The following is a 114,114-nucleotide window of genomic DNA, read 5'->3' on the forward strand; positions in this document are numbered from 1 at the left end:
ATGAGGGCAAATTCATCCATAACAACTGCCTTGTTGAAGTTTAGGAATTGCGCCGTGCATTAACCTCTACACTACGAACTCTTTGCGCCAGCTTATCAAGAATACCATTAACGTACTTGTGGCTATCAGTACCACCAAAGCGCTTGGCCAGCTCTACAGATTCATTGATAACCACCCGGTAGGGGACATCAAGCCGTTGAATCAGCTCATAGCTACCCAGCCTTAGAATCGCCAGCTCTATCGGGTCCAGCTCTTCCGTGCGTCTATCCAGCAAGGGAGCAAATCCGGCATCCAGTTCTTCTTGCTGGCGGGGAATGGCCTGAGCCATTTCATGAAAATAAGCCAGGTCGGCCAGCTTCAGAACTTCGCTAATATCTTCATGAGATTCAAGGCTATCATCAGGCAGGGCCGCACGAATGTTGGCTTCTACTTGATGCATTTCATTACCACTCACCTGCCACTGATAAAGGGCTTGCAAGGTCAGTTGGCGTGCCGCTGAACGCTGGGCACTACGCGATGGTTTGCGATTTTTCTGCGAGGCCATCTCAATTACCCAGGGTCTTCAAAAGATTAACCATTTCCAGTGCTGCTTCAGCCGCTTCGGAACCCTTATTGCCCATTTTGGTACCGGAACGTTCAATCGCCTGTTCAATGGAATTAACCGTTAGCACGCCGTTGGCAATAGGCGTATCACTTTCCATCATCAGGCCACCCAAGGCTGAATTACATTCCCCGGCCACATATTCAAAGTGGGGGGTTCCGCCTCGAATCACTGCACCCAGGACAATCACTGCCGCAGGCTTACGGGTTTTAAGAACACGCTTTACCGCCAGGGGCAGTTCCCAAGCACCAGGAGCACGAACGATTTCCAGTTGCTCAGCGCCAATACCATGGCGCTTAAGTGTGTCGACAGCACCCGCCACCAGGCTTTCTACGACAAAGCTGTTAAAACGGCCTACGACCAGCACAAAGCGCCCATCAGTGGCATGAAGTTGACCTTCGGTCTGGGTAATTTCCTGCATCATTGTTTAGTCTCGTCAGTCATCCAGCAATTATTCTGCACTCAGGGTTTCGACTATTTCCAAGTCAAAGCCTGAGAGGGCTCCAAATTTCAAAGGTGAAGAGAGCAAGCGCATTTTGCCAACACCCACTTCACGGAGTATCTGCGCCCCTGTCCCTATGGTCAGATAGGTTCCTGCGCCATCCTGATTCGCTGTTCGTGCTTCCCGCTCCAATCCCAGAAAACGCTTAAGGCGAATTTCCAGGTTGGGCCGGGGCGCTTTATTATCCAACAACACCAAAACCCCTTCACCTTCTTCGGCAATTCGTTCCAAAGAGCGTTTTAGACTCCAGCTGTGTTTGCCCGCCGGGCTTTTGGCTTCCAGCAGGTCACGAAAAATTTCCTCCTGATGAACACGAACCAGGGTTGGTTTTTCGGGTGAAGGCTGACCCTTCACCAAAGCCAAGTGGGTTCCGCCCTGAACGTGGTCACGGAAAGAAGTGACTTGAAACTCACCTTGTTCAGTATCCAGCGTATAGGTTTCGCCCTTCTCTACGGTGGTTTCATTAACCACACGATAGTGAATCAAATCGGCAATGGTGCCAATTTTCAGATTATGTTCTTCGGCAAATTTTTCCAGATCAGGACGGCGCGCCATGGTGCCATCCTGGTTCATGATTTCCACGATAACTGCAGAAGGCTCAAAACCGGCTAAATGAGCCAGATCGCATCCAGCTTCGGTGTGGCCAGCACGCTGCAAAACACCACCGACCTGCGCACGCAGAGGAAAGATATGCCCGGGCTGAACGATATCTTCAGGCTTGGCATTACGTGCCACAGCGGCCTGAACCGTTTTCGCCCTGTCTGCCGCCGAAATACCAGTGGTGACTCCTTCAGCCGCTTCAATCGACACCGTGAAGTTGGTCGCAAACTGGGCTTCATTGCTATCCACCATCAAGGGAAGGTCCAGTTGGCGGCAGCGTTCGGATGTCAGGGTCATGCAAATCAGGCCGCAAGCATGGCGGGCCATAAAATTAATATCTTCAGGACGAACCTTCTCGGAGGCAATAATCAGATCGCCTTCGTTTTCCCTGTCTTCATCATCCATCAAAATAACCATCTTGCCCTGACGGATGTCTTCAATAATTTCTTCAATCGTATTTAAAGCCATAGTGCTCTCTTGGTTTTAATGCTGTTCCAGGCGCTTTAGTTGAAAACGCCAGTCCTGACCCAGTGCACGCACATCCAGAATTTGCATCTGCGGCGCTGCTGCCAGCTTTTCCAAACCTGGCAAATCCAGTAACCCTCTCGCCTGGCTACCCAAAAATTTCGCTGCTATATAAAGGTAGAACTCATCCACAAGACCCTGCTGAACAAAGGCACCGGTTAGCTTGGCACCTGCTTCAACCAGCAACTGGTTACATTGGCGCTCACCCAACAGTGTCAAAAGCGCCTGCAGGTCCAAACCACCATTTGCAGCCAGCGGCAAGGCAGCGACTTCTGCGCCCTGATCCTCTAACTGCTTCCTTGCTGTTTGCTGTTTTTGCAAAGACTCTTCGTTTGTCAGCACCAGTGTACTACCTGGCTGTTGAAAAATCGCGGCTCCAGGTGGGGTTTGCAAGCCAGAGTCCAGCACCACACGCAGCGGTTGGGTAAAACCTGACAAAGGGGTAAACCGCTCATCCCTGACATTAAGCCTGCTGGAATCCGCCAGGAGACTGTTAACACCCGTCACAACTGCACAGGATGCTGCTCTGAGTCTTTGCACATCGGCTCTGGCCTCAGCACCGGTAATCCATTGGGATTCACCGGAAGCCATAGCGGTGCGTCCATCCAGACTCATTGCTTGCTTGGCAACCACCCAGGGCTGCCCCCTTTGCATGCGTTTGATAAAGCCAGGATTAAGCGCTTCGGCTTGATCCTGCAAAAGACCACTCACCACTTCAATACCTGCTTCCTGCAAAAGCGTCAAACCACGACCAGCAACCAGAGGATTGGGGTCCTTCATACCGACAAAAACCCGCTTGACACCTGCCTTAATCAGCGCCTCGGCACAGGGTGGCGTCCGCCCATGATGACTGCAGGGCTCCAGGGTGACATAAGCATCGGCCCCTTGAGCGCGCTCACCCGCCTGACGCAAGGCATAAACTTCTGCATGGGGTTCACCCGCTTTGAGATGTGCCCCTTCACCAAGGATCTGGCCCTCACGCACCAACACACAACCCACCCGCGGATTAGGGCGGGTGGTGTACCAGCCCTTGCGGGCCAGTTTGATGGCTTGCGCCATGTAGTTTGCGTGGGACACTGCTGTTCCTGTCTCTATTTAAAACATCACTGATAAAATGAACCTGCTCGCTTTCGCCGCTCGCTAAGGGGCCAAGTACTGCCTGGGCAGGCTGTCCACAACAGGATGTTGTGGTCAGAGCTTACAGGGATGTATTCACGCGTCCTGAACAGGCAGTGGTTCGGCCCCTTCATTGATCAGGACTCATCAGAAGCACCAGGATTCGCAGAGAGCTGGTCAATCTCTGCTCGAAACTCATCCAGGTCCTTGAACTGACGATAAACGGAAGCAAAGCGAATGTAGGCAACCTGATCCAGTTTTTTTAACTGCTGCATGACCAGTTCACCAACTTGCAGGGAAGGCACTTCTCTTTCACCACTGGCTCGGAGCTTTTGACGTATCCGCTCCAGAGCCGCTTCCAGCGCTTCGGTGCCCACTGGGCGTTTTTCCAGGGCTCTTTGCAAGCCCGCGCGCAGCTTGGTTTCATCGAAGGCTTCTCGGGAGCCATCCCGTTTGACCACCCTAGGCATAAACAGCTCAGCTGTTTCATAGGTGGTAAAGCGTTCACCGCAGGAAGTGCATTGACGACGACGACGCACCTGGTCACCATCGGCAACCAGGCGCGAATCATTGACTTTTGTTTCTTCGGCACCACAGAAAGGGCAATGCATGACGACTACCGCCAAGGCTACTGAAATTTAATACCAGCATTCTACCTGCAAAGCACCCTGGCGGAAACCGCTGTTCAGTCCTTATAGACCGGAAAGCGAGCACAGAGGGCAGCAGCTTTCTGCTTAACTGCTTCCTGAACACTGGTGTTGTTGATATCGTCAAGGATATCGCAGATCCAGCCAGCCAGTTCAGCACACTCAGCTTCCTTGAAGCCGCGAGTCGTTACCGCAGGCGTACCGATACGCAGACCTGAGGTTACGAAAGGGCTTTGTGGGTCTTTGGGAACGGCATTTTTATTGACGGTGATGTGGGCAGCACCCAAGGCAGCATCCGCTTCTTTGCCGGTCAGGCCCTTGGAAATCAAGCTCAACAGGAAGAGGTGATCCTCGGTGCCATTGGAAACCACGTCATACCCACGACCCATCATTACTTTCGCCATGGCCTGGGCATTCTTAACGACCTGCTGTTGGTAAGCCTTGAATTCATCGCTCATGGCTTCCTTGAAGCAGATCGCCTTGGCAGCAATAACGTGCATCAAGGGGCCGCCCTGACCGCCTGGGAAGACAGCTGAATTCAGCTTCTTGTAGATATCTTCATCATTACAGGCAGAAAGGATCAAGCCGCCGCGTGGACCACGCAGGGTTTTGTGGGTAGTGGTGGTAACCACATGGGCATGTTGCATGGGGCTGGGGTAAACACCCGCAGCAATCAGACCGGCAACATGGGCCATATCCACAAACAGGTAGGCACCAACCTTATCAGCAATTTCACGGAATTTCGCCCAGTCGATAATCTTCGAATAGGCAGAGAAACCGGCAATGATCATTTTTGGCTGATGCTCAACGGCCAGGCGCTCCACTTCAGCATAATCAATTTCACCCGTTTCAGGGTTCAGACCATACTGGACAGCATTGTAAAGCTTACCGGAGAAGTTAGGCTTGGCACCGTGGGTCAGGTGACCGCCTTCAGCCAAGCTCATGCCCAGTACGGTATCGCCTGGTTTAACCAGCGCCAAAAAAACCGCTGAGTTGGCCTGAGAGCCAGAATGAGGCTGAACATTGGCATAGGTGGCACCAAACAGCTCACAAGCACGGTCGATAGCCAGTTGCTCGGCTTTGTCGACAAATTCACAGCCGCCATAGTAGCGCTTGCCGGGGTAGCCTTCAGCATACTTGTTGGTCAGCAGGCTGCCTTGAGCTTCCATGACTCTTGGGCTGGTGTAGTTTTCTGAGGCGATAAGCTCGATATGATCTTCTTGACGCTGCACTTCTTCCTGCATGGCAGACCAGATTTCAGCATCAAAATCAGCGATATTCATTTTACGACTAAACATGGCTTCCCCGGTGGGCTTAGACTAGGTTGCAAAATTTGAAGGACACTATTCTACCTCACTGAAGGCCAGGCTTCCTATCAAAAAAATAACCGGATCCAAGTGAAAAGTTTTAATAATGACTAGGGCAGACGCTCGGGATAAAAGTTCACACCCATTCTGGGCAGTAGATCTGCCAAGTCTTCACGAGTCACTTCTCCCGACTGGGTTGCAACCAAATGACCCTGAGCATTATAGAAATAAGTGACTGGCAAGCCGCGATGCCCTGAGTGCGCCACCAGCTCACCCCGAGGGTCCAACAGCAGATGCTGCAAGTTCAAACCCATTTCTTCCAGAAAATCCTCAATACGCTCAGGTGTTTCACCGTGATTGACCAAAACGACCTGTAGCTCCTCATGACTGGCATCCAAATCTGCCAACAAAGGCATTTCTCGGACACAGGGCGGACACCAGGTTGCCCAAACATTAACCAGGAAGGGTTCACCGCGAAAGCTTTCCAACTGGCGACCTTCACCCTGAAGAGTCTGAAAACTCACCTCTGGAAGCGCTCGCTGCTGGGCATTAATGACTTGAAAAGCCACCAGTAGAGCACCTACCACAAATGCCAAAGACAAGAGAGTGATTAAAAGTGTTGGTCGTTTCTTCATAGCTTATCCTTGGGTCTAAGCCTGTGGGCTGGCAATCTTAACGGCTTGCACCTATCATGCCCTTTTATTGATAGCGACCTGCCAGACAAGTTCACAGGAGTAGAAGCAGTTTATGGCTCAATATGTATACACCATGCATCGCGTGGGTAAAACCATCCCACCCAAGAAAGACATCCTCAAGGATATTTCTTTATCCTTTTTCCCAGGCGCCAAAATTGGTGTTTTGGGTTTGAATGGTGCTGGTAAATCCACCCTGCTCCGCATTATGGCCGGTGTTGACAAAGACTTTCACGGTGAAGCCCGCCCCATGCCAGGCATTAAGGTTGGCTATCTGCCTCAGGAGCCCCAGCTGGACCCCGGCAAGAATGTGCGTGAAATTGTTGAAGAGGCGGTTTCTGAAGTCAAAGACGCCCAAGCCCGACTCGATGAAGTCTATGCCGCCTATGCTGACCCTGATGCCGATTTCGATGCTCTGGCTGCCGAGCAGGCCAAGCTGGAAAATATTATCGAAGCGTCTGATGCCCACAACCTGGAACGCAAGCTGGAAGTTGCTGCTGATGCCCTGCGTTTGCCCGACTGGGAAGCCAAGGTCGACACCCTCTCTGGTGGTGAAAAGCGCCGTGTTGCTCTCTGCCGTCTGCTTTTATCCGGCCCAGATATGCTTCTCCTTGATGAGCCCACCAACCACCTGGATGCCGAGTCCGTAGCCTGGTTGGAGCGCTTCCTGCATGATTATAACGGCACTGTTGTTGCGATTACCCACGACCGTTACTTCCTGGACAATGTTGCCGGTTGGATTCTGGAACTGGACCGCGGCATGGGCATTCCTTTTGAAGGTAACTATTCAGCCTGGCTGGAAGCCAAAGAACAGCGTCTGGAAAAAGAAGCCAAACAGGAAGCAGCGCACCGCAAAGCAGTTCAGCACGAATTGGAATGGGTACGCCAGGGCAGCAAAGGCCGCCAATCCAAATCCAAGGCGCGCCTTAAACAGTTTGAAGAACTGTCCAGCCAAGAGTTTCAAAAACGCAATGAAACCAATGAAATTTATATTCCGCCCGGACCTCGCCTGGGCGATAAAGTGATTGAATTTCATAACGTCAGCAAGGGCTTTGATGACCGTCTGCTGATCGACAATCTGGATTTTGCCATTCCTAAAGGCGCGATTGTTGGGATCGTCGGTGGCAACGGTGCCGGTAAATCCACCCTCTTTAAAATGATTGAAGGCAAAGAGCAGCCGGACTCCGGTGAAGTGGTCATCGGCGATACCGTACAAATCGCCAGTGTTGATCAGTCACGCGAAGGCCTGGAAGACAAGAAAACTGTTTTTGAAGCCGTTTCTGATGGCGCAGATATCCTCAAGGTCGGCACTGTGGAAATGCCATCACGGGCTTATGTGGGTCGTTTCAACTTTAAAGGCAATGACCAACAGAAACGTGTTGGTGATCTTTCAGGTGGTGAACGGGGGCGCTTGCACCTTGCACTCACCTTGAAACAGGGTGGCAATGTCCTGCTGCTGGACGAACCCTCCAACGACCTGGATATCGAAACCCTGCGTGCTCTGGAAGAAGCCTTGCTGGCCTTCCCCGGTTGCGCCCTGGTGATTTCGCACGATCGCTGGTTCCTCGACAGGATAGCAACCCACATTCTTGCCTACGAAGGTGACTCCAAAGTGGTCTTTTTTGAAGGTAATTATCAAGAGTATGAAGAAGATCACAAAAAACGGGTTGGCGATGACACACCAAAAAGGATTAAATATAAACGTATAGATGCCTGACCTTTCATAATCGGGCAATCTGGCAACAAGCTGTTACCCTGGAAAACTGGAAGACCTTACGGTTTTCCAGGGATAATGCACAGCTGACCCATACATTAACCAGGGAAGCCTTGCCGCGAATGCCAGTTTATCGCGTTTACCAACATAGCAAGAAGAAAAGCTACCAGGCCGTTCCTGTTGGCTTCAGCCTGGGTGCCTTCCTTGCCAGTTTTCTTTGGGCCGCTGCCAATAACCTTTGGGGCAAAGCCTTCCTGCTGTTTATGGGCTTTTTAATGCTGGGTGGAGCTGCCGTGGTCGGAGCTCTACTGAACTCACCTATGCTCATGCTTGCTGCTATTGCTGGCATTGCCCTCTTGCCTCTTTGGGCGGGCACCCAAGGTCAGCAGTGGTACTGTGATAAATTGGAAAAAGAAGGCTATCAGCTAGTCAAGCGGATCAATACGCAATCCGCCACCAATGCCATTAATTCCGCCAAGCGTAGCGATAAGGTTGCGGAAGAAAATGTGAAGCACAGTAAACAACCCAAGCAGGAAGGCCCCCGCTTTGGCAAGGACTTCCGCGACATACGCGACAACTCTGCTGCAGGCAGTAATCAACCTCCCCCACAGGATTTTAGTGCTCGCCCCTGGAAAAAAGGTCGCTAAGACCCCATTTATTCGATAAGACTCCAGTTTTAATTTACAGGATGCCCTATGAGCAACTCTCCTTATATTATTGATATTACAATTGAAAACTTTCAGCAGGTTATTCTTGAAGGCTCTATGCAGCAGCCTGTACTGATTGATTTCTGGGCTGAATGGTGTGCGCCCTGCAAACAATTGCTACCGATTCTGACCAAGCTGGCCGAAGAATATCAAGGCCAATTTATTCTCGCCAAGGTCAATATTGAAGAGCAGCAAGAACTGGCTGCTCAATTTCAAGTACGCAGCGTCCCCACTGTGATGCTGGTCAGCCAGGGCCAGTTGGTTGATCAATTTAATGGTGCCAAACCCGAGAGTGAAGTTCGTGCCTTTCTGGAACCTCACCTCACCAACCCTGTGGACCAAATTAAAGAACAGATTGCCCAGCTGATAGGTGCTGAACAACTTGACCAGGCCCTGATGCTGCTGCAACAGGTGGTCAGCCAGCTGCCTGAAGATTATGAGCTGCAAATTCAAATGGCCCGGGTTCTTCTCCAAAAAGGCCAGGCAGCCGATGCCAAGGCTGTTCTGGAAAACCTGCCAGAAACAGAAAAAGGCCGCCCCGAAGTCAAGGGCCTGATGTCGGGTCTGAATTTCGCGGAGCGGGCACCTTCAGCAGAACAGCTGGCGGCGGTAGCAGACCGTGATGACAGCGAAGCCCGCTACCTCAAGGCACTGGATGCCCTGGTAAAAGCAGATTATGACCGGGCCATCGACCTGCTGATGGCGATTATGCGGGAAGACCGCAGCTATGATGAAGGTGTTGCCCACAAGACCCTGCTGGAAGTGTTTACCCTGCTGGGCGAAAGCAACCCCTTGGTTGTGCAAAGCCGACGCAAGCTCTTTACCTTGATGTACTAAAGCAGCAGATGACAAAAAAATGCCAAGTCTTTAAAATGCGGAACTTGATTTAGATCAACTTTCTTACATTTTAGAGGTTCTGATGGCGCAACATGATGAAAACTTCAAAGAGACCTGCAGCCCCTGGTGGATTCCTGTTGGATTAGTCGTTCTTCTGGCCATGCCCGCCCTGCCAATGGTGATCGGCTGGTCCAAGGTGATCTTCTAAGCTTCAGGGTTTCAAAGTGAAGTTTTTTATAAAGGGCCTGCACTGTGCAGGCCTTTTTTATGCAACCCGGGTCAACTCAGCGACCGCCTGATGCTGGGTCAGAAAAATCTTTCCGGTCTGCAGCTTTAGAAAATGGCTGCGCTTCAACCGGTCCAGAACCGGGCCTTTGATTTCGGAAAGGTGCAGGGCAATACCCTGCTCATCCAAGAGTTGGTTTAACTGCTCCAGCATTTCCACACCACTGGCATCGATATGATTAATGCCTGATCCCATCAGGATCACATGGCGAACCTCTTTACGATTACTTAACTCCACCAAAATACGCTGTTCAACCTCAATAGCATTGGCAAACATCAGGCTTTCATCAATCCGCAATGAGAGAATTTCTGGCTCTACCTCAACTTTAAAACGCTGCACATTGCGGTAGTGCTCAGTCCCCGGCACTCGCCCCACAATCGCCATATGGGGGTGACTATTTTTTGCCAGCCAGGCAGCCAGGGAAACCAGCACGCCCAAGAGTAGGCCTATTTCCAGACCCAGCAGCAGAACCCCAAGAGCCGTAGCCAGCCAAGCCCAGGCATCGCCACGACTGTAACGCCACAAATAAGGCAGCTGCTTCCAATCAATCAAAGACAAGACGGCAACAATAATGACTGAGGAAAGCATGGCCTGGGGCAAATAATAGAGCCAGCCGGTAAAGTAAAGCAGCACCAAAGCCATCCCCAACCCAGTCAGGAAACTTGCCAGTGGAGTCACGGCACCCGCATCATGATTAACCACCGTACGAGACAAGCCACCAGTGACTGGAAAAGCGCCGCTAGCACCTGAAACCAGATTAGCCAGCCCCAAACCCAAAAGCTCACGATTCGGGTTAACCTGCTGGCGTCTTTTCGCAGCAAAATTACGTGCAATCGCTACTGACTCAGCAAAGCCTATTAAACTGATCATCATCGCTGCCGGCAACAGACTGAGCAGCCAGTGGTTACTCAAACTGGGGAGAGCCAATTCCGGAAAACCCACTGGCAACTTGCCAACAATTTTTACGCCCTGCTCATCTAGCTGGCTGAAAGCAACCAACAGGGTGGTCAAAATCAATAAGATCAAAGGCGCCATGCGTGCCAATAAGGCTGCCAGACCCGCTGCCACTCCCAACTTAAGCAGCCACTTCACCAAAAAATGCCGCATCACCAGCAGGAAGAGCACACAACCCAAACCCAGTAGCAGAGTCAAGCCATGCAGTTGACCAAAAGACTCAACCAGACTCAGCAGCTGAACAGGCAGGGTACCGCTTTCAATGGGAATGCCTGTCACCCCCTTAACCTGCCCCAACAGTATGACCAGAGCCGAGGCACTTACAAAGGCAGACATCACCGGATGACTAAGAAAATTAGCCAGGAAACCCATGCGCAGCAAGCCCATCAACAACAAACACATACCGGACATCAAGGCCAGCAAGATAGCCAGCATCAGGTATTCACTGCTTCCTGGCTCGGCCAAGGGATTGAGTGCGCTATAGGTTAGCAGGGAGGTAATCGCAACAGGCCCCACAGCCAGGACCCCACTGCTTCCAACCAAAGCATAGGCAATGGCAGGCAGGATGCTGGCATAGAGACCCGCTTGCAGAGGCAAGCCAGCCAAGAGGGCATAGGCCAGGCTTTGTGGAATCAGCAGCAGGGTAACGATCAGGGCTGCGGAAAGATCCTGACGAAATAACCTGGCCGTGTAGTTGCGATTTTTGATCAGCCCCCAAAGCCCTTGCTGAAGGGCTGCACCCTGAAGCTCGGGAAAGGGGGAAGAACCTTTAGGGGTGTTTTTCATTACCGCCAATCAGGATTCCAATCGCTTAAAGAAGTCAGGCAAATCAAAACCTGCCTTTTTCATATCCTCAACCAGCGCTTTACCAGGCTTTTTATCTTTTTGACTCAGCGCCCAAAGACAGCCACAGCGGACTCCTGTGCGGCAGAAAGCAACCACGGGTTTGGGCGCTTCCGCATAGAGCTTGCCAAATTCGGCGCCCTGCTGATCGGTAATCTGCCCTGAAATGACCGGCTGGTGAACCCATTTCATGCCCAGCTCTTCAGCGGTCTTTTTTAATTCAGCTGTTTCCGGCTGATCTTCACCCTCTTTGTCAGGACGATTGAAAATCAGGGATTTTACACCTTCAGCAGCCAGGGCTTTAATATCGTCAACACTGAGTTGGCCGCTGGTCCGCAAATCAGCTTCCAGTTGACGCATGGGAGGTAAGTCAGCCATGGGGTTACTCCTTCAGAATTGATTTAAGGGCAGTTTAAGGTAGCTTACACCATTGTCTTCTGCGGGTGGCAAGCGTCCTGCCCGCATATTGACTTGAACAGAAGGCAGAATCAGACGCGGCATTCCCAGAGTCGCATCCCTGGCCATTCGCATTTCCACAAACTCCTCCTCAGTTTTGCCCTCGCCGACATGAATATTGCTGGCTTTTTGCTCAGCAACCGTTGTTTCGTATTGGAAGGCTTCCCGCCCGGGTGCCTTGTAATCGTGACACATGAATAGGCGTGTCTCTTCCGGCAAGGCGAAAATCTTTTGTATGGAATGATAGAGTGTACGCGCATCGCCGCCGGGAAAGTCACAGCGTGCCGTTCCATAGTCCGGCATAAACAGGGTATCGCCAACAAAACCTGCATCACCTATCAAATAGGTCAAACAAGCTGGGGTGTGGCCCGGCGTATGCAAAACCCGCCCCTCCAGATGGCCCATTTGAAAAGTATCGCCATCCTTAAACAGATGATCAAACTGACTGCCATCACGGGCAAAGTCACTGCCTTCATTAAAGACCTTACCAAAAACTTCCTGAACGCTTTTGATTTCAGCACCGATACCCAGCTTGCCTCCAACTTCCTGCTGCAAATAGGGTGCAGCCGATAGGTGGTCAGCATGGACATGGGTTTCAAGAATCCATTCCACTTGCAACCCCTGATCTCGAACAGCAGCGATCATCTGATCAGCGCTTTCTGTTGAGGTGGTGCCTGAGGCGGGATCAAAATTTAACACTGAATCGATCAATGCACAGCTATTACTGGCTGGATCTTTAACCAGGTAGCTGTAAGTAAAGGTGAATTCATCGAAGAATGCGGTTACCTGAGGTTTTTGCATGGCGCTACCTCCTAACAGAATTTCTTTAAGTCTAACCTAGAGATCAGATGCTTTAAATAGCCACAGGAAATATACTTATAGCTTAATACAAAAAAGCCCTGCCTAAGCAGGGCAACAACTTCAATATAACAGCCTAGGCTTTGCGGTTACGCAGGTAGCAAACTGGGTGAAAGACCAACCAGGCATAAATACCCAAACCCACAGAAGCACCGATCAAATTCAACCAATCCACCCAGGTATTCACATAAGCGATACTGGATTGAGTGTGCAAGGGCAAAAGAAAGAGTGCCAATACAAAAACCAGTGGCGGCAGGTATTTAGATCCCACTCCACCCTTTTGAGTAAAAGCATAGCCTTTCATACGCGCTATCACCTGGGGAACCAGGAAAAGCACAAGCATCAAGGCAAGCAGCCACAACCAAGGCAGGGCGGAATACCAAACAACCGTCATAGTACCCATAAAAGTCATTGTTCTTCTCCTTATACTCGGCCTTCAAGCATGGCGTAATAAGCGGGACGCAACATCCGTTCCTTCATGACCCAAACCGTCCAGGATTCTTGTTTGGGATCAATGAATGAGAACGAAGGCAAGAGTTCACCTCCCCAACCAAACTCAACCAGCATGGCCTTGCCAATCCCGGTAATCAGCGGACAGGAAGTGTAACCATTGTGCCGAGCTGGAAGAGGGCGATCCTGCAGATAAGCCAAGATGTTTTGCTCAAGCACACTAGCCTGCATTTTGACACTGGCGGCCGTTTTGTTGCTGGGCATGCCCATCACATCACCGATTCCCCAGACATTGGGGTAGTCAGGATTTTGCAGGGTTTCACGATCCACCTTCATCCAGGTTGGGAAGGCTTCATCATCAGCAAACACCAAAGGACTGTTCAAAATTGAATCAGGTGCCGTCATCGGTGGGACAACATGGATGAAATCAAAATCCTTGGTTTCTTCCCATTCTTGTTGTTGATTGCCACCTCCAGTGGTGTAGTGCCCTGATGAAGCTTCACCTGTACGCTCACCCTTTACGAGATAAGTCGCCTTTTTGGTATCAGCATCAATTCCCTTCAAGGTCCAGAAATCATTGCGTTTAACGCCCTGATCTTCAAAACGCTGTTTGACGAAATCGTTATAGAAGGGAACCCCAAAAAGACCACCTGAGGGCGTCATAAATTCAACATTGAAGTTATCACGACGACCTGAGCCCTCCAGCTTGGAAAGCGTGGTAAAGGTCATCTTAAGCGGTGCACCAGCACACTTGAGCGCAGTCGGTGGCAAGTTGAACAGCCCTGTTCCACCGCCAGAAGCAACCCACTGGTTGATTTCATTATTGGTTTTTTCAGCATGCTCAATACTGGCATAGACACTGCCCACTCCCTTACCCTGACCAATCAGATCAACATCCATGCCTTCAATACGCTCATAACGCAGCTGCAAACCACAAGCGACTATTAGATAGTCATAGGGGACCGCTTCACCTGTTTCCAACAGCACCCGATTGTTGTCGGGATCATACTCAGCAACTCTTCCCCGAATCCATTCAACACTGTTAGGCAGCCAGTCTTGAGTATTACTGAGGGTCTTGTTTTTATTCCAAACACCTGAGGCAACCAGCGTCCAGCCAGGCTGATAGTGGTGACGTTCACGGGCATCAATAATAGTCACTCGAGCACCGTTTAAAGCGCGACTGAGTCGACTGGCCATGGAAGTACCGCCAGCACCGGCACCAACGATTACAAAATGGGCATTGGTGTTAATAGCCTGGGCACTCGTGCTACTGAGCGCCAAAGGGCCGACAACACCTGCACCTATCCCGAATTTCAGAAGATCGCGTCTACTGACATTCTCAAAAGGGAGGGAGTTTTTAGACATGAACCTGCTCCTACATGAGTATTTTATTTATGAGCAGATTTTAATTTAGAGAAGGCGAAAGGAAATGTCTCTACGACCTTCGTTATAATCTTGTAACTTTTAAGAATACTAACCACCTGGAAGCGGCCACTCATAAAAAAAGCTGCCATTCACTGGGGAATGGCAGCTTTTAGGTGCTTCTGGTCAGTCGAGAATTAAACCCGAAAACGCCCTACCCGACTATGCAACTGGTTGGCCAGCTCAGCCAGGCGTTCACTGGCGTCGGCAGCTTGAGCTGAATGCTCACCTGTAATTGCCGAAAGATCAGAAATGCTGTGAATGTTGTGATTGATTTCTTCTGCCACAGCACTCTGCTCTTCAGCCGCACTGGCAATCTGGGCATTCATATCATTGATGGTCGCCACAGCCTGATTGATTTTTTCCAAGGCATCGCCAGTTTGTCTGGCCTGCTCTACGGTTTCATCGGCTTTATTGCGATTTAGCTGCATGGCTTCAACCGCTTGGCGTGAACTGCTCTGGAAGTTTTCAATCATGCGGCGAATTTCTTCTGTTGATTCCTGAGTACGCTGAGCCAGTACACGCACTTCATCAGCCACGACCGCAAAACCACGACCATGCTCACCCGCCCTGGCAGCTTCGATTGCTGCATTCAGCGCTAATAGATTGGTTTGATCAGCAATTTCACCGATTACATCCAGTATCTTGCCAATGCTGTCAGCATCCGTTTCCAACTGGTGAATAACCTTAGCAGAGACTTCGACATCTTCAGCAAGCTGATGAATATCTTCCAGAGTACGATCAACAACCCTTTTGCCTTCCAAGGAAGCAGCATTAGAAGTCTCTGCCGCTTGCGAAGCCTGACCGGCATTCCGAGCCACCTCATGAACGGTCGCATTCATTTCATTCATTGCGGTTGCCACCTGCTCGACTTCCGACTGTTGATTTCTAAGTGCCTCATCAGTGGAGCGGGTACTGGAATTAAGCTGGGAAGAGGCCGAAGAAAGCTCACTGGCCGCTGAAGAAACATCACTGATCAGCTCTTGTAGGTTTTTCATCAGGCGATTAAAAGCCTTGGCCGTATCGCCAATTTCATCCTTAGAACGAACATCCAGGCGTCGGGTCAAATCGGCATCCCCAGCGGCAATTGATGAAAGCCCCTTGGATAAAGCTTTCAGAGGTTTGATCAACACCTGAGAATAGACAAAACCCACCACCAGAGTAATTGACAAGGCGATAACCCAGAGTGTCCAGAGTGTCCAATTGAGTCGATTAACTGGCGCATAGAGTTCGCTCAGGGTTTGATCCACGATTAACCCCCAACGAAGACCATAACGCTCTTCCAATTGTGGCAATACACTGGTCATACCAAACTTGTAGCGGCCATCGCCACTCAAAAACTCGGCACCTGAGTGGCCCTGACCCTGGCGTACAGGCGGTTCCATAATCGGGTAGTGGCTCATATCCTCACCAAAGCGACTGGCATCTGGATGACCAATCAACGTCCCCGAACGATTAAATAAGGTAGCCCGCCCGGTTTCACCAATTTGCACCCGGTTCACCAAAGCGATCACTGCTTCCATAGGCATCTGTGCGGCTAAAAAATTTCCGTCTTCAGTGGCATGCAGATAAACCACAAAACGGTTATTGGATGCACCAGGGCGTGCATCCACGTCAATCAGACGCTTACCATCACGATAGGCTGCTAGCCAGTCGCTTCGGGTTGCCACCACACTCTGGCCACTCAGGGTTTGTTGTTCACCCGCTTCAGCAAGGATGGCTCCATTGCTGTCTAGCTTACCCAGCCAGTTAAAGTGCTCGGTGACTTCAAGGCCAGAGGCCAGCTGCTGGTTCGCCAGGTCTGGATCCAGAGAAGTAGCCAGCAAGCGAGCTTCCTGGCCCCTAGCTATCATGAACTCATCCAGCAGATAGGTAATATCATCACCCACACCGGTCAAGGTGGATTGGAGGTTGCTTTCCATACTGGCTTTCATGGTGAAGTAGGTGACACCACCCATAATGGAAAGAGGCAAACTACTGGCCAAAGCAACAAGAACCACTAACTTGAGGGTAATCCCCTTGAAGATCAAAAAACGCATCATCCTAATCCCTGTTTATTTTATGGAAATACACCTGCCAGCATAACGCCAAAAAACCTTGCTGACTGCCCTGTTAAGGATATTTTTTTATCAAGCAATTAATTTTTGCAAGGCCCTCTGGGCTGCCAGCAACCCAAAACTACCAGTGACAAAACTGGCCGAACCAAAACCACTGGCACAATCCAGCTTCATGGCCTCGCCTGCAGGCGGTTTACTGCAGGCAACTGAACCATCAGGTTGTGGATAAATCAGCTGCTCGGTGGAATAAACACATTCAACCTCAAAGCGCCTTTTCGGATTGCGACTGAAGCCATAATCGCGGCGTAGCAGGTTTCTGACTTTCGCCAGCAAAGGGTCCTGAGTGGTTTTTGCCAGGTCAGCTGTAGTGATCTGGCGTGGATCCAACTGCCCCCCGGCACCACCCACCACCACCAGCTTCTGTTTATTCCTTCGACACCAAGCAATTAACCCAGCTTTGACCGGCACCGTATCCGTGGCATCCACCACCACATCAAAGCGTTTGCTACCTTGATGGGTAAGAGATTCTTCCAGGTTCTTCAAGGTCACAAACTGGCTACAAGCTTCCACCTTTAACTCAGGATTAATCTGCAATAGCCGCTCACCCATTACCTCCACCTTGGAGTGACCCACAGTGGTATCCAGAGCATGCAACTGACGATTGATATTACTGGTGCAGACATCATCCAAATCAAACAGAGTGATCTGACCCACGCCTGAGCGCGCTAAAGCTTCTGCCGTCCAGCTACCGACACCACCAATACCGATCACCGCAACTCGGCCAAGAGCCAACCGCTGGAGCCCCTCCAGACCATAAAGACGCGCCATACCGCCAAAGCGAAACAGGTAATCCTGGGATAACGAATTTTGGTGAAACTGCTCTGAACTCAAAATCGGGCCTTTTAGCTGCAAGAAAAGTAAGCGACACTTAAAAAAGCAATTATAACCTGATGAGCACCCATGTATCCTGCCCGAACTGAACAAAACCTGCCTCTACGACCTGGCTGCGAGCCTGCCTGTCCCGGCTGCCCTCATCGGCAGTTAGCTGCTGCTGCCAGTGAGACGCAAAAATTCAACTGGTTACAACAACAGCTAGCACCCTGGCAGGATCGCCTGCAACCGTTAAAGGCTGTTGCTGCTGAAAAGCGCTGGGGTTACCGGGATCGAGTCACTCTGGCTTGCCGCTGGTTACCCGAACAGGGCTGGCAAATCGGCATGCATCTTAAAAACGCCTGGCAGGATGAAGTCTTAGCCATTCCCAATTGCCCTCTGCATACTCCAAGAACCAATCGGTTGATGCAACTACTCGCGGCTTACTTACCGACAGCAGAGACTTTTCCGCTGGCCTGGCTGGTTCAAGCCGGTAGCCAAATCACCCTGGTGGTTAAAAGCCGTAACCAGCCGCCACTGGCATGGCTGGAAGACCTCTATCCTGAAATGGAACGCCTGGGTTACGAAGGGCTTTGGCTGCACCTCAACCCGTCAACCGGAAAAAAGGTACTGGCGAAAAAAACCTGGCAACTGGTCTGGGGGCAGCCACGCTCTCTAGATAGCCAGGGCCTGATCTATGGCCCTCAGGGTTTTCAGCAGCTCCTGCCGGAACTCTATCAACAGGCACTGCAAGAAGCTGAACGCTTCCTGCAACCCGATGACCAAAGTTGTGTGGTGGATCTTTATTCCGGTGCAGGGGCCAGCTTGCAACGCTGGCTAAACCAACAAGCGGCTTGTGTGGGCGTGGAGTCCGGTGGCGAAGCCGTAGAAGCTGCCGCTGATAATGCCCATGAAGCACTGATACTGCGCGGCTATTGCCGAGAGCGCCTGCCGCAAATTCAAGCCTGGGTTGCCAGTACTGACCCTGATCAACAGCAAACCCGACTGCTCTACACCAATCCACCACGCATCGGCATGGAACCTGAGGTGACCCGCTGGGTCAATGAAAGCTACCAGCCAGAACGCCTGGCTTACTTATCTTGCAGTGCCGGCACCCTAAAGCGCGACCTGGAATCCCTAAGCAACTACCAGGTGGTGCGCCTGCAGCCCTACGACTTCTTTCCTCAGACGCGCCATGTAGAAACCCTTGCCCTCCTAAAGTTAACAGCAAAAAGAAATTAAAATATATTTTTATATTCTTTTTTGTTTTATCAAAAATGACTTACCTTAGTCAGCATACCTCTTGAATTAAGGTGAACCCTTCATGACATGCAACAAACACTTTTTGATTCTTCCCGGCTGGCAGGGCTCGGGTGAAGATCATTGGCAAACCCACTGGCAACAGGCCTTGCCGAACAGTTCACGTTTGCAGGTGAAGGACTGGTTGCAGCCTGATCCGCAAGACTGGCGTGAGTCTCTGGAAACCACTCTGAAACAGTTGGATGGCCCCGTGGTGTTGATTGCTCACAGCTTAGGTTGCATCAATCTGGTTAACTGGGCTGAACAGACTCCAACTGCATTGCTGAACAAAATTGAAGCTGCTCTGTTGGTTGCCCCTGCTGATGTGGAAAGGCCAGGCTGCCCAGAAGCACTTAGGCCTTTTGCACCCATCAGCCGCCAACCCCTACCTTTTCCTGCGCTGGTTCTGGGCTCAAAAAATGACCCGGCAGCCAGTGAAGCCCGCATCCATGAATTGGCGGGCAACTGGCAGGTAAGCGCAGAGATTCTCGGTGCGGTTGGGCATATCAATACCGCTTCTGGCCATCATCGTTGGGAAGAGGGCTTTCGCTGGCTTTATCAACTGATTAAGCAGGCTACCCTGTCCACAAAAGCAGCCTAAATTTGCTTTTATTCACCGGCAGTCAGAGACTGGTTATTAGCAACTCCCCTTAAATTCACTAGGGCCAGAACATGAGCAATACTCTGAACTCCGCTGAACAACCCTGTGACAGCAACCAGCAACCCTGCGCTGCTATTGAACTGCAACTCAAACCCAGAGTGACCGACTTGGGCGGCTTTTCTGTCAGACGCTTGCTGCCAACTGCAAAGCGCAAGATGGTTGGCCCCTGGATTTTTTTTGATGAAATGGGTCCGGCGGAATTTGCCGCTGGCTCTGGAATCAAGGTTCGGCCTCACCCACATATCGGTATAGCAACAGTCACCTACCTCTTTGAAGGCGAAATTCTGCACAGAGACTCAGTTGGCAGCCTGCAAGCCATACGACCCGGTGATATCAACCTGATGGTTGCAGGCCGTGGAATCACCCACTCTGAAAGAGAGCGCCCTGAAATCACCCAAGTGGATCATCGACTCCACGGGCTGCAACTCTGGTTGGCTCTGCCCGAACAGGATGAAGAAACCAAACCTTCTTTCCATCACTATGCAGCAGACCAAATCCCTCAAGTTGATATTGAGGACGTAGCTGTTCGGGTAATGATCGGCAGTGCCTATGGAGTCACTTCACCTGTGCGCCAGTTTTCAACAACCCTCTATGTTGAAGCCGACCTGAAAAAAGGCCAAGTTTTGCCCCTTCCTGAAGCAAAAGAAAGAGCCATTTATGTTGCCCAGGGCAGCCTAGTTGCGGAAGGTACTGAGCTTCACACCCATACGCTGACTGTTTTTTCGGATCAGGCCGGGATCACTCTTCAAGCCACCAGCGACTGCCGTATTGCATTGATTGGCGGAGATCCTTTGGGGCGGCGTTATATTGAGTGGAATTTTGTTTCCTCCATTAAAGAGCGCATTGAGCAGGCTAAAGCCGACTGGCGTGCAGGCAACTTTGCCAAAGTAGTCGGGGATGAAGTAGAGTTTATCCCTCTCCCAGAAGATCAAGGAAAGTAAGCAAAAGAGGAAAACCCATGCAAGGTGTACTTTTGGATGCGGCCAGTCTTGGCGAAGGCATTGACCTCTCACCCATCAAAGAGCAATTGAGTGACCTAAGCGTCTGGCCTGTGACACAAGCCAGTGAAGTCAGTCAGCGCCTTCAAGAAGCCGAAGTTGTCATCGTCAACAAGGTGGTCTTGGAACGCACTCATCTGGAAGCAGCCAAACAGCTTAAAGCCATCTGCGTGCTTGCAACCGGCCTGAACAATATCGATCTCAAGGCTGCTGAAGATTTCGGAATTCAGGTGTTTAATGTTCAGGCCTATGGCACCGCCAGTGTGGCTCAACACGCTTTCACCCTGCTTTTGGCCCTGGCAACGCGCCTGACCCAATATCAAAAATCCGTTGCTGCCGGTGATTGGCAAAAGTCCCCTTTCTTTTGTTTGATGCAGTATCCAGTCACCCAACTAGCTGGCAAAAAACTTCTTCTGGTCGGACATGGTGAGTTAGGAAAAGAAGTTGAACGTCTGACGACTGCGCTGGGTATGGAAGTGATGGTCGCAGCCCGACCTGGAAAGTCGAATGACTCCCGCAAGCCCTTTGCCGAGCTGTTGCCGGAAGCGGATGCGGTTTCCTTTCATTGCCCACTGACCGAAGAAACCCGCGATCTCTTGAATGCGGACAACTTGAAAACGGCCAAGCCCGGTTTGCTGGTGGTCAATGCCGCCCGGGGTGGCATTGTTAATGAAGCGGCTGCACTTGAAGCTCTGAGAGAAGGGCGGATCGGCGGTCTAGCAGTAGATGTACTAACTCAGGAACCTCCCAAAGATGGCAACCCTCTATTGGATGCTCTGAGCGAAGACCTCAACCTAATCGTCACGCCTCACAGTGCCTGGATCACACCGGAAGCTCGACAAAAGATTGTTGACCTGACGGCTGAGAACCTGGCCAAAATAAAAGCAGGGCGCTAGAATGCGATAAGATTAAAGCAAGGATCTCATCGTTGAAGTTAAACCGGAATCTGAATACTTGGCTGCTACTCTTTGCCCTGGCCGTGATGGTCAATCGGGTACTAACGCCTTTTTCGGTTCCAGCACTAGTTGTTCACGAAGACGGCTATATTGAAATCTGCGCCTGGCACGGCGGCACCTCACGCGTTCTCCTGGATGCTGAAGGCAATCAGGTTGAATCCGAGCAACCCTTCTCCTACTGCCCGGAATGCACCTCTCCTACTGCCGCCAGCCTGCCCGACCTGGATCTTGCATCGGACCTGCCGCCACCCACTCAGCGGCCACCTGAATTCCAGCTTCATCAGCACCTTGCTGTTTTCACCACCCGACCACCCCCTTCGCGCGCACCGCCCTGTGCTTCCGTGCTTATCGGTTAAGTGCCGAAGCGGTCTTCCCTGCTCATGTCGGCCGCTTCCCGCCTTGCACGATAACACCGACCTGCTGTCTGCCCAGGCTTCAGAGGGAGCTTCCCATTAGGCTCATGTCAGACCTCTTGAACTCTCCAGGCAGCAGGTTCTGTTGTTAACCAATAAAAAAACCCTTAATACCCTCTGCTCTTTACTGAGCCGGAGGTGGTTATCTTGTTGATTTGATTAAAGGGATACTCATGAACACTGCTTTATTTGTGCGCCAACCGCTGAGTCTGGCGCTGGCCTCTTTATGCCTGTCTTTACCCACCAGCCTCTTGGCAGAACAAACATCCAGCCTGCCACCGCTGACCGTGACCGGTCAGGCTTTGGGTTCGGCAACCACTCAGGAAGCCTGGCCAACCGACTCCTCCAGCCCTGCGGCCGATGCCGGTGACTGGCTGCGCCAACAACCCGGCATAGATGCCAACCGCATGGGTGGCCACGGCCTGGATCCGGTCATTCGTGGCCTGGGGCAGAACCGCCTCAATGTGCTGCTGGATGGCGCCTACGTCTTTGGCGGCTGCCCCAATCGCATGGATCCACCCACCGCCTATGCGCCCCTTTACTCCTATGATCGCGTAGTGATCAGTAAAGGCGTGACCACGCTGCGTCATGGCCCTGGTGGCAGTGGTGGCAGCGTACTTTTTGAACGTGATCGGCCTGAATTCTTGCCTGGTGAGCCGCGAGTACGCGGCGAAGTTGGTGGCAGCTACGCCAGCAACGGTGATGCCCTCAAGGGCTGGGCTCATGTCATCACTGGAAGCGAACAGGGCTATCTGCGTGCTTTCGGCGAATACAGTGAGGCCGATAACTATGAAGATGGTGCAGGCCGCGAAATCTGGAGCGGCTATGAAAGCACGCAGGGCGGTTTGATTCTGGGCTGGACACCCAACCAACAAACCTGGCTGGAAGTCACCTATGAAGAAACCCGCGAGCGAGATGTCAAATTTGCCGGTGCCGGCATGGACTCACCCGAGAGTGACAACCGCACCCTGGGGCTGCGCGGGGAATACCTTTGGTCACCGCTGCTAACCCTTTCCGGCAACCTGCATTACAGCCAGGTTGAGCATGTGATGGATAACTACAGTCTGCGACCAGATGCCACTATGCAAATGCGTGTCCCCACCACTTCCGACACCCTGACCGGTCGCTTGATGGCCGAATACCAACTCGGCCCCAATCAGTTCACAGGCGGTTTGAACCTGATTCAAAATAAGCGTGAAGCCACACTCACCAATACGGCCAACGGCATGGATATCGCTTTCATGTGGCCTCAAGTCACTCAGCGCTCTATGGGTGCCTTTGCCGAAGTTGAGCATCTAATCGGCTCCGATAAACGCGCGTTTGCTGGTGTCCGCCTGGATCATGTCGATTCCTCTGCGGATAAAACCCAGGCGCAACCCGACCCTGGCTGGTCAAAGTCGCCCGCCCAACTTTATGAAGATGCCTATGGCTTCACCGGCTCAGCGGACCAAGAGGAATGGTTAACGGGAGCTTTTGTGCGCTTTGAAAAGGATATCGGCAGCTGGCAACGCGCTTTTGTCAGCGCCAGCCGCAGCCAAAGAGTGGGTGATGCCAGTGAGCTTTATATGGCACGCATTGCCAATGGGGGTAATGATCAGTGGGTTGGTAACCCGGACCTGAACCCGGAAACCAGCCACCAACTGGATATTGGGATGCTGGGCAAAAGCCAGCGCTTGGATTACTCTGCTGTCGCCTTTAGCAACTGGGTCAGCGATTATATTTACCGAGACCAGGGCGCAATCGGCACCTATGACGGTGCCAGCCATTACCGCAATATCAGTGCTGCCCTTTATGGCATCGAGCTGGAAGCCACCCTGCGCTATGCCGAGCACTGGGAAACCCGAGGTCACCTGAATGCCCTGCGTGGTGACAACCGCAGTGATGGTGGCCCCCTGGCGCAGATTTCACCCTATAACGGACAGGTCTCTCAACACTGGATCAGTGATGCATGGGAAGCCCTGCTGCGGGTTCGCTTTGCTGCCAAACAGGATCGCCTGAATACACCCGCAGGTGAAGAGGCCACTTCCAGCTATGCGGTATTGGATCTACAGGCTGACTGGAACCCACGCAAAGACCTGAAGCTCTCTGTCGGGGTCGATAACCTGCTGGACAAGGAGTACGCCAACTTTATTAACCGCAATGCGGCTGGCAGCGACCCCCTGAATAGCGGTGATAATAAACTGAGCGGCACCCTGACGGAACCTGGTCGCAGTATCTGGGTTAGTGCCCGCTATCAGTTCTGAATAAAACCCTTGATTTGCAGTGATGCTTGCCCGACCATTTGGTCGGGCTTTTTCAAAGGAAAACAGAGCATGTACCTACTGCTGGTTGAAGATGACCAACGCCTGACGCGGCTACTCAAACATCTGATCACACGCGAAGGCCATACTCTGGATGTTGCTACTGATGGTCACCTGGCACGCAGTTTTTTAAAAGAAGGGCGTTACGACCTGCTGATTCTGGACTGGATGCTGCCCGGCGTATCCGGCATAGATCTCTGCCGCGAAGCGCGCCAGTCAGGGTTTAATGGTGGCATTCTAATGCTCACGGCAAAAGATAGCCTGGAAGATCGTTTACAAGGCTTTTCTACTGGAGCCGATGACTACCTGCTTAAGCCCTTTGAGCCACCCGAACTCCTGGCACGGATTGAGGCTTTGGGCCGCCGAGTTCACCTCACCTTACAGGAGCAATTGCTTCAAGCTGGCAACTGGCTGCTAGATTGCAGTACACGGTGCATTGGCATTCAGGGTGGCAGTCAGGCAGAGCTAACCCAACGCGAATTTCAGTTGCTAGAACTCTTGATGCGCAAGGCGGGGCAGTGTCTACCCAGAGAGATCATTTTTGATCGAGTCTGGGGACGAGACCAGGCCGTAACCGATAACACTCTGGATGCCACTTTACGCCTGCTGCGCAAAAAGCTGTCAGCTTTGGCACCCGGCCAGCAGCCCATCGAAACCCTGCGCGGCCTGGGTTATCGTTTTCAGGCCGATCGAAAGTAAAGATACAAGCGAGTGCCCTCACCCGTTGAGGTCACCAGTTCAGCAGTTGCTCCTTGTAGTTCAGCCAATTCATGAATCAGAGCCAGGCCCAAACCAGCCCCCTGCTGATTACGCTGGCGAGCCGGATCCGCCCGATAAAATCGCTGAAAAGCGCGTTCTGCTTCTTCGGGACTCATGCCAGGTCCGGTATCGGCAATCAGTACTGCAGCCTGCCCTTTTTCTCGACAGGCTTTTAGCAGCACCTCGCCTCCGGCTGGCGTGTAGGTCAAGGCATTTTCCAGAGCAGCATCCAGCATCCGCTGAAAAAGGTCCTGGTCTGCCCTGATCGGGACGGATTCATCCACTTCACAAACCAGTTGCAAGCCTTTACCCTCAGCTCGTTTGGCATAGAGGCGTAGCTTCTGCTGTAAAATTTCAGCCGGATCAAAAGTCGTCATCACCGGCTCGATAGCCGCAGCATCGGCTCGTGCCAGCAGCAAAAGCTCCTCGGCTAAACGGCTCAGGCGACGCGTTTCATCCAGCGCATCGTCCAGCGTTTCGCGGTGAAATTCAGCCAACTGCGAGCCAGCTTCATCACGCACCACAGTTAATGCCGTGGTCATCACCGTCAAGGGGGCGCGTAACTCATGGGAAGCATCCGCAATAAAGCGGCGCTGCTGCTGCAAAGCCAGGCGCAAAGGCTGCAGGCTGCGATCCGCCATCCACCAGCCACCCACACTGGCCAGAAAAACCAGCCCTATTAACAGCAAAAAGCTGGTGATCAGCAACTGATCCAGATGCGAAAGACTGCCGCCCACATCCGTGGCGGCATAGACACTGCCCAGATAAGCCCCTTCATGCTTCACTGGATAACGCAGCAGTGCCAGCCGTAGACTGGGCTCATCCTCGGGATAAAGGTTTTCAAAAACGACTTCACCCCTGGGAAGCTGGTTGTTCTTGAGCAAACCCAAAACGTCTGAGCGCAACTCCGGCTGGGTCTCATTGCCATGCACCAGCTCACTGTCGCTACTTAGAATGTAATAAAAAGCTGTGCGATGAGAACGCAGCCCGATTTGTACATCCGCAGCCGTCATTTGACCCTCAGCCCAGCGCTGCAGATCCGGTAGATGCACCCCGGCTTCCTTGTGCGCCAGCTGCTGCAACTCGGTTTTCAGTGCCTGCTTGACCAGCGCCGAATGCACCCAGTAGCCCCCGGCAAGAATCACGACCAGACCCACAGCCATGCCCAATGCATAGCCCCGCGCCAGCTTCCAGCGGCTGGCTTTAAGGAATTCACCTTCCGGCTTTGGTGAGCCTAATGACTGGGGCATGAATAAAAACCTGAACAAAGAAAAGTATAAAGCCAGTTTACCAGCCCTGGCTGAAATTCATCTGAAAAAACGACTTGCTGCTTTTCAGTTGAATTTCAGACAAGACAGTTAAGCTGCAGGTGTCGTTCAATCCTATCCGAATCAACGCAAGAGGCTATTCAGCTATGCAAACAAGAACGCGCTCGACGCTTCCCTTCTTTAAAGTCAGTCTGGCAACAGCTGCCCTGCTGGGGCTTGCAGCCTGTGCCAGTCAGGATCAACAGCCCAACTACACCAGCCTACCTGCTGCTGAAGGCATGAACCTGCTGATTCCGGCTCAGGTCAGTGACGAGGGCGAAGCGCTGTTTTACAACCAGGCGCTCTATCATCGTGACTATTCTGCCGTACAACACGCCCTGGCCAGTGCCGGGCGGGTGATGCGCTCCAGTGAGATGGGACATGAAGCCTACTACCCCAACCTGGCTGGCGAACCCATGAAAGCCCAGGGCGAACACTGGCTGGGCGTGATGCAGGCTGCCAACAGCTTTTTAACGGCTGAAGGCTTTGCTGGAACCCAAGTACAAGCCGAAGGCCAGTGGCAACCCGGCCGAGACCTGCGCCTGAATGAACTGGCCCAGGCCGCCTTCAGCTACCATATGCACCACAGTGGTGGACGCTGGGAAGGTGCAGGTCTTTATGACGAAATCACCTACTCGCCCGCTGCCTACCTAGCCGCCATCCCTCGCCACCTGAATGCTAACCACTTTAGTGATGGCGCTTTTCATGATCTGAACGGTGAAGTGTCTCCTGCCAGCATGGCTTATGGCCTGGATGTCCTCCACAGCCTCAGTTATTCCTGGGTTCGCTGGCACAAACCTGGCGGTGCGGATGATATGGGCCAGTTGACCGAAGAGCGTATGGCCGGTGTGCACGGCATTACCAAAGAAGAACTGGTTAACCAGGCGCGTGAACTGGCCGTCACCTTGAATTCGGCCTGGAATACCGAAACAACCTGCTATGATTTTGGCCAGGGCACTACCTATAGCCTGGATGAGTTCGGCAGCCTGGTACGCGGCCACAAAGGACTCTATGAAATCCTCTATGTCTTTGGCAACGCCGAAGACAAGCAAACCGCCGAACAGCTATTCAATCGTAATGCCGATATGCTGCTGGCCCTTCTCAACAGTGACGAAGTGCTTCAGCCCTGGGGCATGGTGTCCAAAGTACACTTCACTGAAGAAGGCGTGGAAGCGGCCAGTGATCGAGTGGAAACCGAAACCCAGTGGCGCTTTGTCAATCACCTGACCGGTGGCTTTGGTCCACTGCGTGAGCGCGAAGGTACTTCCAGCTTCCTGGAAACCCGCCCAGAGCTGGGTGAAGCCGTAGGTCGCGTCAATGATCAACTCTTCCAGGCCGCTCTGGATTATCAACTGGCGGATGACCTGATGGTACGCCGTTTGGACTTCAACACGGGTGAAGTCACGGATGCGCGTAAACAGGTCGCCAGCATTGCCTGGTATGTGACTGCCGTAGGCAATGGCTATCGCAGTGGTGATCAGTTTGATCGCCCTGGCAGCTGGGAAGGCAACTCGGAGCTGGAAGAGCGCAGCCGCAGCCTCTATGGCAGTCTGCGCAGCAACAACGACTGGCTGCTAAACCAGCTGTAATTTTTCTGAGGCAGCAAAGTAGCGTTAGAAGCCTTTTGCCCGGCCAATTGGTCGGGCTTTTTTACGGTTGCTTTTTATCCTGTTGCGTGGGGTAGTCAACACCATGCTCACTCAGGTACTCGCGAATCAGTTTACGCACCACCTGCGAGGGGGTCAGGTCTTGTAGAGCGCAGAGCTCTTCAAAGGCTTTTTTCTTGTGAGGATCAATCAACAGGGTTAAACGCGCCGTTTTCTTTTCCATCCAACACCTCATAAATCATTAACATCAAATGTTAATGTTCAACTCTCGCTTTTGCAACTTGAACACCTGTTTCCATTTGGCAGCAAGACTAAATGACGAGAGGGAGCTTTTGTATTGGATGAAAACTATATGTTAATGTTTTTAACATCTGATTAGCTATCCATACAATTCGGCAGGCTTCCCTCATGGCACAGTCCAAACGTCAATTTCGTCTCCCTGCAATAGGAACAGGCCTGACTGCTGCCTGGAAAGCAGGTTATTCACTTCAGGATTTACGCAGTGATGTTCTGGCCGGACTGACCATAGGGACAGTGGCAGTACCTCTATCCATGGCTTTGGCTATCGCCACAGGGGTCGCACCTCAGCATGGGCTCTATACCGCGATAGTAGCCGGGGCCATTATCGCGCTGACCGGCGGTTCACGTTTTAATGTGTCCGGTCCCACGGCCGCCTTTGTGGTGATTCTTTTCCCCATTGTCCAGCAGTTTGGTTTGGGTGGTCTGCTCCTCGCAACCCTGATGGCTGGCTTAATTTTGGTCGCTCTGGGGGTAACGGGCATGGGGCGACTGATTCAATTTGTGCCCTATCCGGTGATTCTGGGCTTTACTGCCGGGATTGCGGTGGTCATTGCCACGCTGCAATTGCCGGATTTTCTGGGTTTGGAAATCGATCAGATGAGTGCGCACTATCTCGATAACCTCGCGCATATTTTTTCAGCACTGACCACCATCAATGCAACAGAAGTTGGAATTGGCGCCTTCACCCTGGCTGTGCTGCTGCTCTGGCCACGCTTAAAAATGGCTATTCCAGCGCCTCTGGTTGGGCTAGTGCTGGGCGCACTGGCAGCCTGGCTGGTGAATCATTTTTTTGCCGCTGGTGGTGGTGTCGAAACCATCGCTTCACGCTTTAGCTGGGAAATCGATGGCGTCAGTGGCACGGGCATTCCTCCCCTTCCCCCTACCTTGCTTCTGCCCTGGTCATTGCCGGGGCCCGATGGTCAGCCACTAGTGGTTGATTTTGCCTTAATTCGCGCCCTGTTGGGACCGGCTTTTGCGATTGCCATGCTGGGGGCCATTGAATCCCTGCTGTGTGCAGTGGTCGCTGATGGTTTGACCAAAACCCGTCATGACCCCAACGCTGAACTGATTGGCCAGGGCCTGGGGAATATTGCTGCGCCCTTCTTCGGTGGTATTACCGCGACCGCAGCGATTGCCCGCACCGCAACCAATGTGCGCTCTGGTGCGCGCTCGCCTATCGCAGCCTTTATTCATGCCCTGGTGGTTTTACTGACCATTGTCGCTCTGGCTGGTTTGTTGGGTCTGGTGCCCATGGCAGCTCTAGCGGCGCTGCTGTTTATTGTTGCCTGGAACATGAGTGAAGCCCGGCACTTTATGCATACCCTGCGCTCTGCACCTGCGGGGGATGTGGCAATCCTGCTGATTTGCTTTGGTCTGACGGTTATTTTCGACATGGTGCTTGCTGTTGCTGTGGGCATTGGCCTGGCAGCGGCCCTGTTTATACGCCGCATGGCCTTGCTCACCAATACAGGCCTTTTGACCAGAGACAGCCACCCGCAGATCCAGGGCCTGCCAGATGAAGTGGCTGTTTATGATATTGATGGCCCCCTCTTCTTTGCCGCAGCTGAAAAAGCACTGACCTCCTTGCGTCTGGTTGATCCAAAAATCAAAACCATCATTCTGGATATGCAGGACGTGCCCAGCATGGACGGCACGGCCATCCTGGCCCTGGAGTCGCTGGTCAAGGATATGCAAAAAGATGATGTGAAGTTGATTTTGGTTGGGCTACCCGGGCGCATATTGGTCAAACTAAAGCGTGCCGGCATTCGCCGCACCAAAGGAAAGCTGGCTGCTTGCCACCATTTGGAAGCAGCCAGAAAGCGGGCTTTAGCCTGGCAGTAATACTTACTGGTTGTACTCAGCCCAAACTTGTCGGGTTTGATTGTCCAAGTCAAAACCCAGCACTTGATAGGCATCAACCTGACCGGTTTCCATGCCAGGTGAGCCATGTGGCATGCCCGGAACGGTCAAGCCAGAAAGTGCAGGACGCTCTTTCAATAAGCGCTGAATATCCGAAGCAGGCACATGCCCTTCAATGATGTAGCCATCTATCAAAGCGGTATGGCAGGATGCCAACTCATAGGGCAAGCCCAGTTCCTGCTTTTTACTGTTGAGATCACGCAGATTGGTGTATTCCACCTTGAAACCCGCTTCTTCTACATGCTCGATCCAGTCATCACAACAGCCACAGGTTTCTGATTTATAAACATGCATCACCGGCTCGGCCATCAGTTTACCCGCCAACACTGCTCCCAGAAGTACCAGGGAGGGCAGCACCCCGTAAACCCAAAATTGTTTTTGCATACTCCTTCCCCAAAAATTATTTAGTGAAAAGATATTTTAAAAGCGCTGCAATGCCCAAAGTCATCAACAGCAAAAAAGCCCAACCCATAAGACTAAAGGGCAGACCGCTCATCATGTGCATACCTTCATTAGAGTGCATCATTATTCATTCCTCTTCGAGTTAGTTTATTCCGGCGGGTTGTTTTCATGTTTAGAGTCTTTTTTAGAGTGCATAAACAAGTGGATAGCCATGCAGGCAAGCATGGGCGCCAACAGCCATAAACCCGTACCTGTCTGTGTAAAAAATACCAAGCTGGCTCCCACCATAACCAAGCACATGACCAACATACTTACGTGATGGCTTTTCATTAGCTGCTCCTTCCAACCAAGGGTTTAAAACTGCGTTTAAGCAGCATGGAGTTCCCGATCACGGAAAGAGAGCTGGCCGTCATGGCAACCACACCAATCATCGGGTGCAAAAGCCCTAGGGCAGCAATCGGAATGGCAGCCAGATTGTAAGCACTGGCCCAGACCAGATTTTGGACAATCTTGCCAAAGGTTGCCTTGGATAGTTTCATGGCTTCGACCACACCCGTCAGTTCTCCCTTAACCAGGGTGACATCGGCAGCTTCAATCGCCACATCGGCCCCGGCACCTATGGCAATACCGACATTGGCCTGGGTCAAGGCAGGTGCATCATTGATACCATCACCCACCATGGCCACCACCTGGCCGTATTTTTCCTGAAGCTCGCGTACCGCCGTAACCTTGTCTTCCGGCAGGACTTCTGCATAGACCTCATCGATCCCTACTTCATCCGCCACAGCTTGAGCCGCTCGCTGATTATCACCGGTCAGCATTACCACTCTAAGTCCCATTTGATGCATTTCTCGAATCGCAGCAGTTGACTCTTCTTTAAGGGTATCGGCCACTGCTAATAGGCCCTGCAACTGGTTATCCGCAGCCAGCAGAATGACTGTTCGACCCTGAGCTTCCAGTTGTTGCATGGCCTCTTGTAAATCCGGCAAGCCCTGGACACCTGCTTCTTCCAGCAAACGGTAATTACCAATCAGAATTTTTTGCCCTTCAACGTCACCGGCTACTCCTCTTGCCCCGGTTGACTGGAAGGACTGAACCTCAGCAAGTTGCATTTCCTTATTTTCTGCTGCCGCTACTATTGCCCTTGCTATGGGGTGCTCGGATGCCTTTTCAACACTGGCTGCCAACTGCAGGAGTCGATCCTCACTGACACCTTGAGCAGCTTGAATAGCTGTTAATTCAGGCTCACCACGGGTAATCGTTCCCGTCTTATCCAGCACGATGACTTTAATATCCTTGAAAGTCTGAATCGCCTCCCCGGAACGGATCAGAATACCTCTTTCCGCCCCTATTCCCGAACCCACCATCAGGGCCGTGGGTGTCGCTAGCCCCAGCGCACAGGGACAGGCAATAACCAATACCGCAATGGCAGCCAGAAGCCCCAACAAGGGCGCAGTGGTTTCGGCGTTAACCCAAGGGAGGAAACCTTCACCCCAGAAGAGTATTGGCCGTAAAGAATCGGCAAACAGCCACCAGCTCACCAGGCTAAACAGGGCGACCAAAATAACCAGAGGAACAAAACGTCCCGTCATCCGATCGGCAAACTCCTGAATCGGTACTCGGGCACCCTGGGCCTGATCAATTAATTTCACAACCTGGGATAAAAAGGTGTCGCCGCCAATGCGGGTCACCTTGACCTTAAGCCGTCCTTCCTTATTCAGAGTCGCCCCGATCACTGAATCACCCGTGGCCTTGTAAACAGGCAGAGATTCTCCAGTGGCTAGGGATTCATCAAGATGGCTTTCTCCATCGACAATTTCACCATCAGTAGGCACCTTATCACCGGGACGCACCAGCATAATATCGCCGAGTTGAAGCTCTTTGACTGAAACCTCTTCTTCCTTGCCATCACGCTCAATCCGAGCAGTTTTGGCACCCAAAGTCATCAGTTTTTTTATCGCCTGGGAGGCTCTTCCCTTAGCCAAAGCTTCCAGATAACGGCCTAACAGATGAAAGGTCACAATGGTTGCCGCCATTTCAATAAAGGAGGTCATGGGGAAAATAAAGCCCAGCAACCCCAGAAGATAGGGTGGCAGGCTACCCATGGAAATCAGCACATCCATATTAAAGGTGCCGTTTTTCAGGGAACGCCAGGAGGCTTTATGGGTTGCTGCACCGCCGTAAAGAAAAACCACAGGAAAAGCCAGAAGCGCAATAATCAACAAATATCCGGGCAAGGGCTGCCAGAACATATGCGGCAACATCAGCAGCATAATCAGCGTGGTCGGAATAGCGGCAATCCACAAACGCTTCTTGGCCTGAGACAGGTAGGAAGCTTCAATTTCTTCACCCGACTGTTCAGACTCTTCATCCTCGGCTTTGACGCTGGCTACATCATAACCAGCCCCCTCAACGGCTTCACGTAAAGCCTTTTGATCTGGCCCCTGGGCATCAACAGAGACCAAAACCTGATGACGGGCAATATTGATTTCTATGGCCTCAATACCTTTCAAACGTTGCAGGGTTTCTCGGACAATACCTCCACAGTGATTGGAGCCCATGCCAGGAACGATTAGCTCAATTTGACTCATTACTTGATCCCCTTTCGGTTTGGCCCGGCAATCAGCCGGGCCCAGCCATTAACTGATCAAGATACTGGCCATCATGCCCAGCTCTTCATGCTCAATGATATGGCAGTGGAACATCCACTCTCCTGGTTCTTCAAAAACCATTTTCAGTTTCAGTTTCTGAAAGGGTTTCAGGTTCACTGTATCCTGCCAGGCGCGGTAGTCAGGCGAGCGCCAGGCACCATCCTGCTCTTGTAGGGCAACCACCTGGAAGTGAGTGCCATGCACATGGAAGGGATGATCCATATGGGAGTTATTAAAAACTTCCCACTCCTCAACTTCATCCATCTTGCCTTCAAACATGATTTCACCCATCTTGAAGGCCTTGCCGTTAATCAGAAAATCAATCGGTGGACGACCCTTGGCATGGTCTGCATGATCGCCATGCCCCTCGTGTTGGCCATGATTTCCATGACCCCCGTGGTTACCGTGACTGCCATGACCTCCATGACCTCCATGACCTCCATGACCTCCATGACCTCCATGACCTCCATGACCTCCACCGTGCATTTCACCGTGAGGCATTTCTTCAGTAAGCTCCACCAGGCGTTGTACTTTCGCTTCACCCAGGGGCTGAATTTCTCTCAGTTGCCGAGGCAGGCTAATCTCTGAACGCACGGCAGCAGCACTGGTCACCAGTGTTAGTAGGGTTTCTGTCTGGCGATAGTGTTCTGGCTCTGGCCCCATCCAGTCACGGTCATAGGGCAGGTTCAAAAACTTGAAGCTACGCTCTTTGCGTTCACTGGCTCTGACCAGCAGATCACAGCGCTGGCCGGGAACCAGCAGGAGTTCATCCTTGGCAACCGCCTGCTCCAGATAACCACCATCTGTACCGATCAGTTGCAGACCATGCTCCTGAAGATTGAGGCGCAGATAGCGCCCGGCACAGGCATTGACCATGCGCAGACGAAAGGTTTCGCCCGGAGCCACTTCCAGTTCCGGGTTGCGCTGACCATTAACCAGAAGAAGATTGCCTTCACGGCCATTCATCCAGTCAATGTGGGTATGCGGGGCTACCTGAGCCTGATCATCCAGACGCAAATCAGTAACCACCAGCAAATGCGCAGCAATTTCTGACGGCACCGGGTCGTTTTTGGGCTTCACCAGAAAAACACCGGCCAGACTATGAGCAATCTGCTCGGCCAGATAATCATGCGGGTGGGGATGAAACCAATGCAGCCCAGCATTGCCTTCGGGAACAGTGAAAGCATAGGTCTTGCTGCCCTGCGAAGGAATCAAATCATGGGGTCCGCCATCCTGATCAGCAGGCACCTTCACTCCGTGCCAGTGAATCGTGGTGGGCTGATGCAGATGGTTTTCAACAGCCACTTCCACCTGTCCGCCTTCAGTCACTTCAATCACCGGAGCCAGCTTGTTGTTATACAGCCAAAGCTCGGTTTTTTTGCCTTCCAGTAGGGGAACTTCAGTGGGAGCAATACGCACTGAGGTCTTGAAATCAGGTGCGGCCAACTGGTTATTCAAGCGTGGCAGCTGTGCTAGCGGCTGGTTTTCAGGCAGCCCCTGCGGGCCCAGGCTGGCAGCAGCAGAGTGAGCAGCATGATCATGACCGCGGGGCATACAGGCAGCCAGGGGGGTGAGCATTAAGCCCAGTGCGCTTAAGCGCAGAAAGTCGCGACGTTGCATAGTGAGTGACCTCTTTGAAATCGAAGAAAAAGTTGTTTTTTCAGGCTTCAAAGAGGTGTTTGGGAGGACGTTCAATCCGTGTTCCCAAGCCTTGGCTAAAAGGCCTGGAGAAAATCAAAGGGCTTTCAGCTGCCCTCAGGTTAAGCGTTGGCAAGCTAGTCAGAACACCAGAGCAATTACTGCATTGAATACAAAGATTGCCCAGACACTCACCATCAGACATATCTGACAACTGATGACTGGAATGCATCTGATGGGTTTCTGAACAGGGTGCTTCTGAAGTAATTTCAGTAGGTTGGGAAGCAGGCATGGCCATTGAATGCACGGAGGGAAACCAGGACAACAGCAGGAGCACCAGCAGCAAACGGCTGATGTATCCTTTTTTATGTCCTGAAATTGGTTTCATTAACGGGCATCCCACATTTCGTTAGGGTTTAAGAGTAGCCGATTTATAGAAAGTTCACCACCAACCAAGGCCAAACTAAAGTTCAATCCTGCTCCACTTGAGAAAAATTGCATTTATGCCAGACTCAAAGAGCCTCATAAAAACAACATTAAGGAAAAGGAAACGGCCATGTCAGCAACTATCGATACAGAACACATCGCATCCAGCCTGAAAAATTTTGCGGATAAGTACCTGGAACTGCTAAGTGATATCCGCAGTGGTTTGGAAAAAGAAAAACAGTCAGAAAAGTTCAAGCAGGATATCCAGAAACTCAGCAATATTATTGCTGCACTGGAAGCAGAAAAGTTTGAAAAAGCTGCTGAATTACTTGCAGAGTCTCAGCTGGACCGGCTGTTTTACCTGCACTATCGAGACAACATCAAGCTCCATACCGATGTAAATAGCCTAAGAACACGCTATATCAATCTGGGTTTACAGGAGCCTGACAGGATGCATTACCTCTAAAGTTACCAAGGCAGCTCATCACCATTGGAATGCCAGAAACTACCAGTCGTTTCCAGATTCAGGCTTTCAATTCGAGCTGCCAGCCCCTTAGCAGCTTCCTCTGGAGAAATCAGGCCACCAAAGTTAACCATGCGGGTTTTAACATAGCCCGGGTGTAAAAGCGCAACGGCAATACCCTCGGGCTTCAAGTCCATTGCCAGTGATTTACCAAAGGCATTTAATGCCGCTTTGGAAGCACGGTAACCATAGCGTCCACCAGAATCATTATCAGCGATGGACCCCATACGGCTGGTAATCAAGGCAAGCTTACTTCCTTTTTGTAAATTAGGTAGCAAGGCCTCAGTTACCCGTAGAGGTGCATAAGCATTTACTTCCATCTGGCTGCGTATGGAATCAAAATCCAATTTTCCTAAGGATTCATCCGCCAACAGCCCTGCGTTATTGATCAAGAGGTCGACTTTTTTGCCATTCAGCTCCGTTATTATCTCGGCAATCCCTTCCGCCTGGGTAACATCCACACCTTCGATTATCTGGGTTGCGATTGCCTGAAGTTCATCGGAAGTCTGACGACAGACACCCACCACTTCATAACCTTGACCGGCATAGTGACGCGCTAATTCCAAACCTATACCTCGGTTGGCACCGGTAATTACGGCCGTCTGGGGCATAAAAATTTCCTCCAAGGTTGATGAACAGATAAAATCCTGACATAAACCTGCGACTCCAGTAAAGAATTCAAGGTAATTGCATGACGTTCATCCGTAACCTCTGCTTCATTTTTTTAGTCAGTTATCTGCTAGTCAGTAGCCCCCTTCTTGCCAATCAGTTACCAGCGCCCGAAGGGCAAGTGCTCTTGGTCGTATCTGGCAACATCCAGCACACCAATCAAGGGAAGGAGGCCCATTTTGACAGAGATCTGCTCGAAGCCCTTACCCAAAGAACCACCCAAACAGCAACCCCTTGGTCAGAACGATTGGATACCTTTTCCGGCCCTTTGGGGAAGGCCCTGATAGAAGCTGTAGGCGCCATGGATAGCGAGTGGATGACGATAACTGCTTTGAATGACTATAGTACTCAGGTTCCAGTAAGTGATTTTTACGACTATGAAGTTATTCTTGCGCTTAAAAAAAATGATCGCTATCTAAGAGTGAGGGATCGCGGCCCCTTGTTCGTTATCTACCCTTTTGATGAGCATCCGCACTTGAATACCGAGATGCATTACAACCGCTCTGTCTGGCAAGTCAAAAAGATTGAGTTTCACGAGTGACCAACCCTATTCAAAAACATCCAGGGTTCTGGCTGCTGCCCTTGGTCGCTGGCAGCTTCCTGGCTGCCAGCCTGGTGATACTACTCACTCTTTACGGACGCCTTCAGGAAGTCTCGGATGCGGTTCGTGACAATGCTCTCTGGGCTTCTTATCAATTGGACCGTGAAAATCTGCGCTTGAATAGCCAACTCAGCCAGCATCTTAAAGACTCAGAGCGTGTCGGCTTAGAGGAGGTAGAGTTACGTTTTGAAATTCTCTACAGCCGCCTAAACATTCTAAATCACGGACAATTTTCAGAAGTGCTTGAAGAGCGCCATGAAATTCGCCAGCTCAGCATGGAAGTGGCTCGCTTAATCACTCAGATGGATGAACTTTTTTATTCGGATACACCGGACAAGCTCACTCAGCTTCTAGAGAAGTCCGATCAACTTCAAGAAGTAACCGGCCAGCTTTCTTCAGGCATAAAAGGTATCAGCACACGCATTTCAACCAGCAATCGAGCAAAACAGCTTCAGCTCTATCGCTATCTAGGTGGATTGGTTTTGTTGTTGGCCCTAACCATGAGTCTGATGATTTTCCTGCTTATTCGTAAAATGCTAGAGGCTCGCACGGCTCAGCAACAAGCTCAGGAAATGGCCACACGCCTGGAGTTAACCGCAGCCAAGGCTGAAGAGGCCAGTCGAGCCAAGTCTGATTTTCTGGCGACCATGAGCCATGAAATACGCACGCCCATGAATGGTGTTCTGGGAATGACTGACCTGCTCAGAGAAACAACTCTAAACCCTGAACAAAGAACCTATGCAGAAGCCATTTTCAATAGTGCCAACTCTTTGATGACCCTGTTAAATGATCTACTGGATATCTCACGCCTGGAAGCAGGACGCTTGGTGCTGGAATATGAAAAGACTCACCTTGAACCCCTAATCAGGGAAGTCATCAGCTTTTTTAGTGCAGAACTCCATCACAAGCCCGTCGAGCTGATCTGGACCCTTCACCCCAACGCCCAGGATGCTTACTTCACAGATGCTGGGCGCTTACGGCAAGTACTTTTCAACCTGATTGGTAATGCTCTGAAATTTACCGAAGAGGGACTGGTTGAACTGGATGTTCGCCTGGTTGCGGAAGAAGTTAAGTTCACCCTGACCGACACGGGTCCAGGCATTCCCCTGGAAGCTCAGTCCAGGCTCTTTGAAGTTTTCACACAGGCCGATGCCAGTATTTCAAGACGCTACGGCGGCACTGGTTTAGGCCTAACCATCTGCCAACGCATTGTTGAACAGCTGGGCGGTGAAATTGGCTTCAACAGTACGCCTGGCGAAGGCAGCTGTTTTTACTTCTCTCTACCGCTGGAAAAAATGGCAGTAAACACAGAGACCGCCCATTAAATGCTGGCCCAAACCAAGCTAACCGCCAAAGCTAGCGGATAAAGATGGCATAGGGCCACATTCAGACCCATAAAAGGGACTAGCTCATCCAGTTGTTCAGCTTTGGCAAGTACACCCTTGGCCAGAAAAAAAGCCGGAATCAGGGTTAACAGAGCCAGCAAGGAGTGCAGAGGCAACCACTCTTGCCATACTGCAAGCAAGAGCACCAGGTAGCTAACAACAAGCAGACCAACAAATATTTTGGCGCTGGCTGACCGACCCAAAACGATGGGAAAGTGTTTACGGCCCACCTGCTTATCTGCTTCAACATCAGGAAACTGGTTCAAAAGCAAAAGGTTGCTTACCAGGAAAGCAACGATAACAGCTAAAGTCCAGGCAGAAGAAGTCAACTCACCGGTTAACACCCAAATCGCACCCAGAGTCATCAATAAGCCAAAACCGACACCGGGCGCCAGTAAACAAAACACTGGTGAGCGATTAATATACTGGGTGTAGATATAAATCATAATCACACCAGGAACACCTATCCAGAGCAGTTCCCAGCCCTGCTGAAAACTCAACCACAGCCCCAAGCCTATAACGATCAAAAGTGTCACGCTTGCCAGCATCAATGCCTGCAAAGCCTTGTCTGGGTATTTTAAAAGGGTTCCTGTACCCCCGCTAAAAGGGGTCTTTCGGGTTAGATAGTCCAAGCCTGATCGAAAATCAAAGTATTCATTGAAAGCATTGACGCTGATATGAGCAGCCAGAGCCACCACTAGCACAAGCAGTGACAGAGTGCCCTGTAACCTTTGCGCTTCATACCAACCCAAAGCAACAGCCAGGGCTACGCAAACCAAACTCAGTGTAAGAAAGTTAGGGCGTGCTACACCGATTAGCAGTTTGACCACCTTGCAACTCCTATAAATAAAAAAGATAGTAGCATGCAAGCAACCGCAACCCATGATCTGGAGCAAAGCATGCCGGTAACACCACCCCTTAACTCCAAGCTTCCTCAAGTAGGAACCACTATTTTTTCAACCATGAGTCAACTGGCTGCTGAGCATCAGGCAATCAATCTTTCTCAGGGGTTTCCAGACTACGATGGACCCGCCAGTTTGCTTGAGCGCGTGGACTACCATATTCGCCAAGGTGCCAATCAATATGCACCCATGACCGGCGTACCCCAGCTGCGAAAGGCTCTGCAAGCCAAGCTCTTGCGTTGTTATGATCGCAAGGTGGATGCAGACACTGAAATCACCGTCACCTCAGGTGCTACCGAAGCTCTCTTTGCAGCTATTGCCTGCAGCGTCCGGCCTGGTGATGAAGTGATTATTTTTGATCCAGCCTACGATTCCTATGAACCGGCCATTAATCTGAATGGCGGTACAGCCATACGCCTACCCCTCTTACCCCCAGATTTTCGAATCAACTGGGATCAGGTTGCCACTGCCCTTACCCCTAAAACCCGTATGTTAATTCTCAACTCCCCCCACAACCCCAGTGGACAGATTCTTTACCCAGAAGATATTCAAGCACTGCAACAGCTGGTTGCCAATACCCAGCTCTTGATTCTGGCTGATGAAGTCTATGAACATATGGTTTTTGATCAGCAGCGCCACCTCAGCCTCAATCTCTATCCAGATTTGGCAGCACGAAGCTTTATTGTCTCTTCTTTTGGCAAAACCTATCACATCACCGGCTGGAAGGTTGGCTACTGTGTTGCGCCAGCCACCTTGACGGCTGAGCTGCGCAAGGTTCACCAATATCTGACTTTTAGCACAGCAACACCACTGCAAAGGGCACTAGCTGATCACCTGCATGCTCACCCTGAAGAAGACCAGCGGCTCAACCTGTTTTACCAGCAGAAAAGAGACTTTTTTAATCACCTGCTGGCTCCAGGGCGTTTTGCCTTTACACCTTCGGCTGGAACCTATTTTCAACTCATGGATTATTCAGCCATCAGCCAGGAAGAAGACACCCAGTTTATTCAGTCGCTGATTACTCAAGCTCAGGTGGCTGCTATTCCTTTATCCGTGTTCTATCAGCATCCCCCGGAACAGCTAACTTGGGTACGCTTTTGCTTTGCCAAACACGAAAAAACACTGGAAGCAGCAGCCAGTAAACTCCTGCAGCTTTAAGTTTTAAAAGAAACCCACAGCATATTTAGTTAGACTTAAAATTATATAAACAGTCACGAGAAGCAGGTTGTGCGCCAGACATTCATCAAGATTATTCGCTCGCCCTGGGCGCTACTACTGCCCCTACCTTTTTGGGCAGTAGTTGTTGGTTTGCTTTACTGGCATAACCAACAAATCCTGGATGAAGCTGGCTATGAAATGGCACGCCAAAGGGGTGAAGTTGCCTTTACTCTGATTCAAACTATGCGCCATTGGAATACTGAACATGGCGGTGTCTATGCCCCTTTGACCGAGGACACACCGGAAAACCCCTATCTGGACGTCCCGGAAAAAACCATCACCTCACCTTCTGGCATCCAATTAACCAGCCTTAATCCAGCCTATATGACGCGCCAGCTGTCTGAACTCATGCAAGGCAGCGAACTGGAAATCAACCTGACCAGCAGACGCTTAATGAACCCCAACAATCAACCTGATGTCTGGGAAGCCAAGGTTTTAAACTATCTAGAAGAAACCGGTGCCAGTGAGTACGTCGAAACTCAAGGTGAACAATTGCGCTATATGGCTCCCCTCTATATGGAGCCAGGTTGCCTGGCCTGTCACGCTCACATGGGCTATGAAGTTGGTGATCTTCGTGGTGGCCTAAGTGTTTCCTTTCCAAAAACCTACATTCAACGCATGACCCATGAGCTTCACCGTGAAAGCCGTAGCACTCATCTGCTGGCTTTTCTGCTGCTTTCAGCGACCGGTAGCCTGGCAATCTATGGGTTACGCCGTCTTCTGACCAGCCTTAATCTGGAGCGCAGTCAGCGGGAAGCCATTATTCATGAACGTACAGCGAGCCTTCATGAAGAGATACTTCGCAGCCGCGAATCCCAGCAAAAACTTAATTACCTGGCCCACCATGATGAGCTGACCGGTGCAAAAAATCGTCGCTGGATACTGCGTCAGCTAGACAATTTGCTGGAAGCAGGTGATCTAGAACCCTTGAACCTAGCGGTGATCATGCTTGATATTGATCACTTCAAAAAGATCAATGATACCTATGGGCATGATGCTGGTGATCAGGTGCTTAAAAACTTTGTTCGCACCCTGCAGCAGGAACTTCGTGAAACCGATCAGTTGGGTCGTTATGGTGGCGAAGAATTTTTGGTGCTGTTACCCCATACATCACAAGAAGCTGCCTGGAAGGTAGCCGAGCGCCTGCGCCTAGCCGTTGAAGCCAGCCTAACCAGTTATCAGACGCATCAATTGAAAATCACTACCAGCCTTGGAATCAGCCTACAGCCCCAGCAGCCCGTCGACTCGGAACAACTGATCAACCGTGCGGATGAGGCTCTGTATCAGGCCAAAAAATCAGGCCGCAACCGCACGGTTATCTGGGGTACTTAAAAAAGCTCTGGACGAAGATGGGTCAGCGGGTTGGCCTGCTGATAAGCTTGAGCCGCCCGCAGCACCAGCACATCCTCATGGCGTGCACCCACTAACTGCAGGCCGATTGGCAGGCCCGCCTGAGTAAAGCCACAGGGCACTGAGCAAGCCGGCTGACCCGTCAGGTTGAAGGGGTAGGTAAAGGGCGTCCAAGTCGGCCAGCGTTTTTCTTTCCAGCCTTCAGGCACTTCCTGACCGGTGGTAAACGCCGGTATTGGCAGGCTGGGTGTCAACAACAGGTCGTACTTCCTATGGAAGAGATTCATTTGTTCAGTTAGGGCCGCACGCACATTCATGGCACCGGTATAATCCAGCAGGGAAAGTTTTTCAGCCCAGCTAACCACTTCAATCAAGCCGGGGTCCATCACTTCCCTCTGCTTGGCATCCAAATTACGGATGGCATTGGCTGCACCCCCGTAAAAGAGCACATTGAAGCTTTCCAGTGGGTCTGCAAAGCCTGGGTCAACCTCTTCCACCACGGCACCTAGGAGTTCAAACACCCGCGCTGCTTCAGCAACACTGGCGGCAATTTCGGGGTCCACATCCACGCGACCAAAACCAGGGCTATAGGCAATACGCAAGCCTTCCACGCCGCCTTCAATACCTTCCAGGAAAGAATCCTGGCAAGGGGCCAAGGTAGTGTCCCTTGCATCCGGGTTGACCATGACATCCATCATCAGGGCAGCATCAGCCACCGTCCAGGTCATGGGGCCGGGGTGAGCCAGAGGTGCAAAGGGCGAAGCTGGCCACATGGGAATCAGGCCCTGCGTTGGTTTATGCCCAACCAAACCACAGAAACCTGCGGGAATACGGATTGAGCCCCCGGCATCCGTACCCAGGGCCAGGGGTGCCATGCCCAGAGGAACAGCTGCACCAGACCCCCCACTAGAGCCACCAGCGGTTTTTTCCGGGTTCCAGGGGTTATTGGTCGCCCCACACAGAGGGCTATCGGTCACCCCTTTCCAACCCAACTCAGGTGTTGTGGTTCGCCCCAAGCCAACAAAACCAGCCCGGCGCAGATTGGCCACCACCGGTGAGTCCACTTCATAGGCTTTGCTGTCCGAGGTTTTAGAGCCCTTCAGATTGGGCCAGCCTGCCGTGACAAACATGTCCTTGATAGCGACTGGAATACCATCCAAAGGCCCCAGCTCCATGCCACGCATCCAGCGCTCTTCACTTTGCCGCGCCTGCTTGAGCGTGGTTTCCTCGTCCAGAAAACACCAGGCATTCACCTGTTCATCCAAACGATGAATCTGACGAAGATAGGCTTCTGTTGCCTCCACTGGCGAAACTTCACGACTGGCATAAAGCTCAAGAAGCTCCAGAGCGGTCAGGCCTTCAATGCGGGTGCTGCTGGTCATGGGCAGGCTCCTTAAAACACATTTTTAGCGATTCAAACAAACTCAAACTAGCCCCTTTTTCAACCTCGGGTCAAGTCACTTAAACAAGATTCCACAAACCTCTTGACCCGCCATGAATAGCGGCCTAGCCTGAAATTGGCTGCTTACCGCAAAATCTGACCCCCAGCTGTAGGAGTAACAAGATGCGCGATCTGGATACTGAAATGTATGACCGCTCAGAAGTTTCCATGTTTGGTCCTTCCATGCATGCTATTCCCATGCCAGGCATCCGCCGCATGATCAATATGGCCGCTGACCGTGAAGATGTCATTCACCTTTCCATTGGACAACCAGATTTCCCAACACCTGAGCATATTATTGAAGCCCACATTGATGCCCTACGTGCTGGTCAAACCGGTTATACGATGGATTCAGGCCTGCCTGAACTCCTGACAGCCCTGCGCGATTACTATTCTGAACGCTACAATATTGATCGCCTGACCGAAGAAAACTTTCTGGTAACCACCGGTGCTACTGAAGCCATGTACCTAGCACTTTCAGCAACGGCAGCTCCTGGACGGCAGTTTATCTGTACTGATCCAACCTTTTTGCTCTATGCACCCCTGATTCGCATGAACGGTGGTGAGGTCAAACTGATTCCTACCCGCGCCGAGCACGGGCATCAGATCGATCCTCAGGAAGTGATTGATGCCATGGGCATGCGCACCTTTGCCATCGTCCTCAATTCACCCAGCAATCCAACGGGTACGGTTTATCCTCGGGAAACCGTTGAGGCAATTGTTGAAGAAGCGGCCTATCGTGGGATTTATGTGTTTGCTGATGAGGTCTATGACCACCTGATTCTGGACAAGATGGACTTCCCCAGCGTGATCAGCTGTACCACAGACTTGGACCACGTCATGTCCATTTCCAGTTTTTCCAAAACCTTTAGCATGGCGGGGTTAAGGATCGGCTGGATCATCTCCAGTCAGGGCGCGATTCGTAAACTCAAGCGCTACCACATGTTCACCACCACCGTTGCCAACACCCCCGGCCAATGGGCAGGGGTGGCCGCTTTGCGCGGCAGTCGTGACTGTGTTGATGACATGGTGACTGAATACCGGCGACGGCGAGACCGCGTGGTCAAACTGGTCAATGAAGCCCCCTACCTGCAGGGTTATGTACCGGAAGGGGCCTTTTATATCTTCCCCTCCCTACCCAAGGGAACCAATGGCAGTAAACTGGCCCTGAAGATGCTGGATGAAATTGGCGTCTGCGTCATCCCCGGTGATGCCTTTGGGGAAGACTGTTCCAATTACATCCGCATCAGCTATTCCAACTCCATGGAACAAATCGAAGAAGCCTTCGAGCGCATGATTCCCTGGCTGGCCAAACAGAAGCTGGGCAAGGATTACAAGTAAGCCTTGCGCAACTGCCTGGCAGCTTCAACCAGGGCTGCCAGTGCCGGTGTAACTTCTTCCCAGCGCCGGGTTTTCAAGCCACAGTCAGGATTCACCCAAAGGCGTTCAGCCGGTATTTTCTGCGCGGCTTTTTGCATGAGTTCAACCATCCACTCCACTTCGGGAATGTTGGGGCTGTGGATATCATAAACCCCCGGCCCGATCTCATTGGGGTATTCAAAGGCTTCAAAGGCATCCAGCAACTCCATGTTTGAGCGCGAGGTTTCGATGGTGATGACATCAGCATCCAGCTCAGCAATGGCTTCAATGATGTCATTGAACTCTGAATAGCACATGTGGGTATGAATTTGAGTCGCATCTTCAACAACGGCTGCGGTTAAACGGAAGCTGTCAACGGCCCAACGCAAATAGGCTGCCCAGTCGGCTTTGCGCAGTGGCAGGCCCTCACGGAAAGCCGGCTCATCAATTTGAATTACCCGAATACCCGCAGCTTCCAGATCCCGCACTTCATCCCGCAGCGCCAGCGCGATCTGCTTGCAGGTGGTTTCACGTGGCTGATCGTCGCGCACAAAGGCCCACTGCAAACAGGTTAAGGGGCCTGTCAGCATGCCTTTCATCGGCTTGTCGGTCAGTGATTGAGCATAGCGACTCCATTCCACGGTCATGGCCTGGGGGCGGGAGACATCACCAAAGATCACCGGCGGTTTAACACAACGTGAGCCATAGCTTTGCACCCAGCCAAAACGGGTAAAGGCATAGCCATCCAGTTGCTCACCAAAGTATTCGACCATGTCATTACGCTCGGCTTCGCCATGTACGGGCACATCAATACCCAGCTTTTCCTGCTGCTCAACACAATAAGCAATCTCTTGCTTCATTAGTTCCTGATAACGCTCAGTTCCCAGCTCACCTTGCTTATAACCGCGACGTGCTTTGCGAATTTCGGGTGTTTGCGGGAAAGAGCCGATGGTCGTGGTCGGGAAAAGGGGGAGTTTTAACCACTCTTTTTGGGCAAGTGCCCTTTGCTCGTAAGCAGAAGTGCGTGCGTACATCGCTGGGTCAATAGCGGCCAAGCGCTCACTCACTTCAGGACGATGAATACGCGTGGAAGCCTCACGACTGACAAGCGCCTGCTGATTTTCTGCCCAGGCTGCTTCTCGCTGCTGGTTCAATTGACCGGTAAGGGCTGCGGCCAGAAGGGTGACCTCATCCAATTTTTGACGCGCAAAAGCCAACCAGGATGTAAGCTCTGAATCCAGCTGATCTTCTTGCTCAAGATCATGAGGCACATGTAGCAGTGAGCAGGAAGGTGCTAACCACAGACGGTCACCCAGGCGCCCCTGTGCCGATGCCAGCTGCTCTCTCAGTCGCACCAGGTCGGAACGCCAGATGTTGCGACCGTCAATCACCCCGGCCGAAAGCACCTTATAAGCTGGCAGGCGATCCAGTACCTGTTCCAGTTCTTCGGGTGCTCGCACCAAGTCTAAATGCAGACCTTCGACTGGCAGGTTCACCGCCAAACCTAAATTATCCTGCAAACCACCAAAGTAAACGGCCAGCAGCTTTTTCACCGCAACGGCTTGCAGCTGGTTATAGGCGGTTTCAAAAGCCTGCTTCCACGCAGTCGGTAAATCCAGTGCCAAAATAGGCTCATCAATCTGCACCCAATCCACGCCCTCATCGGCAAGTTTTTGCAGGAGCGCAGCGTAGACAGGCAGCAGTTGCGGCAATAAGTCGAGGCTTGAAAACTCACCCTGCGCTTTGCCTAACCAGAGGTAACTCAAAGGACCAACAAGTGTCACCTTAGCTTGATGACCCAGAGTTTGAGCTTCCTTGACCTCAGCCAGTAGCAACTGAGCATTGAGAGTAAACTCTTGCTGAGGCTGAAATTCAGGCACTAAATAATGGTAGTTGGTATCAAACCACTTGGTCATTTCACAGGCCGCTGCTGGCTCGCCGGAAGGTGCACGTCCTCTGGCCATACGAAAATAGGTATCCAAGTCCGCTTGATCAGGGCAAGTATTAAAACGTGGAGGAATGACTCCCAAAATCAGGCTCAGGTTGAGCACTTGATCATAAAAGGCGAAATCACCGACACTGACAAAATCCAGTCCGGCTTCTTTTTGCTCCTGCCAATGGCGGGCGCGTAACTCCTGGCCAGTGGCTTCCAGTTCCTGAAGCGTGATTTTCTCAGCCCAATAGGCTTCAACAGCTTTTTTCAGTTCGCGTTGGGCACCGATGCGAGGGTAGCCCAGGGTATGGGTTGTTAGGGTCATGATCTTTTCCTTTAAAATTTTTCGTAGCTATTGAGTATTTGGGCACAAGGCACTGCCGCTCAGGACGCGTAAACACATCCCTGTAAGCTCTGACCACAACCTCCTGTTGTGGACAGCCTGAGCTGGCAGCACCTTGCACTCCTCGCCATCTGCAAGGCTCCAGCACTTAAAACTGAGCCTTGGCACGAGAGATAATGGGTTGCAGTATTCTTCAGGAAGCGGATAATTGAATCAAACTCAAGTTTTTCCATTTAAAAGTGAATTAATTTCAACAGGCCAAATCATGATCGAATTAAGGCATTTGAAAACTCTGGTCGCTTTAAGAAGCTGCGGTAGTTTGGTTGATGCGGCAGAGCGCCTGCATTTAACCCAGTCAGCACTATCTCATCAGCTGAAGTCGCTGGAATATCTGCTGGATACCGAGTTGTTTATCCGCAAGAGCAAACCCTTGCAGTTCACACCAGCAGGCCAAAGGCTGCTTAAGCTTGCTGATGACCTACTGCCACGAGTGGAAGCCGCACAAAGGGATTTGCAACGCCTTTCCAGAGGCCAGGCCGGTCGTCTACATTTGGCTATTGAGTGCCATAGTTGCTATCAGTGGCTGATGCCCACGCTGGATGCCTTTCGTCTGAAGTGGCCTGAAGTGGAGGTGGATATTCCGGGAGGTCACCATTTTGCTCCCTTACCGGCATTGAAACGCCAGGAGCTGGATCTGGTGATTACCGCCGACCCTCGTCCTATTGAAGGGGTTAGTTATCAACCTTTATTTCAATATGAAAGCCTTTTGGCGCTACCCAAGGATCATGCCCTGGTTGATCGGGCGTTTATCGAACCTCTGGACCTGGCCACAGAGACCCTGATCACCTATCCCGTAGAACGTAATCTGTTGGATATTTTCACCCATTTTCTTGACCCGGCAGGCGTGGAGCCAGCGGGGATTCGCACCGCAGAGCTGACCATTCTGATGATGCAGTTGGTTGCCAGTCACCGAGGTGTTTGTGCTCTGCCCAATTGGGCGATGACGGAGTATCTGGAAAGAGACTATGTCACGGCAAGGCGCATGGGGCCTGAGGGAACCTGGGGCACTCTCTACGCTGCTTTTCGGAGTAGCCAGCAAGAACAAGCTTTTATCCAGGAATTTATCGAGTTGGCTCGACAAACGTCTGACCGGGTCCTTACAGACATTAAACCGGCTACAAATAACGCTTGTTGAGACAGTGGTTTTTCGGCAAACTAACCGCAATGGACTACCCAGTCCACTTTTGCTTGTGCTAGCAGGAGAAGGGAGCCATCATGCCTGCCAAAAAAACACTGTCTCTATTACTTGCTCTGGTGCTACTACTCCTGTTAGTCATTTGGATGATCAGTGGTGATTTATTATCCAGCCAAACCGAAGCACCTGAACGTGAAGTTCCCGAAGAAGCTTCCGCTTTTCGAGTTGAAACCCGCTGGCTGGAAGCGGAACCCTTTGCACCTTCTCTGACTTTACAAGGCCAGCTACACCCCTGGCAAACCCTGGAAATCAACGCTGAGACTTCAGGGCGCGTTAACCAGCTTTTGGTAGAAGAAGGGGAGTATTTACAGAAGGGTCAGGTTTTACTGGCTCTGGATGAAGATACCCGACCGGCTCAACTGGCCCGCTTGCAGGCTGAAGTAGCCACACGGCAAGCCGAAGTCACGGCTGCAGAGCGCCTGAGAACAGCCAATCACCTTGCCAAAACCGAATATCTGCGTTTAAAGGCCAGCCTTTTGCAAGTTCAGGCCGAGTTGGAAGCTATGCAGTTGGATATTCGCCATACCCGGCCCCGGGCACCCTTTGCAGGCTATTTGGAAGAAAAACATGTCGAGCTGGGTTCCAGTGTACAGCCCGGACAAACCCTGGCCCGCGTGGTCAATATCAAGCAATTGAAGGCCGAAGCAAGAGTCCCTCAACAGTCGATTCATCAGCTGCAACTAGGGCAGCCTGTGACCTTGGAATTATTGGATGGGCGCCAACTGCAAGGCCAGATTAGTTTTATCGCCCAACAAGCCGAGAGTGCAACGCGCAGCTTTCGCATTCAGGCCAAGGTAGATAACCCTGAACAGCAGCGGCTGGCCGGTGCCAGTACCAGCCTGCGCATTCATTTACCGGCAACCACCGCTCATTACCTTTCCGCTTCTCTGCTCAGCCTTGATGAAGCTGGGCGCCTGGGCGTTAAGCAGGTCGATGAAAATAACCGAGTGGTTTTCACACCCATTCAACTCTTGAGCAGTGATACTCGCGGAGCCTGGGTATCCGGGCTGCCTGTCAGAGCCCAGGTTATCACGCTGGGGGGCGGGTTTGTTCATGCCGGTGATCAAGTCGAACCTGTCGTTACTGATGCTTCAGGTGAAGGCTAATGGGCATCTTGATTCGTGCGGCCATCCAGCGTAGCCGGGCCACTTTATTAGCCTTGATTTTCTTGCTACTGGGTGGCTGGGCGTCCTATGTCAGCATTCCCAAAGAAGCCTATCCAGACATCACCATCCCCTATGTTTATATCTCCATGACGCTGGAAGGAGTCAGCCCGGAAGATGGTGAGCGTCTTCTGCTAAGGCCCATGGAGCAAGAGCTGCGTGCACTTGAAGGGGTGCGCAAAATGATTGGCACCGCGTCAGAAGGCCATGCCAGTATTTTTTTAGAATTTGATGCCGGCTTTGATCCAGCAAGAGCCCTTCAGGAAACCCGCGAGCAGGTGGATACCGCACGCAGCCAGTTGCCTTCGGAAGCTGATGAACCTCGTGTCCATGAGATTAATACCGCTCTTTTTCCGATCCTTTCAATTGGGCTTTCAGGGCCTTTGGATGAACGCACCTTGATAGCAACGGGCCGTCGTGTCCAGGAAGAACTGGAAGGCTTGCCCAGCATTTTAGAAGTGGATATTGGCGGTGACCGTGAAGACCTTTTGGAAATCCTGGTCAGCCCCCAAGCCATGGAAAGCTATGGCCTGGACTATGGTCAACTATTCAATCTGGTGAGTCAGAACAACCGCCTGATAGCTGCGGGCAGCCTGGATACAGGTTCAGGACGCCAGGCCATGAAAGTGCCCGGTATCATTGAAAACTTTGATGACCTGATGACCATGCCGGTTAAGGTTGAAGGGCCCACAGTTGTCACTTTTCAGGATATTGCCACCATCCACCGCACCTTCAAGGACCCTCAGGGCTTTGCACGCATCAATGGGCAGCCTGCTTTAGTTTTGGAAGTCACTAAACGTGCCGGTGCCAATGTCATAGAAACGGTTGAAGAGATCAAGAGGCTCCTGGATGCCGCCCTGCCACTACTGCCTGAAGGCCTGGAAGTTGACTTCATAATGGATCAGTCGATTGAAGTCAGAAACACGCTGGATGATCTTTTAAACAATGTCCTCACCGCCGTTGTACTGGTACTTCTGCTGGTCATTGCAGCCATGGGGTTAAGGTCAGCGCTTTTGGTGGGCATTACCATCCCCGGTTCTTTTTTACTCGGTATACTGCTGATCTGGTCTCTGGGTTACACCCTGAACATCATTGTGCTCTTTTCATTAATTCTGGTTGCAGGCATGCTGGTTGATGGTGCTCTGGTGGTCAGTGAGCTGGCTGACCGCCACCTTCAACAAGGCTTAAAACCCAGTGAAGCCTGGGCCAAGGCAGCTACCCGCATGTCCTGGCCGATTATTGCCTCCACCGCAACCACACTATCTGTTTTCGTTCCCCTGCTCTTTTGGCCGGGCATGGTTGGCGAGTTTATGAAATTCCTGCCAATTACGGTCATTCTTTGTTTGCTTTCTTCCCTGTTCATGGCTTTGATTTTTTTGCCAACGCTGGGCAGTGTTGCCGGCGGTCAGCGCCAAGCCAACCCGCAAGCCCAAAGTGGAGAAGGTCAAGAAGGTGGCGACCTGGTTTTTGCAGAAGAAGCCAGCCATTTTGGACAAGGCTATCGTTGGTTAATGGCCCGCCTGCTTCACTGGCCCAAAGCAACTCTGCTAGGCATGCTCCTGATTATTGCGGTGATCTACCTGGCCTATGCACGCTTCAACCATGGTCTGGATTTCTTTCCTTCGGTAGAACCCGAATCAGCTCAGGTTCAAATAAGAGCCAGGGGTGACCTTTCCATTTATGAACGGGACCAATTGGTGCGCAGTATTGAGCAGCGCCTTCTGGGCATGCCTGAAGTTCAAGCTCTCTATGCTCGCTCTTTTGCTGGTTCTGCTGGCGGCGGCCCCTGGGGTGGCCCACCCGAGGACACCCTGGGTATTCTGCAAATACAGTTCACTGACTGGCATCAACGACGTCCTGCCCGTGACCTTCTTGCCGAAATGCGAGAACGCACCGCAGACATTCCTGGAGTTATTCTTGAATTTCGTGAACAAGAAGAAGGGCCAGGAGCCGGAAAGCCAGTCGTCCTTGAAGTCAGTGCTCAGAATCCAGCAAATGCAGAAGCCGCACTCGAGTCCATTATCCAGCGCATGGAAGCCCTGGGTGGCTTTACCGATTATCAGGATGATCGTAGCCTGCCAGGTATTGAATGGCGCTTCCAGGTCGACCGTCAAGCCGCCGCTCGTTTTGGCGCTGATGTCAGTAGTGTCGGTAGCGCCGTTCAGCTAGTCACCACTGGCCTTCTGTTGACGACCTACCGACCAGAAGATGCCAATGACGAGGTGGATATCCGGGTTCGCCTACCCTATCAGGACAGAACGCTGGATCAACTCAAACGTCAAACCCTCAGCACACCTCAAGGTCAGGTCCCCTTAAGTGAATTTGTGACTTTGCAGCCAGCGCCCAAAACCGGCACCCTCAAACGGGTTGATGGTCAGCGTACGCTAACCCTACAAACCGATCTCCAGGAAGGCTATCGACTGGATGAGCGCCTCAATCAGCTGCGCCCCTTCCTGAGCGAGCTTCCTGAGGGTGTTAGTGTCAGAATTGCCGGTGAAGATGCTGATATGCAGGAAACCCAGACCTTTCTGGTTGCAGCCTTCTTTATTGCTATCTTCTTGATGCTGATCATTCTGGTTTTGCAGTTCAACAGCCTGTATCAAACCTTTTTGGTCCTTTCAGCCATTTTGTTTTCAACTGCCGGGGTGCTGCTTGGACTCTTGTTGGCCGGACAAAGCTTTGGTGTGGTGATGGTTGGGATGGGTATCATCGCTCTGGCTGGCATAGTGGTGAACAACAATATCGTTCTTATTGACACTTACAACCATATTCGCCAACAGGGTCTGCAAGGCTACCAGGCTGCTCTGGAAACAGGTTGCCTGCGTTTGCGTCCAGTACTGCTGACAGCTATGACTACTATCCTTGGATTAATGCCTATGGTGATGGGAGTCAATGTCAATCTCATGGAACCCAGTTTGGGCTTGGGAGCACCTTCAACCCACTGGTGGCGCCAACTATCCAGTGCTATCGCCGGGGGCTTGGCTTTTGCAACCCTGTTAACCCTGGTACTGACACCCTGCCTGCTGGTTTTAGGAGAGAAAATATCCTTGAGCGCGCGTCGTCAACAAAAATAAAAAACCCGGCCAGGCCGGGTTTTCAGACAGCTCACTAAAGCCTAGGTTTTTTTGGCGTTAGCTTCATCTTGGTCCATGATATTTTTGAGCTTTTTAACGCTCCAGACACTGGCGACAACCATTATTGCTACCAATGCCAGACTGGCTAAAACATATTGATCGTAGTACATGGCTTTTCTCCACCGCTTGATTACACGTCGACACTTAAGACTTCCCTTTGCTCTATATTTTAACAAGGAGAATATTGCTAACCTTAACCTGGATCATGATTTACAATGTTTTTCTAAAATCGGTGAGCCTGAAGCTAGGGAGTAAAAACATGAAGCGGCCTGCAGCCGACAACACCAAAGGTGTTCCCACTTACTGGAAAGCCCGCTTGCTGCTACCGGTAACTGGACAAAAGGCTTACAAGGGCTATTGGGCCTACACGCAAAGCCTGTCTGAAAAGGAAGTGCGCTTTCAAAGTGAAAAGAACCTGAAAAAGAGTGTTGAAGTCCATTTGGAAATTCACGCCATCCATCAAGGCGTCAAACGGACCATTCAACTTCTGGGCAAGGTGCTTAGCTCCGTGCTCCTCTCCTGCGGCACTCTTTATGGTATCGACCTACAAATCATTAAAATCAGCAAGGCAGACCGTGAGTTTTTGAACAACTACATGAAAGAAAAACAAACCATGAAGCTGACCTACAGCAGTTTCTAGGGAATCAGGTCACCAATTCCAAACTCACTATCCAACCACTCGCCAATCGCATTGTAGCCACTCAGGTGGTGGGCATACTGGGTATGCAGGCAGCGCACCTGCTGCCAGTTTTCTATGCCGCCAACACCTCGACGTTTGAAGACATCGGCAAAGCCCAAGGCCTCGACCCGACTCCGTATTTCCGGTGTCATGGCTGACCAGCGTCTTTGAATATAGTCTTCATGGCTTTTGCGATAATCAGCCAACAGCTGTTGATCTTCCTGCAGTCGGGTTTCCAACTGTTTGATGACCCCCGCTGCTTCCAGATGTGACAGCTCCTTGACCAGCAGGCGGCTGGACAGCCAGTACAACGTCGGGAAGGGTTTGTCGTCCACCAGGGCTTCGACCTGGACCACCAGAGGTCGTCCTGAGCTATCCGTGGCGGTCACATACGTCATACCCTTGGGTTCACGACCCAGCTCTTCAGCAATCAGAGCCTTTTGTTGTTCACTAGGGATTTGTTGCAACTGCGTCAGCATGGGTATTCACTTCAATAAAAAACCGGGCAATCGCTGCCCGGCCTTAGAACTTTCAAAAAATGGATTAACGCCCCAGATAGGCGCTCAGCATCCAGACTGTTTTTTCCTGTTCGGAAATATAGTCACTCATCAGAGATGCTGTACCTTCATCATCAGCTTGACCGGCCAGCTCCATGACATCACGTTGCATCTGGATCAACTGTTTGTAGCCACTCAGCAGACCTTCAACACAAACCTTACCTTCATGGGCTTGCTTATGCTCTTTGATCTCGCTGTTTTCAATGTAGTCACTGAAAGCATGCATAGGACGATGACCCAGAGTAAGAATACGCTCAGCCAGCTCATCAACCTTTAACAGCAAATCATTATACTGTTCTTCAAATTTGGCATGGAGCTCAAAAAACTCTGGCCCCTGAATGTTCCAGTGGTAGCCACGAACATTCATGTAAAAAATCTGGTAATTGGCCAGCAGCTGGTTCAATTTTTCAGACAGCTGAGTTGCCTTGGCTGTATCTAGACCGATACGGTTAGTACTCATTAACAACCTCCTTGCTTCTTTAAGGATTTCATGATTAAGACTAACGTAACTTCCTTGTTCTGGCTAAGGTTTTTTGTGCATTCGCTTCATAGGCACTCGCTATTAGAAACGAAACTGAAATAGGGTTCAGGCGCTTCAGGCAACGCTTGGGCCAGCGTCTTTACTGCTTCCACCAGGCTCAATGCATCCTCGCCCACCAGATTAATATGGCCCAGCTTACGGCCCGCTCTTTCTTCCTTGCCATAGAGGTGCAGATGAGCATTTTCATCAGCCAAGACAAGATTCAAGTCTGGTGTTTTGGCAATCAGGTTCAGCATACAGGTAGGATGCAGGGCACGGGTTGACCCCAAAGGCAGGCCTGCAACCGCGCGCAAATGGTTTTCAAACTGGCTGGTGACAGCGCCATTTTGAGTCCAGTGGCCTGAGTTGTGCACACGCGGCGCCATTTCATTGGCAACCAGGGTGCCATCTGCTTTCTGGAATAACTCCAGAGTCAGCACCCCAACATAATTCAACTCTTGCAGCAGGGCTTGAATATAGTTTTCTGCTTGCTGCTGAATGGCTGCATCCAAATCAGGCAAGGGTGCCAGGGAGTAACGCAGAATACCCTCAACATGGTGATTTTCAGCCATGGGGTAAAAAGCCACCTCGCCCTTTTGACCACGTACCGCAATCATGGACACTTCACGCACAAAATCAACAAAGGCTTCCACAATCAGTTGCGGGTGGCCTATAGCCTTCCAGGCTGCTGCAGCATCTTCAGGTGAACGTAAAACCGCTTGTCCTTTGCCGTCATAACCTTCAGTCACTGATTTGGCAACCACCGGACGTTGACCTTCTTGCCCCAGTTCGCGAGTCGCCTTTTCCAACTCATCCGCAGATTGCACCAGGCGGTATTCGGGCGTGGGAATTCCCAAGCGGGTAAACAGGGCTTTTTCCAGACCCCGGTTTTGACAAATTTCCAAAGCACGGCTGCATGGAAAAACCGGCTTATGCTTTTCAATTTCGCGCACCAGATCAACAGGCAGGTGTTCAAACTCATAGGTTACCCTGTCGACCTGCCCCAGAAAGCTTTCCAGCTGCTGATTATCTGGATCAACCAGAATGCTACCAATATCCGCACTGGGGCTACCGCCCGTATCCAGAAAAACAAACCTTTGTCCCAGTGGATAGCCAGCCAGGGCCAGCATTTGACCTAATTGACCAGCACCGAGAATGCCAACTTGCATCTTTTTATCTCCGGAGTTCAGTGAGAAGCGTCTTCGCGGGGGTCAGGATTGTCGAGAACCTTGCGTGTTTGTTCGGCCCGAAAGGCATCCAGCTTTTTCGCAACCTCTTCATCCTGCAAAGCAACAATTTGTGCAGCCAGAATACCGGCATTGGTTGCACCCGCCTTGCCAATGGCGAGCGTTGCCACAGGAACGCCACCCGGCATTTGTACGATGGAAAGCAAGGAATCCATACCCTTGAGGGCTTTGGATTCAACCGGCACACCCAGTACCGGTAAAGCGGTTTGAGAGGCAGCCATACCTGGCAAATGCGCAGCACCACCCGCGCCAGCAATAATGGCTTGCAGGCCGCGCATCTTGGCTGTTTTGGCGTAATCAAACAGCAAATCAGGCGTGCGGTGGGCAGAAACCACCTTGACTTCATGGCGTACGCCCAGCTGCTCCAGCATCTGTACTGCATGTTCCATGGTGGGCCAATCCGATTTGGAACCCATAATCACGCCGACTTGTGGCTGCATCAGTTAAACCTCTGGATTGAAGCGCAAAAAATTGAAAGCTGGGAAGGATACCCTTAAAAGCTACAGGGGGAAAGTGATAAAGATGACTTTTGTGAACGCAGCGATCAAGGTAAGCTTGGCAGCCTGTTCAATCAACTTGAAGATATCAAATGCTATTAAAGCTTGGACTCACCTTACTTGTATTGCCGCTTCTGATTGTAATGGGCTTCTGGAGCCTGGAGTTTATCGAGGTGAGCAACTGCATCCATGCTGGAGGCAGCTACGATTATATGGAAGGACTCTGTCTGCAAGAAGGGCAGGGGCGCTTTATTCCTTTTTCAGAACGCTACCCGCTACTGGTCAGCGGCAGCCTCTGGGGATCTTGTTTTGGCCTGCTACTCAGCATTATTGGCCTCTACCGGAGGCGGATGTAACCGTCTCCGGTAGAATTTATTATTAAATATAATTAAACAAGCTGAGATTGGAAATACGGCCAAAAGCCTGTTGACTGGCCTGCAGGGACATCATCTGGGTCTGGAAGCGGGTTGCCGCTTCGGCGTAATCTAAGTCTTCCAGATCAGAAATGCTCTTTTTAGCAAACAACTCAAAGTCTTTATTACCATCTTTAACAGCATCAAGAGTATTTTGACGCGAGCCTATTTGTGAGCGGGTTTGGGATACCTTGTCAAAAGCGATATCGATATTATCAATCGAAGCCCGGATTGCATCCTTATCGACATCACTTGGAGGGTTGCCATTACCTGTCGCATTGACCAGGTACTGAATGGCGCCCAGCATATTACCCATATCCCCTGCAGGAACATCATTATTGCCCACTGCAGCAGCATCATTCCAATCAACCTTATCACCGTTAGCATCAACCATTTGCAGGCCTTCCAGGCCTTCAAATGCCCTGGCACCTGAGGTCAGCATTTTAATAAAGGTATCATCAGCAACCTGGGCTTCACGCTCGATCCGATCACCTTGAAAAGCATTTCCATCATAGGCTTTCTGGTCAGCCTGACTGCCCGCAAAAATATATTCATTACTTTCATTTTTGGTATTCAGCAATCCCTGAAGGTGTTTCAGGATTTCTTTGGCTTCTGTACCTGTAGAACGAATTTGCTGCTCATTCCACTGGTCACTACCCAACTGAATCGCAATTTCTTTAAGACGAATCAGACTGGTTTCGGTTTGATCCAGAACTGATTCCGTTTGACTTAAGTTTTTATCAGCAAAATCTATATTACGATTGTACTGCTGAACCACTGACATGCGCGTTTTAGTATTCAATGTCTGGGCTGCTGCAACAGGATCATCAGCGGGTGTCGCCACCTTTTTCCCTGTACCCAATTGGTTATTAGTTTGGTTAACCCGACCCTGGCTTTGCATCATGTTAAACAGGTTAGTGTTGAACATCTGCGTTGATGACATACGAATCATGATTTTTTACCTCCCGACAGCATTCAACAGCGTATCAAACATCCGCTGGGCTGTATTAATAACCTGTGTAGAAGCCTGGTAAGCCTGCTGAAAACGAATCAGATTGGCTGCTTCTTCATCCATATTCACACCCGACGTGGATTCACGCATGGCCGTCGTTTGGTTTAAAACCGAACGACTCACTTCCGTTGCTGTACGTGACTCAGATGTCTGAATACCGGTTTTTTCAACCAGCATCGAGTAGGTTTCACCCAAGGTAGACCCACCGCGACCATCTTCACGCCGATCAACCAGAGCCGCTGTTTGCAACCCGGCAAGAGCAGCGCCACTTTGACCACCTGCACTCCCTTCGAGAATCCAGACATCACCATCTTCATAGTCCGTGCCCTGAAGATTGAGAACCAGATCAGTGCCACCGATATCAAAAGTCAGCTGACCATCAACCAGAGTTCCGACATAGTCATTACCATTTCTATCCGTCAGGGTAAATTCATCGGCCCCTTGATCATAGCTGACTTCAGTACCGGCCAGGTTGACACCATTGAAATCAGCTACATTCTGACCAGCCAAATCTGCATAGGTGAGTTTGGAGGTGCCTGCATTATTTTCATCAGGGGCAATGCCACTCATAGCAATCTTATTGGGGTCGCTCAGCTCTGGCGAGCGCTCCAATTGAGAAGCGCCAATACGTACCGGTGAAATAAGCAATCCTTTATCGGGTATCAGATTTGCTGCCATATCACCAGGAGGATCACCGGCACCAGCACTGGAGACTCGAAAGCCATAATTCTGCTGGGTAAAATTATTTAGATCATTCATATCGGTGAAGGTGCTGATACGTCGACCATCCGGTGACTGCTGAAGCAACAGATTCCCCGTACCATCACGACGAATCGTAAACTCCTTGTCTGGCAACTTGTTCAACTGTTCCTTATCCAGCCAAACCCCGGCATCGGTATCTCTTTGCAGGCCGGGAAGGCGGTCTTGCATAAAGTTTCGCGTATTGATGTCTCTAAAGAAATCACCACCCTGATCACCATTCAGATCGACACCCTGCTGATGCTGGTTATTGAATTCACCAGCAAAGACCATGGCGATGCGACCCATTTCATTGAGTGCCGGATCAAGCGTATCGGTACGGTAGCGCATCACACCGCCCATCTCTCCACCAGTAATGCTGGAGTTGATGTTCATCTTGCTGCCTTTAGAGTCAATCAGATTGACATCATAGCGGCTCTTGTCCAACTCGCCGGGGACAGCTTCAATACGGTTAACATTTTCACCAACAATCAGTGGAATGCCTCGACCGACAAAGACATTCACATCCAACTTGTCCTGACCAACCACATCCACTTCAATGATTTCGCTCAGCTCGCGCAGCAGCTCTTCACGACGATCAAAAAGATCATTGGGCGGCTGGTTGCGGCTCCCTTCATAAACGCGAATTTGCTTGTTGAGTTCACCGATCCCCTGAGCCAGTTCATTAACTTTTTCAGAGTAGGTGCGCAGTTGGGTATTAATATTTTTATTTTGATCATCCAGGCGTGCCTGCGCCGAGCGAAAACGCTGGCTAACACTATCACCCTGGCTAAACATCAATTCGCGGGCAGGTTTGGACAAGGGGTCATTCGCTGCCGACTGAACCCCTTCAAAAAAACCATTCAAGGCCGTTCCCAAAGCCGAGCTTTCATTAGCCAAAAGGCTATCCAGTTCATTGGCATTTTTTAGATAGGCTTCATTGTCTTTTAAGCGACTGGTATCCACACGCATTTGGTGAGTGACATAATCATCGACAATACGCTCAATGGTTTGCGTGCGAGACCCCGTACCCATAAAACCGGCGCCTGCGCCAAAAGGCGGGTTGGTTACTTGAATGGCACGCTGTCGGGAGTAGCCCGGAGTATCAATATTGCTGATATTGTGACCTGTTACACTCAGGTTGTTACGGCTGGTACGTAACCCCGTCAAACCCAGACTCAACAAATCAGACATAAAATTTTCCTTCTTACTATTTCAGCGATTAGCTGTGTATCGGCTGCAAATTAACGATCTGCAGGCCTTTCCTGTTGTTCTTGCTCAAGACTTAGTAACGCTTGGTTAAGTGTTGAGCCTTCCATAATATTGGTGATTTTATTGGCATACTGAGGGTCAGTTGCATAGCCGGCACTCTGAAGCCCCCGTGCAAAAGCATGCGGGTTATCTGTTTTCTGCAAGGCACGCTTGTATCTGGGATTGGCCGTCAAAAAGTCCACATAGTCCTGCATGGACTGTTCAAAAGAGTCATAGGCCCTGAAGCTGGCTCTTTCCTGGCGTGGCTGGCCGTTGCGATACTCCAGGGTTGAAACATCCGCCGCTTCACCGTCCCAACGCCTGTCAGCCTTGATACCAAAGAGGTTAAAACTGTTACTGCCATCTTCCCGGGGAATCATATGGCGTCCCCAGCCTGTTTCCAGTGCCGATTGCGCCAGCATCATACGAGGGTCCACACCAAGTCTTTCAGCAGCCTGTTCGGCAAGCGGGTATAGATGACGAACAAAATCTTCTGGAGACTCAAAATAGGCACGTTTGTCTTCACGAACCGGCAAGCCCTGAATCTCAAGTGGCTTGCGTCCAGTCACATCGCTGGCATTATTCAAGGGTGGCCGACGTGAGGCCTGAACGGCTTCTGCTGCAGCCCGACGATCCTGCTGATCACTGGCAGCGGCTGCCGAATTAGCGGCGGCTGCCAAGGGCGCGCGGGAAGTCCGCAAGCGTCTTTCTTCCAGTTGCTTCATAACATCTTCACTTAACAACTGGGCACCACGACGCACCTCTTCAGGAATCTGTTTCAGGGGCTCGCTCTGTTCGCGGGACAGCTGACCGACCAAAACTTCAGCTAAACCCAAGCCTGCACCACCGTTACCCTGACTGATAGCTAGTGAGAACTGCTCATCCAGCATTTGCTGGTACTGCTGCATTTCATTGGAGTTGAAAAGCGAATCTTCACCACCGATCAGCTCATCAGCCTGACGCGCACTTTTCATGATCATTTGTACAAAAAGTGCTTCAAACTGACGGGCAACTTCTTTGAGAGCTTCAGGATCATCCTTCATAGCGCCCTGTTTAAGATCCCTCAACCCCTGAAAGTCATGGTAGGCATCCTGAGCTTTGGAGTAGTTGCCACTGTTATTACTGATCATGATGGCAGCCCTTTAGATAACAATGAGTTCTGCATTCAAAGCACCTGCCTGCTTGAGTGCTTCCAGAATAGCCATGAGGTCGCCAGGAGCGGCACCGATTTGATTAACCGCACGGACAATTTCATCCAGAGTGACACCTGAGTCGAATTTGAACATGGGGTTGTTCTCTTGATCGATATCGATCTCAGTATCCTCCTGAACCATGGCTTCACCATCACCAAAAGGCTCAGGCTGGATCACCTGGGGTGCTTCAGCAATAGTCACTGTCAAAGACCCATGGGTTACCGCAGCTGGAGCAACACGGACATCCTGACCAATAACTATGGTTCCGGTACGTGAATTAACGATCACCTTGGCTGCTGAATTGGCCGGAGCAACTTCCAGGTTTTCCAAAACAGACAGGAAAGAAACCCGTTGACTGGAATCCCTAGGTGCTCTGACGCGCACAGAAACCGGGTCCAGGGCCTGAGCAACACCGGGCCCCATGAGATCATTGATCTTTTCTTCAATCCGGCGGGCTGTGGTGAAATCAGGGTTGTGCAGGTTAAAAGTTAGCGTGTCTCTATCTGAAAAGATGTTCGCAACTTCTCGTTCGACCATACCGCCATTGGGTATACGGCCTACACTGGGAACGTTTACCGTCACACTCGAACCATCAGCACCGTCAGCGCCAAAGCCGCCGACAACCAAACTGCCCTGAGCAACCGCATAGGTATTACCATCAGCACCGCGCAGGGGAGTCATCAACAGGGTTCCACCTCTCAAGCTATCAGCATTACCAATGGATGAAACCGTGATATCGATGCGCTGACCGGGTTTGGCAAAAGGGGGCAGTTCAGCATTAATGGTCACGGCAGCAACGTTTTGTGAACGCGGGTTAACACCTGGCGGCAGGGTGATGCCAAACTGATTCATCATGTTGGCAAAGGTTTGGTTGGTGAAGGGCGCATTGTCGCCAGTGCCATCCAGGCCCACTACCAAGCCATAACCTATCAGTTGGTTACTGCGTACTCCCTCAACTGAAGTAATATCCTTCAGCCGGCTAGTTTGTGCCAGTGCCGAACCACTGAACGCCAGCATCAAGAAAAGCGCCAGCAGATAGACGTAAACTGGCAAAAAATGTTTTGTGTTGATTGAGTGCCGCATAAGAGTCACCAGGGTTACAAACAGTTTAGAGAGGCCACCAGCCGCTATTGAAGAAGCGTGTCAGCCAGCCCTGACGGTTATTATTAGCCAAATCACCCGTGCCGCTATAAGTCAGGCGTGCATCAGCCATTTGCACTGAGCTGATCGAGTTATCAGGGCGGATATCTTCAGGACGTACAATACCAGAGACACGTACATACTCAGAGCCTTGATTCAGTGTGAGCCACTTTTCACCCCTGACCAGCAGATTACCGTTTGGATAAACCTCATGCACAGTGGCAGTAATTGCACCCTGCAAACTATTACTTTGATCAGCAGTAGCATCGCCTGCAAAACCACGGTTGGAATTCATACCCACGCTCAGGTCAACCGGCGAACGACCACCAATCGTTGGGTTGGCAATATCTATATTACTGTTCCGGGTCATATCCACATTGCTGGAATTGCTCGATTGCGTTCGCTCTTCCAGAAAGACCGTGATGACATCACCCACCCGGTAGGCTTTGCGATCACCAAATAAGCTAGAGCTGTGATTAGCATGATACAAGGATCCCGTTGTTGCCGGTGGCGGCTCCATTCGACTGGGCTGCACAGGTGCGTAGTGAGGATCATTAGGCTCGGCAACCGGCTCATTGCTGGCACAACCGGCCAACAAGACTAATGCCAAAATTCCCGTACAAGTAACTTTAAGCCTTTGCATAAGCGTCTCCAAAAAAGGATGCCTAATCAAACGGATTGATTAAGGGTGCGCAGCATTTCATCGGAAGAGCTCAGCACCTTGGTATTCATTTCATAAGCACGCTGGGTGGTAATCATATCCACCAACTCTTCAACAGCGCTGACGTTGGAAAGCTCCAGAGTGCTTTGCTCAACGGCACCAAAGCCATTTTCACCACCGATACCATCCAGAGGAGCACCTGAACCAGCGGTTTCAACCATCAGGTTGTGGCCGATAGACAAAAGGCCAGCAGGGTTGATGAAGTCAACCACTTCAACCTGACCGATTTCCTGGGGCTGGTTGTTCTGGCCTGCCTGAGTCACCGTTACCACACCATCACGACCGATCGTGATAGAGTTAGTGTTGTCTGGAACTACAATTTCAGGTTCCAGAGGAAAACCGTTGGTGTTCACGATACGACCATCCGCATCCAGGTGAAATTGACCGTTACGGGTATAGGCAACTTCACCATCAGGCATGGCAATACGGAAAAAACCACGACCATTGATTGCCATATCCAGGGGCTGCTCAGTAACGTTCAAGCTACCTTCAGTAAATTCGCGCTGAGTTCCTGCCACCCGAACACCAGTACCCAACTGCAGACCTGTTGGCAGTTGAGCATCGCCGCCATTCTGAGCACCCGGCATTCTTTGAACCTGATACAAAAGATCTTCAAAAATCGCCTTGTTGCGCTTATAACCTACGGTGTTGACGTTTGCCAGGTTGTTGGAAATGGTGGACATCTTGGTGTCCATGGCCTGCAAACCTGTTTTACCTGTCCAAAGTGCCGGATGCATGTTCTACCCCTTAAATTCCGAAAATCTTCTAAAATGCGAAGGTCTTGGTGTTTAGCCCATTCGCAGAATTGAATTCACTTGAGCCGAGTTCTCATCAACCGTGCTCATCATCTTCACATTCATTTCATATTGGCGGGACAAAGCCAGGAGGTGAGTTAACTCATTCACGGCATTGACGTTGCTGGTTTCCAGAGCACCTGACTCCACCTGAACAAATTCGTCAAACGGCAGTATCCCATCTTCAAAGTCTCTGGGGCGCATCAAACCATCTTCCCCTTTTTCCATGGTCACGCCCAAAGCCTCAGCACTGACCAGCTTGATCTGATCAACAATTTCAGCATCCAGGCCGCCAGGACCATTGCCCACAGCTATACCGCCGTCAGCATTGATATGTACATGTTGGCCAGGCGGCAAAACGATAGGCCCACCATTGCCGACTACCGGCAAGCCATTGCCGGTTCTAAGCACCCCATTTGGATCGATATTCAGGTCGCCACGGCGGGTATAAGCTTCCTCACCATCCGGGGCCTGCACAGCAATCCAGCCTTCGCCTTTAACGGCAACATCAAGAGGGCGACCGGTGTGATCATAGCTGCCTACCTGAATATCCGTTGCAGGCCGCTCCGTTAGTGCATAAACGCGGCTGGGATGATGCTGACCAAATACAGGCATCGCTCTGGCCTGCTCAAAATCAGCCCGAAAGCCCGTCGTATTAACGTTAGCCAGATTATTCGAGCGAGCCGTTTGCGCCATCATATTGTGCTTGGCGCCGGTCATCGCTATGAAGAGGGCTTTGTCCATGAGTACCTCCAAAAATCAGAATTACTCATAACATTGCAAAGCTTGTGCCAGAAATGAAAAAAGCGCACCTAAGTGCGCTTTTGATGTGGAGCTTAACCTTTAATTTGCGTCACGAGCGAAGGTCAGGGCAGAATTCACTCCTGATGAATATCTGCACTTCCTACATCCATGTAGGTCGCCATCGAAATGACTCGAAAAAGCGGAGTTTACTAAACAGTAAATGAGCATTTTGAGAGTCATTTCAACGCAGCATCACCGAGCGCAGTAGCAAATTAACGAAGATTGATGATGGTTTGAGTTAACGTATCCTGCGTCTGAATCGTCTTGGCATTAGCCTGATAATTACGCTGGGCAATAATCATTTTGACCAACTCTTCAGACAGGTCGACATTAGACTCCTCCAACGCACCACCTTCGATATTACCGGTAATACCTGCGCCTGCCTGATTAATGGCAGGAATGCCTGATTCAGTGGTTTCCAACCAGGCCGTGGAACCTTTTGGACGCAGCCCCTCTGGATTGGTAAAAGTTGCCAGAGGAACCTGACCTACAGGGCGGTTTTGACCATTGGTGTAGCGGCCAAAGATGATCCCCTCTTGATCTACTTCCAGGCCAGCCAGACGACCTGTGGTATAACCATCCTGAGACTGAGACTGGACAGCAAAGCGAGCACCATACTGGGTGGAGCCACGGAAATTGAAGTTGATTTCGTTGGTAAAATCAGGAGGATCACCCTGAGGGTTGGTACCAAAGCCTGCCCCAGCAACAACACTGGAAAAGTCGACATCACCAATATTGATAGTAAAGGAGGCATCACGCACATTACCAGCCAACTGAGCGGGTGAGGTATAGGCGTCACCTGTATGATCCCGCACCCCCTGAAGATCACCCTGGGTGTTGAAGAACTTGGTTGCCTGCACCAGATCTTCAACATCAATACCCAAGCCAGCGGGATCCCAGGTATCTTCAGTCAGGCGCGCATCCGGATCGACATTGGGGCCAAAGAAGGAGCCATTGATTGAAGTCAGTACCGCCCAGGCGTTACCCCCAGCCACATCGTCACGATCAACCTTGATGTAATACTGACGAAGCACATGCTCATTACCCAGACTGTCATAAATACTGGTTGAGTTGGCATCGGTGTAAGTCGAGCGATCACGAGGATCAAAGTTGGCAATTTCCCAGTTACCTGAAGAGCCTCCAGTATAGGCAACATCAGTCGCATCAATATCTGTAGCGTCATCAACACCCGTGCCTGTAGTGTTTTGCAACTCGACATCAAAAGCCTGGTCTGGAAAACGACCATTTTCCTGTGAGGTTAGAGTGATCTGATTACCGCTAATACTCGGATCATACTGTTCACCATCTATTGTGATTGCACCCGAGGTGATACTCCAGTTAGTACCATCGTACTCCAAATCAATATCTTCACCATTGATTGTGGCCGTGAACTCGTCACCTGCAGCCGGTGCTGTTTCATTAAAAGAAAAGCTATAAACCGTCCGACTGGCTCCACCCGCTACTGCAGAGCGGGAGTCCAGGTTCAGCTCCATTTCAATACCACTGGTCGCTCTTGGCTGAATATTGGTTTGAGTCAATTGAATATCACCCAGAGCACCGGATTGGATATCACCATTCAGGTTTGCTTCATAGCCTTGGAGACGCTTACCCGTGTTATTGGTGATAAAGCCGTCTTTATCCAAATCAAAGTAACCGGCACGGGTGTATTCACGCTGACCTTCGTTGGAAAGGATAAAATAACCATTACCATTGATCGCCATATCCAGAGCACGGTCAGTATAGTTGACGTTACCCTGGGTGTGCTGCTGGGAAACCCGCTCCGTCAAAACACCAGAACCGACAGTAAGACGACCAGTACCCAGAATGGAGGCGTTATAGACATCACCAAACTCAGCGCGGGATTGTTTGAAGCCGGTGGTGCTGGCGTTTGCAATATTATTGCCGGTTACGCTCAAGTCTGTTTGGGCACCACGCAGACCGGAAAGACCGATATTAAAACTCATGTTAGCGCTCCCCTGCTTCTTGTTAGTTGATAACTTTAACGTCTTTCAGTGCGACAGGTTTATCCATCCCACTGATATTCAACATAATGTCGCCACCGCTACGCCCTGAGTTCAGAGCAACACTGCTGACATTACGCGCCAAATAAAGATCCTGCTGTTCGGGCTTGCCATCTTGATAGGCAAAGGCACGGAATTGGTAATTGCCAGGCGGGAAGGGCTCACCATCGGTATCCAGACCATCCCATTCAAAAGCCACTTCGCCCTTGTCGCGTGAACCCAAACCGATATCACCGATGTATTCACCACCGCCGGTATAGACAGCTACAAAGACTTCCTGAGAGGACTGGGGCAGATCTATCGTACCCTTCACAGGCTTACCTTCTTCCAAATTGGTATAATCAGCCAACACCTGCACTTGACGACCGACCAGAGTAGAGGCTTGAAGTGCCTGGGTAGAAGCCAGCGTCTGACCAAAACCCTCCAAGCTGGCCGACATATTGCTAATACCTTCCAGGGAAGAGAACTGCGCCAGCTGGGCAATAAACTCTGTGTTGTCTGTAGGCTCCAGCGGATCCTGGTTTTCCAACTGGGTAATCAGAAGCTTCATAAACTCGTCTTTGCCGAGCTCATCATTGGACTTAGCCTTAGATGCTTCTCGCCTTTGATTATCTACCTGAAGGTTTTGGTAGAAATCTGTTTTATCAATGCTCATAGCAAAAATCTCTGTATTTGATTGGCATTGCCGCTAGCGGCATCAAGCGGCAAAGCTTTGCCGCCCGCTTCAAATTTCATTAAGCGCCCTGACCTAGAGTCAGCACCCGCTGAATCATCTGCTTGTTGGTATTCATTACTTCTACGTTGGTTTGAAAAGAGCGGGAAGCGGCAAGCATGTCAGTCATTTCTTCCACCACATTGACGTTGGGGTAGAAAACATAGCCTTCGTCATTAGCCATAGGGTGATTAGGCTCATAGCGCATCTGCAATTCTTGGTTACTTTCCACGATACCCAACACATTAACGCCTTCACCAGCCACATCTCTGGGAGCAAAACTGGTTACCGGATTCTGAAAGCCGTAGTCATCAGTGATGCCTTGCTTATAGCGCTCGAGCATGGGGGCAAACACCGGCTTGCGCGCACGGTAGGTTTCTTCAATGGAAGAGCTAACACTCTGAGCGTTGGCCATGTTGGAAGCCGTGGTGTTCAGGCGAACACTCTGAGCATTCATGCCACTACCAGCGATATCAAAAATTTTGTTCAAGGACATGGTCTTCTACCCCTTATTGCTCTCTGAGCGCCTTGCTAAGCCCGGTGAACTTGCTGTTCAAAAAAGTAAAACTGGCCTGAAAATCCATCGCATTTTTGGAAAACTCAGCCTGCTCAATATTGGTTTCCACGGTATTGCCATCAATAGCAGGCTGGTGGGGCATGCGGAATTTCAGTGATGAGTCCATCAGAACACCTTCGGCAGGAATATGCCGGTGGGTAGTACGGCTCAACTCCATGCGCTGGCGATTTTCATACTCACCTTTCAAAATACCTTTAAAATCCAGATCACGTGCCTTATAGCCCGGCGTATCACTGTTAGCCAGGTTGTTCGCCAGAATTTCAGCACGCTTACTACGCACATTGAGTGCATCTGGATGTAGCCCTAAAGCATTTTTGAAATTGATTGACATAGCCGCCTCCGCTTTTCTTTGTCTTTATGCATTCAAATCCCGTGCCATAAAAAATAAACATATATTTTTCAATGTCTTATATAAAAAACCCCGGCAAGCGCTACTCTCTCCACTGTAAACACCAAAAAAAGCGGCAGTAATTTGCCGCTTTATAACAGGGGTAGTATTTGTAGGGTCTTTACGGCATGATTGAAACAACACGTAACAGTAAGCCAAGGAAACCTGCGCTATGGATTTTGCTTTCTCTTTACTGCGCCAGATGCGTGACAGCTTGCGTGACCTGGCGCCTGTTGTTTTGGTCATAGGCTTTTTTCAATTGGTGGTCGTTCAACAGCCTCTTCCCGACTCAGTTAATCTTCTTGACTTGTTCACTGGCCTGCTTTTTGTCGTTATCGGCCTAACCCTTTTTATTCAGGGCCTGCAACTGGGTCTCTTCCCCGTTGGTGAAGGCTTGGCACAGGCTTTTGCTCGCAAGGGCTCAGTTTTCTGGCTATTACTTTTTTCCTTTGCTTTGGGTTTTGGCTCCACAGTTGCTGAGCCAGCACTCATCGCTGTGGCAGCCAAAGCGGGCGAAGTGGTTGCTGAAGGCGGCCTGATTGCCAACACACTAGAGGCACAAAATGCTTTTGCTTTTAACCTGCGCATGGTGGTTGCTGCTTCCGTAGGTACTGCCGTAGTCGTCGGTGTCATTCGAATTCTTAAAGGCTGGCCACTTCACTTTATGATTATTGGTGGCTATATCATCGTGCTTTTGCTGACACTGGCTGCGCCTGATGAAATCGTGGGTATTGCCTATGACTCAGGTGGGGTTACCACTTCAACCATTACTGTACCCCTGGTCACTGCTCTTGGTGTAGGCCTGGCAACAGCCATCAAGGGCCGCAACCCCATGCTGGATGGCTTTGGTTTGATTGCCTTCGCTTCGGTGATGCCGATTATTTTTGTTCTCGCCTATGGACTCATTGGCGTTTAAAGGAGGCTAGGCATGCAATTTCTCACTATTTTGTTTGACACCCTACTGGATATTCTTCCTATAGCCGCCATCATTTTCGGGTTTCAGTATCTGGTCATTCGCAAGAAGGTTAAACATCTTCCTCAAGTGCTGGCTGGCTTTGTTTTAGTACTTATTGGCCTTAGCTTCTTTTTAATGGGCCTGGAACAAGCGCTTTTCCCCATGGGCGGCTTGATGGCTGAGCAACTGTCGTCAGAAACTTTTCTACCAGCTCTGGCCGAAGGTGCCCAGCGTCACTGGAGCGACTACTATTGGATCTACATTTTTGCCTTTGCAATAGGTGCGAGCACCACCATTGCTGAACCCTCACTTATTGCAGTATCTATTAAAGCCGGTGAAATTTCCGGTGGCACCATTAACCCCTTAATGCTCAGAATTGCAGTTGCCCTGGGGATGGCCTTCGGAATCACGTTGGGCACCTGGCGTATTGTCATGGGCTACCCACTACAATGGTTTGTATTAGGTGCTTATATTCTGGTCATTATCCAAACACTACGCTCCCCCAAAAGCATCATCCCCTTAGCTTTCGATTCTGGCGGGGTTACCACTTCAACCATCACCGTTCCCATTATTGCGGCTCTTGGATTAGGACTCGCTGCCTCCATCCCAGGTCGCAGTCCAGTGATGGATGGTTTTGGAATGATTGCCCTGGCTTGTCTTTTCCCCATCATTACCGTGATGGGGTATGCCCAGATTGCTGAATGGAAAGAAAAACGTGCTGCCAAAGCTACACCAGCAGCTTCTCGAAATTAAGCTGTTCATTTCGTAATTAGAGGACTTGAACCATGCGCTTTAAACTAATCCTGGCTTTTGTTGACGATGACAAAACCGACAAGCTTTTGGATGCTGCCCGCAAGGCCGGAGCAACAGGTGCAACCATAATCAACAATGCCCGTGGTGAAGGGGTCAAGAAATCCCGCGGCATCTTTGGCCTGGAACTCACCTCTCAGAGAGATGTGCTTCTGTTTCTGGTTGAAGAACATCACTGCCGGCAAATTCTGGAAAAAATCGCCGAAGTGGGTGAGTTTGATGACACGCCAGGTACCGGTATTGCCCTACAAATGGATGTTGAAGATGCCTTGGGCGTCAAACACCAAATAGAAAGCTTATCGGCAGAACTCAAAAATAAAATTTAAGGAGAGAGGCTCATGAGTGACAAAAAATTGGTCCGAGTACGCGACGTTATGCACAGTGGCTACTGCCAGGTTGACGGCCTAACTACAGTGGCCGATGCCCTGAAACTAATGCGGCAAGAAAAAGCCCACGCCCTGATTATCAAAAAACGTGATAACGATGATGAGCATGGTCTGGTACTGGTATCGGATATTGCCAAAAAAGTGCTTGCGCCCAACAAGGCCCCTGAACGGGTTAATGTCTACGAAATCATGTCCAAACCCGTTCTAGGTGTTCATCCTGATATGCAGGTGCGTTTCTGCGCCCGTATGTTCAATCAGTTTGGTTTGACCATCGCCCCGGTGATCGATTCAGCAGGTGAAATTCTAGGTCTGGTCAATTATGATGACCTGGTATTAAGAGGCCTTGCCGAACAACTTTAAACAACTGAACGAACTATGACTGCGAAGCACAAAATTGTTTACAAGCTTTTGGTATTGCTGCAGGTGCGCATGCAGAAGACTGACCTTTGGCAAGTTGCCCACCCAGAACCGGAAGCCCTGGAAAGCCAGGAACCTTTTTGTGTGGACACCCTGTCCATGGAACAGTGGCTAAAGTTTGTGTTTATTCCTCGAATGCAGGCACTACTGGATGCGGGCGCACCCTTACCTGAAGCTTGCGCACTCACACCACAAGTGGAAATGCAGCTGCCCAGCCAAAGCCAAGCAGCAGTTAGCGAGGTCACTCAAGCGATTGATGACCTCTTAACAGAAGGCAAAACACCTCCTGCCAGCTTATTGAAACAAGTGCTCTAGTCTAGTCCAGGCCTTTTTCAGGTCTTTCGCCCTGCCATTCAAAACGCGGGACAGGCTCACCGTTTACCTCGACTTGCTCAGTGAACATTTCCAGCGGCCTGGCCCAACAGCTACCATCACCATAGCACTGACGATAAATCACCAGCCATTCTTCAGTTTCACTATGGCGGGCCAGACGAAGAACCTCATAGTCTGAACCCTTGTAATGGCGATAAATCCCCGGTTTAACTTCAACCGGAGGCTGGTTCTTAACATTAGTCAGCATTATTAGGGGCCTGAGCTACTGCGTGGTTTCTGCTCAACATCAGCCGTAGTTCGGTTGTAGGTATAGGATTCGACCCGATTGTTCTCATCAAAGCGTACAACCAGATCACTGGTTTGGTCATCGGAGAAGAGCCTGTAACGATAATGGCCATAGGTCCAGGTGGTTTTGCCGCTTTCCAGACCGGTACGCCAAGGGGCGCCGAACATCTCTTCAATTTCAGCACGCGTGGTTTCACCAACCTGAATGTCTTCTACCTTGTGTTCCGCGTAAGGCTTACCAACGCTTGCACAAGCTGTCAAAAACAGGGAAAGCAAGGCAATGGCTGCCAGCCTTTTCATCAAATGCATGCTATTACTCCTCCATCTTTTTTGTGATGTACTTAGATACTAAGCAGCTAATCAGTAACTGGCAAATGCTTTTCTTGTTTATGCCCTCAAGGCTGGTTAAGATTGCCCTATTCTTCTATGCGGCTAGGATGCACTGGTGCTTTTTGTTAAAGATTTTTATCACGCTTTTCTGCATGCCCTAAAAAACCTGCTACCCATTGTTGTAGTTGTTGTTTTCTTCCAGCTTGCTATTTTACAGCAAGTACCCGAAAACACCCTAAGCATGATTATCGGGCTACTAATTGTAGCCGTGGGTGTTGCCCTCTTTCTTCAAGGCCTGGAACTGAGCATCTTTCCGGTAGGCAAAAGCCTGTCCAACCAATTTGCCAAACGTGGCTCCATCCCTATTCTGTTAAGTTTCGGCTTTGCGATAGGTTTTTCAGCCGTTGTTGCCGAACCTGCTTTGATTGCAGTAGCCCAGCAGGCTCAGGATATTAGTGAAGGACGCATTGATGCCCTGACCCTGCGTCTGCTGGTCGCCTTCTCCGTTGGTGCGGTAGTTGCTTTGGGAATTTTTCGCACGCTACTTGGCTGGCCGTTACACTGGTTTATGATTATCGGCTATGCTCTGGTCGTTGTTGTCACCTGGTTTGCACCTGAAGAAATTGTTGGCCTGGCTTACGATTCCGGCGGGGTCACCACCAATATTGTTACCGTCCCCCTGATTGCCGCGCTGGGCATAGGCTTGGCAGCCTCCATTCGTGGTCGCAACCCCCTTATTGATGGCTTTGGGCTAGTTGCTCTGGCCGTTATGGTGCCCATGATCAGTGTTCAAATTTACGGCATTATCGTCTACTCGGGTGGTGTAGAAGATGCCGAGTTGGTCATGCAGACCACCGAAGACAAGGTGCTTGCCAGTGGCTTCCTGGCTGCTGTTCTGGAGCTATTGGAAATGTTCCGGGATGTGTTGCCCATCATTCTAACCATTCTGTTTTTCCAATATTTAATACTACGTCGCCCATTAAGCAATCCACCCAAGATTATCTTGGGCTTTTTGTTGGTCATTTTCGGGCTCTATGCCTTTGTTGTCGGGCTAAAAATGGGGCTCTTCCCGATTGGCAGCAGCATGGCCGAACAGCTTATAGGGCTGGAAGCTTTCTTTTACGTCTACCTTTTTGCTTTCATGATTGGCTTTGCCACGACCATGGCAGAACCTGCATTGATCGCCGTAGGCAAGCAAGCTGAAGAAGCAGCCAGTGGCAAGCTCAATGGTAACGTCATTCGCCTTCTGGTAGCTTTGGGTGTAGCCGTGGGCATCAGTATCGGTGTGCATCGCATCATCGTTGGCGGTTCTATGCACTACTTTATTATGAGTGGTTATATTTTGGTCATTATCCTGACCCTACTGGCCCCACGCTATATTATTGCCCTGGCTTATGATCTAGGTGGTGTTACCACCTCTGAAGTTACCGTACCCTTGGTCACAGCCTTGGGCATAGGGTTGGCCACCCATATTGAAGGCCGCAATGTACTTATTGATGGTTTTGGGCTGATTGCCTTTGCATCCATCTTTCCTATAGTGACGGTTATGCTCTATGCCATAGCCATTCACTGGATTTCTGTTTTCAAAAAGGTGAAGTCATGAAGTTTTCTCTGCTAGGCGCTATTGTTCCTGAAAATCTTGAGCAAACCTGCATTGATGCCGCCAAGGAACTGGGAGCAGGTGGCATCACTGTTTTTTCCGGTCGCGGCATCAGCAACCAGGTCAAAAAATCTTTTTTTGGCCTTTCCTATGATGGCAGCCAGACGGTACTTTTGATGGTCTTAGAAAAAGGTCTTTCGTTGCAAGTACTCAAAGCTCTGCAAGATATCGTTATGCCGGATGGAAAAAACTCCGAAGGCCTGGTTTTCACAGTGCCACTGGAACACCTGGGTGGCATAGATATTTCCCAGATTGAAAAATTTGAAGAACATCTAAAAGACAATTTTTAAGGGCAAGCTTATGCAAGTAAAAGACGTAATGGTTCGTGAAGTAGTTACCATCTCCCCTTTCGCTAAACTACGCGAAGCTTTGAGCCTGATGAAAAAACATCAACTCAAATCTCTGGTCGTTGAGCGCCAGAATGAGCAGGATGCCTGGGGGCTGATTACCTATACTAATATTTTGAAAACAGTCATTGCTGAAGACGGTGATATCGATCTTCTCAATGTTTACGATGTCTGTGCCAAACCTGCAATTTCTGTTGGTGAAAGCTTGGCCGTCAAACATGTCGCCACGCTGATGGTACAAAACCGAGTTAAACGCTTACTGGTTCTAAACGATAATGAACTGCTGGGTTTTGTAGCCATGGACGACATCATGGATGTACTGCTGCAAAAGGTTGAATAGGAGAGCAGTATGGATTTCAAGCTGATTATGGCCTTTGTCGATGAAGGCAAAACTGATTCTGTGCTGACTGCTTCACGCAATGCTGGAGCAACAGGGTCAACGATTATCCCTAACGCTCGCGGGCAAGGTTTAGAAAAGTCCCTGGGTATTTTTGGCCTGGAAATCCTCCACCCTAGAGATGTCGTGCTGGTTTTGGTTGAAGCTCGCCGTGCCGACGAGGTGCTGGAAGCCATCAAGCAAGCAGGCCAACTGGATGAGAGCTTAGGCACAGGTATTGCTTTAGAAATTGATGTCAATAAGGCTGTCGGCCTCAGTGAGCACATTAAAAAGCTGGAAGAAAAAATCCCGCCGGCTAGTTCTTAATCCATCCACTATCAGTCTTGTAAGCACCCGGAGAAGCTATAGCGCTTCCCGGGCACCCCTAACTACTGACGCATCAACAGAATAGGAACAGGACTCTGCCGCAGGAGGTTGGTAGTGGTGCTACCCACCAGAAACTGGCGTATTCTGGAGTGCCCATAGGCCCCCATAATTACCATGCCTAGTTCCTGCTCTTTGACATAACTCAACAAGGTGCTTTCAACCTCGCCCGATTTAAGAGCAGCAACCACTCCTTCATGACCTTCGCCTTCGAGCTGTTTTTTGGCTTCTTCCAATTGCTGCTGGTTTTTATCAGACTTCTCACCAACCATTAGCAGGTGGATAGGAACACCCTTAAACAGAGGGCTGCGCGAAATGATATAGAGCACCTTTTTGGCAGTCTCACTGGCATCATAAGCCAGAAGCACTTTCTCAGGTGGCTTGAAGTTAGGCGGAGTGATCAATATGCGGCAGCTAAGCGAGCGAATCACACTTTCCAGGTTGCCACCTATTTCGTCAACATTATCGTGCTCTTCACCCTGACGTCCGATCACCAGAATTCGGGTTTCTTCCTGAAGATCAGCAAGAGTTTCCACAAAGTGACCATGACGTTGACGGGTTTCGGGTGTCTCTACACCTTGAGATTTGACTCTTTCCACTGCTACCTTAAGCTGTTCCTTACCCGCTTCCAGCGCCAGCTTGCTACGTTTTGCATCCAACTCAGCCAATTCATCCAGCAGGTGCTCACGGGTTCCCAGCTTAAGGTTACCGCTCATATCCGTTTTGGTGGGATAAATACTCTTGTCCAGCACATGCAGCAACACCAATTGGCGATCCACACGCTGACTCACCCAGGCGGCGGCATCACAAACCGCTTCCGCTGCTTTGGATCCATCAATACAAGCAAATACATTTTTCATGCTTAGTGGCCTCCCATGAGTTTTTCCACTTCCTTGGGATCATCATGTACCCCGAAGCGGTCAACAATAGTAGCGCTAGCTTCGTTTAAGCCAATCACTTCCACTTCTGCACCTTCACGGCGCAGCTTGATAATAACCCTATCCAGCGACTCCACTGCGGTAATATCCCAGAAGTGGGCATCAGTCAGGTCAATCACCACTTTATCAATCACTTCTTTGAAATCAAAGGATTCCATAAATTTAGTCGATGAAGTAAAGAAAACCTGGCCCGCTACCTTGTAAGTACGCACCGTGCCTTCATCATTGATAGATTTTGTAACGCGCATGTAATGGCCGACCTTGTTGGCAAAGAACATCGCGGCCAGCAGCACGCCAACAAAAACGCCATAGGCCAGGTTGTGCGTCGCCACAACTACAGCAACAGTAGCAACCATAACGATATTGGTAGAAAGCGGGTGCTTTTTCAGATTAATAATCGAATCCCAGCTAAACGTACCTATAGAAACCATAATCATCACTGCAACCAAAGCAGCCATGGGAATAATCGTCAGCCAATCTGAGAGGAAAACCACCAAAAGCAATAAAAATACGCCTGCCGCTAAAGAGGAAAGACGCGTGCGGCCACCTGATTTGATATTGATAATCGACTGGCCAATCATCGCACAACCGGCCATGCCACCGAAAAAACCCACAACAGTATTAGCAACACCTTGACCTTTACATTCGCGGTTTTTATCACTTTTGGTATCAGTTAAATCATCAACGATAGTGGCTGTCATCATGGATTCCAACAAGCCAACAATCGTGAGCATGATCGAGTAGGGCAGGATGATCATCAGGGTTTCCAGATTCAGGGGCACGTCTGGCCAAAGAAACATGGGAAGGGTATCCGGCAGTTCACCCATATCACCGACGGTGCGGATATCAATGCCCCAGATCATGGCTACGGCTGTCAGTGCAACAATACAAATCAGCGGTGAAGGCAGTAATTTGCCAATCACAGGCACATAAGGAAACAGATATATAATCCCCAGACCGGCCAGTGTCATGGCATAAACATGCCAGGTGACATTGGTCAGCTCTGGAAGCTGAGCCATAAAAATCAAAATCGCCAGGGCGTTGACGAAGCCAGTCACTACCGAGCGGGAAACAAAGCGCATCAGACTGCCCAGCTTTAGATAACCGGCAATAATCTGCAAAATACCCGTTAAAACAGTGGCCGCCAACAGATATTCCAAACCATGCTCACGCACCAGGGTAACCATCAACAGGGCCATGGCACCCGTGGCAGCAGAAATCATACCGGGGCGACCGCCGGTAAAGGCAATCACCACCGCCATACAGAAGGAGGCATAAAGACCCACCTTGGGGTCAACACCGGCAATAATAGAAAAGGCAATGGCTTCGGGGATCAGTGCCAGGGCAACAACAATACCGGCGAGCAGATCGCCACGCACATTGGAAAACCAATTTTGCTTGATCGACTGGATCATAGGGTTTCTCTTGAATTTTGAAGTTAAAAAAACATCCCCGGCTTTGATGGGGCATACACATCAAAACCTGGCTGCTGCACAGGGGAATTTCATGCCTGAAGGGCAACACACAAATAAGTGCTGCAAAGGTCAGGCCAGTCACTTAGCTGAGACTTAAAACAACAGAGGGTGAGGACTTTCAGGGTCTACACTGGAGGAACTTCCCGGTTGAATTGTGGTGGGCATCAAAATAAAGCCGGGGATTCTAACAGTAAGGAGAGGAAAATAACAGTGGCGACCTGTCTCAGGCACAGTCAATACAGAGAGTAACTGTTGGGTCAAAAGCCAAGCGCTTAGGATTAATCGGCTCACCACAGGCGTCACACTCACCAAAATCACCGCTTTCGATTTTGCGCAGAGCCACGAGAGCGGCCTTAAGTTGACGTTCCCGACGACGACGTGCTTCCAGAGCCATCTGCTGCCCTTGAAGGGCATCCATACGTGAAAGACGGCCTACTCGGGATTGATCCAGAGTCACTGTGGCCGCCTGATCATCTTCTTCAGCAATTTCAGAGCGCAGCTGTGTGACTAATTCTTCCAACTGCTTTTGGAAAGCTTGTAGCTCACTTGCTTGCAAGGCTGTTCTCCCTAGACGTTTTTTACAGCCTAGTGTCTACTCTTTCGGTTCAACCTTGCAAGTTTTGATACCAAAGGGCAGGTAAGCCGGGCAGGTACCCACCAAACCAGTTGCCAGAGGAATCACACCTATCCATCCCCAAACACCAATAGCTCCTGTCAAAGCCAGAACAATCAGCAACGCACCAACGACAATACGCAGAGTTTTATCAATACCACCGACATTCTTAACCATCTTAGTTTCCTCCAGCCAGAATTTATTAGCACTTTCTTAACTTAGCAGGAATACTCAAAGATGCAAAACAAAGGAAGGCAGTTTAAGCTGGTGACCTAAAATAACAAGAAGGATTTTTCAGTGCAGCTTTTGCTTCAACGCCACCCGCTTCTGGTCATCGTTTTGGCTCAGCTCTTTGGCACTTCTTTGTGGTTCAGTATTAATGGGGTTGCCTTGAATCTGGCTGCTGATATAGGCCTTACGGAAGCCGGGCTGGGTTATCTGACCCTGGCCGTTCAACTGGGTTTTATTACTGGCGCCCTAGTCATTGCTATGAGCAGCCTGGCTGATCGTTTTGCTGCCAGTCGTGTTTTTGCCCTTGCTGCCTTATTAGGGGCTTTGGTCAATGGCCTTTTTATTCTCGCGGCGGATTTTTTTACCCTGGCTTTATTGCTGCGTTTTCTAACCGGCCTCTGCCTGGCTGGCATCTATCCTTTGGGTATGAAGCTGGTTATCTCTTGGACACCTGAATACGCTGGTCGTGCTCTGGGATGGTTGGTGGGCATGCTAACGCTGGGTACAGCCTTGCCCCACCTGTTGCGCGCGGTTACTCCCGTCCTTGATTGGTCGCTACCCATGATCCTTGCATCTTTACTGGCCCTGATTGGTGGTTGGTTGGTTTGGCAATTGGGAGAAGGGCGCCAGTTGCCTCAAGCCAACAAGGGCATCCTGCCCCTGCAAGGGCTTGCTGCTTGGCGCGATCTGTCTTTTCGCAGGATTACTGCCGGTTACTTTGGCCACTGCTGGGAACTCTATGCCTTCTGGACACTGGTGCCTTTTCTCGTCGCCCGAGAAATGAACCGACTGGGTGCTGCTGATAGCTGGATTAGCTGGTTGTCTTTTTTGATTATGGCTGCCGGTGTATTCGGCTGCATTTGGGGAGGGCGCCTTAGTCGCCACTTCGGCAGTCTGCAAGTAGCAAGACTCCTGTTACTGGTTTCCGGCTTTCTTTGCTTGGTCTATCCGTTCATCGCTGCAGTCAGTCCTTATTTAATGCTTGCTTTATTAGCCCTTTGGGGCTTTGCCGTTATCGCTGACTCACCTCAATTTTCAGCCTTAGCCTCTGCAAATGCTCCGCGTGAGCATCTGGGTTCCGCTTTAGCCATGATGAATGCGGTCGGCTTTGCTTTGACTCTGCCATCCATAGCCTTGGTGACCAGCCTTTGGCCATTGCTGGATGTATGGGTATCACTGATTCTTTTACCCGGCCCACTGCTAGGGCTGAGAGCCATTTTCAAGCTCAAAACAGGTCAGTTGAAAGAAATTAGGTTGTAAGACATGCTTGTCCTGACTCCAGGTTCCTAGGTTGTGATGATTGGCGGCTCAGTGTCCCGGGAGTGAACTCAAAGGAAGGTCGGCACTGATCACTGCATGCCGCGATTGCAGCGGCACTCTCACAAGCAGGCCGAAAGAAGTATCACGATAATCATCCGCGAGGGCATGCCCAAAATAACCGCCTGCCAAAAGATGGCTGGAAGCACGCCACACACCTTCCAGCATCAGCTCAGCACCCGGACCACTAGATCGGCTGGAAGCATATACCTGTCCGTCTTCATCAAGCGGATAGCGACTTGACTCAGCTTCCCTAGCCCAATTCCATGAGAGGCCTGTACGCACCCTTAGCTGCCAGTCCCGTGCCTCTGCACTTAGCAACTCCAGCTGCAACCCCAAGCGCCAAAGCTGTTGTGGGCTGTAATAGCCGCCCTGCCCCAGGGTGAAGTGACTGAGGTTCTTATCCCAGCTCATCCACTCAACAAAAGGCCCCAGCCTCAAGTAGTCCAGCTCCAGTTCACTGAAGTCTTCTGCAAAGTCACGCGCCAAATCAACTCGCAGGGCCTTGCGATCATTGCCCGCGACTCTGCGACCCTGCTGACTGGCCAGGGTGCCACTGAAAGCAACGCTGGCTTGATCCCTGATTGGCAGGGCCACAAGCAAGCGCCCCCCTTGGTCGGCCACCTGCCCCCAGTCACGATCACTGGTTGGGTCGCGCGCACCCTGACGTGCCAGGAGGCTGTCTTCCAGTGGTAGACGAAACAGATTCAAGGAAACGAGCCCAGAGTCCGGATACCAGTCACCCTGTAACTGGCCATAGGCCTGGCTGTCCTTCGCTTCACCCGAGTGGACTGTAAAAAAAGATCCCTGTAATGTCAGACCATCACGTTCATGACGTGCACTGAGTTCTGGAGAAACACTGTGACTCTGGGCCAAAGCCCTGCGTTCTGCCTGCTCATCTGGTTGGCTACCAAAATCAGCAGTGAGTGGCGGCCGACCAGAACGGAAGTGATCACTTTGCAAGGAAACACCCATACGCACTTCGTCCCACAAGCGTGTGGCGGCCACATAGGGTTGATAATGAGTCAGGCGCGTCAGTCCTCGATCGCCCTGTTTAATACGGCCCTTAAGGCCAAAAGTAACCTGCCAGTCCTCACGGCCCGCCAGGGTCGATGCTGCCCTTGTTCGTTGAGCGAGGTCAAACTGCTTGCGTCCCCAGGCGCGATCAAAGGCTAAACGACTGACCTTTGATCGCAGCAAAGGATGGCGTTGCCTGGCTTCATCCAGTCCTGCCGTGGCATTCAAACGTTGTAAACTTTCTTCCAGGGCAAAAGCATAGTCTGCATTCTCGGGTGCTGCTGTCAGCAGTGGGTCAAAACGCTCGGCGGCCTGGCGGTAATCCGCTGCCTCAAAAGCAGCCCAGGCCAGCAGAGGACCAAGGTCATCACAGATTTCGGTAAGCCGCTGTGAACGACTTCGCTCCGCACAGGCCAGGTTTTCTGCCGCTGCATATTGTTGCTGGGCCTGCAGAGTCAGCAGTTGTCCATAAATGCTGCTTTCGGTAACCGGTGACTGTGCAAAGGCAGTTTGCGCAGCCGCATAGAGTTGTGCCTCATACAGTAACCAACCCAGGTCAGCGTAAGCAGTTGTCCGTCCATGTTGTTGGCTCAAGCCAGCTTGCTGCAAGGCTTCTTCCGGCTGCTGTGCCTGGATGGCCTGCAGGGCCAATTGAAAGTGGCTTGCGGCCAGACCATCCTCAGCATCAGATCCTGGCTGCCAGTTGGCAGCCTCCTGAAAGAGTGGCAAAGCCAGGGGCGCTTCATCTCGTTGCAAGTAGATCCAGCCAAGTAACAGGGCGTTATTGGTGTGCTGACGTTCAAGGGTCTGTTCGGCCAGCTGTTGCAAATGTTCCGAACTCAGTTCCCTGATGGCCTGATTCTCTCCTGAAATGCCGGCTAGTCGCCCCATGTCCAAATTGTAGGGGTCTTCAGTTTTCTCTACAGTCACTTCAGGTTGTGTTTTAGGTTGCTGAAAAGCTTGAAGAAGCTCATCAGCTGGTTGCCAATCAGGGTTAGCTATCTGCAAACGATTCAGCTCGGAGGCAGCCTGGGCTCGGTTCCCATGACGCAGATGGAACCAGATGCCAGTGGTGTCTACCTCTGCAACTGCAGCACCAGTTTCAGGGATTGCTGGCCGCAGGTATTGATCGCCTGTCAACTGCCGCTGGGTTGCTTCGGGCCACTGTTGATGCTGCAGTAGATCAGGCTGGGCGGCAATAAGTGCAAACGCCTGAACCAGTAGCAATCCTGTTAACAGTATTCTGTTCAAAGCTAAAGCTCCTGACCTTGCGTGCCAGAGCCTGAATCTGACGTTTCATTAACTGCCAAATGTGTTAACAACAAAAGGCTCCAGGAAAAATAGCCATCCTCTCCACCAGGCTGGGGTAGATCCGTCACTCTTAAGTGCTCCCCCTTGGCTCTCGATGTGACAAATTGGGCAATGGCCTGCATGCCAGTGGACCAAGCATATTCCGCTTGCTCGGCATCAGTGAGGCTAACCCACGCAGGCACTGAGTCTTGTGCACTCCAGAAGCTCAAATAGGGTTCAAAATCCCGATCCATCAGAGGTAATTCAGACCAGGCTAGGTGCAGGGGAACCCGCACGGCATCATAGCTGTACCGCGCAGGAAATAAGCTGGATGGTTGAAATCCATCAAGGGTATAGTCGGCCCAGTCAGGCGGCAAACCATATTGGCCTGCTCCTTGTGCTAGCATCAACTTGCGGCCAGTGACTGCCAATTGCTGCCAGGGCTGATCAGGAAACTGCTCGGCGAGGGCCTCCAATGCCGGAAAAACCCAGTAAGAAGCGTTGATCGTCACCCGACCACTTTCCGTAAAACCAGAGTGGCCTGGAAGTAGTAGCAGTTGATCATGATGTTGAATCACCAAAAAATCACTCGTTACCTGGGCTATGCGCGTAGCTTCCTGTAGGTAAGTAGAATCTTGCCAGCGCTGATAGGCTTTCAGTAAAGCCCAGGCAATTAGAATTTCTGCATCAGTGGCATTATTCCTGTCGGTAACACAGCGTCGATCCTGACTTGCACAGGGTTCAAACTTCCATGAAAAAAGACCATCTGGTCGTTGCAATGTCTGCTGAGTCCAGCGCCAGATACGATCAAAAGCCTGGCGGTCACCGGCTGCTTCGGCAAACAGTAGGCCATACCCCTGGCCTTCACTGTGGGAGATATCCTGATTGTCACGATCAACAATGCGACCCTCCTCTTCAAAGGCGTCAGCAAAGGCTTCCCACAGCTCAGGTGCCAGGCGCTGAGTGACTGGCATCTTGGGCTGCTGAGACTGCAGTAGCCAATATCCGGCAATACCAGCCACCAGTAAAATGACTGCAAACACGAGTTTCATCAGGCTTGCTCCATAACCGCCTTGCGCTGACGCAACAAGCGAACGGCCAGCAGACTTGCAAGAACTAGGAACAGCAGTACACCACCCAGCCAGAACCAGGGGTTATGCGATAAAGTCATCCGCAACTTCATCCAGGGTGAGTGTTCGCCCAGCGCATAACGACTAGCAACCTGCATGCTCACAACACCTTCTGGAGTATCCCGCCAGACCAAGAGGTCACCACGTAACTGTGACCAGAGAGCTGCATCAGTCAAATTCAGTAAACGCTGCTGCAGTAAATCCTCGGTCTGAGCTGTCACCAGTGTCAAGGTTGCTGTCTGATTAGCATAAGGGTTACGGAATGCCGCCATGACGCCCAAATCACCGAGCTGCCCCTGTTGATGAATTCGGCCACGCAACACCTCTCCTGAGCCATCAGCTTTGTCACGGCTCAAGCCAAAACCACTCTGCACCCCATCACGCAAATCATTTAGTGCTTGATAGGGCCAGGTCTGGGTGCGACCCAGGGCTGCATTCCATTCCCTGAACAGATCCAGTGGCAGTAGTTCTGGAGTACCCAGTAGCAGAGCATGACCTGATGGCTGATGATCCAGACCTACGTGTAGTTCTATTTGCTCAAGTGGTGCCTGGGCACTTTGAGCCATACGACCAACTAGGGTCAGAGCACTACCTGTAAGAGCTTCGGAAGCTAGCAGAATTTCAGTGGAACTCTTAGCCGTGGGTGAGATATAAGGAAAGCCTGTGGCTCCAAACAGAGCCAGGTCTGGCTGAATCGCAACAGCTCCTGCTTTTGGCAGCGTCACGCTGGAAGACCCCAAAATCTGGAAAACCAGGTGGGTCCCAGGAATGCCTGCGCATTCGCCAATCACCAGCTCGGGCCGCAACGTGATATCAAAATCCAGAGTATTCAGGCCCGGGGTCATTTTGCGCACCGGCAGTTGGATGCGGTAACCCCGATAAGCTGTCCCATTGGGCTGATTCAACAAGAGTCCGTGAACATATTCACCATTGAGGTGAACGTTCATCACCGCGCCAGCACCCATGCCAGCACCATAGCCAAAGTCCAACTTCAGCTCGACATGGTCGGACTCAACAGCATAATAGTTGGCAGGCAGTGGCAGATTAACCCTCAGGCGGTTTTGCCCCATGTTCTGGAAGCTAGTTGTTCCTGCACCCAGAGCTGCAAAGCTGTAGCTCTTGCCGGGGTGCAGAAACTGGCCGCTGGCTCTGGGCAGGGCTTCATTATTCAGCTCACGTCCCAGCAGAGTGATCTGAGGCACAGGGTTCAGGCGGTCATCCATTTCGGTCAACAAACGGGCAGCATCCAGCACTTCTGCCTCCGTATTACCGCTGATAAGCAGACGGATACCACCTGGAATCAGCAGTTCACCTTGTGCATTACGAATGCCTGCCATTTCCTGTAATTCCAGGTGTGGCCCCTCGATGACCGCCAACTGTGTTTCCGGTAACACAGCCTTTAGCTCCTCCCGAGTTCCCAAGAGAACATGAAAGGGGGCAGTGTCCTTTTCGGCCAGATAGGGAAAAGCATCCACTAGCTGATCAGCATCTAGACCTGCTGTTCGCTGCTCGTATTCCGGTCCCTCTACCAGCCAAGTGCTGTGCTGAAGTTCCAGGCTGGCATATTGGCGACGCAAAGCCAAAGCCTGAGCAGCCAGCGGCAAGGCTTCGCTATACACACTGCCACGACCCGCTTCAGCCTCAGTCGCTGGCGCTGTGATCATCAGTGCCTGACTGTAGCCACCCACACCAGGTGAGAAAAGTGATGATAAGTCGCTCAGTGTCAGGCTGCGATCCACCGGACGGTGAGTCAGTTCTAGGCGTGAATGATGCAAGTCCAGCTCCGTCCAGAGTTCTGGAGCCATAGCATCCTCGCAACGGTCGGTGTAATGCTGAGTCACTTCTAATGTCAGCTTGTTAAAGCCGCCTCGCCACAGCTCTGCAGGTAAGCGAACACGTGCATCAGAAATCGGCTGGTTGGGATCAAAGGGCACCTGTGCCAGCGTGGTTTCATTAAAGCGTACCACCATAAATGAGCGCTGTGCCTGCAGGGCAATAGAATTGACCATTCTTAAGCTGAGTGTAGAGTCTTCAATTTTTCGTGTCTCAGCCAAGGGCAGAAAAAGCTCCATTTTCTCAGTGGTACCGTGCAAGCGAACAGGGCCACTGGCATCAGAAAAACTGGACAAGCGCATGACTTCCCGTTGTAACTTTGATGCAGCAGCTACTTGGCTAAATCCACCCTGGTGTACCCAAGCTCTAGTGCCCTGGGCCAGTTGCACCTGCATCCAGGCACCCTCTCTATCCAGCAGCTCAACCTGTTCTCCTCGGGACAACTGCGTTACCAAAGCAGCATCCACTGCTGGTGCCGTACGCACATTGGCTATTGCCACCTTAACTTCCCAGACACTGGCCTGCCCACTAACTGGCGCCAAAAGCAGCGCCATCAGTAAGCTAATCAACAGCTTGCGGCCAACCAGCACCTTACTACCCTTACATCTGTACATTCTGCTTTCTCCACTCATTTGGTATTCAGGTCGTGGGTCACACGTATGCGCTTTAGGTGGCGCACCAGAGAAGCCGTAAACAGGGAAAAGTGGGCACGTACAGGCACCCAAATCAGACTAAGTACAATCCGTAGCGCGCGCATGAAGGGAATCGGGCGGGCTCGGCGCTCTTGAAAATAAATCCAGCGGGCACTATCACTAAAACTCAGGGCCACGGCTTCATCCTGCTCCTTGCTGGTACGCGGCGTGAATTGCACACCCAGTTCGGTACCTCGATAGCCGGGAATCACTGCCCGCACCACCAGAGGCAGATCCAGTTGTCGCTGCAAGGCAGGCGACCAGCAGCTCAAAAAATGCTGTTCCCCCGGTTTAATATCCACCGCTTCTTTAGGTGCCAGTCGGCTGCCTCCCGCCGATACATCCAGCAGTTTGCAGGCCACACACCGACCATCTTCCAGCACCAGGTAACCTTCCTCGGTCACCGGCAAACGCGGTGCAGTGCGTTGTTGTTTCCGCTCCAGCAAGGCCCCCAGGGCTGCAAAAACCGTCAGGAAATTGAATAGATTCCACAGCAAAACGATAACCGTCAGCTCACGCGTCAAGGGGTCTGCCCAAAAGCGATAGCCGCCCACAACAAAGCCCAGAATCAGCAGCATAAAGAGCACATAAAAGGGCTTGGCCAGGGGGGAAATGAAATCCTGCTCCAGGGTGTCGCCCTTGGGGGTGACCATGAAGGAAGGCTTGCGGGGGTTAATGAACACCTTGACGATAGCCACCAGCGAAAACACACACTGCATGATTTCGTAAAGCTCAGAGATCAACGGCCAGCGGGTTCGGCCAAACAGCATGGATGAAACCATGTAGGTGCCAATCACATGCGGCAGGGTATAGGCCAGTATTTCCATAAAGGAGGCGTTGTAGATCTGCATACCAAAGTAGAGGTAGGCTAGCGGTGACAATAGAAAGATGGCGCGGGCAAAAGGAAACATCCAAAACAGGATGGAGCTCATGTAACCCACCCGCTGGTACCACTTGAGACCAGGTGCCAGATAGGGCTTTTTCAACAGTAATATCTGAGTCATACCCTGCGCCCAGCGCATCCGTTGGGTGATAAAACCAGTGAAGGTTTCCGGTGCCAAACCGGCGACCATCGGACGATCCACATAAATTGAGCGATAACCCTTGCTGTGCAGGTCGAAGGCTGTTTCACAGTCCTCAGTAATGGAGTCACCCGATAGCCCACCCACTTCATCCAGATGCTTGCGGCGCAAAACGGCAGCCGAACCGCAGAAAAACGAAGCCGACCAAAAATCCAGACCGCGCTGAATGGTCTGGTAGAACATATCGTTTTCCGATGGCATGCGGCTGAAGGACTGCAGCAGGTTACGGTCCACCGGATCTGGATTGATCATGAAGTGAGGTGTCTGCACCAGAAACACATCATCGTGACGGACAAACCAGGGCACCGTGTGGTCCAGAAAATCTACCGTGGGCACATGATCGGCATCCAGAATTACCACCAGATCACCGGACACAAATTGCAGGGCATGGTTGATATTGCCAGCCTTGGCCCGTTCATTGCGTGGACGGGTCAGGTAGTGAGTGCCCAGCCGGGCACAGAGTGCCTGTAAAGTCTTGCGACGCACCCGAGCATCCTCTGCAGCCACCGGATTTTCAGCAGCAAGTTTCTGGTCAGTACCCCCATCATCCAACAGATAGACTTTCAGCTTTTCAGCCGGGTAATCCAGCATCAAGGCAGCACGCAGGGTAATTTCCAGCAACTCTGGATCTTCGTTGTAGGAGGGCACCAACACATCCACTGTTGGCAGCTCGGCATCTTCTGGCAAATCCTTGATGCTCAATAGAGGCCGCTTCAAGGGGACGGCATTCACAATACAGCCAAGAATATGAATGGCAGCAGAGTAGAGTTCGGCAATAAACAGCAGGAGGACGGCAGCCAGGGTGATGTAGTCAGTTGCCGTCAACGTGTAGGTGCCTCGCCAAGCCAGGTAGCGCAGGGTCAGGAAGCAGCCTGCCAGCAATACCAGCAGCCGGAAATAATCACCCCAGCGAGTTTTCAGAGCATTCTGGGCAAACCAAATAACACACAGCAGGGTAATAGCAGATACCAACTGAGCAGACGAATCCATCGGCAGAAAGAAAAGCACTGCCAGAAATAGCAAGCTGACCAGTAGAAGCCCCTGCTTCTTGTAATTTTCAGGAGTCATACAGCTAGTCCAGAGCGCTGTTTTACTTCCGAGGGTTCGGATATCACGCGGGGGTGAGCAGTATTAGTGGTCAAGCGCCCTGCTTCATCCACACGCAGTCCAGCCATAAAAAATGCACGGGCCAACTGGTTACGCTTTTTCTCCACTCTGCGCAACAGCATGCCCAGAACGGGTGCAAGCACGAAGAAAAAAGGCAAAATGACAAGGGGCAGTGCGATCAGCAACCAGCTTCGAGGGGACATCAGCAGGATGAACACCAGATTACTCAGGCTTAAAATCAAGCCGGTATAAGCAAGCACTCGCCACTGCTGGAGATGCCGACAAAGCTGAACCTGACGATGAAAAGCATTCAGTTGCATCGACCAATGAACTGAAGCGGAAGGCTTAGTATCCATAAGTTTGTGTCTTTTAGATGCGTTCAGTTTAAAGACCCCGCTAAGCAAGAGATCACCATTACACAAACTTACGCTAAACTTACATAAAAAGCACTAACAAACAATTAACATGCCATTCTTTTTTCTTAACAGGGCTGGAAAAGTCCCGCATGACAGTCAACCAGCACCCGCACTTAATAAACCAAAAATATGGAAGCCACCTATGTAGGTTCCAGCAGCTGAACCCAGGGTGGCAAAAATAAACACCAGCAGGGTGCGAGACACTCGGTTTTTCCACCAGCCTTTGAATTCAGCTGTATCCTGGCGTAACCGGGAAAAGTCTTCCACCTTGGGTTTTCTGACCAATAATTCCGCGCCGGCAGCAACAAAGCCTGCCCCTATGGTCGGATTTAGGGAGGTCAGGGGTGCCGCTACAAAGGCGGTCAGTATGGTGAGTGGATGGGCGCCAGCTAGCAGAACCCCAAGCGCACTCAGGCCACCATTGATTAGCACCCAGTCGAGCATCATTTGCAGGCCCAGCTCAGTGTTATGGCGAAAACCGATAATAAAACCCGTGATCACCAGTGCGGCAATAATCCAGGGAATAAATTTTGGCCAGCGGCTGGGGGGGGGAACCGAATCGAGGATGGCCAACTGATCTTTGAGTTCTTCCGGCAAATGGCCTTTCAGGTTTTCTTCCAAGCCCTTCAAATGGCCAGCACCTACAACAACCAAGACTTTCTTGTAGCGGCTATCGCCATTTTCCTGTGCCAAGCGCAAGGCCATGTAGTGATCCCGCTCGGCAATCAGTGCCTGATAGAGTTTTTCTGACTCTTGAGCAAATTCACTGAAAGTGGCTTCCAGTACATCACCTTCTTTCAGCTTTTCAATTTCTTCAGAGGTCACCTTTTCACGTGAAAAAAGGCTGCCCACCAAGCCGGAAATCAAAGCAGTGCGCTGCCACCAGGGAACACTGCGATAAACGCGTTTTAGGGTGACACCCACATCCCTATCAATTGTCATCAAGGGAAGGCCAGCAGCCTTGGCTTCTTCTATCGCCGCCTTCATTTCTTCACCCGGCGCTATGCCAGATTCTTCAGCCACCCTCTGTTGAAAAGAACCCAGAGCCAAGTTGGCAGCTACCATTCCCGCCTTGCCTTCCTTGATGACCTGGAAAAGATTCATCTTGGCCAGCGCATCCGGGTTGGTCATATTGTGATAGCGCGCCGGACAGAGCTCTACCGCCACAGCATCAAATCCGCCATTTCGAATCAATTCGCGAACTTCTTCTGCACTCGCTTTGGAGACATGAGCCGTCCCTAGCAGCGTATAATCAGTTTCGTGTTTACGTAACAGTTTACGTGGTCCACTGGACGTTGCAGATGGGGCTGAAGCAGTCATGTATCCCTGTTTCCTGAAGTAAAAAAATTAAAGGGCGCATTAGACCAGAAAGTAAACCAAAAGTCAGGTTATCTCCTGAGCTCTTTGCCTGTACAAAGCACTACAGAACCTCTAGGCTGGAAAGCCTTTCAACTACATCTAGGAGAGGCAGGATGTCGACATCCATCGTTACCGCCATTATTGAAGAGCTCAGCCAGGAACCCACGCTGAAAAATGACGATGCCGCCCTACTCAAGGCGATTATCCTCAACCTGCATATGAGCCCGGATGCTTTGCGTGAAATCCATGCCAGCCCTGAATTTAAAATGGCCATGAGTAACCCAGCAATCAGCATTACCTCGGACCGCAACGCCCCTTTATTTATGGCCGTTGGTGAGACCACGTTTAATGTTGATGGTGCCACAGCCAAGGATTTCTTTGACTGTGCCGATCTGATTCAGGCCAAACTCAACTGCTCTGACCAGGTGGCTGAAATTGCTGAAATGGTACTCATCCAGCGTATCCAGAAGTGGTTCTACGAGCGTGAAGATAGCAAGCCTATTCCGGTGCAGGGGTTTAGGCCCGGCATGGTGATTAACTAGAACATCCCCAATTCCAGCTGCGCATCTTCCGTCATCATTTCTCGTGACCAGGGTGGATCGAAGACGATTTCAGTATTCACCTGACTGATATCTTCTGCACCCTGGATTTTACGGCGCGCATCAGCAGCAATGACTTCACCCATACCACAGCCTGGGGCTGTTAGGGTCATGCGAATGTTGAGCATCTTGCGGCCATCCAGCAAATCCACAACCTTTAAACCATAGACCAGGCCCAGATCGACGATATTCACCGGAATTTCTGGATCAAAGCAGGTACGCAACTGCTCCCAGGCAAAGTCTTCAATTTCCTGGTTGCTGGCTCCTTTGGGCAGCACGGGTTTTTGTAAAGCAGGCAAACCCAAAGCATCCAGGTTGGTGCCTTCGACCATATACAGGCGGCCCTGATGACCGACACTGACAGTGCTGCCTTTGGCCTGCATAACTTCAACTTCTTCACCCTGCGGCAGAGTTATCGTTTTGCCAAAGGGTACGGAAATCACTTCGGTTTCGCGTTGAAGTTTTACCTTGTCACCCTTTTGAAGACTCATACCAGCATCTCCCTGACCCGCTTGAGGCCAGCAACAAAGACATCGACTTCTTCCAGAGTGTTATAGGCGGCGAAAGAGGCTCGGGCAGTGGCATCCACACCCAGGTGGTGCAGCACCGGCATCGCACAATGATGACCCGTGCGGATGGCAATACCCAACTGGTCAGTCAACAAGCCCAAATCCTGGGCATGGGCACCTTCCAGGACAAAAGAAATAACGGCCGCTTTGCCGGGTGCTTCGCCTAAAATTCGCAGGCCCGGCAGCTCGGTTTGCATTTGTTCAGTGGCATAGTCAAGTAACGCATGCTCCCAAGCCGCCAGCTTGCCTAGCTCCAGGTCCAGCATCCAGTCAGCAGCCACACCCAGACCTATGGCTTCAGCAATCGCCGGGGTTCCTGCTTCAAATTTGTGCGGCAGGCCAGCATAGGTAGTTTTTTCAAAGGTCACGATATCGATCATGTCCCCACCACCCTGCCAAGGCGGCATGGCTTCCAATAGCTTTTCCTTGCCATAGAGCACGCCGATGCCCGTAGGACCATACATTTTGTGGCCGGAAAAAACATAAAAATCGGCATCCAGAGCCTGCACATCCACAGCCTGGTGAGGTACAGCCTGGGCGCCATCAACAAGCACCAGTGCTCCCTTATCATGGGCTTGGCGAACCAGTTGAGTGATGGGGTTAACCGTTCCCAAAGCATTGGAAACCTGGGTAATGGCTAGCAACTTAACCTTTTCGGTCATCAGTTCTTCAAAAGCCTGCAGATCCAGGCTGCCATTTTCCAGAATCGGAATCACTTTGAGTTCAATACCCAACTGATCTCTTAGCTGCTGCCAGGGAACAATATTCGCATGGTGCTCCATCATTGAAACCAGGACTTGATCACCGGCTTTTAAGTTGGCTCGACCCCAGCTTTGGGCAACCAGGTTGATCGCTTCAGTTGCTCCCCGCGTGAAAATAATTTCCTTGTGGGAAGCTGCATTGATGAATTTCTGAAGCTTGCCACGCGCCTCTTCATGCGCATCTGTTGCCTCCTGAGACAGGGTATGCAGGCCACGGTGGATGTTGGCATTGGTCTGGCGATAGTATTGATCCATGGCCTCAATAACGGCCAGAGGCTTCTGGCAGGTGGCTGCATTATCCAGATACACAAGGGGCTTGCCATTGACCTGACGCTGCAGAATCGGAAACTGGGCCCGCAAGGCTTGGAGATCAAAATCTGGCTGCTGCAGGGCATCGAACGCTAGTTCACTCATAAATTCTATTCCTAATACTCCAGAAATCCGCTTCTCATCAATAATCGGCTCTCTGTTGCAAGGTAGCCTGAGACCAATTGGGCAGGGAGCTGCTAGCCGGGACGCGTAAATACATCCATGTAAGCTCTGGCTGCAACCTCCTGTTGCAGACAGCCCGGCATAGCAGCATCCCCGCCCACTTATGCGGCATCAATTGGCTTCAGCGCAACTTAAAGATCATCCAGATTCACCTGGTGTGGAAGATGTCCGGCAACGGTGGTTTCAACCAACTGATAAATCGGCTCAATATCAATTTTATCGACCACCTCATTGGCAAAAGCGAGGGTCAACAGACCGCGCGCCAGTTCGTCACTCAGGCCACGTGATTTGAGGTAAAAGAGTGCCGTTTCATCCAATTGGCCGGTGGTCGCTCCATGCGAGCACTTCACATCATCGGCATAGATTTCCAGCTCTGGCTTGGTGTCGATTTCGGCCTGATCACTGAGTAGCAGGTTGGCATTGCTCTGCTGGGCATCAATTTGCTGGCTGTCTTTTTTGACGATGACCTTGCCATTGAATACACCCCGGGCCTTGTCATTCAAAATAGCCTTATAGGTTTCACGGCTGTAAGTGCGCGGCTCGTTGTGATTGACCAGGCTGTGGATATCCAGGTGTTGTTTATTGCGTCCAAACAAGAGGCCGGAAAATTCACTTTCGGCGCCAGTGCCATTGAGATCACACACCAGGTCATCACGGACCAGCTTGCCACCCAGATTGATATGGTGGCAGTAATAGCGGCTGTCACGCTTTTGCTCGACGTGGGTGCGATTGACCAACCAGCTTTGGTCACCGGGCTCTTGAAGGAGATAATGTGTTAATTGAGCATTACGCTCCAAAACGACTTCTGCAACCCGGTTGGTAAAGTGTACCGCTTCTTCAGAACCCAGGAAGTGCTCGACCAAACGCACCTGACTATTGGCTCCGGCAGCTACCAGAATGCGGGGATGAGACATGCTGGCCTGATCACCAGCAACTGACAGGTGGATCAGGCTGATCGGCTTTTCAATAACCTGGTGGTTACCGATACGGATCATCGCGCCTTCGCCTGCAAAGGCAAAGTTGAGTGCTGTAAAGACATCACAGTCAATTCCAGCCAATCGCCCCATCATGCCGCAGGTGAGCTCCAATTCCTTATCCAAGGCTTCGGATAGGGGTTCAACGACCAGAGCAGCAGGCAACCCAGAAAGGTTTGACAACTCAGGTGCATAAACGCCATTCACAAAAACCAGGCGATGATCGTCCAGGGCTACGTCTCTTGCCTTCAAGACTTCTCTGGCCGCATCCAAATCAACCGTTTTCGGCAACAGAAAATCCCGCTTGGCAAGTGCTTTGGTATTGGTGTATTTCCAGTTTTCAACACCATTAATGGGAAAACCCAGGTGCTCAAAACGAGCAAAAGCGGCAATGCGCTGACTCTTCAGCCAGCCGCTTTCTGCATCCTGATTAAAGGCTGCAAAGGCTTCGGCATACTGGTTCATGCAGCACCCTCCAGCAGCCAGTCGTACCCTTTTTTCTCCAGTTCAAATGCCAGGGACTTGTCACCTGTTTTAACAATGCGTCCATCAACCAGTACATGAATCACATCAGGAACGATGTAATCCAGCAAACGCTGATAGTGGGTAATCATCAGAATGCTGCGCTCGGCAGTACGTAAGGAGTTGACGCCATCAGCCACGGTTTTCATGGCATCGATATCCAGGCCCGAGTCAATTTCGTCCAACAGCGCCAGCTTAGGCTCCAGAATCAGCATCTGGAGAATTTCGTTGCGTTTTTTCTCACCACCGGAGAAGCCTTCGTTAACAGCACGGTGCATAAAGCTGTTATCCATCTTCATGAACTTAAGCTTTTCACGAATCAGCTTCATAAACGCCGGGGCTTCGATTTCATCTAAACCCTGCTCCTTGCGCTTGGCATTCAAAGCGGCCTTAAGCAGATAGACGTTTTTCACGCCTGGAATTTCGACGGGATACTGGAAGCCCAGCAGCAAACCAGCACGAGCACGCTCTTCAACATCCATTTCCAGCAGGTCTTCGCCTTCAAAGGTCACACTACCGCTGGTAACTTCATAGCCCTCACGCCCGGTCAGCACGGCAGACAGGGTTGATTTACCGGCACCGTTGGGGCCCATAATGGCGTGAACTTCACCTGGCTGAATACTCAGGTTCAGGCCCTTAAGGATTTCGGTTCCTTCAACTCGGGCATGGAGGTCTTTAATTTCAATCATTGTGGAATCCTGTTTTCAATTCATCAATTCGGGTAAAAAGGCAGCAGTAGCGGACCTACTACGGCAGGGCTGCTGAGCGCAAGTGGAGCCAGGGAAGGCGTAACGCAGCTCGTACAAACCCGGAAGGTTTGTCCGGCTGGCAAGCCAGCGCCCTGCAAAGCAGTGAGTTCCAGCATCAACCGACCGCGCCTTCCAGCGATACGTTCAATAGAGCTTCAGCCTCTACGGCAAATTCCATCGGCAGTTCCTTGAAGACATCCTTACAGAAGCCATTAACAATCATGTTGACCGAGTCTTCTTCGGAAATACCACGCTGCATACAATAGAAAAGCTGGTCTTCACCGATTTTCGAGGTGGTGGCCTCATGCTCAACCTGCGCGGAAGCTGTGCCGATTTCCTGGTAAGGGAAGGTATGAGCGCCACACTGATCGCCAATCAGCAGCGAATCACACTGGGTAAAGTTGCGGGCGTTTTTTGCGGTCGGCAGAATTTTCACCAGTCCCCGGTAGGACTGGTTAGAACGTCCCGCAGAGATACCCTTGGAAATAATGGTTGAGCGGCTACCTTCACCGATATGGATCATCTTGGTGCCGGTATCTGCCTGCTGGTAGTTGTTGGTGACGGCCACGGAATAGAATTCACCAACGGAATCCTTACCGCGCAGGATACAACTGGGGTATTTCCAGGTAATCGCCGAACCGGTTTCTACCTGGGTCCAACTGATTTTGGCGCGATCACCGCGACAGTCGCCCCGCTTAGTCACGAAGTTATAGATACCACCCTTGCCTTCTTCATCACCGGGATACCAGTTCTGCACGGTGGAGTATTTGATATAGGCATCATCCAGGGCAACCAGCTCAACGACAGCTGCGTGCAGCTGGTTTTCATCCCGCATGGGCGCAGTACAGCCTTCCAGATAAGAGACCTGGGCCTGTTCTTCGCAGACAATCAGCGTACGCTCAAACTGCCCGGTGTTGGCTGCATTGATACGGAAATAGGTGGATAGCTCCATCGGGCAGGTCACGCCCTTGGGTACAAACACAAAGGAGCCATCAGTGAAAACCGCTGAGTTAAGCGCGGCATAATAGTTGTCGGTATGGGGAACCACCGTGCCCAGATATTGGCGAACCAGTTCCGGGTGTTCTTGAACTGCTTCTGAAATCGAGCAAAAAATAACCCCTGCCTCCGCCAGCTTGGCCTTAAAGGTGGTGCCTACAGAAACCGAATCAAAGACGGCATCCACGGCAACACCAGCCAGCGCAGCCCTTTCATGCAGGGGAATCCCCAGCTTATCGAAGGTTTCCAGCAGCTTGGGGTCGACTTCATCCAGGCTTTTCGGAGCATCCTTGTTTTTAGCACCAGGTGCGGAATAGTAGGACACCGCCTGGTAGTCAATTTTTGGATAAGACAAATGTGCCCAGCCTTGGGGGTCTTTCATAGTCAGCCAATGACGGTAGGCTTCCAGACGCCACTCCAGCAACCACTCAGGCTCTTTTTTACGCTGAGAAATATGGCGGATGACATCTTCATCCAAACCAGGGGGCAGGGTGTCACTTTCAATATCGGTTACGAAGCCTTGCTTGTACTCTTTACGTACCAGCTGCTCCATCTCTTCACTCGCCATAACGGCCTCCGGGCATCATCAAGTCTTTCTTTATAATTGGGCGGCATTACCGGCTGGCTTTTGCAGGGCATCACTGCTTCACATTAGCTCTGGCAGAATTCGTTCCTGACGAATTTCTGCACTTCCCACTTCCATGTGGGTCGGCCACAACATCCTGTTGTGGACAGCCTGAAGCAGTAACACCCTGCCGCCAGCCTTACTGTATGCTCACCCTGCTTCATGCAGGGTGATGGTCTGTATCTGTACCCAGGGCAGTTTAATTGGCTGGGTTTGCGCCAGCTGTGCCAGGGTTACCGAGGCCAGGAGTTCATGAATCGCCTGAGTAACTCTTTGCCAGTTGGTCGCCACTCCGCACTGGCTGATCAAATCACACTGGGAGTCTTCCAAACTGCATTCAGTCATGGCTACCGGGCCTTCAATCGCCGAAATCAAGTCACTCGCAGTGATCGCTGAAGCCGGCCTTGCAAGTTGGTAACCACCTTGAGTACCTCGCCTAGAAACTAACAGCTCTGCTTTTACAAGCATCTTCAACAGCTTGCTAACTGTTGGCTTAGGTAGACCTATTTCATCTGCCAAATCTGCAGCCGTATACAAACGTTCAGGGTGACGTGCCATCTGGGCACTAAGCACCACTGCATAGTCTGTCATCTTGCTGAGCTTGAGCATTACACCTGCCTGGGTTCTTCAAATCTATTGAGTACTATTTTAGTACTTTTTAGAAACCGAGTAAAGCAGTCGGGTTTAGCTGGATTACCCTTAAACAAAAACCCCGAAGCCTATACAAGCTTCGGGGTTTTGCGTTCAACTAAAGATCAGACAATACTTACTTGAGGCTATCCAGGATCTTGTTGAAGGTTGCGCTGGGACGCATAACCTGATCAGCTTTGGCTTTATCAAGGTGATAGTAGCCGCCCAGGTCAGCGGGTTTGCCCTGGACTTCAGACATTTCCTTCAGGATTTGCTCTTCCTGCTCGTTCATCTGCTTGGAGACAGGGCCCATTTTCTCAGCCAGCTCTTTATCCTCAGTTTGCTTGGCCAGCTCTTCTGCCCAGAACTTGGATAGGTAGAAGTGGCTGCCTCGGTTGTCCAGCTCACCGACTTTACGCGAAGGTGATTTGTTTTCTTCCAGCAGACGGCCGGTTGCCTTGTCCAGTGCCTGACCGAGAACTTCAGCACGCTTGTTGCTGTTTTTCTGGCCCAGTTCTTCCAAAGAAACGGCCAAGGCCAGGAATTCACCCAAGGAATCCCAACGCAGGTGGTTTTCTTGAAGAACCTGCTGAACATGCTTGGGCGCTGAGCCGCCAGCACCTGTTTCGTACATACCACCGCCAGCCAGCATGGGCACGATGGACAGCATTTTTGCGGAAGTACCCAGTTCCATGATGGGGAAGAGGTCGGTCAGGTAATCACGCAACACGTTACCGGTAACGGAGATGGTGTCTTTGCCACGAACCATGCGCTCCATAGAGGTACGAATAGCACGCACATAACCCATGGTGCGGATATCCAAGCCGGAAGTGTCGTGATCTTTCAGGTATTTTTCTACTTTTTTGCGCAGCTCACGGTCGTGGGCACGCTCATTGTCCAACCAGAAAATGGTCGTGGTACCGGATTGGCGGGCACGGTTAACAGCCAGTTTAACCCAGTCTTTGATGGCGGCATCTTTGGTTTGACAGGCGCGCCAGATATCACCTTTCTCCACTTCATGCTGCATCAATACGGTGCCATCCGCTTTAACAACGCGCATAACACCATCTTCAGCCAGCTCGTAGGTCTTGTCATGAGAGCCGTATTCTTCAGCTTTCATTGCCATCAGACCGACATTGGGTACCGAGCCACAGGTGGTGGGGTCAAAGGCACCGTGGGTTTTACAGAAGTTGATCATTTCCTGGTAGATGCGTGCATAGGTCGACTCAGGCATAACCGCCTTAACGTCCTTCTGCTTGCCATCACGGCCCCACATTTGGCCGGAGTTACGAATCATTGAAGGCATGGAGGCATCAACGATGACATCACTAGGCACGTGCAGGTTGGTAATTCCCTTGACGGAGTCAACCATGGCCATTTCAGGACGGTGCTCATAGCAGGAGTGAATCGCTTCTTCAATTTCATCCTGCTTGGAGTGAGGCAGGGTTTTGATGCTTTCCAGGACACTGGCCATACCGTTGTTGGGGTTGGCACCCAGGTCTTTGAAAAGGTCGCCGTACTGATCAAAAACTTCTTTATAGAAAGCGCGAACCGCATGACCAAATACGATGGGGTGAGAAACCTTCATCATGGTCGCCTTAACGTGCAGGGACCACATCACGCCATCTTCCTTGCACTCTTCAATGGTGCGTAGGAAGAATTCATCCAGGGCCTTGGCACTCATGAACATGGAATCAAGAACTTCACCCTCCTCCATCGGAAGAGTTTTCTTGACGTCGACTTTGCCGTTCTTGTCGACAAACTCAATTCGCACGTCTCCCGCTTCTGCAATAGTTACTGATTGCTCGCTGGAGAAGAAATCACCGTCACGCATCCAGTCTGCGTGAGAACGGGATGCCTTGCTCCATTTACCCATGGAATGTGGGTATTTACGGGCAAAGGCTTTTACTGCAGGGGGAGCACGACGATCGGAGTTACCTTGACGCAGTACGGGGTTAACCGCGCTGCCCAGGATTTTTGCATAGCGAGCCTGGATGTCTTTTTCTTCATCATTGGCCGGCTCGTAAGGGTAATCAGGGACATCATAGCCTTGCTCTTGCAATTCCTTGATGCAAGCACGCAGTTGAGGAATAGAAGCACTGATGTTAGGCAGTTTGATGATGTTGGCTTCAGGTTTTTTGGTCAACTCACCCAGTTCAGCCAAGCCATCAGGAATTCGCTGGTCGTCTTTTAGACGCTCTGGGAAGGCGGAAAGAACACGCCCAGCCAGGGAAATATCGCTGGTCTCAACATCAATTCCTGCAACCTTGGCAAAGGAACTGACGACTGGCAACAGGGAAAAGGTTGCCAGGGCAGGTGCTTCATCGGTAAGGGTGTAAACTATCTTATTGCTGGTTGTCATTTTATTCCCCGATTCCATCGTTGTGTGACTGACAACTCATGTAAAAAGCGGCTTTTGGCTGCTTTTTTCAAGAGGAGTAAGCTTTAGCTAGTAAAATTACAACAGGCATTCTACCCAAAAACTGCGACTTTTTGTACGTCTTCAGGTTAAGACAAAGGGCTAAGCTGCATTGCAATAATCATTGCTTGCTGGCAACCAGTCGGTTTTCCACTTCATCCATTGTCATAATTTTAGCTCCCAAAGCAGGAGCCAGCCACTGGGAAGTGTCTTCAGGCAAGGCGCCTTTAACGGGCAAATAAACAGGCAGTCCGCAGGCTTGAGCAACCAAAGCCAAGGCGTTGTCCAGGGCCACTGTTGCCCTCGCCAGATGCACTAGATCGACCGCCTCTTCCCAGGTGATTTTTCCGGCAAGATTGGTAATAGCTGCCTGGGTTGTCTCAGCCAAGGAGTCGAGCAGGACATCAACTTCCAACTTCTCATTGTGGGAAGCCAGCAACCAGACTTGCCAGCCTTTACTTACCAGGGTATCCAACAGCGCCTGCCATTCATGGGCTTCCGGCTGCTGTTTAAGGGCCACTCCCGGGACCTTCACGCTTCCCGGACAAAAAATAATACTGGGTCGATCTTGCTGGAGTTCAAATTTATCCAATACAGCCTGCTGTTGTTCAACGCTAGAGGCCAGTGATGGTGTCGCTATTTCAGGCAAGTCATCAACGATATCCCAAGCCAGGGCACGGTAGCGATCGACCAGGTGTGGGTGTTTCTTTTTGTTTGGCAAGCGAATATCGATCAATAGGGAGTAGCGATAACGCCCCCGGTATCCAGTCCTTTCGGCAATATTGGCCAACATGGGAATCAGCGCGGGCTTGAAGCGGTCCGGCAGCACCCAGGCATGTGCATGATCCTTATCCTGCATTTCCAATCCCGCGCGCCAGAAGGTTTTCCAACTCATATTGGGTTCGGGCAGGTTGTAAACAGCATCCACTTGAGGGAAGCGCGCAGCCAAACCCGCCAATCTTGTTGGTACCATGATGTCCAAGGGACGACTTGGATAGCGTTGTTTGATATCAGCCAAAGTAGGTAGAGCCAGCAAGAGTTTTTGTACAGTCGCTGGCGTCAATACAAGGTTGCGTCCGGCCGCTTTACGGAAAAAATAGGACATGGTGGGGTTAAGGGTTCCAGTTAATCAAAAAAGGATTTCCAAACCTGGCTGACGGTTTGGCGATACTCTGTCCAAGGAGCTGCAGGAACAGAATTTCCTGATTTCTCCAAAGCAGCATGATGTGTTGCTTTACGGTAAGCCAGGTAGGCGTCTTGTAGATTTCTTACCTCGGCTTCAGGAAGTACGCCTGTAGTCGCCAGAGCATCCAGCAAACGCATATTATCCGTCACTTCCAGTAGCTCAGGATGCTGATGACTGAAAGCCAACACGCAATATTGTACGATAAATTCAATATCAACCAGGCCACCGGTATCCTGCTTGATATGAAAGACGTCCTTGGCTTGGGATGCTCTACTACCGAGATTGGCCCGCATCTTCTCTCTCATGCTGACCACCGCTTCCTGCAGTTTATCCAGATCGCGCTGCTGAGCCAGAATCTCTCCGCGCAACTGGTTAAAGCGCTCAACCAGTTGAGGGTCGCCACAAATGGCTCTGGCTCGAACCAAAGCTTGGTGCTCCCAGGTCCAGGCTTCCTTTTTCTGGTAGTCGGCATAAGCCTTTAGACTACTCACCAGCAGGCCTGCATTGCCTGAAGGTCTCAGGCGCATATCAACTTCATAGAGTTGACCTGAAGGGGTTACGGTCGACAAAAAGTGAATTATTTTTTGACCCAGGCGGCTAAAGTAGGTAATGGAATCCAAGGATTTTTCGCCGTCACTGCCAGCAGTAGGATGTCCTTCATGGATAAACACCAAATCCAGATCTGAGCCATAGCCCAACTCAATCCCACCTAATTTACCATAGCCGACAATAATAAAACCCGGATCGGCGGGCTGGCCGCCTGTATTCAAAGGGCGGCCATAACGGCGGGTCAAATCTTTCCAGGCAAACTGCATTACGCTTTCCAGCAAGACCTCCGCAATAAAGGTGAGGTAATCGCTGACTTTCATCAAATGCCGATCCGCAACAATATCGGATGCAGCCACTCTGAGCACATTCGCATGACGAAAATAACGCAAAGCCTCCATCAAGGCTTCCATATCATCTTCTGGAATACGGCTCAGGTGTTGCCTGAGTTCATCTTGGAGGCGCTCTTTATCAGCCGGTGAGTAGAGGGTTTCAGGACTCAGCAATTCATCCAGCAAGATGGGCATACGGGATAACTGCTCTGCCAACCAGGGGCTCGCTGAACACATTTTCACCAACTGCTGCAGGGCACCGGGATTTTCAGTCAGCAGAACCAAATAGGCTGTACGCCGTAGAACTGCCTCAATTAACCAGAGCACCCTTTCCAGGGTGGTATCCGGATTAGGCGCATCAATTACTGCCGCCAGCACCAGAGGCAAGAGGCTGTCCAATCGTTCTTTGCCAACCTTTTGCATGCTGGCCACCTGCTTACTGGTTTTCAGTGCTTTCAACAGTTTCCAGCTTTGCGCTGTCTCTTGAAAACCCTTTTCCTGAAGCAACTGATAAGCCACTTCATCTTCCAGATCATCGGTCCAGAGCACAGACAGATCATCAGCTGTTTCGACCACCTCTTCGTCTTCAGGGTCAGCTATCACGGCATCAAAGTGTTCCCGGACTTGATTCCGTACCTTATCCAGCTTTTCCAGCAAAGCCGCCCAGGAATCAAAACCACAGCGCAAGGCAATTCGCTGCTGTACCTTTTCATCATCCGGGAGTTCTTGGGTTTGGCGATCAGCAAAGCCTTGCAGGGCATGCTCCAAATCCCGCAGGAAAGCATAGTCTTCAAGCAGTTCCTTGGAGGCTTGTTCTGGCATCAAGCCCAGGCCAGAAATCACGGGTAAGAGCTTACGAAGGGACCTTTCCTGAAGTTCGGTGTCACGCCCGCCACGAATCAATTGGAAGACCTGGGTGATAAATTCAACCTCCCTGATGCCACCACGACCCAGCTTGATATTATTGTCCCGTCCTTTACGCCTCACCTCGCGGTTAATCATGGCCTTCATGGCACGCAAGGCTTCAATAGCACTAAAGTCGAGATACTTGCGATAGACAAAGGGTTTCAGGTCAGCCAGCAGTTTTTCACCTGCTTCCTGGTCACCAGCAATGACCCTGGCCTTGATCATCGCATAACGCTCCCAATCACGGCCCTGGTCCTGATAATACTCCTGTAGAGCAGAGAAGCTGAGCGCCAAGGCCCCAGCATCACCGTAAGGCCGCAAGCGCATATCCACACGAAATACAAAACCCTCAGCGGTAATCTGGTCCAACGCAGTAATCAGCTTTTGCCCCAGACGGGTGAAGTATTCCTGGTTATCAAAACTCCGTCTTCCACCCAGGGTTTCACCTGCCTGTGCAAAAGCAAAAATCAGGTCGATATCAGAGGATAAGTTAAGCTCCAGCGCACCCAGTTTACCCATACCCAAAACCACTAATCGCAGGGGTTGAACCTGGCCAGAATCCACCTCTTCCTGTTGGGTTCCGCGTGGGTAGGCCCGCCCCCAGGCACTGGCATAATGGTCTTCCAGCCAAGCCAAGGCCGCTTCAACACTCGCAGATGCTAACCAGGACACTTCCGCTGAGGTTTGCCAAACTGCCTGAGGTGAACCTGCCTGCTGGGCATCACGCCAAAGCAAGCGCAGCATGACAGCACGCCGAAAGAGTCGTAAGCCCTTGTGCAAGCCTGCCTCTTCCTGAGGGAGCTGGCCTTGGGAGTCCTTGAGAAACTCGTAACACCAAGTGGTGTAGTCAGCCTGAGTCATTGCCCGATCCAAACGCCCTTCTTCAACCAGGCGGGGCAACAGCAAGGGGTCTTTAGTGAGTAGTTCAACAGCAAAATCACTTGTCGCTAAAAGGCGGCTAGCACTTTGCAAGTGCTCACTGGAAAGCTGCTGCCAGCGCTCAGAAGCCAGGGGCCTACCGATCGCCTGAGCCGTCATATCGGCTGTTTCCAAGGCTGACTGAATTTGCCCAAACGCCTGCTCAACACAAGCATGCAAATGGGCAGGAAGGGTGGCAATCACTGGCTTGATTTGTTGGGGCATAAGCATTCCGGCTCTGCTGAATAGAAAGAAAACACTTCCAGCATAAACAGCCTCTGGCCTAGGCTCAAGCCATAAACCTAACCCTGAAGACGCTGATAGCCACCCGGCACTCCTTGCGGTGACAGTACCCACTGCCAAACCTGAACCCGTCGGGCGCGAAAGGCACCCGCGCAGGATAGCAGATAGTAGCGCCACATCCGGTAAAAGCGCTCATCCAACTTTAGTTTTGGCGCTATCTCCGGCCAGGCACGGGTAAAATTGATATCCCAGGCCAGGAGAGTCTTATCATAGTCAGCGCCAAAATTATGGAGGTCTTCAACGACAAAGTTACCATCAGCAGCATCGCCGATTTGACCAATTGAAGGCAGATCACCATTCGGAAAAATATATTTATCCAACCAGGGATCAGGGGTGTTGGCGCGTTTGTTTTTCCCTATGGTATGCAGGAGCATTAGCCCTTCTGGCTTCAGACAGGAGCGGGCAACCTCCATAAAGGTCTGCATATTTTTGCGTCCCACATGTTCAAACATGCCAATACTCACGATTCGGTCATACTGGCCTTCAACCTGCCGGTAGTCTTGCAAAAGAAATTTTAGAGGAAGCTGTTGGTAGCGCTCAGCGGCCCAAGCAGCCTGCTCCCTGGATACAGTTACACCTGTTGCTTCAACACCATAGTGCTCAGCTGCATAGCTCATAAAACTGCCCCAGCCACAGCCAATATCCAGCAGTTTCATTCCCGGCTCCAGACCCAGCTTACGACAAATCATATCCAGCTTGGCTTCCTGAGCTGCCTCCAGGCTATCGGCTTCCTGCCAATAACCACAGGTGTAAGTCAGCCGTGAGTCCAGCATGGCTGCATAGAACTCATTCCCCAAATCATAATGGGCTTCACCCACCTGCCAGGCTCTTTGCAGGGTTTGCAGATTCATAAAGCGACAGCGCACCAGTTGCCAAAAAAGCCCACTATGAACAACTTTTTCATCCAGGCGGGCCAAGAGCAAGCGGTAAAAAAATTCATCCAGCCGATCCACTTCCCAGTCACCATCCAAGTAGGCTTCACCCAAGCCCAGGTTGCCGCGCGACATGGCTTGCTCCAATACCCGAGGCGTTTTGAGTCGGATATCCCAGGGCCGGTCACCACCCACCTGAATATCAGCCAAGGCCAACCATTTTTCCAGCTCGTGTCCCAGGTGTGTCGGTTGCTGTTGTTTGCTGTCACGAGAAATGAGTTCTTCAGACATCAGCCTCATCTCCTATCGTTAGTATTTTTTATCTATTAAAGGTTAGAAGCTTCCGCCCCGGCTTGCCAGAAATGGCTTTTTTCAGCTTGCTGATAAAAACCTAGGGCCGCTGTACTTGTCGAAAAAAAACAGCGAAAATTAGATTTTTACTCAGGTAAGCCCCATGACCGACACTATCAGCCTCTTGGTCCAAGAGCTTGCTGAAATCCAGCCACCAACACCTGATCTTGTTGAACCCGCAGACCCTATTAATAATCAGGTTGATTTTACGAGCCTAGTTGACAGCCTGGTCGATAAGGGGTGGTTTGTGGCCGAAGGTTATCTACCCACAGACCTGTGCCTGAGACTCTTTAATGAACTCAAAAACCTGCGCCAGGAATCAGAGCTTAAAGCGGCGGGGGTAGGCAGGGGTAAGGAGCATCTGCTCGCCGAATCCATTCGCGGGGACTCTATCCATTGGCTGGATGGCCAAACCCAGGTACAGCAAGAGTATCTGGCCCTGATGCGTGAACTGAAAGACTACCTGAACCGGGAACTCTTTTTAGGGTTGTTTGAGTATGAAAGCCACTATGCTTTTTATCCGCCCGGTGCCTTTTATAAAAAACATGTGGATGCTTTTAGAGGCCGTTCCAATCGCGTGGTGACCACGGTGCTTTATCTAAACCCGAAATGGGAAGCTCCGCATGCGGGCCAGATGCGTATCTATGATCCTGAATCTGGTGCGCCTCTAATGGATGTGGCGCCGCGACTGGGAACCCTGGTGTGTTTTCTTTCTGAGGTCTTGCCTCATGAGGTATTAAAGACGCATCATGACAGAGCAAGTATCGCTGGTTGGTTTCGAGTGAATACTTCTATTAATGGCTTGGTTGATCCAGCCCTTTAATTGAGTAATTTGATAGACCGCTATCCATTACTCTCATCAGTAAGCTTGATATTTTCAGGAGCAACAACCATGGCGTTGCGTAAAGACAAAGACAATTCAGCTGGTTTAATTGCAGCAATGCTGTTCTTTCTAGCTGTCGCCGTAGGCGCCTTTATGTTTTTCAATACCTATGATGTCAATCCGGCCGCTTTACGGGAAGGCCACCGCTATGAAGACTACTGCCAGCAGGTTCACCTCTACAAGCAGACCAATGGTCGTGAAGGTTGGCGTGATTATCGGGGAATTTATTACAAGGAATGTCTAGAGTAATCAGCAGGCTTCAACATACGCTTGGCTAACCAGCAATTGGAGGCTGACTTTCCCCCGAAAATGGTTAGCATCCAACCGGTAAGCCAGGCGCACTTGCTGGCCCTCAGTAACCGGTAAGGCTTCACCCTCTTCACTTAAAGCTCTAAACCAGATGGCCTTTAAACGCTTACCTGTCTCCAGGCTAGCCACTTCCATCAATAGATGGGTCTGATCAGCACCGATGGTTCGAATAGCTTCCAGGACAAAAAGCCCCTCAAACAAAGGAGGGTCAAACTCACGTCCAAAAGGCTCCAGGTTGGTCAGTATATCCAGCGTTTCAAGACACAAGAGGTCATCCGGCAGTTCGCCATCCGTGTAGAGGCTTGGCTCCAGGGTGCGACCATTCAACTGTAAACGTATCGCCTGTTCAAAAGCTTGCTGGAAGGCTGCCAATTTATCTGACCAGAGTGTTAAGCCTGCGGCTCCCTGGTGTCCGCCAAAGCGAACCAATAAGCCGGGATGCAAATCATCAACCCGCTGCAAGGCTTCACGCAGATAAATACCCGGCACACTACGCGCTGATGCATTTAAATGCCCTGCTTCACGTCCGGGGGTGAGAACAACCGCTGGTCGACCCAGTTTCTCCACCAAACGGGAAGCAACAATCCCCTGAACACCCGAGTGCCCTTCAGCTACATAGGTCACCAGGGTTTGGAAACCTTCCTTCACCTGCAGCAGGGCAGCATCCAAGGCCGTTCGTGTCATCTCTGCTTCGACAAAGCGACGATCTTGATTATCACTATCCAGAACTTCCAGTTGGCGGCGGGCTTCCGGAAGATTGCTGGCTAAAAGAAAGTGTAGCGCTGCATAAGGATCAGCCATGCGTGAACGGGCATTGATTCTGGGCCCCAACTGAAAACCCAGGGTAGCCGCCGTAAAGGCATCAAAGCGCTCACCCTGAAATTCACGAAAGGCTTGCCAGCAAGGAGCATCAGAAGCATTCATCAGCTTTAAACCCTGGGTTACAAAAGCCCGGTTGGCGGCACTCCCCCCCAAGGACACACAATCTGCCACGGTACCCAAGGCCACAAAAGGCAATAAAGCAGAAAGCTTGGGGCTGGCTGCATCCAGTAGCCCGGCTTCAATCAAACGGCTGCGGAAGGCCGACATCAGCAACCAGGACACCGCACAACCGGCCAGGGTCGGATCAGGATAGGAGCAGTCACTTCGGGTCGGGTTGATCACAGCAAAGGCAGAAGGCGGCGGCCCTTCTTTGGGCAGCGCATGGTGATCGGTAACCAGCACATCGATACCCGCTTGCTTGAGCCGGGCAAGACGGGGTTCATCTGAAGAACCACAGTCTGCAGTAATGATGACTTCAGGTCGCGGACTCTGGTCCAGGATACGATTAACCAGGGCGTCACTGACGCCGTAACCATCTTTGATACGATGACCAATCAGGCTGGATATTTTTTCTGGAGGAACGCCAAAATACTCGGTCAGAGAGCGATAAATCACCACATGGGAGGTGATGCCGTCCACATCATAGTCAGTCAAAATACCGATCCGCTGCCCTGACTGCAAGGCATCCAGCAGGCGCTGGCAAGCCCGATCGATATCCTTGAGTGACTGTGGAGAAGCCAGGTACTTCAGCGCCGGCTTCACCAAGCTGGTCAAAGAGCCTTGAATGCTTTCCAGTCGGCCCGCCAAAATGCGGGCCTGCAAAGGATGCACGCCTTCAGCAAGAGCTTCCTGATAGAGCGCCTGATTGATCGGGCGCTGGACCAAGCGAGCTCTGGGTGCAGTCATGAGCCTGGCAATCAGCCTCTGCTTGCCAGTTGCTGGCGGGCAACTTCATCCTGAATGGCCTGCAAGTCTGCGGGCAAAACCTTGTAGCTTTCTTTACGCTCCAACAGGTCACTCATGGATTCAGGCAAGGCAGCACCCTGTTTGAAACCCGCCTTGATCACTGCCTCTTCAAACTTGGCTGGATGGGCTGTGGCCAAAGAAATAATCGGTGTCGAGGCATCTTTAGCAAGCTGTTGACTGGCCAAATAAGCAGTGGCGGTGTGTGGGTCCAAAAGCTCACCGGTGTGCTCATAGGCATCTTTAATCACTTTCAGAATACCTGCATCATCAAGACTGAAGCTGTCAAAAAGCTCGCGGGCTTTGCTCCAGGCTGAGGCGTCAATTTGCGTGGGTTCCTGATTGAACTTCTGCAGCAAATCAGCAATGGCCTGACCATCCTGGTTGTAAAGATCAAACAGCAAGCGCTCAAAATTGGAAGAAACCACGATATCCATGGAAGGCGCCAGAGTGGGCTGCAAGGGTTTCTTGCTGAAGTCATTGTCGTTCAGGGTGCGATGCAGAATATCATTGGCATTGGTTGCAACAATGAGCTGCTTGATGGGCAGACCCATTTTATAAGCCACATAGCCAGCAAAGACATCACCAAAATTAGCTGAGGGCACACTGAAAGCAACTTCTCGGTGAGGAGCACCCACAGCAACGGCACTGGTGAAGTAATAAACCACCTGCGCCATAATCCGCGCCCAGTTGATTGAGTTAACAGCAATCAAACGCTGCCCTTTCAGGAAGCTCTGATCGGCAAAACTGGCTTTAACCATGGCCTGACAGTCATCAAAATCCCCTTCCACGGCAATGTTGTGGACGTTGGGAGCCAGAACCGTGGTCATTTGACGGCGCTGAACTTCCGAAACCCGGTTATGCGGGTGCAGGATATAAATATCGACATGGGTGCAGGGTTTGCAGCCTTCGATTGCTGCTGAACCGGTATCCCCGGAAGTAGCGCCCATGATGACGCCCCGCTCACCGCGCTTGGCCAAAAAATGATCCAGCAGGCGGCCTAAAAGCTGTAGAGCAACATCCTTGAAAGCCAGGGTGGGACCATGAAAGAGTTCAAGCAGGAAATGATTGCTGTCCAGCTGCTTTAGCGGGGCCACAGCATCGTGTTTGAAGCTTGCATAGGTTTCTTGCAAAATTTTCTTGAAGGTGGCTTCAGGAATGCAGTCACCCACAAAAGGCTTCATGATTCGAAAAGCCGCTTCCGCATAAGGAAGACCCGCCAAAGCAGCAATGTCGTCTTTACTCATTTGTGGAAATTGCTCGGGCACATAGAGCCCGCCATCGGTCGCCAAACCGGTAAGGACGACTTCTTCAAAGTTTAGTGCAGGCGCCTGCCCGCGAGTGCTGATATAGCGCACGATCTTTTCTCACTCACTAAGATAATTATTGATCTTCAAGGCTTTCCACACGAATTCGCATTACACCCCCGGCTATATCAGCCAAGGATTCCAGCTCGCGTATCACGTCATTCATTGCCGATTCACGCGTGGTGTGGGTCAGCAGGATAATAGGAACCAACTCACCTTCAAGAATATCTTTTTGGATAATGGCTTCAATGCTAATGCCGTGATCACTCAGAATAGTCGCCACCCGAGCCAAAACACCGGGGCGGTCAACTGCCAGCAAACGCAGATAGTAAGCTGTTTCTATTTCTTCCATGGGCAGCACAGGCATATCATCAGCCTGCTCGGCAAAGGCCAGGTAGGGCACGCGTGAATCCGGCTCGGCACCCATTTCCCGCGCAACATCAACCAAGTCAGCAATAACTGCTGAAGCGGTAGGCTCAGCGCCAGCACCCGCTCCGTAATAAAGCGTGGGACCAACTGCATCCCCGGAAACCATAACTGCATTCATAACGCCATTAACATTGGCCAACAGTCTTTCTTTGGGAATCAGGGTTGGGTGAACGCGCAGCTCCAGACCCTTGTCGGTCCGACGGGTAATACCCAGGTGTTTAATCGCATAGCCCAGCGCATCGGCCTGACGTATATCTTCGACATCAATGCGGGTAATCCCTTCGGTATAAACCTTGTCAAAACTCAAGGGCACACCAAAGGCAATGGCTGACAGGATGGCCAGTTTGTGGGCTGCATCTATGCCTTCAACATCAAAAGTGGGGTCGGCCTCGGCGTACCCTAACTCTTGGGCTTCAGCAAGAACTTCAGCAAAGTCGCTGCCGTGGTCATTCATGCTGGTCAGAATGAAGTTGCCAGTACCATTGATAATGCCAGCAACCCAATTAATTTTGTTGGCTGTCAAACCTTCACGAATGGATTTAATGATGGGTATACCACCCGCAACTGAGGCCTCAAAAGCGACTATAACGCCTGCTTCGCGTGCAGCATGAAAAATCTCATTACCATAAACAGCAATCAGTGCCTTATTGGCAGTCACTACGTGCTTGCCTGAGGCAATTGCTTTCATGACCAGCTCATAGGCGGCGTCATAACCACCAATCAGCTCAACAACAACATCTATTTCTGGATTCTCAATAACATCCATCACTTCCGGAGAAACATAAACACTGGAAGTATCACAATTTGGATTGGCAGTACGGGTTGCTACCTGTTCAACCACTATTGGCCGTCCGGCCCGGCGGGCAATTTCGCTGGCATTGCGCAGCAAAACATTGAAAACACCGCCGCCCACGGTACCCAGGCCACAGATAGCGACTTTTACAGGTTTCAAAATACTCTCCTTAATTGATGTTGATGTTATTGAGATTAAAGACCCAGCTCTTGAATAAGGCGTTCTGAAGGCACATAACCAGGAATGACTTTGCCATCAGGAAGGATAATTGCTGGTGTGCCCTGAATGCCTTGGGCTCTAGCCAACTCAAAATGGCTGGCAACCGGATTATCGCAGGAAGCAGCCGCCACTTCTTCGCCTGACTTAGCCTGGTTCATCGCTTCTCTTGGATTAGCGGCACACCAAACATTAACAAGCTTTTGATAGGCTGAACTGCCCACTCCCTGACGCGGGAAAGCCAGGTAGCGAACTTCGATACCGGCAGCATTTAAATCAGCCATTTCTTCGTGCAGACGGACACAGTAGGGACAGGTGATATCGGTGAACACCTGAATCACGGCCTGGGTTTCCTGGCCAGCAGCCACCGGAAAAACAACCTGCTCTTCTTCAGGCAAATCCTGGAGCTGCTGACGACGCAACTGGCTACGCTTGTTTTCGGTTAGGTCCTTGATGCCCTGATCAGATAACTCCAACAAGTTGCCTGCAAACAAAAAGCGTCCGTCAGCACTGACATACAGCAGATCACCTGAGTTCAGTAGCACCTCATAGATCCCTTCAAGTGGCGTGCTTTCAAGTGATTCTATAGCAATTCTGGAATCAATAACCTGCAACTGTTCTTCCAGATGGGCTTTATCCGGCGCTGCTTGCAAAGGCACGGCCAGGAAGACACTAAGCAATCCGGCAATCGCCAGACGAGCAGAGAAACTGCGCATAACTTCTCCTGAAATGGGATCCAACCAAATGCACCAGTATGCCTGCGAGCAGGCTAAAAAACAAAAACGGGCACCCTCAGGCGCCCGTCTTTAAGTCGTACTGCCACCAGGCAGCAAGCCAAGCCACTATTAGGCCAGCTTTTCCTTGATACGCGCCGACTTACCTGAGCGATCACGCAGGTAGTAGATCTTGGCTTTGCGAACATCACCACGACGCTTGACCTGAATTGACTCAACCAGCGGGCTGTAAGACTGGAAAGTCCGCTCAACACCCATGCCGCTAGAGATTTTGCGCACTGTGAATGCAGAGTTCAGACCACGATTACGCTTGCCGATCACCACACCTTCATAAGCCTGAAGACGCTCGCGGTTACCCTCTTTAACCTTAACTTGCACGACAACAGTGTCGCCAGGGCCAAAGCTGGGAATTTCTTTGTTCATTTGTTCGGCTTCAAGAGCCTGGATAATAGGGTTTCTGTTACTCATTGCTGCTCGCTCCTAGACTAAGGCCGCTCGACTTGCGCCCTGGTAGGTGGGGCATCGTATTCGCGGATAAATTCTGCTAACAATTCCTGCTGCTCCTTATCTAACTGGCGATCAGCCAGCAGATCAGGTCGCCGCAACCAGGTTCGACCCAGCGCTTGCTTTAAGCGCCAACGGCGTATGGCTTCATGGTTACCGCTAAGCAGCACCTCGGGAACGCCGTGCCCGTCGATCACTTCGGGTCTTGTATAGTGCGGACAATCCAACAGCCCTTCAGCAAAAGAGTCCTCTTCAGCTGAGGCTTCATGACCCAGGACACCAGGCACCAACCTGGATACTGAATCCATAAGGATCATGGCTGCCAGTTCCCCACCACTGAGGACATAGTCACCAACGGACCACTCCTCATCGATCTCTGAGGCCATGAGGCGCTCATCAATTCCTTCATAACGCCCAGCAACCAGAATGTGCCGACTTCTGCCTGCCAGCTCCTCTACACCCGCCTGATCCAACTTGCGCCCTTGAGGTGACAAGTAAATTACTTTTGCCTCAGGCCCTGCAGCTTGTTTAGCCGCCTGGATCGCCGCACGTAGTGGCTCAACCTTCATCAACATGCCAGGACCACCACCATAAGGACGGTCATCAACAGTGCGATGCCTATCCGTTGCAAAATCCCTGGGGTTCCAAAAATCAATTTCCAGAAGCCCCTGCTTAAGCGCGCGGGAAGTTACACCCTGCTCGGTGATGGCTGTGAACATCTGTGGAAACAGAGAAACAACACCAAACCACACCCTGCATGTCTCACTTATTCAGTTGTTCAAAAATCGGCATCCCAATCAACTTCCAGGATGCCAGCGTCCAGATCAACCCGCTTGATTACATCAGGTATTAGCCAGGGAATCAGGCGTTCTTCCTGATCCGGACTTTCTGCAAGAGGCTTAACAACAAGAACATCATTCGCGCCTGTTTCAAGCAAGTAATCAACCTTACCGAAAATCAAACCCTGCAGATTGATGACCTTTAAGCCAATCAACTGGTTCCAGTAGTATTCGCCTTCAGGCAACTCAGGCAGATCTTTTTCTTGCAGGTAAATCACTGCACCTGCAAGCAATCTTGCTTGCTCAGGGGTATCATAGCCTTTCAGCTTGGCAATCAGCCCCTTGCCTTGCTTACGACCATCAGTGACTTGCACCTGAAAGGTTTTGTCCTGATGTCTCAGAGTCCATTCTGGATATTCAACTAAATTTTCCATGGGGTCAGTGTAGGAATAAACCTTTACCCAACCCTTAATGCCAAAAATGCTGGTTATCTTACCCAGCTGAATCTCACCTGCATCGTTCATGTGCGGCTTGCTCATTTACAATCCAGCCCATGCCCGAAATAATTAAGGTGGAGCAACAATTACTGCTGCTTAACGGCTTCTTTGGCCAACTTAGCTACACGATCAGACAGCTGTGCACCTTGACCAACCCAATGCTGCAGGCGATCCAAATCCAGGCGCAGACGCTCAGCGTCACCGCGTGCTACTGGGTTGAAGAAACCCAGACGTTCGATGTAACGGCCATCACGCGCTTTGCGAGAATCAGTTACGTGTACATGATAAAAAGGGCGCTTTTTAGCACCGCCACGAGCCAGACGAATGGTTACCATTGCAAGTCTTTCCTTTACGCTATTCGGAAAATTAAAAAATCTGTGACCAGATATTTTCAATTCGAGTAGCCACCCCGTATTGAAAACCTGTTCAAAAGGCAAGGCACCCGAAAGGCGAAGTATTCTAATGGATAACTTCAGCCTTGGGAAGCTTTGCCGTGTATTTTACGCCAAATCCTAGCCTCTATTTCTGGTCGCGCTATTGTAGTGGCACCCACAGGAAACGCAAGCAGAACCTCAGCCACTCTATCAAAAGCGTGGTGGAAAGCCACCGCCACCCATGCCGCCCATGGGACCACCGCCACCCATTCCGGGGGGCATTTGGCCTTGCATGCCACGCATCATATTGGCAACAGCGCCTTTGTTGGTCATCTTTTTCATCATTTTTTGCATCTGTTTATGCTGCTTGATTAAACGATTGAGGTCCTGCAGCTGAGTGCCCGAACCTTCACAGATGCGTCTTTTGCGGGAGCCATTAAGCAATTCTGGCTTTTGTCTTTCCCAGGGCGTCATAGAGTTAATGATCGCTTCCATCTTACCCATTTCTTTCATCGGCCCCTGCTGTTCCGCCAGCTTGGCCATATTGCCCATGCCAGGAATTTTTTCCAGCATGCTGGACATACCGCCCATTTTCTTCATTTGCTGGATCTGCTCACGAAAGTCTTCCAGATCAAAGCCCTTGCCTTTTTTGACTTTCTTGGCAAGCTTTTCAGCCTTACCCTTATCCAGCGTGCGCTCTGCCTCTTCAATTAACGACAGCAGATCACCCATGCCCAAAATGCGCGACGAGACCCTGTCTGGGTAAAAAGGCTCCAGGGCATCGGTTTTTTCACCCATACCCATAAATTTAATCGGCTTGCCTGTGATCTGGCGAACCGAGAGGGCTGCACCACCGCGAGCATCACCATCGGCCTTGGTCAACACCACCCCGGTCAGCGGCAGAGCTTCGTTAAAGGCCTTGGCGGTGTTGGCAGCATCCTGCCCCGTCATGGCGTCAACAACAAAGAGGGTTTCCGAAGGCTTGAGTGTTTGATGCAGGGCTTTAATCTCACCCATCATCTCTTCGTCTACATGCAGACGCCCGGCAGTATCGACCAGCAGGACATCATAGAACTTGATTTTTGCTTCCTGCAAAGCAGCAGCAACGATAGCCTGCGGCTTTTGGTCAGGGGTAGCCGGAAAACAATCGACACCCACTTCTCCAGCCAGGGTTTGCAATTGGTCCATCGCCGCCGGGCGATAGACGTCGGTGGAAACCACCAGAACCTTTTTCTTTTCCCGCTCACGCAGAAAACGCGCCAGCTTGGCTACCGTGGTGGTTTTACCAGCACCCTGCAAACCTGCCATCAGGATACTGGCAGGCTCACCTTTCAACTCTAAAGGCTCCTGAGCCTCACCCATAACCTGGGTTAGGGTTTCATTAACAATTTTCAGGAATTGCTCGCCGGGCTTCAGTGCTTTGGAAACCTCTTGCCCCACAGCTCTTTCGCGCACCTGCTCAATAAATGACTTCACAACTGGCAGAGCAACATCGGCCTCAAGCAGAGCCATACGCACTTCGCGCAGGGTATCTTTAATGTTGTCTTCGGTCAGACGCGCATTGCCGGAAATGCTGCGGAGTGTCTGCGACAGGCGATCACTTAAGCTTTCAAACATCGTTATCCCCAAAATATGGTCAATTTTGTCGATTATAGACCAGAGAGGCCTGTTGACTCCATGAAGTCAGCAAGAATTGATGCCAAAGCAGCTTTAATCAGCTAGGATAGGCGGTTATTCGGTTTTCCTTTATGGAGCTTTCAATTCTCAGCATGGCAGCCTTTCTACCCCTAAGTTTGCTGGCAGTCGCCTTTTATCTGGCCGGAGCCTCCTGGGTTGGCCTGCGCCTGGCTGGCAAGGTTCCAGAAAAAACCGCCCTGGTTCGTTGCCTGGGTGCTTGTGCCCTAGTGCTTCACGGCATCACCCTTTATAGCCTCTTGGGCCTGGATAACGGGATTTCACTCGGTCTTTTGGAAGTCGCTTCCCTGATCACCTGGCTGATCTGTGCCTTTATTTTACTCGCCAGCTTGAAGCACCCCACACTTAACCTGGCTGCCGCCCTCTTTCCACTGGCGGGCCTATTTATCGTTCTGAGTCTTTTTGCTGAAGGCTCAGCAAGAATGCCGCGCAGTAAAGATGGCCTGCTTTTTCACGTGCTCATCTCTCTTTCAGCTTACAGCCTCTTTGCTCTGGCTAGCGTTCAATCGCTGCTGCTGGCATTGCAGAACCGGCAACTGAAACACCACCATCTCCGCGGCCTGATAGCTGTTTTGCCACCCTTACAAACGATGGAGCGCCTGCTTTTTGATTTGCTCTTGGCAGGCCAATTACTGCTCACTCTGGGTATTGCCAG

General features: G+C 51.1%; 112 protein-coding genes (2 of these 112 only partly in view). 38 read left to right on the forward strand and 74 right to left on the reverse strand.

From position 1 onward, the window contains the following. The 8 genes from thiL to BM185_RS08985 form a co-directional block, all read right to left on the reverse strand. A protein-coding gene (gene thiL, locus BM185_RS08950; RefSeq protein ID WP_091962372.1) for a thiamine-phosphate kinase crosses the window boundary here: on the reverse strand, positions 1-20 show its 5' portion. It extends 949 nt beyond the left edge of the window; the window shows 20 of its 969 coding nt (coding positions 1-20); it begins with the start codon at positions 18-20; the stop codon falls past the left edge of the window. A 20-nt stretch (positions 21-40) separates the two neighbouring features. Beyond that, positions 41-544, reverse strand: a complete 504-nt coding sequence (gene nusB, locus BM185_RS08955) for a transcription antitermination factor NusB (protein ID WP_091962375.1) — start codon at positions 542-544, stop codon at positions 41-43. Position 545: 1 nt separating this feature from the next. Continuing rightward, on the reverse strand, positions 546-1,022 hold the full coding sequence (gene ribH / locus BM185_RS08960) for a 6,7-dimethyl-8-ribityllumazine synthase (RefSeq protein ID WP_091962755.1): 477 nt from the start codon (positions 1,020-1,022) through the stop codon (positions 546-548). 30 nt (positions 1,023-1,052) lie between these two features. Further along, positions 1,053-2,171 carry a bifunctional 3,4-dihydroxy-2-butanone-4-phosphate synthase/GTP cyclohydrolase II gene (gene ribBA / locus BM185_RS08965; RefSeq protein WP_091962378.1) on the reverse strand — a complete coding sequence of 373 codons (1,119 nt, stop codon included), beginning with the start codon at positions 2,169-2,171 and terminating at the stop codon, positions 1,053-1,055. Between the two features lie 15 nt (positions 2,172-2,186). Next, positions 2,187-3,305 (reverse strand): bifunctional diaminohydroxyphosphoribosylaminopyrimidine deaminase/5-amino-6-(5-phosphoribosylamino)uracil reductase RibD, encoded by a 1,119-nt coding sequence (gene ribD / locus BM185_RS08970; RefSeq protein ID WP_281247334.1) that lies wholly within the window; start codon positions 3,303-3,305, stop codon positions 2,187-2,189. Positions 3,306-3,481: 176 nt separating this feature from the next. Next, the gene (gene nrdR / locus BM185_RS08975; protein ID WP_091962385.1) at positions 3,482-3,955 is read right to left on the reverse strand and encodes a transcriptional regulator NrdR; all 474 of its coding nucleotides are present in this window, start codon (positions 3,953-3,955) and stop codon (positions 3,482-3,484) included. Positions 3,956-4,029: 74 nt separating this feature from the next. Then, positions 4,030-5,289, reverse strand: coding sequence for a serine hydroxymethyltransferase (gene glyA, locus BM185_RS08980; RefSeq protein ID WP_091962388.1), 1,260 nt, complete (start codon positions 5,287-5,289; stop codon positions 4,030-4,032). A gap of 119 nt (positions 5,290-5,408) precedes the next feature. Further along, positions 5,409-5,933 carry a TlpA family protein disulfide reductase gene (locus BM185_RS08985; RefSeq protein ID WP_091962391.1) on the reverse strand — a complete coding sequence of 175 codons (525 nt, stop codon included), beginning with the start codon at positions 5,931-5,933 and terminating at the stop codon, positions 5,409-5,411. A gap of 112 nt (positions 5,934-6,045) precedes the next feature. On the opposite strand from BM185_RS08985, the gene ettA reads away from it, so the two are divergent. From ettA to BM185_RS14950, 4 genes are all read left to right on the forward strand, one after another. Next, positions 6,046-7,707 (forward strand): energy-dependent translational throttle protein EttA, encoded by a 1,662-nt coding sequence (gene ettA, locus BM185_RS08990; protein WP_091962394.1) that lies wholly within the window; start codon positions 6,046-6,048, stop codon positions 7,705-7,707. A 119-nt stretch (positions 7,708-7,826) separates the two neighbouring features. Next, a complete protein-coding gene (locus BM185_RS08995) occupies positions 7,827-8,351 on the forward strand; it encodes a hypothetical protein (protein WP_091962397.1) in 525 nt (174 codons plus the stop codon). A 48-nt stretch (positions 8,352-8,399) separates the two neighbouring features. Continuing rightward, positions 8,400-9,248: a thioredoxin gene (trxA, locus tag BM185_RS09000; RefSeq protein WP_091962400.1), complete on the forward strand. Its 849-nt coding sequence runs from the start codon at positions 8,400-8,402 to the stop codon at positions 9,246-9,248. 82 nt (positions 9,249-9,330) lie between these two features. After that, a complete protein-coding gene (locus tag BM185_RS14950) occupies positions 9,331-9,456 on the forward strand; it encodes a hypothetical protein (RefSeq protein WP_281247335.1) in 126 nt (41 codons plus the stop codon). 57 nt (positions 9,457-9,513) lie between these two features. On the opposite strand, the gene BM185_RS09005 is transcribed toward BM185_RS14950, so the two are convergent. From BM185_RS09005 to tcdA, 7 genes are all read right to left on the reverse strand, one after another. After that, entirely contained in the window at positions 9,514-11,274 is a 1,761-nt protein-coding gene (locus BM185_RS09005; protein ID WP_143089503.1) for a SulP family inorganic anion transporter, read from the reverse strand. Positions 11,275-11,283: 9 nt separating this feature from the next. Then, a complete protein-coding gene (locus tag BM185_RS09010) occupies positions 11,284-11,709 on the reverse strand; it encodes a protein tyrosine phosphatase family protein (protein WP_091962406.1) in 426 nt (141 codons plus the stop codon). Positions 11,710-11,721: 12 nt separating this feature from the next. Then, positions 11,722-12,588, reverse strand: coding sequence for an MBL fold metallo-hydrolase (locus BM185_RS09015; protein WP_091962409.1), 867 nt, complete (start codon positions 12,586-12,588; stop codon positions 11,722-11,724). Positions 12,589-12,721: 133 nt separating this feature from the next. Continuing rightward, complete coding sequence (locus BM185_RS09020) at positions 12,722-13,057, reverse strand: hypothetical protein (RefSeq protein ID WP_091962411.1); 336 nt, start codon at positions 13,055-13,057, stop codon at positions 12,722-12,724. Between the two features lie 11 nt (positions 13,058-13,068). Continuing rightward, a complete protein-coding gene (locus tag BM185_RS09025) occupies positions 13,069-14,460 on the reverse strand; it encodes an NAD(P)/FAD-dependent oxidoreductase (RefSeq protein WP_091962414.1) in 1,392 nt (463 codons plus the stop codon). Between the two features lie 194 nt (positions 14,461-14,654). Further along, a complete protein-coding gene (locus BM185_RS09030) occupies positions 14,655-16,559 on the reverse strand; it encodes a methyl-accepting chemotaxis protein (RefSeq protein ID WP_091962416.1) in 1,905 nt (634 codons plus the stop codon). An 87-nt stretch (positions 16,560-16,646) separates the two neighbouring features. Beyond that, positions 16,647-17,465 carry a tRNA cyclic N6-threonylcarbamoyladenosine(37) synthase TcdA gene (tcdA, locus tag BM185_RS09035; RefSeq protein ID WP_245751740.1) on the reverse strand — a complete coding sequence of 273 codons (819 nt, stop codon included), beginning with the start codon at positions 17,463-17,465 and terminating at the stop codon, positions 16,647-16,649. A 69-nt stretch (positions 17,466-17,534) separates the two neighbouring features. On the opposite strand from tcdA, the gene BM185_RS09040 reads away from it, so the two are divergent. From BM185_RS09040 to BM185_RS09070, 7 genes are all read left to right on the forward strand, one after another. Then, the gene (locus BM185_RS09040; RefSeq protein ID WP_091962419.1) at positions 17,535-18,686 is read left to right on the forward strand and encodes a class I SAM-dependent RNA methyltransferase; all 1,152 of its coding nucleotides are present in this window, start codon (positions 17,535-17,537) and stop codon (positions 18,684-18,686) included. 82 nt (positions 18,687-18,768) lie between these two features. Continuing rightward, a complete protein-coding gene (locus BM185_RS09045; RefSeq protein WP_091962422.1) occupies positions 18,769-19,344 on the forward strand; it encodes an RBBP9/YdeN family alpha/beta hydrolase in 576 nt (191 codons plus the stop codon). 71 nt (positions 19,345-19,415) lie between these two features. Next, positions 19,416-20,345, forward strand: a complete 930-nt coding sequence (locus tag BM185_RS09050; protein ID WP_091962423.1) for a pirin family protein — start codon at positions 19,416-19,418, stop codon at positions 20,343-20,345. A gap of 17 nt (positions 20,346-20,362) precedes the next feature. After that, positions 20,363-21,298, forward strand: coding sequence for an NAD(P)-dependent oxidoreductase (locus BM185_RS09055; protein WP_091962426.1), 936 nt, complete (start codon positions 20,363-20,365; stop codon positions 21,296-21,298). A gap of 32 nt (positions 21,299-21,330) precedes the next feature. Beyond that, on the forward strand, positions 21,331-21,714 hold the full coding sequence (locus BM185_RS09060; RefSeq protein WP_091962428.1) for a hypothetical protein: 384 nt from the start codon (positions 21,331-21,333) through the stop codon (positions 21,712-21,714). Positions 21,715-21,944: 230 nt separating this feature from the next. Beyond that, complete coding sequence (locus BM185_RS09065) at positions 21,945-24,014, forward strand: TonB-dependent receptor domain-containing protein (protein WP_091962431.1); 2,070 nt, start codon at positions 21,945-21,947, stop codon at positions 24,012-24,014. 69 nt (positions 24,015-24,083) lie between these two features. After that, positions 24,084-24,770 (forward strand): response regulator transcription factor, encoded by a 687-nt coding sequence (locus BM185_RS09070; protein WP_091962434.1) that lies wholly within the window; start codon positions 24,084-24,086, stop codon positions 24,768-24,770. Here BM185_RS09070 and BM185_RS09075 read toward each other — a convergent pair. Beyond that, a complete protein-coding gene (locus BM185_RS09075; RefSeq protein WP_091962437.1) occupies positions 24,752-26,080 on the reverse strand; it encodes a sensor histidine kinase in 1,329 nt (442 codons plus the stop codon). The genes BM185_RS09070 and BM185_RS09075 overlap by 19 nt on opposite strands. A gap of 164 nt (positions 26,081-26,244) precedes the next feature. Between BM185_RS09075 and BM185_RS09080 the strand changes: the two genes are divergently transcribed. Continuing rightward, positions 26,245-27,726, forward strand: a complete 1,482-nt coding sequence (locus BM185_RS09080; RefSeq protein ID WP_091962440.1) for a hypothetical protein — start codon at positions 26,245-26,247, stop codon at positions 27,724-27,726. A 61-nt stretch (positions 27,727-27,787) separates the two neighbouring features. Here BM185_RS09080 and BM185_RS09085 read toward each other — a convergent pair whose 3' ends face one another. Further along, entirely contained in the window at positions 27,788-27,967 is a 180-nt protein-coding gene (locus tag BM185_RS09085; protein WP_091962443.1) for a CopG family transcriptional regulator, read from the reverse strand. A 185-nt stretch (positions 27,968-28,152) separates the two neighbouring features. Here BM185_RS09085 and dauA point away from each other — a divergent pair, with 185 nt between their 5' ends. After that, the gene (gene dauA / locus BM185_RS09090) at positions 28,153-29,886 is read left to right on the forward strand and encodes a C4-dicarboxylic acid transporter DauA (protein ID WP_091962444.1); all 1,734 of its coding nucleotides are present in this window, start codon (positions 28,153-28,155) and stop codon (positions 29,884-29,886) included. Positions 29,887-29,889: 3 nt separating this feature from the next. Here dauA and BM185_RS09095 read toward each other — a convergent pair whose 3' ends face one another. Genes BM185_RS09095 through BM185_RS09115 form a run of 6 tightly spaced genes read right to left on the reverse strand, consistent with a single transcriptional unit; the run spans position 29,890 to position 35,043 of the window. Beyond that, complete coding sequence (locus BM185_RS09095) at positions 29,890-30,348, reverse strand: DUF411 domain-containing protein (RefSeq protein ID WP_091962447.1); 459 nt, start codon at positions 30,346-30,348, stop codon at positions 29,890-29,892. A 16-nt stretch (positions 30,349-30,364) separates the two neighbouring features. Then, positions 30,365-30,490 carry a hypothetical protein gene (locus tag BM185_RS14955; protein WP_281247336.1) on the reverse strand — a complete coding sequence of 42 codons (126 nt, stop codon included), beginning with the start codon at positions 30,488-30,490 and terminating at the stop codon, positions 30,365-30,367. 23 nt (positions 30,491-30,513) lie between these two features. Further along, complete coding sequence (locus BM185_RS09100) at positions 30,514-30,696, reverse strand: hypothetical protein (RefSeq protein WP_091962449.1); 183 nt, start codon at positions 30,694-30,696, stop codon at positions 30,514-30,516. Beyond that, positions 30,696-32,957: a heavy metal translocating P-type ATPase gene (locus BM185_RS09105; RefSeq protein WP_091962452.1), complete on the reverse strand. Its 2,262-nt coding sequence runs from the start codon at positions 32,955-32,957 to the stop codon at positions 30,696-30,698. Before BM185_RS09105 ends, BM185_RS09100 begins: the two co-directional genes overlap by 1 nt. A 48-nt stretch (positions 32,958-33,005) precedes the next feature. Next, entirely contained in the window at positions 33,006-34,637 is a 1,632-nt protein-coding gene (locus BM185_RS09110) for a multicopper oxidase family protein (RefSeq protein WP_091962455.1), read from the reverse strand. Positions 34,638-34,677: 40 nt separating this feature from the next. Beyond that, complete coding sequence (locus tag BM185_RS09115) at positions 34,678-35,043, reverse strand: hypothetical protein (RefSeq protein ID WP_143089504.1); 366 nt, start codon at positions 35,041-35,043, stop codon at positions 34,678-34,680. A gap of 168 nt (positions 35,044-35,211) precedes the next feature. Between BM185_RS09115 and BM185_RS09120 the strand changes: the two genes are divergently transcribed. Next, complete coding sequence (locus tag BM185_RS09120) at positions 35,212-35,547, forward strand: hypothetical protein (RefSeq protein WP_091962461.1); 336 nt, start codon at positions 35,212-35,214, stop codon at positions 35,545-35,547. A gap of 2 nt (positions 35,548-35,549) precedes the next feature. On the opposite strand, the gene BM185_RS09125 is transcribed toward BM185_RS09120, so the two are convergent. Further along, on the reverse strand, positions 35,550-36,215 hold the full coding sequence (locus tag BM185_RS09125) for an SDR family oxidoreductase (protein ID WP_091962463.1): 666 nt from the start codon (positions 36,213-36,215) through the stop codon (positions 35,550-35,552). An 80-nt stretch (positions 36,216-36,295) separates the two neighbouring features. Between BM185_RS09125 and BM185_RS09130 the strand changes: the two genes are divergently transcribed. Beyond that, positions 36,296-36,814 carry a putative pterin-binding protein gene (locus BM185_RS09130; RefSeq protein WP_091962466.1) on the forward strand — a complete coding sequence of 173 codons (519 nt, stop codon included), beginning with the start codon at positions 36,296-36,298 and terminating at the stop codon, positions 36,812-36,814. Beyond that, positions 36,811-38,199, forward strand: a complete 1,389-nt coding sequence (locus BM185_RS09135) for an ATP-binding protein (RefSeq protein ID WP_091962469.1) — start codon at positions 36,811-36,813, stop codon at positions 38,197-38,199. Before BM185_RS09130 ends, BM185_RS09135 begins: the two co-directional genes overlap by 4 nt. Here the strand turns inward: BM185_RS09135 and BM185_RS09140 are convergent. Beyond that, a complete protein-coding gene (locus BM185_RS09140; RefSeq protein WP_091962471.1) occupies positions 38,196-39,089 on the reverse strand; it encodes a prenyltransferase in 894 nt (297 codons plus the stop codon). The two genes, BM185_RS09135 and BM185_RS09140, sit on opposite strands and share 4 nt — an antisense overlap. 33 nt (positions 39,090-39,122) lie before the next feature. On the opposite strand from BM185_RS09140, the gene BM185_RS09145 reads away from it, so the two are divergent. Together BM185_RS09145 and BM185_RS09150 are read left to right on the forward strand one after the other, a co-directional pair. Then, positions 39,123-40,319: a methionine aminotransferase gene (locus BM185_RS09145; RefSeq protein WP_281247337.1), complete on the forward strand. Its 1,197-nt coding sequence runs from the start codon at positions 39,123-39,125 to the stop codon at positions 40,317-40,319. Between the two features lie 69 nt (positions 40,320-40,388). Then, the gene (locus BM185_RS09150) at positions 40,389-41,711 is read left to right on the forward strand and encodes a diguanylate cyclase (RefSeq protein WP_091962474.1); all 1,323 of its coding nucleotides are present in this window, start codon (positions 40,389-40,391) and stop codon (positions 41,709-41,711) included. Here BM185_RS09150 and BM185_RS09155 read toward each other — a convergent pair. After that, positions 41,708-43,111, reverse strand: a complete 1,404-nt coding sequence (locus BM185_RS09155; protein ID WP_091962476.1) for an amidase — start codon at positions 43,109-43,111, stop codon at positions 41,708-41,710. The two genes, BM185_RS09150 and BM185_RS09155, sit on opposite strands and share 4 nt — an antisense overlap. Positions 43,112-43,293: 182 nt before the next feature. On the opposite strand from BM185_RS09155, the gene BM185_RS09160 reads away from it, so the two are divergent. Then, the gene (locus BM185_RS09160) at positions 43,294-44,511 is read left to right on the forward strand and encodes a pyridoxal phosphate-dependent aminotransferase (RefSeq protein ID WP_091962479.1); all 1,218 of its coding nucleotides are present in this window, start codon (positions 43,294-43,296) and stop codon (positions 44,509-44,511) included. Here BM185_RS09160 and metE read toward each other — a convergent pair. Beyond that, positions 44,502-46,787 (reverse strand): 5-methyltetrahydropteroyltriglutamate--homocysteine S-methyltransferase, encoded by a 2,286-nt coding sequence (gene metE / locus BM185_RS09165; protein ID WP_091962481.1) that lies wholly within the window; start codon positions 46,785-46,787, stop codon positions 44,502-44,504. The two genes, BM185_RS09160 and metE, sit on opposite strands and share 10 nt — an antisense overlap. A 283-nt stretch (positions 46,788-47,070) precedes the next feature. Here metE and BM185_RS09170 point away from each other — a divergent pair, with 283 nt between their 5' ends. The 3 genes from BM185_RS09170 (at position 47,071) to BM185_RS09180 (ending at position 52,297) form a co-directional block, all read left to right on the forward strand. Beyond that, positions 47,071-48,000: a LysR family transcriptional regulator gene (locus BM185_RS09170; RefSeq protein ID WP_091962763.1), complete on the forward strand. Its 930-nt coding sequence runs from the start codon at positions 47,071-47,073 to the stop codon at positions 47,998-48,000. Between the two features lie 80 nt (positions 48,001-48,080). After that, entirely contained in the window at positions 48,081-49,166 is a 1,086-nt protein-coding gene (locus BM185_RS09175; protein WP_091962483.1) for an efflux RND transporter periplasmic adaptor subunit, read from the forward strand. Continuing rightward, positions 49,166-52,297 (forward strand): efflux RND transporter permease subunit, encoded by a 3,132-nt coding sequence (locus tag BM185_RS09180; RefSeq protein WP_091962486.1) that lies wholly within the window; start codon positions 49,166-49,168, stop codon positions 52,295-52,297. Before BM185_RS09175 ends, BM185_RS09180 begins: the two co-directional genes overlap by 1 nt. A 41-nt stretch (positions 52,298-52,338) precedes the next feature. Here BM185_RS09180 and BM185_RS14960 read toward each other — a convergent pair whose 3' ends face one another. Next, positions 52,339-52,467, reverse strand: a complete 129-nt coding sequence (locus tag BM185_RS14960) for a hypothetical protein (protein WP_281247338.1) — start codon at positions 52,465-52,467, stop codon at positions 52,339-52,341. A gap of 149 nt (positions 52,468-52,616) precedes the next feature. Here BM185_RS14960 and BM185_RS09185 point away from each other — a divergent pair, with 149 nt between their 5' ends. Next, positions 52,617-52,997: a hypothetical protein gene (locus BM185_RS09185; RefSeq protein ID WP_143089505.1), complete on the forward strand. Its 381-nt coding sequence runs from the start codon at positions 52,617-52,619 to the stop codon at positions 52,995-52,997. Here the strand turns inward: BM185_RS09185 and BM185_RS09190 are convergent. The 4 genes from BM185_RS09190 to purE all read right to left on the reverse strand — a co-directional run bounded on the left by BM185_RS09190 (position 52,994) and on the right by purE (position 55,800). After that, positions 52,994-53,515 carry a DUF501 domain-containing protein gene (locus BM185_RS09190; protein ID WP_091962492.1) on the reverse strand — a complete coding sequence of 174 codons (522 nt, stop codon included), beginning with the start codon at positions 53,513-53,515 and terminating at the stop codon, positions 52,994-52,996. The genes BM185_RS09185 and BM185_RS09190 overlap by 4 nt on opposite strands. Before the next feature lie 64 nt (positions 53,516-53,579). Beyond that, complete coding sequence (locus BM185_RS09195) at positions 53,580-54,053, reverse strand: Dps family protein (RefSeq protein WP_091962496.1); 474 nt, start codon at positions 54,051-54,053, stop codon at positions 53,580-53,582. 86 nt (positions 54,054-54,139) lie between these two features. Next, positions 54,140-55,282: a 5-(carboxyamino)imidazole ribonucleotide synthase gene (locus tag BM185_RS09200; RefSeq protein ID WP_091962498.1), complete on the reverse strand. Its 1,143-nt coding sequence runs from the start codon at positions 55,280-55,282 to the stop codon at positions 54,140-54,142. Positions 55,283-55,299: 17 nt separating this feature from the next. Then, entirely contained in the window at positions 55,300-55,800 is a 501-nt protein-coding gene (purE, locus tag BM185_RS09205) for a 5-(carboxyamino)imidazole ribonucleotide mutase (RefSeq protein WP_091962501.1), read from the reverse strand. Positions 55,801-55,949: 149 nt separating this feature from the next. Between purE and BM185_RS09210 the strand changes: the two genes are divergently transcribed. Next, positions 55,950-56,213, forward strand: a complete 264-nt coding sequence (locus tag BM185_RS09210) for a hypothetical protein (protein WP_091962503.1) — start codon at positions 55,950-55,952, stop codon at positions 56,211-56,213. A 22-nt stretch (positions 56,214-56,235) separates the two neighbouring features. Here the strand turns inward: BM185_RS09210 and flgL are convergent, their stop codons facing one another. The 11 genes from flgL to flgB all read right to left on the reverse strand — a co-directional run bounded on the left by flgL (position 56,236) and on the right by flgB (position 67,564). Beyond that, a complete protein-coding gene (gene flgL, locus BM185_RS09215) occupies positions 56,236-57,222 on the reverse strand; it encodes a flagellar hook-associated protein FlgL (RefSeq protein ID WP_091962505.1) in 987 nt (328 codons plus the stop codon). Between the two features lie 6 nt (positions 57,223-57,228). Beyond that, on the reverse strand, positions 57,229-59,214 hold the full coding sequence (flgK, locus tag BM185_RS09220) for a flagellar hook-associated protein FlgK (protein WP_091962508.1): 1,986 nt from the start codon (positions 59,212-59,214) through the stop codon (positions 57,229-57,231). Between the two features lie 50 nt (positions 59,215-59,264). Continuing rightward, complete coding sequence (flgJ, locus tag BM185_RS09225) at positions 59,265-60,401, reverse strand: flagellar assembly peptidoglycan hydrolase FlgJ (protein WP_091962511.1); 1,137 nt, start codon at positions 60,399-60,401, stop codon at positions 59,265-59,267. A 12-nt stretch (positions 60,402-60,413) separates the two neighbouring features. After that, entirely contained in the window at positions 60,414-61,547 is a 1,134-nt protein-coding gene (locus BM185_RS09230) for a flagellar basal body P-ring protein FlgI (protein WP_177203519.1), read from the reverse strand. A gap of 25 nt (positions 61,548-61,572) precedes the next feature. Further along, positions 61,573-62,247, reverse strand: a complete 675-nt coding sequence (flgH, locus tag BM185_RS09235; RefSeq protein ID WP_091962513.1) for a flagellar basal body L-ring protein FlgH — start codon at positions 62,245-62,247, stop codon at positions 61,573-61,575. Positions 62,248-62,273: 26 nt separating this feature from the next. Beyond that, a complete protein-coding gene (flgG, locus tag BM185_RS09240) occupies positions 62,274-63,062 on the reverse strand; it encodes a flagellar basal-body rod protein FlgG (protein ID WP_091962515.1) in 789 nt (262 codons plus the stop codon). 51 nt (positions 63,063-63,113) lie between these two features. After that, a complete protein-coding gene (locus tag BM185_RS09245; RefSeq protein WP_091962517.1) occupies positions 63,114-63,863 on the reverse strand; it encodes a flagellar basal body rod protein FlgF in 750 nt (249 codons plus the stop codon). A 272-nt stretch (positions 63,864-64,135) separates the two neighbouring features. Further along, positions 64,136-65,887, reverse strand: coding sequence for a flagellar hook protein FlgE (locus BM185_RS09250; protein WP_091962520.1), 1,752 nt, complete (start codon positions 65,885-65,887; stop codon positions 64,136-64,138). Positions 65,888-65,909: 22 nt separating this feature from the next. After that, positions 65,910-66,599: a flagellar hook assembly protein FlgD gene (locus tag BM185_RS09255; protein WP_091962522.1), complete on the reverse strand. Its 690-nt coding sequence runs from the start codon at positions 66,597-66,599 to the stop codon at positions 65,910-65,912. Positions 66,600-66,678: 79 nt separating this feature from the next. Next, the gene (flgC, locus tag BM185_RS09260) at positions 66,679-67,152 is read right to left on the reverse strand and encodes a flagellar basal body rod protein FlgC (RefSeq protein WP_091962525.1); all 474 of its coding nucleotides are present in this window, start codon (positions 67,150-67,152) and stop codon (positions 66,679-66,681) included. A gap of 13 nt (positions 67,153-67,165) precedes the next feature. Beyond that, positions 67,166-67,564, reverse strand: coding sequence for a flagellar basal body rod protein FlgB (gene flgB, locus BM185_RS09265; protein WP_091962528.1), 399 nt, complete (start codon positions 67,562-67,564; stop codon positions 67,166-67,168). A gap of 229 nt (positions 67,565-67,793) precedes the next feature. Between flgB and BM185_RS09270 the strand changes: the two genes are divergently transcribed. From BM185_RS09270 to BM185_RS09290, 5 genes are read left to right on the forward strand one after another with little or no spacing between them, the layout of a single operon-like run. Next, entirely contained in the window at positions 67,794-68,537 is a 744-nt protein-coding gene (locus tag BM185_RS09270) for a DUF1538 domain-containing protein (RefSeq protein ID WP_091962531.1), read from the forward strand. 12 nt (positions 68,538-68,549) lie between these two features. After that, positions 68,550-69,329, forward strand: a complete 780-nt coding sequence (umpB, locus tag BM185_RS09275) for a Na,Li,K/H(+) antiporter subunit UmpB (protein WP_091962534.1) — start codon at positions 68,550-68,552, stop codon at positions 69,327-69,329. A 32-nt stretch (positions 69,330-69,361) separates the two neighbouring features. Continuing rightward, the gene (locus BM185_RS09280) at positions 69,362-69,712 is read left to right on the forward strand and encodes a P-II family nitrogen regulator (protein WP_091962537.1); all 351 of its coding nucleotides are present in this window, start codon (positions 69,362-69,364) and stop codon (positions 69,710-69,712) included. Positions 69,713-69,724: 12 nt separating this feature from the next. Beyond that, positions 69,725-70,132 carry a CBS domain-containing protein gene (locus BM185_RS09285; protein ID WP_091962539.1) on the forward strand — a complete coding sequence of 136 codons (408 nt, stop codon included), beginning with the start codon at positions 69,725-69,727 and terminating at the stop codon, positions 70,130-70,132. Between the two features lie 15 nt (positions 70,133-70,147). Continuing rightward, the gene (locus BM185_RS09290; RefSeq protein WP_091962542.1) at positions 70,148-70,504 is read left to right on the forward strand and encodes a YqcC family protein; all 357 of its coding nucleotides are present in this window, start codon (positions 70,148-70,150) and stop codon (positions 70,502-70,504) included. A 1-nt stretch (position 70,505) separates the two neighbouring features. On the opposite strand, the gene BM185_RS09295 is transcribed toward BM185_RS09290, so the two are convergent. Together BM185_RS09295 and bamE are read right to left on the reverse strand one after the other, a co-directional pair. Then, a complete protein-coding gene (locus BM185_RS09295) occupies positions 70,506-70,769 on the reverse strand; it encodes a DUF1653 domain-containing protein (protein WP_091962545.1) in 264 nt (87 codons plus the stop codon). 2 nt (positions 70,770-70,771) lie between these two features. Beyond that, positions 70,772-71,116, reverse strand: a complete 345-nt coding sequence (bamE, locus tag BM185_RS09300) for an outer membrane protein assembly factor BamE domain-containing protein (RefSeq protein ID WP_091962547.1) — start codon at positions 71,114-71,116, stop codon at positions 70,772-70,774. 136 nt (positions 71,117-71,252) lie between these two features. Here bamE and BM185_RS14990 point away from each other — a divergent pair, with 136 nt between their 5' ends. The 4 genes from BM185_RS14990 to BM185_RS09320 are packed head-to-tail and all read left to right on the forward strand — an operon-like array spanning position 71,253 to position 73,847. Continuing rightward, entirely contained in the window at positions 71,253-72,740 is a 1,488-nt protein-coding gene (locus BM185_RS14990) for a DUF1538 domain-containing protein (RefSeq protein ID WP_091962550.1), read from the forward strand. Further along, on the forward strand, positions 72,737-73,087 hold the full coding sequence (locus BM185_RS09310) for a transcriptional regulator (protein WP_091962552.1): 351 nt from the start codon (positions 72,737-72,739) through the stop codon (positions 73,085-73,087). Before BM185_RS14990 ends, BM185_RS09310 begins: the two co-directional genes overlap by 4 nt. 10 nt (positions 73,088-73,097) lie before the next feature. Then, complete coding sequence (locus tag BM185_RS09315) at positions 73,098-73,484, forward strand: CBS domain-containing protein (RefSeq protein ID WP_091962556.1); 387 nt, start codon at positions 73,098-73,100, stop codon at positions 73,482-73,484. A gap of 9 nt (positions 73,485-73,493) precedes the next feature. Beyond that, a complete protein-coding gene (locus tag BM185_RS09320; protein ID WP_091962558.1) occupies positions 73,494-73,847 on the forward strand; it encodes a P-II family nitrogen regulator in 354 nt (117 codons plus the stop codon). Between the two features lie 62 nt (positions 73,848-73,909). On the opposite strand, the gene BM185_RS09325 is transcribed toward BM185_RS09320, so the two are convergent. The 4 genes from BM185_RS09325 to BM185_RS09340 form a co-directional block, all read right to left on the reverse strand. After that, entirely contained in the window at positions 73,910-74,764 is an 855-nt protein-coding gene (locus tag BM185_RS09325) for a universal stress protein (protein WP_091962561.1), read from the reverse strand. 2 nt (positions 74,765-74,766) lie between these two features. Continuing rightward, complete coding sequence (locus BM185_RS09330) at positions 74,767-76,257, reverse strand: SulP family inorganic anion transporter (RefSeq protein WP_091962564.1); 1,491 nt, start codon at positions 76,255-76,257, stop codon at positions 74,767-74,769. A gap of 283 nt (positions 76,258-76,540) precedes the next feature. Next, positions 76,541-76,873 carry a TraR/DksA family transcriptional regulator gene (locus BM185_RS09335; RefSeq protein WP_091962566.1) on the reverse strand — a complete coding sequence of 111 codons (333 nt, stop codon included), beginning with the start codon at positions 76,871-76,873 and terminating at the stop codon, positions 76,541-76,543. 36 nt (positions 76,874-76,909) lie between these two features. After that, positions 76,910-77,107, reverse strand: coding sequence for a YgaP family membrane protein (locus tag BM185_RS09340; protein ID WP_091962569.1), 198 nt, complete (start codon positions 77,105-77,107; stop codon positions 76,910-76,912). A 120-nt stretch (positions 77,108-77,227) separates the two neighbouring features. On the opposite strand from BM185_RS09340, the gene BM185_RS09345 reads away from it, so the two are divergent. Continuing rightward, a complete protein-coding gene (locus BM185_RS09345; RefSeq protein WP_091962571.1) occupies positions 77,228-78,421 on the forward strand; it encodes an MFS transporter in 1,194 nt (397 codons plus the stop codon). Positions 78,422-78,469: 48 nt separating this feature from the next. Here BM185_RS09345 and BM185_RS09350 read toward each other — a convergent pair whose 3' ends face one another. The 6 genes from BM185_RS09350 to BM185_RS09375 all read right to left on the reverse strand — a co-directional run bounded on the left by BM185_RS09350 (position 78,470) and on the right by BM185_RS09375 (position 88,365). Beyond that, positions 78,470-80,746: a cellulose synthase subunit BcsC-related outer membrane protein gene (locus BM185_RS09350; protein ID WP_091962574.1), complete on the reverse strand. Its 2,277-nt coding sequence runs from the start codon at positions 80,744-80,746 to the stop codon at positions 78,470-78,472. Between the two features lie 2 nt (positions 80,747-80,748). Next, entirely contained in the window at positions 80,749-81,837 is a 1,089-nt protein-coding gene (locus BM185_RS09355) for a family 8 glycosyl hydrolase (RefSeq protein ID WP_091962577.1), read from the reverse strand. Beyond that, the gene (locus tag BM185_RS09360; protein WP_177203520.1) at positions 81,837-84,362 is read right to left on the reverse strand and encodes a cellulose biosynthesis cyclic di-GMP-binding regulatory protein BcsB; all 2,526 of its coding nucleotides are present in this window, start codon (positions 84,360-84,362) and stop codon (positions 81,837-81,839) included. The genes BM185_RS09355 and BM185_RS09360 overlap by 1 nt, the downstream gene beginning before the upstream one ends. A 14-nt stretch (positions 84,363-84,376) precedes the next feature. Then, positions 84,377-86,590 carry a UDP-forming cellulose synthase catalytic subunit gene (bcsA, locus tag BM185_RS09365; protein ID WP_091962583.1) on the reverse strand — a complete coding sequence of 738 codons (2,214 nt, stop codon included), beginning with the start codon at positions 86,588-86,590 and terminating at the stop codon, positions 84,377-84,379. After that, positions 86,587-86,985 (reverse strand): hypothetical protein, encoded by a 399-nt coding sequence (locus BM185_RS09370; protein WP_143089506.1) that lies wholly within the window; start codon positions 86,983-86,985, stop codon positions 86,587-86,589. The genes bcsA and BM185_RS09370 overlap by 4 nt, the downstream gene beginning before the upstream one ends. Positions 86,986-87,141: 156 nt before the next feature. After that, a complete protein-coding gene (locus BM185_RS09375) occupies positions 87,142-88,365 on the reverse strand; it encodes a TraB/GumN family protein (protein WP_091962587.1) in 1,224 nt (407 codons plus the stop codon). A 152-nt stretch (positions 88,366-88,517) separates the two neighbouring features. On the opposite strand from BM185_RS09375, the gene BM185_RS09380 reads away from it, so the two are divergent. Beyond that, on the forward strand, positions 88,518-88,946 hold the full coding sequence (locus BM185_RS09380; RefSeq protein WP_091962588.1) for a hypothetical protein: 429 nt from the start codon (positions 88,518-88,520) through the stop codon (positions 88,944-88,946). Here BM185_RS09380 and sufT read toward each other — a convergent pair. From sufT to cfa, 10 genes are all read right to left on the reverse strand, one after another. After that, the gene (gene sufT / locus BM185_RS09385) at positions 88,943-89,494 is read right to left on the reverse strand and encodes a putative Fe-S cluster assembly protein SufT (RefSeq protein WP_091962591.1); all 552 of its coding nucleotides are present in this window, start codon (positions 89,492-89,494) and stop codon (positions 88,943-88,945) included. The genes BM185_RS09380 and sufT overlap by 4 nt on opposite strands. Next, on the reverse strand, positions 89,491-90,747 hold the full coding sequence (locus BM185_RS09390; protein ID WP_091962593.1) for a cysteine desulfurase: 1,257 nt from the start codon (positions 90,745-90,747) through the stop codon (positions 89,491-89,493). The genes sufT and BM185_RS09390 overlap by 4 nt, the downstream gene beginning before the upstream one ends. Before the next feature lie 209 nt (positions 90,748-90,956). Further along, complete coding sequence (sufD, locus tag BM185_RS09395; protein ID WP_091962596.1) at positions 90,957-92,264, reverse strand: Fe-S cluster assembly protein SufD; 1,308 nt, start codon at positions 92,262-92,264, stop codon at positions 90,957-90,959. Continuing rightward, positions 92,261-93,010: a Fe-S cluster assembly ATPase SufC gene (gene sufC, locus BM185_RS09400; RefSeq protein WP_091962598.1), complete on the reverse strand. Its 750-nt coding sequence runs from the start codon at positions 93,008-93,010 to the stop codon at positions 92,261-92,263. Before sufC ends, sufD begins: the two co-directional genes overlap by 4 nt. A 175-nt stretch (positions 93,011-93,185) precedes the next feature. Then, the gene (gene sufB / locus BM185_RS09405; protein WP_091962601.1) at positions 93,186-94,634 is read right to left on the reverse strand and encodes a Fe-S cluster assembly protein SufB; all 1,449 of its coding nucleotides are present in this window, start codon (positions 94,632-94,634) and stop codon (positions 93,186-93,188) included. Positions 94,635-94,841: 207 nt separating this feature from the next. Beyond that, on the reverse strand, positions 94,842-95,300 hold the full coding sequence (locus BM185_RS09410) for an SUF system Fe-S cluster assembly regulator (RefSeq protein ID WP_091962604.1): 459 nt from the start codon (positions 95,298-95,300) through the stop codon (positions 94,842-94,844). 157 nt (positions 95,301-95,457) lie between these two features. Then, positions 95,458-97,683 (reverse strand): NADP-dependent isocitrate dehydrogenase, encoded by a 2,226-nt coding sequence (locus BM185_RS09415; RefSeq protein ID WP_091962606.1) that lies wholly within the window; start codon positions 97,681-97,683, stop codon positions 95,458-95,460. A 178-nt stretch (positions 97,684-97,861) separates the two neighbouring features. Continuing rightward, on the reverse strand, positions 97,862-98,845 hold the full coding sequence (gene waaF / locus BM185_RS09420; RefSeq protein ID WP_091962609.1) for a lipopolysaccharide heptosyltransferase II: 984 nt from the start codon (positions 98,843-98,845) through the stop codon (positions 97,862-97,864). A 20-nt stretch (positions 98,846-98,865) separates the two neighbouring features. Continuing rightward, positions 98,866-101,853 carry a bifunctional [glutamate--ammonia ligase]-adenylyl-L-tyrosine phosphorylase/[glutamate--ammonia-ligase] adenylyltransferase gene (gene glnE / locus BM185_RS09425; RefSeq protein ID WP_245751742.1) on the reverse strand — a complete coding sequence of 996 codons (2,988 nt, stop codon included), beginning with the start codon at positions 101,851-101,853 and terminating at the stop codon, positions 98,866-98,868. A gap of 77 nt (positions 101,854-101,930) precedes the next feature. Beyond that, positions 101,931-103,094: a cyclopropane fatty acyl phospholipid synthase gene (gene cfa, locus BM185_RS09430; protein WP_091962615.1), complete on the reverse strand. Its 1,164-nt coding sequence runs from the start codon at positions 103,092-103,094 to the stop codon at positions 101,931-101,933. Between the two features lie 163 nt (positions 103,095-103,257). Here cfa and BM185_RS09435 point away from each other — a divergent pair, with 163 nt between their 5' ends. Both BM185_RS09435 and BM185_RS09440 read left to right on the forward strand, forming a co-directional pair. Beyond that, entirely contained in the window at positions 103,258-103,977 is a 720-nt protein-coding gene (locus tag BM185_RS09435; RefSeq protein ID WP_091962617.1) for a 2OG-Fe(II) oxygenase, read from the forward strand. Between the two features lie 69 nt (positions 103,978-104,046). Further along, a complete protein-coding gene (locus BM185_RS09440) occupies positions 104,047-104,286 on the forward strand; it encodes a hypothetical protein (RefSeq protein ID WP_091962620.1) in 240 nt (79 codons plus the stop codon). Here BM185_RS09440 and recJ read toward each other — a convergent pair whose 3' ends face one another. From recJ to ffh, 9 genes are all read right to left on the reverse strand, one after another. Then, positions 104,287-106,074, reverse strand: coding sequence for a single-stranded-DNA-specific exonuclease RecJ (gene recJ / locus BM185_RS09445; RefSeq protein WP_091962623.1), 1,788 nt, complete (start codon positions 106,072-106,074; stop codon positions 104,287-104,289). Between the two features lie 11 nt (positions 106,075-106,085). Then, positions 106,086-107,489: a threonine synthase gene (gene thrC, locus BM185_RS09450; RefSeq protein ID WP_091962626.1), complete on the reverse strand. Its 1,404-nt coding sequence runs from the start codon at positions 107,487-107,489 to the stop codon at positions 106,086-106,088. A gap of 25 nt (positions 107,490-107,514) precedes the next feature. Further along, on the reverse strand, positions 107,515-108,819 hold the full coding sequence (locus BM185_RS09455; RefSeq protein WP_091962629.1) for a homoserine dehydrogenase: 1,305 nt from the start codon (positions 108,817-108,819) through the stop codon (positions 107,515-107,517). Positions 108,820-108,854: 35 nt separating this feature from the next. Further along, positions 108,855-109,592, reverse strand: coding sequence for a DsbC family protein (locus BM185_RS09460; protein WP_091962632.1), 738 nt, complete (start codon positions 109,590-109,592; stop codon positions 108,855-108,857). 129 nt (positions 109,593-109,721) lie between these two features. After that, positions 109,722-110,078, reverse strand: a complete 357-nt coding sequence (gene rplS, locus BM185_RS09465) for a 50S ribosomal protein L19 (protein ID WP_091962636.1) — start codon at positions 110,076-110,078, stop codon at positions 109,722-109,724. Positions 110,079-110,095: 17 nt separating this feature from the next. Then, positions 110,096-110,866 (reverse strand): tRNA (guanosine(37)-N1)-methyltransferase TrmD, encoded by a 771-nt coding sequence (trmD, locus tag BM185_RS09470; protein ID WP_091962639.1) that lies wholly within the window; start codon positions 110,864-110,866, stop codon positions 110,096-110,098. A 26-nt stretch (positions 110,867-110,892) separates the two neighbouring features. Next, complete coding sequence (rimM, locus tag BM185_RS09475; protein ID WP_091962641.1) at positions 110,893-111,432, reverse strand: ribosome maturation factor RimM; 540 nt, start codon at positions 111,430-111,432, stop codon at positions 110,893-110,895. A 44-nt stretch (positions 111,433-111,476) separates the two neighbouring features. Then, a complete protein-coding gene (rpsP, locus tag BM185_RS09480; RefSeq protein WP_091962644.1) occupies positions 111,477-111,725 on the reverse strand; it encodes a 30S ribosomal protein S16 in 249 nt (82 codons plus the stop codon). Positions 111,726-111,974: 249 nt separating this feature from the next. Further along, entirely contained in the window at positions 111,975-113,381 is a 1,407-nt protein-coding gene (gene ffh, locus BM185_RS09485) for a signal recognition particle protein (protein WP_091962647.1), read from the reverse strand. Positions 113,382-113,512: 131 nt separating this feature from the next. Between ffh and BM185_RS09490 the strand changes: the two genes are divergently transcribed. Further along, positions 113,513-114,114, forward strand: partial view of a cytochrome C assembly family protein gene (locus tag BM185_RS09490; RefSeq protein ID WP_091962649.1) — the 5' portion only. The gene runs 223 nt beyond the window's last position; the window shows 602 of its 825 coding nt (coding positions 1-602); its start codon is at positions 113,513-113,515; its stop codon lies beyond the right edge, outside the window.

The organism is Marinospirillum celere, from assembly GCF_900112235.1.
In the GTDB taxonomy this organism is placed as follows: Bacteria; Pseudomonadota; Gammaproteobacteria; order Pseudomonadales; family Halomonadaceae; genus Marinospirillum; species Marinospirillum celere.

Excerpts from the sequence above, each read along its gene's own strand:
- nusB (WP_091962375.1), bottom strand. The coding sequence starts at position 544 with ATGGCCTCGCAGAAAAATCGCAAACCATCGCGTAGTGCCCAGCGTTCA.
- ribH (WP_091962755.1), bottom strand. The coding sequence starts at position 1,022 with ATGCAGGAAATTACCCAGACCGAAGGTCAACTTCATGCCACTGATGGG.
- ribBA (WP_091962378.1), bottom strand. The coding sequence starts at position 2,171 with ATGGCTTTAAATACGATTGAAGAAATTATTGAAGACATCCGTCAGGGC.
- nrdR (WP_091962385.1), bottom strand. The coding sequence starts at position 3,955 with ATGCATTGCCCTTTCTGTGGTGCCGAAGAAACAAAAGTCAATGATTCG.
- glyA (WP_091962388.1), bottom strand. The coding sequence starts at position 5,289 with ATGTTTAGTCGTAAAATGAATATCGCTGATTTTGATGCTGAAATCTGG.
- BM185_RS08985 (WP_091962391.1), bottom strand. The coding sequence starts at position 5,933 with ATGAAGAAACGACCAACACTTTTAATCACTCTCTTGTCTTTGGCATTT.
- ettA (WP_091962394.1), top strand. The coding sequence starts at position 6,046 with ATGGCTCAATATGTATACACCATGCATCGCGTGGGTAAAACCATCCCA.
- BM185_RS08995 (WP_091962397.1), top strand. The coding sequence starts at position 7,827 with ATGCCAGTTTATCGCGTTTACCAACATAGCAAGAAGAAAAGCTACCAG.
- trxA (WP_091962400.1), top strand. The coding sequence starts at position 8,400 with ATGAGCAACTCTCCTTATATTATTGATATTACAATTGAAAACTTTCAG.
- BM185_RS14950 (WP_281247335.1), top strand. The coding sequence starts at position 9,331 with ATGGCGCAACATGATGAAAACTTCAAAGAGACCTGCAGCCCCTGGTGG.
- BM185_RS09005 (WP_143089503.1), bottom strand. The coding sequence starts at position 11,274 with ATGAAAAACACCCCTAAAGGTTCTTCCCCCTTTCCCGAGCTTCAGGGT.
- BM185_RS09010 (WP_091962406.1), bottom strand. The coding sequence starts at position 11,709 with ATGGCTGACTTACCTCCCATGCGTCAACTGGAAGCTGATTTGCGGACC.
- BM185_RS09015 (WP_091962409.1), bottom strand. The coding sequence starts at position 12,588 with ATGCAAAAACCTCAGGTAACCGCATTCTTCGATGAATTCACCTTTACT.
- BM185_RS09020 (WP_091962411.1), bottom strand. The coding sequence starts at position 13,057 with ATGACTTTTATGGGTACTATGACGGTTGTTTGGTATTCCGCCCTGCCT.
- BM185_RS09025 (WP_091962414.1), bottom strand. The coding sequence starts at position 14,460 with ATGTCTAAAAACTCCCTCCCTTTTGAGAATGTCAGTAGACGCGATCTT.
- BM185_RS09030 (WP_091962416.1), bottom strand. The coding sequence starts at position 16,559 with ATGATGCGTTTTTTGATCTTCAAGGGGATTACCCTCAAGTTAGTGGTT.
- BM185_RS09040 (WP_091962419.1), top strand. The coding sequence starts at position 17,535 with ATGTATCCTGCCCGAACTGAACAAAACCTGCCTCTACGACCTGGCTGC.
- BM185_RS09045 (WP_091962422.1), top strand. The coding sequence starts at position 18,769 with ATGACATGCAACAAACACTTTTTGATTCTTCCCGGCTGGCAGGGCTCG.
- BM185_RS09050 (WP_091962423.1), top strand. The coding sequence starts at position 19,416 with ATGAGCAATACTCTGAACTCCGCTGAACAACCCTGTGACAGCAACCAG.
- BM185_RS09055 (WP_091962426.1), top strand. The coding sequence starts at position 20,363 with ATGCAAGGTGTACTTTTGGATGCGGCCAGTCTTGGCGAAGGCATTGAC.
- BM185_RS09065 (WP_091962431.1), top strand. The coding sequence starts at position 21,945 with ATGAACACTGCTTTATTTGTGCGCCAACCGCTGAGTCTGGCGCTGGCC.
- BM185_RS09070 (WP_091962434.1), top strand. The coding sequence starts at position 24,084 with ATGTACCTACTGCTGGTTGAAGATGACCAACGCCTGACGCGGCTACTC.
- BM185_RS09075 (WP_091962437.1), bottom strand. The coding sequence starts at position 26,080 with ATGCCCCAGTCATTAGGCTCACCAAAGCCGGAAGGTGAATTCCTTAAA.
- BM185_RS09080 (WP_091962440.1), top strand. The coding sequence starts at position 26,245 with ATGCAAACAAGAACGCGCTCGACGCTTCCCTTCTTTAAAGTCAGTCTG.
- BM185_RS09085 (WP_091962443.1), bottom strand. The coding sequence starts at position 27,967 with ATGGAAAAGAAAACGGCGCGTTTAACCCTGTTGATTGATCCTCACAAG.
- dauA (WP_091962444.1), top strand. The coding sequence starts at position 28,153 with ATGGCACAGTCCAAACGTCAATTTCGTCTCCCTGCAATAGGAACAGGC.
- BM185_RS09095 (WP_091962447.1), bottom strand. The coding sequence starts at position 30,348 with ATGCAAAAACAATTTTGGGTTTACGGGGTGCTGCCCTCCCTGGTACTT.
- BM185_RS14955 (WP_281247336.1), bottom strand. The coding sequence starts at position 30,490 with ATGATGCACTCTAATGAAGGTATGCACATGATGAGCGGTCTGCCCTTT.
- BM185_RS09100 (WP_091962449.1), bottom strand. The coding sequence starts at position 30,696 with ATGAAAAGCCATCACGTAAGTATGTTGGTCATGTGCTTGGTTATGGTG.
- BM185_RS09105 (WP_091962452.1), bottom strand. The coding sequence starts at position 32,957 with ATGAGTCAAATTGAGCTAATCGTTCCTGGCATGGGCTCCAATCACTGT.
- BM185_RS09110 (WP_091962455.1), bottom strand. The coding sequence starts at position 34,637 with ATGCAACGTCGCGACTTTCTGCGCTTAAGCGCACTGGGCTTAATGCTC.
- BM185_RS09115 (WP_143089504.1), bottom strand. The coding sequence starts at position 35,043 with ATGAAACCAATTTCAGGACATAAAAAAGGATACATCAGCCGTTTGCTG.
- BM185_RS09120 (WP_091962461.1), top strand. The coding sequence starts at position 35,212 with ATGTCAGCAACTATCGATACAGAACACATCGCATCCAGCCTGAAAAAT.
- BM185_RS09125 (WP_091962463.1), bottom strand. The coding sequence starts at position 36,215 with ATGCCCCAGACGGCCGTAATTACCGGTGCCAACCGAGGTATAGGTTTG.
- BM185_RS09130 (WP_091962466.1), top strand. The coding sequence starts at position 36,296 with ATGACGTTCATCCGTAACCTCTGCTTCATTTTTTTAGTCAGTTATCTG.
- BM185_RS09145 (WP_281247337.1), top strand. The coding sequence starts at position 39,123 with ATGCAAGCAACCGCAACCCATGATCTGGAGCAAAGCATGCCGGTAACA.
- BM185_RS09155 (WP_091962476.1), bottom strand. The coding sequence starts at position 43,111 with ATGACCAGCAGCACCCGCATTGAAGGCCTGACCGCTCTGGAGCTTCTT.
- BM185_RS09160 (WP_091962479.1), top strand. The coding sequence starts at position 43,294 with ATGCGCGATCTGGATACTGAAATGTATGACCGCTCAGAAGTTTCCATG.
- metE (WP_091962481.1), bottom strand. The coding sequence starts at position 46,787 with ATGACCCTAACAACCCATACCCTGGGCTACCCTCGCATCGGTGCCCAA.
- BM185_RS09170 (WP_091962763.1), top strand. The coding sequence starts at position 47,071 with ATGATCGAATTAAGGCATTTGAAAACTCTGGTCGCTTTAAGAAGCTGC.
- BM185_RS09175 (WP_091962483.1), top strand. The coding sequence starts at position 48,081 with ATGCCTGCCAAAAAAACACTGTCTCTATTACTTGCTCTGGTGCTACTA.
- BM185_RS09180 (WP_091962486.1), top strand. The coding sequence starts at position 49,166 with ATGGGCATCTTGATTCGTGCGGCCATCCAGCGTAGCCGGGCCACTTTA.
- BM185_RS14960 (WP_281247338.1), bottom strand. The coding sequence starts at position 52,467 with ATGTACTACGATCAATATGTTTTAGCCAGTCTGGCATTGGTAGCAATA.
- BM185_RS09185 (WP_143089505.1), top strand. The coding sequence starts at position 52,617 with ATGAAGCGGCCTGCAGCCGACAACACCAAAGGTGTTCCCACTTACTGG.
- BM185_RS09190 (WP_091962492.1), bottom strand. The coding sequence starts at position 53,515 with ATGCTGACGCAGTTGCAACAAATCCCTAGTGAACAACAAAAGGCTCTG.
- BM185_RS09195 (WP_091962496.1), bottom strand. The coding sequence starts at position 54,053 with ATGAGTACTAACCGTATCGGTCTAGATACAGCCAAGGCAACTCAGCTG.
- BM185_RS09200 (WP_091962498.1), bottom strand. The coding sequence starts at position 55,282 with ATGCAAGTTGGCATTCTCGGTGCTGGTCAATTAGGTCAAATGCTGGCC.
- purE (WP_091962501.1), bottom strand. The coding sequence starts at position 55,800 with ATGCAGCCACAAGTCGGCGTGATTATGGGTTCCAAATCGGATTGGCCC.
- BM185_RS09210 (WP_091962503.1), top strand. The coding sequence starts at position 55,950 with ATGCTATTAAAGCTTGGACTCACCTTACTTGTATTGCCGCTTCTGATT.
- flgL (WP_091962505.1), bottom strand. The coding sequence starts at position 57,222 with ATGATTCGTATGTCATCAACGCAGATGTTCAACACTAACCTGTTTAAC.
- flgK (WP_091962508.1), bottom strand. The coding sequence starts at position 59,214 with ATGTCTGATTTGTTGAGTCTGGGTTTGACGGGGTTACGTACCAGCCGT.
- flgJ (WP_091962511.1), bottom strand. The coding sequence starts at position 60,401 with ATGATCAGTAATAACAGTGGCAACTACTCCAAAGCTCAGGATGCCTAC.
- BM185_RS09230 (WP_177203519.1), bottom strand. The coding sequence starts at position 61,547 with ATGCGGCACTCAATCAACACAAAACATTTTTTGCCAGTTTACGTCTAT.
- flgH (WP_091962513.1), bottom strand. The coding sequence starts at position 62,247 with ATGCAAAGGCTTAAAGTTACTTGTACGGGAATTTTGGCATTAGTCTTG.
- flgG (WP_091962515.1), bottom strand. The coding sequence starts at position 63,062 with ATGCATCCGGCACTTTGGACAGGTAAAACAGGTTTGCAGGCCATGGAC.
- BM185_RS09245 (WP_091962517.1), bottom strand. The coding sequence starts at position 63,863 with ATGGACAAAGCCCTCTTCATAGCGATGACCGGCGCCAAGCACAATATG.
- BM185_RS09250 (WP_091962520.1), bottom strand. The coding sequence starts at position 65,887 with ATGAGTTTTAATATCGGTCTTTCCGGTCTGCGTGGTGCCCAAACAGAC.
- BM185_RS09255 (WP_091962522.1), bottom strand. The coding sequence starts at position 66,599 with ATGAGCATTGATAAAACAGATTTCTACCAAAACCTTCAGGTAGATAAT.
- flgC (WP_091962525.1), bottom strand. The coding sequence starts at position 67,152 with ATGTCCTTGAACAAAATTTTTGATATCGCTGGTAGTGGCATGAATGCT.
- flgB (WP_091962528.1), bottom strand. The coding sequence starts at position 67,564 with ATGTCAATCAATTTCAAAAATGCTTTAGGGCTACATCCAGATGCACTC.
- BM185_RS09270 (WP_091962531.1), top strand. The coding sequence starts at position 67,794 with ATGGATTTTGCTTTCTCTTTACTGCGCCAGATGCGTGACAGCTTGCGT.
- umpB (WP_091962534.1), top strand. The coding sequence starts at position 68,550 with ATGCAATTTCTCACTATTTTGTTTGACACCCTACTGGATATTCTTCCT.
- BM185_RS09280 (WP_091962537.1), top strand. The coding sequence starts at position 69,362 with ATGCGCTTTAAACTAATCCTGGCTTTTGTTGACGATGACAAAACCGAC.
- BM185_RS09285 (WP_091962539.1), top strand. The coding sequence starts at position 69,725 with ATGAGTGACAAAAAATTGGTCCGAGTACGCGACGTTATGCACAGTGGC.
- BM185_RS09290 (WP_091962542.1), top strand. The coding sequence starts at position 70,148 with ATGACTGCGAAGCACAAAATTGTTTACAAGCTTTTGGTATTGCTGCAG.
- BM185_RS09295 (WP_091962545.1), bottom strand. The coding sequence starts at position 70,769 with ATGCTGACTAATGTTAAGAACCAGCCTCCGGTTGAAGTTAAACCGGGG.
- bamE (WP_091962547.1), bottom strand. The coding sequence starts at position 71,116 with ATGCATTTGATGAAAAGGCTGGCAGCCATTGCCTTGCTTTCCCTGTTT.
- BM185_RS09310 (WP_091962552.1), top strand. The coding sequence starts at position 72,737 with ATGAAGTTTTCTCTGCTAGGCGCTATTGTTCCTGAAAATCTTGAGCAA.
- BM185_RS09315 (WP_091962556.1), top strand. The coding sequence starts at position 73,098 with ATGCAAGTAAAAGACGTAATGGTTCGTGAAGTAGTTACCATCTCCCCT.
- BM185_RS09320 (WP_091962558.1), top strand. The coding sequence starts at position 73,494 with ATGGATTTCAAGCTGATTATGGCCTTTGTCGATGAAGGCAAAACTGAT.
- BM185_RS09325 (WP_091962561.1), bottom strand. The coding sequence starts at position 74,764 with ATGAAAAATGTATTTGCTTGTATTGATGGATCCAAAGCAGCGGAAGCG.
- BM185_RS09330 (WP_091962564.1), bottom strand. The coding sequence starts at position 76,257 with ATGATCCAGTCGATCAAGCAAAATTGGTTTTCCAATGTGCGTGGCGAT.
- BM185_RS09340 (WP_091962569.1), bottom strand. The coding sequence starts at position 77,107 with ATGGTTAAGAATGTCGGTGGTATTGATAAAACTCTGCGTATTGTCGTT.
- BM185_RS09355 (WP_091962577.1), bottom strand. The coding sequence starts at position 81,837 with ATGAAACTCGTGTTTGCAGTCATTTTACTGGTGGCTGGTATTGCCGGA.
- BM185_RS09360 (WP_177203520.1), bottom strand. The coding sequence starts at position 84,362 with ATGTACAGATGTAAGGGTAGTAAGGTGCTGGTTGGCCGCAAGCTGTTG.
- bcsA (WP_091962583.1), bottom strand. The coding sequence starts at position 86,590 with ATGACTCCTGAAAATTACAAGAAGCAGGGGCTTCTACTGGTCAGCTTG.
- BM185_RS09370 (WP_143089506.1), bottom strand. The coding sequence starts at position 86,985 with ATGGATACTAAGCCTTCCGCTTCAGTTCATTGGTCGATGCAACTGAAT.
- BM185_RS09375 (WP_091962587.1), bottom strand. The coding sequence starts at position 88,365 with ATGACTGCTTCAGCCCCATCTGCAACGTCCAGTGGACCACGTAAACTG.
- BM185_RS09380 (WP_091962588.1), top strand. The coding sequence starts at position 88,518 with ATGTCGACATCCATCGTTACCGCCATTATTGAAGAGCTCAGCCAGGAA.
- sufT (WP_091962591.1), bottom strand. The coding sequence starts at position 89,494 with ATGAGTCTTCAAAAGGGTGACAAGGTAAAACTTCAACGCGAAACCGAA.
- BM185_RS09390 (WP_091962593.1), bottom strand. The coding sequence starts at position 90,747 with ATGAGTGAACTAGCGTTCGATGCCCTGCAGCAGCCAGATTTTGATCTC.
- sufD (WP_091962596.1), bottom strand. The coding sequence starts at position 92,264 with ATGAACCAGTATGCCGAAGCCTTTGCAGCCTTTAATCAGGATGCAGAA.
- sufC (WP_091962598.1), bottom strand. The coding sequence starts at position 93,010 with ATGATTGAAATTAAAGACCTCCATGCCCGAGTTGAAGGAACCGAAATC.
- sufB (WP_091962601.1), bottom strand. The coding sequence starts at position 94,634 with ATGGCGAGTGAAGAGATGGAGCAGCTGGTACGTAAAGAGTACAAGCAA.
- BM185_RS09410 (WP_091962604.1), bottom strand. The coding sequence starts at position 95,300 with ATGCTCAAGCTCAGCAAGATGACAGACTATGCAGTGGTGCTTAGTGCC.
- BM185_RS09415 (WP_091962606.1), bottom strand. The coding sequence starts at position 97,683 with ATGACAACCAGCAATAAGATAGTTTACACCCTTACCGATGAAGCACCT.
- waaF (WP_091962609.1), bottom strand. The coding sequence starts at position 98,845 with ATGTCCTATTTTTTCCGTAAAGCGGCCGGACGCAACCTTGTATTGACG.
- glnE (WP_245751742.1), bottom strand. The coding sequence starts at position 101,853 with ATGCCCCAACAAATCAAGCCAGTGATTGCCACCCTTCCTGCCCATTTG.
- cfa (WP_091962615.1), bottom strand. The coding sequence starts at position 103,094 with ATGTCTGAAGAACTCATTTCTCGTGACAGCAAACAACAGCAACCGACA.
- BM185_RS09435 (WP_091962617.1), top strand. The coding sequence starts at position 103,258 with ATGACCGACACTATCAGCCTCTTGGTCCAAGAGCTTGCTGAAATCCAG.
- BM185_RS09440 (WP_091962620.1), top strand. The coding sequence starts at position 104,047 with ATGGCGTTGCGTAAAGACAAAGACAATTCAGCTGGTTTAATTGCAGCA.
- recJ (WP_091962623.1), bottom strand. The coding sequence starts at position 106,074 with ATGACTGCACCCAGAGCTCGCTTGGTCCAGCGCCCGATCAATCAGGCG.
- BM185_RS09460 (WP_091962632.1), bottom strand. The coding sequence starts at position 109,592 with ATGCGCAGTTTCTCTGCTCGTCTGGCGATTGCCGGATTGCTTAGTGTC.
- rplS (WP_091962636.1), bottom strand. The coding sequence starts at position 110,078 with ATGAGTAACAGAAACCCTATTATCCAGGCTCTTGAAGCCGAACAAATG.
- rimM (WP_091962641.1), bottom strand. The coding sequence starts at position 111,432 with ATGAGCAAGCCGCACATGAACGATGCAGGTGAGATTCAGCTGGGTAAG.
- rpsP (WP_091962644.1), bottom strand. The coding sequence starts at position 111,725 with ATGGTAACCATTCGTCTGGCTCGTGGCGGTGCTAAAAAGCGCCCTTTT.
- ffh (WP_091962647.1), bottom strand. The coding sequence starts at position 113,381 with ATGTTTGAAAGCTTAAGTGATCGCCTGTCGCAGACACTCCGCAGCATT.